This window comes from Micromonospora mirobrigensis, assembly GCF_900091555.1.
Lineage (GTDB): Bacteria > Actinomycetota > Actinomycetes > Mycobacteriales > Micromonosporaceae > Micromonospora > Micromonospora mirobrigensis.
Genome location: NZ_FMCX01000003.1, coordinates 1 through 109,303, shown reverse-complemented (window position 1 = coordinate 109,303; position 109,303 = coordinate 1). Strand labels below are relative to the sequence as shown.

112 protein-coding genes, 3 tRNA genes and 4 pseudogenes (1 of these 119 cut by a window edge) are annotated in these 109,303 nt (G+C 71.5%); 62 read left to right on the top strand and 57 right to left on the bottom strand.

The features are described from left to right. Together GA0070564_RS11670 and GA0070564_RS11665 are read right to left on the bottom strand one after the other, a co-directional pair. Positions 1-1,106, bottom strand: partial view of a hypothetical protein gene (locus GA0070564_RS11670; protein ID WP_091607511.1) — the 5' portion only. Its footprint begins 112 nt before the window's first position; 1,106 of the gene's 1,218 nt are visible here — the first part of the coding sequence; it begins with the start codon at positions 1,104-1,106; the stop codon falls past the left edge of the window. Next, positions 1,096-2,274: a sensor histidine kinase gene (locus GA0070564_RS11665; RefSeq protein ID WP_091607507.1), complete on the bottom strand. Its 1,179-nt coding sequence runs from the start codon at positions 2,272-2,274 to the stop codon at positions 1,096-1,098. The genes GA0070564_RS11670 and GA0070564_RS11665 overlap by 11 nt, the downstream gene beginning before the upstream one ends. 199 nt (positions 2,275-2,473) lie before the next feature. Between GA0070564_RS11665 and GA0070564_RS11660 the strand changes: the two genes are divergently transcribed. Beyond that, a complete protein-coding gene (locus GA0070564_RS11660; RefSeq protein WP_091607502.1) occupies positions 2,474-3,361 on the top strand; it encodes an NAD(P)-dependent oxidoreductase in 888 nt (295 codons plus the stop codon). A 102-nt stretch (positions 3,362-3,463) separates the two neighbouring features. Here GA0070564_RS11660 and GA0070564_RS11655 read toward each other — a convergent pair whose 3' ends face one another. From GA0070564_RS11655 to GA0070564_RS11645, 3 genes are all read right to left on the bottom strand, one after another. Continuing rightward, a complete protein-coding gene (locus GA0070564_RS11655) occupies positions 3,464-4,684 on the bottom strand; it encodes a hypothetical protein (protein WP_091607498.1) in 1,221 nt (406 codons plus the stop codon). Further along, positions 4,684-5,205 carry a SigE family RNA polymerase sigma factor gene (locus tag GA0070564_RS11650; protein ID WP_091607494.1) on the bottom strand — a complete coding sequence of 174 codons (522 nt, stop codon included), beginning with the start codon at positions 5,203-5,205 and terminating at the stop codon, positions 4,684-4,686. The genes GA0070564_RS11655 and GA0070564_RS11650 overlap by 1 nt, the downstream gene beginning before the upstream one ends. Positions 5,206-5,278: 73 nt before the next feature. Then, entirely contained in the window at positions 5,279-5,557 is a 279-nt protein-coding gene (locus GA0070564_RS11645) for a hypothetical protein (protein WP_218104923.1), read from the bottom strand. Positions 5,558-5,722: 165 nt separating this feature from the next. On the opposite strand from GA0070564_RS11645, the gene GA0070564_RS11640 reads away from it, so the two are divergent. Together GA0070564_RS11640 and GA0070564_RS11635 are read left to right on the top strand one after the other, a co-directional pair. Further along, positions 5,723-6,244, top strand: a complete 522-nt coding sequence (locus tag GA0070564_RS11640; RefSeq protein ID WP_091609072.1) for a SigE family RNA polymerase sigma factor — start codon at positions 5,723-5,725, stop codon at positions 6,242-6,244. Next, entirely contained in the window at positions 6,241-7,404 is a 1,164-nt protein-coding gene (locus GA0070564_RS11635) for a hypothetical protein (RefSeq protein WP_091607489.1), read from the top strand. Before GA0070564_RS11640 ends, GA0070564_RS11635 begins: the two co-directional genes overlap by 4 nt. A 61-nt stretch (positions 7,405-7,465) precedes the next feature. Here the strand turns inward: GA0070564_RS11635 and GA0070564_RS11630 are convergent, their stop codons facing one another. Further along, a complete protein-coding gene (locus tag GA0070564_RS11630) occupies positions 7,466-7,900 on the bottom strand; it encodes a hypothetical protein (RefSeq protein ID WP_091607485.1) in 435 nt (144 codons plus the stop codon). Between the two features lie 284 nt (positions 7,901-8,184). Between GA0070564_RS11630 and GA0070564_RS11625 the strand changes: the two are divergent. Then, positions 8,185-8,319: pseudogene (locus GA0070564_RS11625) on the top strand (transposase); the annotation flags it as partial. Positions 8,320-8,323: 4 nt separating this feature from the next. On the opposite strand, the gene GA0070564_RS11620 reads toward GA0070564_RS11625, so the two are convergent. Next, positions 8,324-9,133, bottom strand: a complete 810-nt coding sequence (locus GA0070564_RS11620; protein WP_091607482.1) for an SDR family NAD(P)-dependent oxidoreductase — start codon at positions 9,131-9,133, stop codon at positions 8,324-8,326. 148 nt (positions 9,134-9,281) lie between these two features. Here GA0070564_RS11620 and GA0070564_RS30465 point away from each other — a divergent pair. Both GA0070564_RS30465 and GA0070564_RS29860 read left to right on the top strand, forming a co-directional pair. After that, positions 9,282-9,476: pseudogene (locus GA0070564_RS30465) on the top strand (TetR/AcrR family transcriptional regulator); the annotation flags it as partial. A gap of 46 nt (positions 9,477-9,522) precedes the next feature. Beyond that, positions 9,523-9,708 (top strand): hypothetical protein, encoded by a 186-nt coding sequence (locus GA0070564_RS29860; protein ID WP_245669927.1) that lies wholly within the window; start codon positions 9,523-9,525, stop codon positions 9,706-9,708. Here the strand turns inward: GA0070564_RS29860 and GA0070564_RS11610 are convergent. From GA0070564_RS11610 to GA0070564_RS11595, 4 genes and pseudogenes are all read right to left on the bottom strand, one after another. Then, positions 9,698-10,288 (bottom strand): annotated as a pseudogene (locus tag GA0070564_RS11610) (IS5 family transposase). The gene GA0070564_RS29860 and the pseudogene GA0070564_RS11610 overlap by 11 nt on opposite strands. A 125-nt stretch (positions 10,289-10,413) precedes the next feature. Beyond that, entirely contained in the window at positions 10,414-11,088 is a 675-nt protein-coding gene (locus GA0070564_RS11605; protein WP_091607479.1) for a nucleoside/nucleotide kinase family protein, read from the bottom strand. A gap of 35 nt (positions 11,089-11,123) precedes the next feature. Continuing rightward, positions 11,124-11,693 carry a GNAT family N-acetyltransferase gene (locus tag GA0070564_RS11600; protein WP_091607477.1) on the bottom strand — a complete coding sequence of 190 codons (570 nt, stop codon included), beginning with the start codon at positions 11,691-11,693 and terminating at the stop codon, positions 11,124-11,126. Positions 11,694-11,722: 29 nt separating this feature from the next. Next, positions 11,723-12,085 carry a winged helix-turn-helix transcriptional regulator gene (locus tag GA0070564_RS11595; RefSeq protein WP_091607474.1) on the bottom strand — a complete coding sequence of 121 codons (363 nt, stop codon included), beginning with the start codon at positions 12,083-12,085 and terminating at the stop codon, positions 11,723-11,725. A 109-nt stretch (positions 12,086-12,194) separates the two neighbouring features. On the opposite strand from GA0070564_RS11595, the gene GA0070564_RS11590 reads away from it, so the two are divergent. Then, the gene (locus GA0070564_RS11590) at positions 12,195-13,034 is read left to right on the top strand and encodes an NAD(P)H-binding protein (protein ID WP_091607469.1); all 840 of its coding nucleotides are present in this window, start codon (positions 12,195-12,197) and stop codon (positions 13,032-13,034) included. 44 nt (positions 13,035-13,078) lie between these two features. Here the strand turns inward: GA0070564_RS11590 and GA0070564_RS11585 are convergent, their stop codons facing one another. Continuing rightward, a complete protein-coding gene (locus GA0070564_RS11585) occupies positions 13,079-13,645 on the bottom strand; it encodes a hypothetical protein (RefSeq protein ID WP_091609068.1) in 567 nt (188 codons plus the stop codon). A 272-nt stretch (positions 13,646-13,917) separates the two neighbouring features. Further along, the gene (locus GA0070564_RS11580) at positions 13,918-14,457 is read right to left on the bottom strand and encodes a GrpB family protein (RefSeq protein ID WP_091607466.1); all 540 of its coding nucleotides are present in this window, start codon (positions 14,455-14,457) and stop codon (positions 13,918-13,920) included. A gap of 442 nt (positions 14,458-14,899) precedes the next feature. Here GA0070564_RS11580 and GA0070564_RS11575 point away from each other — a divergent pair, with 442 nt between their 5' ends. Next, a complete protein-coding gene (locus GA0070564_RS11575) occupies positions 14,900-15,292 on the top strand; it encodes a hypothetical protein (RefSeq protein ID WP_141714763.1) in 393 nt (130 codons plus the stop codon). Positions 15,293-15,427: 135 nt separating this feature from the next. On the opposite strand, the gene GA0070564_RS29855 is transcribed toward GA0070564_RS11575, so the two are convergent. Genes GA0070564_RS29855 through GA0070564_RS11565 form a run of 3 tightly spaced genes read right to left on the bottom strand, consistent with a single transcriptional unit; the run spans position 15,428 to position 17,468 of the window. Continuing rightward, on the bottom strand, positions 15,428-15,871 hold the full coding sequence (locus GA0070564_RS29855) for an NUDIX hydrolase (RefSeq protein WP_245669926.1): 444 nt from the start codon (positions 15,869-15,871) through the stop codon (positions 15,428-15,430). Beyond that, entirely contained in the window at positions 15,868-16,695 is an 828-nt protein-coding gene (locus GA0070564_RS29850; protein WP_245669925.1) for a protein phosphatase 2C domain-containing protein, read from the bottom strand. The genes GA0070564_RS29855 and GA0070564_RS29850 overlap by 4 nt, the downstream gene beginning before the upstream one ends. Next, on the bottom strand, positions 16,695-17,468 hold the full coding sequence (locus tag GA0070564_RS11565; RefSeq protein WP_091607461.1) for a GntR family transcriptional regulator: 774 nt from the start codon (positions 17,466-17,468) through the stop codon (positions 16,695-16,697). Before GA0070564_RS11565 ends, GA0070564_RS29850 begins: the two co-directional genes overlap by 1 nt. Before the next feature lie 312 nt (positions 17,469-17,780). Between GA0070564_RS11565 and GA0070564_RS29845 the strand changes: the two genes are divergently transcribed. Continuing rightward, on the top strand, positions 17,781-18,263 hold the full coding sequence (locus tag GA0070564_RS29845; protein WP_245669924.1) for a hypothetical protein: 483 nt from the start codon (positions 17,781-17,783) through the stop codon (positions 18,261-18,263). A 188-nt stretch (positions 18,264-18,451) separates the two neighbouring features. Further along, positions 18,452-18,781 carry an ATP-grasp domain-containing protein gene (locus tag GA0070564_RS11555; RefSeq protein ID WP_091609064.1) on the top strand — a complete coding sequence of 110 codons (330 nt, stop codon included), beginning with the start codon at positions 18,452-18,454 and terminating at the stop codon, positions 18,779-18,781. Between the two features lie 17 nt (positions 18,782-18,798). Here GA0070564_RS11555 and GA0070564_RS28855 read toward each other — a convergent pair whose 3' ends face one another. Beyond that, positions 18,799-19,038, bottom strand: coding sequence for a hypothetical protein (locus GA0070564_RS28855; protein ID WP_141714762.1), 240 nt, complete (start codon positions 19,036-19,038; stop codon positions 18,799-18,801). 134 nt (positions 19,039-19,172) lie between these two features. On the opposite strand from GA0070564_RS28855, the gene GA0070564_RS11550 reads away from it, so the two are divergent. After that, positions 19,173-19,745, top strand: a complete 573-nt coding sequence (locus GA0070564_RS11550) for a site-specific integrase (RefSeq protein ID WP_218104922.1) — start codon at positions 19,173-19,175, stop codon at positions 19,743-19,745. Positions 19,746-19,828: 83 nt separating this feature from the next. On the opposite strand, the gene GA0070564_RS11545 is transcribed toward GA0070564_RS11550, so the two are convergent. Next, positions 19,829-19,901: transfer RNA gene (locus tag GA0070564_RS11545), tRNA-Arg, on the bottom strand. A gap of 144 nt (positions 19,902-20,045) precedes the next feature. Here GA0070564_RS11545 and GA0070564_RS11540 point away from each other — a divergent pair. Further along, on the top strand, positions 20,046-20,726 hold the full coding sequence (locus GA0070564_RS11540; RefSeq protein WP_141714761.1) for a serine/threonine-protein kinase: 681 nt from the start codon (positions 20,046-20,048) through the stop codon (positions 20,724-20,726). 69 nt (positions 20,727-20,795) lie between these two features. Next, the gene (locus GA0070564_RS11535; RefSeq protein WP_091607450.1) at positions 20,796-21,326 is read left to right on the top strand and encodes a GNAT family N-acetyltransferase; all 531 of its coding nucleotides are present in this window, start codon (positions 20,796-20,798) and stop codon (positions 21,324-21,326) included. Between the two features lie 21 nt (positions 21,327-21,347). On the opposite strand, the gene GA0070564_RS11530 is transcribed toward GA0070564_RS11535, so the two are convergent. Further along, positions 21,348-22,460 carry an alpha/beta hydrolase gene (locus GA0070564_RS11530; RefSeq protein WP_245669923.1) on the bottom strand — a complete coding sequence of 371 codons (1,113 nt, stop codon included), beginning with the start codon at positions 22,458-22,460 and terminating at the stop codon, positions 21,348-21,350. Positions 22,461-22,554: 94 nt separating this feature from the next. Continuing rightward, positions 22,555-22,977: an HPF/RaiA family ribosome-associated protein gene (locus tag GA0070564_RS11525; protein ID WP_091607446.1), complete on the bottom strand. Its 423-nt coding sequence runs from the start codon at positions 22,975-22,977 to the stop codon at positions 22,555-22,557. Between the two features lie 330 nt (positions 22,978-23,307). On the opposite strand from GA0070564_RS11525, the gene ssb reads away from it, so the two are divergent. The 3 genes and pseudogenes from ssb to GA0070564_RS11510 all read left to right on the top strand — a co-directional run bounded on the left by ssb (position 23,308) and on the right by GA0070564_RS11510 (position 26,799). Then, positions 23,308-24,057, top strand: a complete 750-nt coding sequence (gene ssb, locus GA0070564_RS11520; protein WP_091609062.1) for a single-stranded DNA-binding protein — start codon at positions 23,308-23,310, stop codon at positions 24,055-24,057. Between the two features lie 133 nt (positions 24,058-24,190). Next, positions 24,191-25,168, top strand: a pseudogene (locus tag GA0070564_RS11515) (cobalamin biosynthesis protein); the annotation flags it as partial. 92 nt (positions 25,169-25,260) lie between these two features. After that, positions 25,261-26,799: a cobyric acid synthase gene (locus GA0070564_RS11510; protein WP_091607437.1), complete on the top strand. Its 1,539-nt coding sequence runs from the start codon at positions 25,261-25,263 to the stop codon at positions 26,797-26,799. Between the two features lie 140 nt (positions 26,800-26,939). On the opposite strand, the gene GA0070564_RS11505 is transcribed toward GA0070564_RS11510, so the two are convergent. Beyond that, positions 26,940-27,341 carry a rhodanese-like domain-containing protein gene (locus tag GA0070564_RS11505; RefSeq protein ID WP_091607433.1) on the bottom strand — a complete coding sequence of 134 codons (402 nt, stop codon included), beginning with the start codon at positions 27,339-27,341 and terminating at the stop codon, positions 26,940-26,942. 176 nt (positions 27,342-27,517) lie between these two features. On the opposite strand from GA0070564_RS11505, the gene GA0070564_RS11500 reads away from it, so the two are divergent. The 5 genes from GA0070564_RS11500 to GA0070564_RS11480 all read left to right on the top strand — a co-directional run bounded on the left by GA0070564_RS11500 (position 27,518) and on the right by GA0070564_RS11480 (position 31,763). Further along, entirely contained in the window at positions 27,518-27,712 is a 195-nt protein-coding gene (locus GA0070564_RS11500) for a hypothetical protein (protein WP_141714760.1), read from the top strand. 57 nt (positions 27,713-27,769) lie between these two features. Beyond that, entirely contained in the window at positions 27,770-28,426 is a 657-nt protein-coding gene (locus GA0070564_RS11495) for a uridine kinase family protein (RefSeq protein ID WP_091607425.1), read from the top strand. Between the two features lie 36 nt (positions 28,427-28,462). Further along, positions 28,463-29,815 carry a dipeptidase gene (locus GA0070564_RS11490; RefSeq protein ID WP_176730672.1) on the top strand — a complete coding sequence of 451 codons (1,353 nt, stop codon included), beginning with the start codon at positions 28,463-28,465 and terminating at the stop codon, positions 29,813-29,815. A 78-nt stretch (positions 29,816-29,893) separates the two neighbouring features. Then, positions 29,894-30,100: a hypothetical protein gene (locus GA0070564_RS11485; RefSeq protein ID WP_091607418.1), complete on the top strand. Its 207-nt coding sequence runs from the start codon at positions 29,894-29,896 to the stop codon at positions 30,098-30,100. A 49-nt stretch (positions 30,101-30,149) separates the two neighbouring features. Next, positions 30,150-31,763 (top strand): ATP-dependent DNA ligase, encoded by a 1,614-nt coding sequence (locus GA0070564_RS11480; protein WP_091607413.1) that lies wholly within the window; start codon positions 30,150-30,152, stop codon positions 31,761-31,763. Between the two features lie 69 nt (positions 31,764-31,832). On the opposite strand, the gene GA0070564_RS11475 is transcribed toward GA0070564_RS11480, so the two are convergent. Next, a complete protein-coding gene (locus GA0070564_RS11475; RefSeq protein ID WP_245669922.1) occupies positions 31,833-32,651 on the bottom strand; it encodes an SURF1 family cytochrome oxidase biogenesis protein in 819 nt (272 codons plus the stop codon). Between the two features lie 174 nt (positions 32,652-32,825). Between GA0070564_RS11475 and GA0070564_RS11470 the strand changes: the two genes are divergently transcribed. After that, positions 32,826-34,205 carry a cobyrinic acid a,c-diamide synthase CobB gene (locus tag GA0070564_RS11470; RefSeq protein WP_091609057.1) on the top strand — a complete coding sequence of 460 codons (1,380 nt, stop codon included), beginning with the start codon at positions 32,826-32,828 and terminating at the stop codon, positions 34,203-34,205. Positions 34,206-34,341: 136 nt separating this feature from the next. Here GA0070564_RS11470 and GA0070564_RS11465 read toward each other — a convergent pair whose 3' ends face one another. Continuing rightward, positions 34,342-36,474: a transglycosylase domain-containing protein gene (locus GA0070564_RS11465; protein ID WP_091607409.1), complete on the bottom strand. Its 2,133-nt coding sequence runs from the start codon at positions 36,472-36,474 to the stop codon at positions 34,342-34,344. Between the two features lie 123 nt (positions 36,475-36,597). Between GA0070564_RS11465 and cobC the strand changes: the two genes are divergently transcribed. The 3 genes from cobC to cobA are packed head-to-tail and all read left to right on the top strand — an operon-like array spanning position 36,598 to position 40,063. Further along, complete coding sequence (cobC, locus tag GA0070564_RS11460; RefSeq protein WP_091607406.1) at positions 36,598-37,704, top strand: Rv2231c family histidinol phosphate aminotransferase CobC; 1,107 nt, start codon at positions 36,598-36,600, stop codon at positions 37,702-37,704. Beyond that, complete coding sequence (cobT, locus tag GA0070564_RS11455; RefSeq protein WP_091609055.1) at positions 37,704-38,804, top strand: nicotinate-nucleotide--dimethylbenzimidazole phosphoribosyltransferase; 1,101 nt, start codon at positions 37,704-37,706, stop codon at positions 38,802-38,804. The genes cobC and cobT overlap by 1 nt, the downstream gene beginning before the upstream one ends. After that, positions 38,801-40,063: a uroporphyrinogen-III C-methyltransferase gene (gene cobA / locus GA0070564_RS11450; RefSeq protein ID WP_091607403.1), complete on the top strand. Its 1,263-nt coding sequence runs from the start codon at positions 38,801-38,803 to the stop codon at positions 40,061-40,063. Before cobT ends, cobA begins: the two co-directional genes overlap by 4 nt. A gap of 185 nt (positions 40,064-40,248) precedes the next feature. On the opposite strand, the gene otsB is transcribed toward cobA, so the two are convergent. Together otsB and GA0070564_RS11440 are read right to left on the bottom strand one after the other, a co-directional pair. Next, positions 40,249-42,855, bottom strand: coding sequence for a trehalose-phosphatase (gene otsB / locus GA0070564_RS11445; protein WP_091607400.1), 2,607 nt, complete (start codon positions 42,853-42,855; stop codon positions 40,249-40,251). Next, complete coding sequence (locus GA0070564_RS11440; protein WP_088972808.1) at positions 42,852-44,255, bottom strand: alpha,alpha-trehalose-phosphate synthase (UDP-forming); 1,404 nt, start codon at positions 44,253-44,255, stop codon at positions 42,852-42,854. The genes otsB and GA0070564_RS11440 overlap by 4 nt, the downstream gene beginning before the upstream one ends. Positions 44,256-44,555: 300 nt before the next feature. On the opposite strand from GA0070564_RS11440, the gene ettA reads away from it, so the two are divergent. The 4 genes from ettA to GA0070564_RS11420 all read left to right on the top strand — a co-directional run bounded on the left by ettA (position 44,556) and on the right by GA0070564_RS11420 (position 48,163). Continuing rightward, a complete protein-coding gene (ettA, locus tag GA0070564_RS11435; protein WP_091607397.1) occupies positions 44,556-46,232 on the top strand; it encodes an energy-dependent translational throttle protein EttA in 1,677 nt (558 codons plus the stop codon). After that, entirely contained in the window at positions 46,225-46,671 is a 447-nt protein-coding gene (locus GA0070564_RS11430; RefSeq protein WP_091607393.1) for an acyl-CoA thioesterase, read from the top strand. Before ettA ends, GA0070564_RS11430 begins: the two co-directional genes overlap by 8 nt. Before the next feature lie 89 nt (positions 46,672-46,760). After that, the gene (locus tag GA0070564_RS11425; protein ID WP_091609052.1) at positions 46,761-47,447 is read left to right on the top strand and encodes a DUF8185 domain-containing protein; all 687 of its coding nucleotides are present in this window, start codon (positions 46,761-46,763) and stop codon (positions 47,445-47,447) included. A 131-nt stretch (positions 47,448-47,578) separates the two neighbouring features. Then, a complete protein-coding gene (locus GA0070564_RS11420) occupies positions 47,579-48,163 on the top strand; it encodes a type III secretion system chaperone family protein (protein ID WP_088972805.1) in 585 nt (194 codons plus the stop codon). Positions 48,164-48,170: 7 nt separating this feature from the next. Here GA0070564_RS11420 and GA0070564_RS11415 read toward each other — a convergent pair whose 3' ends face one another. From GA0070564_RS11415 to GA0070564_RS11405, 3 genes are all read right to left on the bottom strand, one after another. After that, on the bottom strand, positions 48,171-48,593 hold the full coding sequence (locus GA0070564_RS11415; protein ID WP_091607390.1) for a globin: 423 nt from the start codon (positions 48,591-48,593) through the stop codon (positions 48,171-48,173). Between the two features lie 60 nt (positions 48,594-48,653). Continuing rightward, positions 48,654-50,024 (bottom strand): MFS transporter, encoded by a 1,371-nt coding sequence (locus GA0070564_RS11410; protein WP_091607386.1) that lies wholly within the window; start codon positions 50,022-50,024, stop codon positions 48,654-48,656. Positions 50,025-50,256: 232 nt separating this feature from the next. Next, on the bottom strand, positions 50,257-51,303 hold the full coding sequence (locus GA0070564_RS11405; protein ID WP_091609050.1) for a mechanosensitive ion channel family protein: 1,047 nt from the start codon (positions 51,301-51,303) through the stop codon (positions 50,257-50,259). Positions 51,304-51,584: 281 nt separating this feature from the next. Between GA0070564_RS11405 and GA0070564_RS11400 the strand changes: the two genes are divergently transcribed. Then, entirely contained in the window at positions 51,585-52,118 is a 534-nt protein-coding gene (locus GA0070564_RS11400; RefSeq protein ID WP_091609048.1) for an HNH endonuclease, read from the top strand. 2 nt (positions 52,119-52,120) lie between these two features. Here GA0070564_RS11400 and GA0070564_RS11395 read toward each other — a convergent pair whose 3' ends face one another. From GA0070564_RS11395 to GA0070564_RS11385, 3 genes are all read right to left on the bottom strand, one after another. Beyond that, positions 52,121-52,921: a class F sortase gene (locus GA0070564_RS11395; protein WP_091607382.1), complete on the bottom strand. Its 801-nt coding sequence runs from the start codon at positions 52,919-52,921 to the stop codon at positions 52,121-52,123. 15 nt (positions 52,922-52,936) lie between these two features. Further along, a complete protein-coding gene (locus GA0070564_RS11390) occupies positions 52,937-53,449 on the bottom strand; it encodes a hypothetical protein (protein ID WP_091607380.1) in 513 nt (170 codons plus the stop codon). 84 nt (positions 53,450-53,533) lie between these two features. Next, positions 53,534-53,968: an Lrp/AsnC family transcriptional regulator gene (locus GA0070564_RS11385; RefSeq protein WP_091607376.1), complete on the bottom strand. Its 435-nt coding sequence runs from the start codon at positions 53,966-53,968 to the stop codon at positions 53,534-53,536. A 161-nt stretch (positions 53,969-54,129) separates the two neighbouring features. On the opposite strand from GA0070564_RS11385, the gene GA0070564_RS11380 reads away from it, so the two are divergent. The 14 genes from GA0070564_RS11380 to GA0070564_RS11315 all read left to right on the top strand — a co-directional run bounded on the left by GA0070564_RS11380 (position 54,130) and on the right by GA0070564_RS11315 (position 67,289). Beyond that, positions 54,130-55,017: a tryptophan 2,3-dioxygenase gene (locus GA0070564_RS11380; protein WP_425412468.1), complete on the top strand. Its 888-nt coding sequence runs from the start codon at positions 54,130-54,132 to the stop codon at positions 55,015-55,017. A 14-nt stretch (positions 55,018-55,031) separates the two neighbouring features. Further along, positions 55,032-56,369, top strand: a complete 1,338-nt coding sequence (kynU, locus tag GA0070564_RS11375; protein ID WP_091609045.1) for a kynureninase — start codon at positions 55,032-55,034, stop codon at positions 56,367-56,369. A gap of 58 nt (positions 56,370-56,427) precedes the next feature. Beyond that, on the top strand, positions 56,428-57,768 hold the full coding sequence (locus GA0070564_RS11370) for an FAD-dependent oxidoreductase (RefSeq protein WP_091607370.1): 1,341 nt from the start codon (positions 56,428-56,430) through the stop codon (positions 57,766-57,768). A 20-nt stretch (positions 57,769-57,788) separates the two neighbouring features. Beyond that, the gene (locus tag GA0070564_RS11365; protein ID WP_091609043.1) at positions 57,789-59,270 is read left to right on the top strand and encodes a 2-hydroxymuconic semialdehyde dehydrogenase; all 1,482 of its coding nucleotides are present in this window, start codon (positions 57,789-57,791) and stop codon (positions 59,268-59,270) included. Beyond that, positions 59,267-60,064 carry a 2-keto-4-pentenoate hydratase gene (locus GA0070564_RS11360; RefSeq protein ID WP_091607367.1) on the top strand — a complete coding sequence of 266 codons (798 nt, stop codon included), beginning with the start codon at positions 59,267-59,269 and terminating at the stop codon, positions 60,062-60,064. The genes GA0070564_RS11365 and GA0070564_RS11360 overlap by 4 nt, the downstream gene beginning before the upstream one ends. Next, a complete protein-coding gene (locus GA0070564_RS11355; protein WP_091607362.1) occupies positions 60,061-61,008 on the top strand; it encodes an acetaldehyde dehydrogenase (acetylating) in 948 nt (315 codons plus the stop codon). The genes GA0070564_RS11360 and GA0070564_RS11355 overlap by 4 nt, the downstream gene beginning before the upstream one ends. Next, complete coding sequence (gene dmpG, locus GA0070564_RS11350) at positions 61,005-62,069, top strand: 4-hydroxy-2-oxovalerate aldolase (protein WP_091607359.1); 1,065 nt, start codon at positions 61,005-61,007, stop codon at positions 62,067-62,069. Before GA0070564_RS11355 ends, dmpG begins: the two co-directional genes overlap by 4 nt. Further along, the gene (locus tag GA0070564_RS11345) at positions 62,066-62,839 is read left to right on the top strand and encodes a 2-keto-4-pentenoate hydratase (protein ID WP_091607356.1); all 774 of its coding nucleotides are present in this window, start codon (positions 62,066-62,068) and stop codon (positions 62,837-62,839) included. The genes dmpG and GA0070564_RS11345 overlap by 4 nt, the downstream gene beginning before the upstream one ends. 147 nt (positions 62,840-62,986) lie before the next feature. Then, the gene (locus GA0070564_RS11340) at positions 62,987-63,415 is read left to right on the top strand and encodes a RidA family protein (protein WP_091607353.1); all 429 of its coding nucleotides are present in this window, start codon (positions 62,987-62,989) and stop codon (positions 63,413-63,415) included. Continuing rightward, positions 63,412-63,936 (top strand): 3-hydroxyanthranilate 3,4-dioxygenase, encoded by a 525-nt coding sequence (locus tag GA0070564_RS11335; RefSeq protein ID WP_091607350.1) that lies wholly within the window; start codon positions 63,412-63,414, stop codon positions 63,934-63,936. The genes GA0070564_RS11340 and GA0070564_RS11335 overlap by 4 nt, the downstream gene beginning before the upstream one ends. After that, positions 63,936-65,021 (top strand): amidohydrolase family protein, encoded by a 1,086-nt coding sequence (locus GA0070564_RS11330; RefSeq protein ID WP_245669921.1) that lies wholly within the window; start codon positions 63,936-63,938, stop codon positions 65,019-65,021. The genes GA0070564_RS11335 and GA0070564_RS11330 overlap by 1 nt, the downstream gene beginning before the upstream one ends. Positions 65,022-65,070: 49 nt before the next feature. After that, complete coding sequence (locus tag GA0070564_RS11325) at positions 65,071-66,531, top strand: amidase (protein ID WP_091607345.1); 1,461 nt, start codon at positions 65,071-65,073, stop codon at positions 66,529-66,531. A 49-nt stretch (positions 66,532-66,580) separates the two neighbouring features. Further along, complete coding sequence (gene ctaJ, locus GA0070564_RS11320) at positions 66,581-66,889, top strand: aa3-type cytochrome oxidase subunit CtaJ (protein ID WP_483819061.1); 309 nt, start codon at positions 66,581-66,583, stop codon at positions 66,887-66,889. After that, positions 66,876-67,289: a DUF5130 family protein gene (locus tag GA0070564_RS11315; protein ID WP_091607342.1), complete on the top strand. Its 414-nt coding sequence runs from the start codon at positions 66,876-66,878 to the stop codon at positions 67,287-67,289. The genes ctaJ and GA0070564_RS11315 overlap by 14 nt, the downstream gene beginning before the upstream one ends. 67 nt (positions 67,290-67,356) lie before the next feature. On the opposite strand, the gene GA0070564_RS11310 is transcribed toward GA0070564_RS11315, so the two are convergent. Together GA0070564_RS11310 and pepN are read right to left on the bottom strand one after the other, a co-directional pair. Beyond that, positions 67,357-67,920, bottom strand: coding sequence for a Uma2 family endonuclease (locus tag GA0070564_RS11310; protein ID WP_091609041.1), 564 nt, complete (start codon positions 67,918-67,920; stop codon positions 67,357-67,359). Between the two features lie 86 nt (positions 67,921-68,006). After that, positions 68,007-70,553: an aminopeptidase N gene (pepN, locus tag GA0070564_RS11305; protein ID WP_091607337.1), complete on the bottom strand. Its 2,547-nt coding sequence runs from the start codon at positions 70,551-70,553 to the stop codon at positions 68,007-68,009. A gap of 220 nt (positions 70,554-70,773) precedes the next feature. On the opposite strand from pepN, the gene GA0070564_RS11300 reads away from it, so the two are divergent. From GA0070564_RS11300 to GA0070564_RS11285, 4 genes are all read left to right on the top strand, one after another. Beyond that, positions 70,774-71,397 (top strand): mycothiol-dependent nitroreductase Rv2466c family protein, encoded by a 624-nt coding sequence (locus GA0070564_RS11300; RefSeq protein ID WP_091609039.1) that lies wholly within the window; start codon positions 70,774-70,776, stop codon positions 71,395-71,397. A gap of 159 nt (positions 71,398-71,556) precedes the next feature. Further along, positions 71,557-71,775: a hypothetical protein gene (locus tag GA0070564_RS11295; RefSeq protein ID WP_091607333.1), complete on the top strand. Its 219-nt coding sequence runs from the start codon at positions 71,557-71,559 to the stop codon at positions 71,773-71,775. Positions 71,776-71,857: 82 nt separating this feature from the next. Continuing rightward, positions 71,858-73,066, top strand: coding sequence for a DUF1015 family protein (locus GA0070564_RS11290; protein ID WP_091607329.1), 1,209 nt, complete (start codon positions 71,858-71,860; stop codon positions 73,064-73,066). Positions 73,067-73,130: 64 nt separating this feature from the next. Continuing rightward, on the top strand, positions 73,131-73,601 hold the full coding sequence (locus GA0070564_RS11285; RefSeq protein WP_091607323.1) for a ribose-5-phosphate isomerase: 471 nt from the start codon (positions 73,131-73,133) through the stop codon (positions 73,599-73,601). Positions 73,602-73,657: 56 nt separating this feature from the next. Here GA0070564_RS11285 and GA0070564_RS11280 read toward each other — a convergent pair whose 3' ends face one another. Both GA0070564_RS11280 and GA0070564_RS11275 read right to left on the bottom strand, forming a co-directional pair. After that, positions 73,658-73,996, bottom strand: coding sequence for a hypothetical protein (locus GA0070564_RS11280; RefSeq protein ID WP_091607320.1), 339 nt, complete (start codon positions 73,994-73,996; stop codon positions 73,658-73,660). A 45-nt stretch (positions 73,997-74,041) separates the two neighbouring features. Beyond that, complete coding sequence (locus GA0070564_RS11275) at positions 74,042-75,262, bottom strand: GNAT family N-acetyltransferase (protein ID WP_091607317.1); 1,221 nt, start codon at positions 75,260-75,262, stop codon at positions 74,042-74,044. Between the two features lie 111 nt (positions 75,263-75,373). Here GA0070564_RS11275 and GA0070564_RS11270 point away from each other — a divergent pair, with 111 nt between their 5' ends. After that, entirely contained in the window at positions 75,374-75,910 is a 537-nt protein-coding gene (locus GA0070564_RS11270; RefSeq protein ID WP_091607313.1) for a hypothetical protein, read from the top strand. Between the two features lie 45 nt (positions 75,911-75,955). Here the strand turns inward: GA0070564_RS11270 and GA0070564_RS11265 are convergent, their stop codons facing one another. Next, positions 75,956-76,222, bottom strand: a complete 267-nt coding sequence (locus GA0070564_RS11265; protein ID WP_091607310.1) for a hypothetical protein — start codon at positions 76,220-76,222, stop codon at positions 75,956-75,958. A gap of 153 nt (positions 76,223-76,375) precedes the next feature. Between GA0070564_RS11265 and GA0070564_RS11260 the strand changes: the two genes are divergently transcribed. Then, positions 76,376-78,256: a propionyl-CoA synthetase gene (locus GA0070564_RS11260; protein ID WP_091607306.1), complete on the top strand. Its 1,881-nt coding sequence runs from the start codon at positions 76,376-76,378 to the stop codon at positions 78,254-78,256. A gap of 40 nt (positions 78,257-78,296) precedes the next feature. On the opposite strand, the gene GA0070564_RS11255 is transcribed toward GA0070564_RS11260, so the two are convergent. The 3 genes from GA0070564_RS11255 to GA0070564_RS11245 form a co-directional block, all read right to left on the bottom strand. Continuing rightward, positions 78,297-80,969 (bottom strand): Hsp70 family protein, encoded by a 2,673-nt coding sequence (locus GA0070564_RS11255; RefSeq protein WP_091607302.1) that lies wholly within the window; start codon positions 80,967-80,969, stop codon positions 78,297-78,299. A gap of 153 nt (positions 80,970-81,122) precedes the next feature. Next, the gene (locus GA0070564_RS11250; protein ID WP_091607297.1) at positions 81,123-81,887 is read right to left on the bottom strand and encodes a pirin family protein; all 765 of its coding nucleotides are present in this window, start codon (positions 81,885-81,887) and stop codon (positions 81,123-81,125) included. Between the two features lie 77 nt (positions 81,888-81,964). Continuing rightward, a complete protein-coding gene (locus GA0070564_RS11245) occupies positions 81,965-82,528 on the bottom strand; it encodes a YceI family protein (RefSeq protein WP_091607292.1) in 564 nt (187 codons plus the stop codon). Between the two features lie 109 nt (positions 82,529-82,637). Here GA0070564_RS11245 and GA0070564_RS11240 point away from each other — a divergent pair, with 109 nt between their 5' ends. From GA0070564_RS11240 to GA0070564_RS11225, 4 genes are all read left to right on the top strand, one after another. After that, positions 82,638-83,099, top strand: coding sequence for a MarR family winged helix-turn-helix transcriptional regulator (locus GA0070564_RS11240; RefSeq protein ID WP_218104921.1), 462 nt, complete (start codon positions 82,638-82,640; stop codon positions 83,097-83,099). A gap of 153 nt (positions 83,100-83,252) precedes the next feature. Then, positions 83,253-84,431 (top strand): glycoside hydrolase family protein, encoded by a 1,179-nt coding sequence (locus GA0070564_RS11235; RefSeq protein WP_141714759.1) that lies wholly within the window; start codon positions 83,253-83,255, stop codon positions 84,429-84,431. Between the two features lie 799 nt (positions 84,432-85,230). Next, positions 85,231-85,818, top strand: a complete 588-nt coding sequence (locus tag GA0070564_RS11230) for a hypothetical protein (protein WP_091607279.1) — start codon at positions 85,231-85,233, stop codon at positions 85,816-85,818. A 270-nt stretch (positions 85,819-86,088) separates the two neighbouring features. Beyond that, positions 86,089-86,727: an HNH endonuclease signature motif containing protein gene (locus tag GA0070564_RS11225; RefSeq protein ID WP_091607276.1), complete on the top strand. Its 639-nt coding sequence runs from the start codon at positions 86,089-86,091 to the stop codon at positions 86,725-86,727. Here the strand turns inward: GA0070564_RS11225 and GA0070564_RS11220 are convergent. Then, positions 86,706-86,942 (bottom strand): GntR family transcriptional regulator, encoded by a 237-nt coding sequence (locus GA0070564_RS11220; RefSeq protein ID WP_091609036.1) that lies wholly within the window; start codon positions 86,940-86,942, stop codon positions 86,706-86,708. The genes GA0070564_RS11225 and GA0070564_RS11220 overlap by 22 nt on opposite strands. A 333-nt stretch (positions 86,943-87,275) precedes the next feature. Between GA0070564_RS11220 and GA0070564_RS11215 the strand changes: the two genes are divergently transcribed. Continuing rightward, positions 87,276-87,467, top strand: a complete 192-nt coding sequence (locus tag GA0070564_RS11215; protein WP_091607273.1) for a hypothetical protein — start codon at positions 87,276-87,278, stop codon at positions 87,465-87,467. A gap of 65 nt (positions 87,468-87,532) precedes the next feature. Here the strand turns inward: GA0070564_RS11215 and GA0070564_RS11210 are convergent, their stop codons facing one another. From GA0070564_RS11210 to GA0070564_RS30460, 15 genes are all read right to left on the bottom strand, one after another. Next, positions 87,533-88,075, bottom strand: coding sequence for a hypothetical protein (locus tag GA0070564_RS11210; RefSeq protein ID WP_091607269.1), 543 nt, complete (start codon positions 88,073-88,075; stop codon positions 87,533-87,535). Positions 88,076-88,079: 4 nt separating this feature from the next. Further along, the gene (locus GA0070564_RS11205) at positions 88,080-88,811 is read right to left on the bottom strand and encodes a hypothetical protein (protein ID WP_091607263.1); all 732 of its coding nucleotides are present in this window, start codon (positions 88,809-88,811) and stop codon (positions 88,080-88,082) included. After that, positions 88,808-89,887, bottom strand: a complete 1,080-nt coding sequence (locus tag GA0070564_RS11200; RefSeq protein WP_091607258.1) for a DUF5047 domain-containing protein — start codon at positions 89,885-89,887, stop codon at positions 88,808-88,810. Before GA0070564_RS11200 ends, GA0070564_RS11205 begins: the two co-directional genes overlap by 4 nt. Then, positions 89,884-91,311 carry a hypothetical protein gene (locus tag GA0070564_RS11195; protein WP_141714757.1) on the bottom strand — a complete coding sequence of 476 codons (1,428 nt, stop codon included), beginning with the start codon at positions 91,309-91,311 and terminating at the stop codon, positions 89,884-89,886. Before GA0070564_RS11195 ends, GA0070564_RS11200 begins: the two co-directional genes overlap by 4 nt. Positions 91,312-91,313: 2 nt before the next feature. Then, positions 91,314-93,044, bottom strand: coding sequence for a hypothetical protein (locus tag GA0070564_RS11190; RefSeq protein WP_091607251.1), 1,731 nt, complete (start codon positions 93,042-93,044; stop codon positions 91,314-91,316). After that, complete coding sequence (locus GA0070564_RS11185) at positions 93,037-93,489, bottom strand: hypothetical protein (RefSeq protein WP_141714756.1); 453 nt, start codon at positions 93,487-93,489, stop codon at positions 93,037-93,039. Before GA0070564_RS11185 ends, GA0070564_RS11190 begins: the two co-directional genes overlap by 8 nt. A 157-nt stretch (positions 93,490-93,646) precedes the next feature. Beyond that, positions 93,647-93,952, bottom strand: coding sequence for a hypothetical protein (locus tag GA0070564_RS11180; RefSeq protein WP_141714755.1), 306 nt, complete (start codon positions 93,950-93,952; stop codon positions 93,647-93,649). A 12-nt stretch (positions 93,953-93,964) separates the two neighbouring features. Continuing rightward, positions 93,965-94,375, bottom strand: coding sequence for a phage tail protein (locus tag GA0070564_RS11175; RefSeq protein ID WP_091607239.1), 411 nt, complete (start codon positions 94,373-94,375; stop codon positions 93,965-93,967). A 2-nt stretch (positions 94,376-94,377) separates the two neighbouring features. After that, a complete protein-coding gene (locus GA0070564_RS11170) occupies positions 94,378-94,716 on the bottom strand; it encodes a hypothetical protein (RefSeq protein ID WP_091607236.1) in 339 nt (112 codons plus the stop codon). Next, entirely contained in the window at positions 94,716-95,318 is a 603-nt protein-coding gene (locus GA0070564_RS11165; RefSeq protein ID WP_141714754.1) for a hypothetical protein, read from the bottom strand. Before GA0070564_RS11165 ends, GA0070564_RS11170 begins: the two co-directional genes overlap by 1 nt. 35 nt (positions 95,319-95,353) lie before the next feature. Beyond that, positions 95,354-98,263: a phage portal protein gene (locus GA0070564_RS11160; RefSeq protein WP_281182154.1), complete on the bottom strand. Its 2,910-nt coding sequence runs from the start codon at positions 98,261-98,263 to the stop codon at positions 95,354-95,356. Positions 98,264-98,401: 138 nt separating this feature from the next. Further along, positions 98,402-99,709 carry a terminase gene (locus GA0070564_RS11155; protein ID WP_245669920.1) on the bottom strand — a complete coding sequence of 436 codons (1,308 nt, stop codon included), beginning with the start codon at positions 99,707-99,709 and terminating at the stop codon, positions 98,402-98,404. Positions 99,710-99,908: 199 nt separating this feature from the next. Further along, on the bottom strand, positions 99,909-100,331 hold the full coding sequence (locus GA0070564_RS11150) for a terminase small subunit (protein ID WP_141714753.1): 423 nt from the start codon (positions 100,329-100,331) through the stop codon (positions 99,909-99,911). Between the two features lie 279 nt (positions 100,332-100,610). Then, the gene (locus GA0070564_RS11145; RefSeq protein ID WP_091607216.1) at positions 100,611-101,021 is read right to left on the bottom strand and encodes a hypothetical protein; all 411 of its coding nucleotides are present in this window, start codon (positions 101,019-101,021) and stop codon (positions 100,611-100,613) included. Positions 101,022-101,082: 61 nt separating this feature from the next. Then, entirely contained in the window at positions 101,083-101,313 is a 231-nt protein-coding gene (locus GA0070564_RS30460) for a helix-turn-helix domain-containing protein (RefSeq protein ID WP_141714774.1), read from the bottom strand. A gap of 74 nt (positions 101,314-101,387) precedes the next feature. Here GA0070564_RS30460 and GA0070564_RS11135 point away from each other — a divergent pair, with 74 nt between their 5' ends. Next, positions 101,388-102,599 carry a tyrosine-type recombinase/integrase gene (locus GA0070564_RS11135; RefSeq protein WP_141714752.1) on the top strand — a complete coding sequence of 404 codons (1,212 nt, stop codon included), beginning with the start codon at positions 101,388-101,390 and terminating at the stop codon, positions 102,597-102,599. Between the two features lie 80 nt (positions 102,600-102,679). On the opposite strand, the gene GA0070564_RS11130 is transcribed toward GA0070564_RS11135, so the two are convergent. Beyond that, positions 102,680-102,753 (bottom strand) — tRNA-Gly (locus tag GA0070564_RS11130). 160 nt (positions 102,754-102,913) lie between these two features. Here GA0070564_RS11130 and GA0070564_RS11125 point away from each other — a divergent pair. The 6 genes from GA0070564_RS11125 (at position 102,914) to GA0070564_RS11100 (ending at position 108,475) form a co-directional block, all read left to right on the top strand. Continuing rightward, positions 102,914-102,987: transfer RNA gene (locus tag GA0070564_RS11125), tRNA-Pro, on the top strand. A 145-nt stretch (positions 102,988-103,132) separates the two neighbouring features. Further along, entirely contained in the window at positions 103,133-104,479 is a 1,347-nt protein-coding gene (gene tig, locus GA0070564_RS11120; protein ID WP_091607203.1) for a trigger factor, read from the top strand. Between the two features lie 174 nt (positions 104,480-104,653). Beyond that, entirely contained in the window at positions 104,654-105,295 is a 642-nt protein-coding gene (locus GA0070564_RS11115) for a ClpP family protease (protein WP_088972766.1), read from the top strand. 10 nt (positions 105,296-105,305) lie between these two features. Then, positions 105,306-105,968, top strand: a complete 663-nt coding sequence (locus GA0070564_RS11110) for an ATP-dependent Clp protease proteolytic subunit (protein ID WP_088972765.1) — start codon at positions 105,306-105,308, stop codon at positions 105,966-105,968. Positions 105,969-106,178: 210 nt separating this feature from the next. Then, the gene (gene clpX, locus GA0070564_RS11105) at positions 106,179-107,474 is read left to right on the top strand and encodes an ATP-dependent Clp protease ATP-binding subunit ClpX (RefSeq protein WP_091607199.1); all 1,296 of its coding nucleotides are present in this window, start codon (positions 106,179-106,181) and stop codon (positions 107,472-107,474) included. A gap of 194 nt (positions 107,475-107,668) precedes the next feature. Then, entirely contained in the window at positions 107,669-108,475 is an 807-nt protein-coding gene (locus tag GA0070564_RS11100) for a carbon-nitrogen hydrolase family protein (protein WP_091607195.1), read from the top strand. Here the strand turns inward: GA0070564_RS11100 and GA0070564_RS11095 are convergent. Further along, a complete protein-coding gene (locus GA0070564_RS11095) occupies positions 108,472-108,699 on the bottom strand; it encodes a hypothetical protein (protein WP_091607191.1) in 228 nt (75 codons plus the stop codon). The genes GA0070564_RS11100 and GA0070564_RS11095 overlap by 4 nt on opposite strands. Positions 108,700-109,303 lie beyond the last annotated feature (604 nt).

The window sequence follows — 109,303 nt, the reverse complement described above, 5'->3', positions numbered from 1 at the left end:
GGGCCCCGGTCCGGGGTGACCAGACCGACGGTGACCTCGTCCGGGCCGGCGACCACGGTCAGCCGGGCCCAGTCCCGGGCGCCGGCCAGTTCGGTGGTCAGCGGGTCGGCCAGCGCCCGCCGGACCGGCACCGGCAGCGGCGGTGGCACACCGACGTTGACCAGGTCGACCGCCAGGCCACCGCATTCGGCCAGGTCGGCCGCGGCGCGCAGCTCGTGCAGCAGCGGGTCCGGCACGTCGTCGGACTCGGCGATCAGGCGGCGCAGCCGGGCGGCGGCCGTCGCGCAGCGCCGCTGCACCGCCGGGTCGCCCGGGTCGGCGCGGCCCTGCGCGAGGTCGTCGAGGACCTCCCCGGCGGCGGCGCTGACCAGCGCCAGCCGGGCCTGCCGGTCGCGCCGGGCACGTTCCGCGGCGGCCCGTTCCGCCTCGACGGCGAGCGCGGCGGCGGCGGTGCCCGCCCGTTCCCGGGCCATCCCGGCGATGGCCGCGGCGCCGACGAAGACGGCCACCGGCAACGACGAGGTGCCGTAGACGTACATCGCGAAGCGGGCCAGGTCGGCCGGCGCGGTGACACCCCGGGCCACCAGGGTGGCCAGGGCGATCGCCGAGTGCGCGGCGAGCAGCAGGAGCAGCCGGGAGGTGCGCCGCCCCCAGACCGCGAGCAGCAGGAACCAGCCCAGCCCGCTCCACACCCAGTTGGCGGCGGCGAACAGATGCCGGTCGCCGACCGCGGCGAAGACCACCGCGTCGCAGGCCAGCAGCAGCCCGGCCAGCGGCGCGGCCGGCAGCGGGTCGGCGCGCAGCAGGCGGTGGCCGGCCAGCAGACCGATCCCGGCGACGAGCAACCAGGCCGCGCCGGCCAGCGGCGCGGCCGGCAACTGCGACCGGGCGGCCAGCTGGCCCGGCAGCCCGACCACCAGGTGCCAGGCCAGCGCGATCGCCACCGCGGCGACCCGGGCGCCCCGGTCCGAGGCACGGGCCACCGCCGCCGGGTCGCCGGCCGCGTCCGGCTCCGCACCGCCGGGGTACGCCGTCGTGACCGCGCCCGGCCGTCGCGGCCAGCGCTGAGCCGGCGGGTCGACGGTGGTGCCGAGGTCAGCCGACACGGGACCACTCCAGCCGGATCCGGGTGCCGGCGCCGGGGGCGGACTCGACGGTGGCGGCCCCGCCGACCGCGGCCATCCGGCCGTGCACCGACTCGCGCAGCCCGTACCGGTGCGCGGGCACGGCGGCCGGGTCGAAGCCGGGACCGTCGTCGGTCAGCTCCACGGCCACCCCGTGCGCCGTCGACGCGAGCCGCAGCGTGACCGTGGCGCCGGGCGCGTGCCGGACGACGTTGGACAGCGCGGCGGCGACGCTCTCCGCCACCGCCTCGGCGACCGGGCCGGGGACGGCGCACGCCGTCAGGTCGGCGTCGACCGCCAGCTCGGGGTGGCGGTCCAGTACGGCCCGGAGCAGGGCGTCCACCGAGGCCGGCGCGTCGACCGGCGCGGACCGGGCGTCCGCCAGCCGGGCGAGGGCCCGTAGGTCCGCGGCGCACCGGGCACGCAGCGTGGCCGACCCGGGCGCGACCGCGCCGAGGCCGACCATGGTCAGCGTGCCGAGCACCGTGTCGTGCAGGTCGCGGTTCTGCCGGCGTTCGTCCTCGCGGGCCGTCCGGGCCACCAGCGCCTCCCGGGCCAGCCGCTGGTATTCGGCGAAGGCCCGGTCGGCGCGCCCGATCCGGCGGCGCATCACCTGCGTCATCATCGCCGTGCAGACGGTCTGGGCCAGCAGCGTGATCGCGTGGGCCCGCCCCTCGGCCGGGTTGCCGGCGGCGTACGCCCCGGTGACGTAGGCCGAGGTGACCAGCACCCCGGCCGGCACGGACCAGCGGGCCGGCACGGTCGCCTGGGTGTTGATCACGGTGGTGCTGGCCAGCACCGCCACCCAGCTGCCCTCGCCGGGCAGCACCTCGGGCGCCACCAGCCACGGGATCAGCAGGCAGGTGGCGGTGGTCAGCGCCACGTCACCGGCGACCAGCACGGGACCGACGCCGTGCCGCAGGGCGCGGACGGCGTACCCGATCGACCACGCGGTCAGCAGGGCCACCACCGGCAGCAGCAACCACGGCCGGACCGGGGGTGTGCGTACCGCCAGGGCGACGGCCGCGCCGGCCAGGCCGCAGGTGACCCGCAGCAGCGCCGGCAGGGTGGTGAAGACCAGACCGAAGGCGCCGCCCGCCGGCCGGTCGAGCGCTGTCGGTGGGGTGGTCGAAACGGCAACGGCCGGCATCGGGAGAGGCGGTCCTTCCGGCAGCGATCCCGGACGGGCCCGCGCGGACGTAGATCGACGTCGGAGAATAGCACGAGGCATCCGCCCTGGTCACCCTCGGTACGCACCCCGTCGCCCGGGTGCGGAGGCCCCCGGCTCGACGTCGTCGTCCGCCGCGGTCCGCCCGGCGGGGCGGCCGGTGGTGCGGTTGACTGGCGGCATGACTGACGACTCCCGGCGACTGCGGGTCGCCTTCCTCGGCCTGGGACGGATGGGCGCCCCGATGGCCCGGCACGTGCTGGCCGCCGGCCACGACCTGGCTGTGTGGAACCGCAGCCCCGGCAGGGCGGAGGCCCTGGGATCGGCCGGCGCGACGGTCGCCGGCAGCCCCGCCGAGGCCGCCGCCGGCCGGGACGTGGTGGTGCTGATGCTCGCCGACCCGGACGCAGTGGAGCAGGTGCTGCTCGGTCCGGACGGGGTCACCTCGGGCGCGGCGCCGGAAACCCTGGTGGTCGACGCCAGCACCATCGGCCCGGACGCCTCCCGGCGGATGGCCGACCGGCTGCGCGAGCACCGCCTGCGCTACGTCGACGCGCCGGTCTACGGGTCGGTCGGCCCGGCCACCGAGGGCACCCTCGGCGTGCTGGCCGGCGGCGACGACGCCGACGTGGCGGCGGCCCGCCCGCTGCTGGAACTCTGGGGCGACCCGGAGCAGGTGCGGCACGTCGGCCCGACCGGGGCGGGCAGCGCCGCGAAACTGGTCCGCAACCTCACCCTCGGTCTGGCCCTGGCCGGCATCGGCGACGCGCTGCGCCTGGCCGCCACCCTCGACCTGCCCGCCGACGTGGTGGACGAGCTGATCGCCGCCGGCCCGCTCGGCGCGGCCTTCCCCGGCGTACGCCAGATCCTGGCCGCCGGACCACCGGAGACGGCCGGTTTCACGGTGGACATGCTCACCAAGGACCTGCGGCTCTGCCTGGCGACCGAGCCGAAGCTGCCGCTGGTCGAGGCGGCCCGCGGGGTCGGCGACGCGGCCCACGCCGACGGGCACGGCCAGGACGACACCCGCGCCCTGCCGCTCTGGATGCGCGACGCCGACCGCGACTGACTGACGGCCCGGTGGCGGCGGACCGGCACCGCGCGGTGCCGGCCCCGCAGCGCCGTACCCCCCACCTCGCAGCGGGCGCACCCCTGTCGGGTACGCACCCGCTCAGCACCGCCAGACGCGGGGCCCCAGGTGGCGGCTGCCGGGATCGCTGAACGCCGAGCCGACCACCAGCCCGTCGTCGGAGACGTCCGACGCCCGGCCGGTCCGCCCGTCGGGCAGGGTCAACTCGACAGGCTTCCCGGCCCGCAGCACCGTGCCGAGGGCGACCACCCAACCCGAGGCGTTCACCGCCGTACCCGGTCCGTACGGCTGCGACCCGGTGCCGTGCGTCCACCGGGGACCCACGATCACCTGACCGGTGCGGAGGTTCCACCGGGCGACGGACTCCGACGGCCAGGCCCCGCCGGTCACCCAGTCGCCCCGCGCCGCGTACGCCAGGCCGGTCTGGCCGGCCGGAACCGGCAGCTTACGGCCGACGCCCCGCTGGTTCCAGGCGTACGCCGCCGTCCCGACGCCGTCGACGTAGGTCCCGCCGACCAGCGTGCCGTCGTCGGTGATGGCGTGGACGTTGGCGCCCGCCGGCAGCGGCAGCCGGACGGCCGTGGTCGAGCCCGCCTTCCAGAGCAGGGCGATGCTGCCCTCGCCGCCGGAGTTGCCGCTCGGCTCCACATTGATCACGACGTCGCCCGCGCGGTTGATCTTCGGTGTCGGGTACGGGTGCCACTTCCCCGGCGGGGTACGCAGCCGCGTCCAGACACCGTCGGCGTAGCGGGCGACGTACTCCTGCCTGCCGTTCTGAACCAGGCCGACCACGACGCCACCGGCGTTGACGGCGGTGGCCTGGACCGACGTCCCGGGCACCGGCAGCGCCCGCGGCTTCCCGTCGGTCCACAGGACCGGCCGGAAGTCCTGCCCGACGGTGCCGTTGCCCACGACGTACCGGCCGGTCGGGTCGACCGCGGCGGGTTCGACGTTCCGCGTGCCGGGCGGCACGGGCAGCTCGGCCGGGCGGCAGCCGGCGGTCGGGCCGGCCTTGGTGGCGGGCGTGGCCGGCGGCGTCGCCCTGGCCGGCGTGGTCGCCGCCGGGGTGGTGGCGGTCGGCCCGAGGGCCGACCGGTCCGCCGGGCGACCCGTACCGCCGGTCAGCACCGGCGGCACCGCCAGCAGCGCCGCCGTGGCCAGCGCGACCCCGCCGGACGCCCGCAGCGAGCGGCGGCGAAAGGCGGCCCGGCGCCCGGCACCGAGCAGGGCCGCCACCTCGATCCGGCTCGGCGGCACGTCGACCGCCGCGAGCCGGTCCCGCAACTGATCTTCCTCGTCCATCATCGACCCTTCGTGGTGTTCGCGGCACCGACCGGATGCCGGGGGCCGAGCGCCTCCCGGAGCGCGGCGAGCCCGCGCGCGCACTGGCTCTTGACGTTGCCCGTCGAGCAGCCGAGCGCCGCCGCCGTCGCCTCGACCGACAGGTCCCCGAAGTAGCGCAGCACCACGACCGCCCGCTGCCCCTTCGGCAGCGCCCGCAACGCCGTCACCAGCTCGTCACGCGCCTCCACGTCGTCGTCGGGCGCGGCGGTCAGCTCCGGGACCCGGTCGCCGAGCAGCACCCGCGACCACCGGCGACGCCGCTCGTCGAGGTAACGTCGCACCAGGATCCGGTGCACGTACCCGTCGAGGTTGTCGGCGCCCACGGCCCGCGACCAGTTCAGATAGAGCGCGGTGAGCGTCGCCTGCACGATGTCGTCGGCCTGGAAGGCGTCGGCGCACAGCAGGTACGCGGTGCGGTGCAGGCGGGGTAGCCGGGCCGTCACGTACTCGACGTACTCCCGTTCGAGGTCGGGCCGCATCCTGCTCCTCTTCCAGCCGGCTCCTGTCATCCCCTAGTCGCGGTAAGCCCGGTGGAAGGTTGCACGGTGGCCGTCAGTCGCCCAGGTATCCGGTGGCGGGGTCGATCTGGGCGAGGAAATCGCGGATGTGTCGCTCCAGCTCCGGCCGGCTCAGCTCGTGACCGTCGGACCGGCCCAGTCCGAAGCCGTACGGGTGCGGCCCGGTGAGCCAGTCGAAGTCGTAGGTGCCCGGGGCGTCGGCGCGTCGCCGGACGCGGAAGTCCTCACCGTCGACGGTGATCAGGAGGGGTTCGCCCTGGTAGGTGGGGGAGTGTTCCGGGGGCGCCAGGCCCGGCTCCGGCTCGTCGTGCACCGCTGCTCCCCTCCGCCGCGGGCACCGACCCACCCGCTCGGCGGAACACTCCGGTCACCGCCGACCCCGACCGCACAATTGTCCGTCCCGGTCCCAACTCTTCGCCGCCGATCGTCGTCTTAGCTGGTATGTCACCTCCACATGACCGGTCGGGAAGGGGCGAAGGTGGACGCTTCCGTCGCTGACTTCGACGCGTTCGTCCGGGCCAGGACGCCCGCCCTGATCCGTTCGGCCTACCTGCTCACCGGCGATCAGCACCTGGCCGAGGACCTCGTGCAGAGCGCGCTGGGGCTGACCCATCGCGCCTGGCGGAACCTGCACGCCACCGGAAACGCCGAGGCGTACGCCCGCAAGACGATGTACCACCTCCAGGTGACCCGCTGGCGGCGGCGCCGCGTCGTCGAGGCGTTCACCGGTCACCTGCCCGACTGGTCCGGGGTGCAGTCCGACCACGCCGACCACACGGTGCTGCGGTTGTCGTTGCGCAGTGCGCTGTCCCGCCTCACCCCCAAACAGCGAGCGGTGATCATCCTGAGGTTCTTCGACGACCTGACCGAGGCGCAGGCGGCGGAGACCATGGGGGTCAGCGTCGGCACCATCAAGAGCCAGACCGCGAAGGCGCTCGAGCGGCTGCGGATCCTCGCGCCCGAGCTCGACGGCCTCCACAAGACCGGAGGGACGCGATGATCGACATCGACGACCTGCGCCGAGGACTGAGTGAGATCGCCGCCGAGGCGGATGCGGTCGACCTGCGCGAGCGGGCCCTCGCCACCTCCCACCGCATCCGGGTCCGTCGTACCGCGGCCAGCGTGGTCGCCGGACTCACCGTCGCCGCCGTGGCACTGGGCACCGTCATCGGGGTCCGCGCCGACCGCCCACCCGTGCCGTCCGCAACCACCCCGGCACCGACGGCACCGGCACCGACCACGCTGCCGACCGAGCAGCAGAGCGGGCAGCCGGACATCGGCCCACTCGCGTCGGCCACCGTCACGGTGCCCTCCTGGGGGGCCACCGCGGACGCCACCTGCACGACGGGCACGGTCACCCTGACCGGTGGCCAGTCCCCGGGCGACGGCGTGCACCGGGCGGTGAACGTCCTGTCGTACGTCGCGACGGACGTCGACCTGGACGGCGCCGAGGACTACGTGGCCCACCTGATGTGTGGCGAGGGGCCGGAGTCGGGCGGCAGTCAGATCGTGGCGTTCCGCCGCACCGGCCGGACCTTCGTGCCGATCGGCCGGGTCGTCGGCACGCGGGACGGACTCGCGATGATGGACCATCTCGAGGCGCGCGGCGATGGGCGGGTCGCCGTGCTGGTCTCGAAGGAGTACACCGACGGCGGGCAGAACTCGGTGCCGAACCAGTGGCGTACGTATGCCTGGCGGGACGGCCGGTTCCGGCAGGTGGCGGGCCCGACGACGTTCCCCGCGCGGCCACCGGCGGCCCGGCTCTCCGTCGTCGCCTCCGCGCTGCCGTTCCGGCCGGTCGGCAACGGGTTCACCGGCCGGCTGACGGTGACGGTGAGCAACGAGGGCGACGTCGACGTCGCCCGGCTGCAGATCCTGCTCGTCCTGCCGGCTCAGCTCCGGCCGGCGGGTGCGGGCTGGCAGGGTTGTGCCGTCCGGCCGTCCAGCGACCAGACGGCACTCGTCTGCACCCTCCCCGGACCACGCGCGCGGTCGCGCATCTCGGTGCCGTTCACGTTCGCCGCGGACGACCGGCCGGTGTCGCTCGACGATCCGGTCGGCCTCGGCAACCACTACGTGTCCATCTCGCAGCTGCCGCCGTTCGACGGGCAGGTCACGATCGACGAGCCGGAGGCGGTCATCCCGATCAGCGTGCCCTGAACCGCGGCCGCAGAGCCCCGGCCGGGGTCACCGACGCCGGTCGGGGCGGCCCCGTGCCGGGTCAGGCCCAGGGTGGGGTGTGGCGGCTCAGGTAGGCGCGGGCCCGGGGGAGCGGGTCGCCCCAGTACTGGTGCGGCAGGCGGGAGTGGTGCGCCGCGCAGAACTCGGCCAGGTCGTCGCCGAGCGCGACGCGTTCCAGCGGCCGGTCCTCGAAGGCCGCGTTGGCCGCGAGCAGTTCCGGCTCCGGGTTCCAGCCCGAATGGTCGTACGCCCAGCCGTCCCGGACGGCCCAGACGTGGAAGACCTGCGGGTCACCCACGTAGCGCACCCCGGCCAGGTCGATCCGCCGGTCGGGAAAGGAGTCCCGGCACGTCCAGGCGAGGATGTGACAGGCGCCGGCGGCGAAGAACGCCTGGTCCGAGCGCTCCCAGGCGACGCGCTGATCCGCGCGCTCGATCGGCGTACGCCGGAACCGGCCTGCTGCTGTGGCGACCACGGACCCGACGTTAGCGGGTGTCTCAGTTGGTGAGGTCGCGGCCTCGGGCATGATCTTCTATTCGTGGCGGATGTTGTCGGGGACATGATCCAGACCTGGGCGCCGGAGGACTTGTGGGCGGTCGCGCAGCCGTTGATTCCGGCCGCAGGGTGGTGGGAAGCGGCGGGCTGAAGACCGGGCCGTCCTGGCGGCGATCGCGTACATGGTGCAGGCCGGCTTCTCGTTGCGGAAGCTGCACGCTGCCCGATCGTGCGGTTGTGGGAGCAGGCCATGGGCGGAGTTAGTTCGTGCCGTTCCTGGCCTTCGACGCCGAGATCCGCGCCATCGTCTGCTCCACCAAGGCCATCGAGAGCGTCAGCGCCCGCATCCGCCGCGCTGTCCGCGCCCGCGGGCACTTCCCGAACGCGGCCGCCGCGCTCACTGTCAGTCGACGGCGCGGGTGATCTCCTCGTAGGCCGCGTAGTTCTCCGCCAGCTCGGCGAGCTTGCCGCGCACCATGGTGAGGCCGAAGCTGCCGAGGGCCAGGCGCAATGGCGGGTTCTCGATGCCCGTGATGTCGGCAATCGCGGACATCGACTTCTCGAGGTCGGCGCGCACCGAGGTCTTGCCGAACGCCGCCATGGCATCCCGGGCCGGATCGTAGTCGTTCAGGGGCGTCCCGGCCTGGCGCAGGTTCTGGAAGAACGGGGTGGTGAACCCGGCTGGCTCGACGATGGTCACGTCGATGCCGAGCGGGGCGACCTCCTTCGCCAAGCCTTCGCCGATGCCCTCGACGGCGAACTTTGAACTGGTGTAGCTGGACATGGTCGGCAGGCTCACCTGGCCGCCCATCGACGAGGTGATGAGGATGTGCCCCGCCCGCCGTTGACGCATCTGGGGCAGGACCGCCTGGATGACGGCCACCACGCCGAAGACGTTGGTCTCGTACTGGTCGCGCCACTGGTCGAGAGAGACCTCCTCCAGCGTCCCCAGCTGCGCATACCCGGCGTTGTTGACCACGGCGTCGATCTGGCCGAACCGCTCGGTGGCCTCGCTGACGGCGGCGCGGATCGTCTCCGGGTTCGTGACGTCGAGGGGGAGCACGAGCACGCCAGGGAGTTCCGCGAAGGACGGGTCCGCCTTCGCCGGGTCGCGCAGTGTCGCTGCGACGTTCCAGCCTCGCCGTGCAAACTGCAGCACCAGTTCGTGCCCCATGCCGGTGGAGGTACCCGTGATCAGCACGGTCTTTGTCATCGGTTACTCCCAAGATCACTACCATACGGAATGTTCACTCGTGGAACAGCTCGCATACCGCCCCTGCCAGCGGTGGAGGAGGCGCGCACTGGCCCAGCCCCCGGGAGCCTAACGGCGCAAATGGAACATCAAGCCCTATCCGATCAAAGTGTATTGTCGGTCCCATGGTGGCCTCGGACGTCGGTGCCGGCAGCGGCGGCACCAGGTGCTCGCCAGCGCGGTGACCGTCTTCTTCGCGCGGCACGGCCTCCGCAAGACGTCGATGGACCGAGTGGCCCAGGCCGGCGACATCTCCAGACCCGGCCTGTACTTCTACTTTTGCTTCTCGACCAAGGAAGACCTGTTCCGGGCGGCGGTCGCGCACGACCTCGACACCGCCCTGTCGCAGCGTGGACGAGGCGCTCGCGGACGAGGCGCTCGCGGACGAGGCGCTCGCGGACGAGACGACGCACCTCCCCGCGCGACTGGTCGAAGCGTTTCACGCCTGGCTCGGGCGGTACGTCGGTGCGGACGTCGAGGCTCTCATTTGGAGCAATGCCCGGCTGGTCGGCATAAGGGGGTGTCTCAGTCGGTGATTTTTGCGAGTCGGCGGTGGCAGATGAGGACGGCGGCGAAGTCGGCGAAGGCTTGGAAATGTTCGGCTTTGCGTTCGTAGCGGCGGGCGAGCCGCCGGGGCATCGCATCCAACAGCGGGAACAGCAACTGCGCGTCCGGGGTGTTCGCGGCGGAGATCAACACCTGCAGCGGAACGCCCCGCCGGTCGCACAACACGTGGATCTTCGAGCCTGGTTTGCCGCGGTCGACCGGGTTTGGCCCCGTCAGGTCCCCCTTTTCAGCGCCCGGACACTGATCGAGTCGATCATCACTCTCGGCCAGTCGATCCCACCGGCGGTGTTCAACCGGTGCAGCAGCTCGTGATGGATCTGCTCCCACAAGCCGTACCGGGTCCACTCGGTGAACCGGCGGTGCACCGTCGGCCGCGACACCCCGAACAACGCAGCGGGCAGCTTCCGCCACGAGCAGCCGGCCTGCACCATGTACGCGATCGCCGCCAGGACGGCCCGGTCTTCAGCCCGCCGCTTCCCACCACCCTGCGGCCGGAATCAACGGCTGCGCGACCGCCCACAAGTCCTCCGGCGCCCAGGTCTGGATCATGTCCCCGACAACATCCGCCACGAATAGAAGATCATGCCCGAGGCCGCGACCTCACCAACTGAGACACCCCCTTAGTGCCTCAGCCGGCGGCGCGGTGGCCCGGAACGGTGCGGGACTGAGCGCGGTCAGCGGGTCCGGGTCTCCCAGACCGGCCGTTGGGGATCGTCGTTGCGCACGACGACGTCGACGTGATCGGTCGGGCGGACCGTGGCGAGGTACAACCGCTGGGCGGGGAGGTAGCGCTCACGCCAGCGCCGCTCCACGTCGGCCCGGGACGACACCCGGCGCTCCCGGACCACCGCCCGATCCACCGTCGTGTCGAGCGCGGTCGACACGAAGATGCTCAGGTCCCACCGGTCGGCAAGCTCCGGGCGCATGAGGAACACGCCGTCGAGGACCAGCACGGCGTCGGCGGAGGCGGTCCTGACCGGCGGGAACGACACGGTGTCCGTGCCGTGGTCGTAGACCGCGGTCCGGAAGCGGCGATCCCCGCCCGGGCCGAGCGGGTCCAGCAGGACCCGCTTCAGCGAACCGTGGTCGTGGGTGTCGACGTAGCAGCCCTCGGCCGAGTACTCACCGCGCCGGTAGCGCCGGGCACGGGGGAAGAGAAAGTCGTCGATCGTGGCGCGTACGACCTCGCGGCCCCGCCCGCGCAGGGCGACGGCCAGCTCGTCGGCGAGGGTGGTCTTGCCGGCGGCGGGGGGCCCGTCGACAGCCACCCGCGTCGGGTGAGCCACGGCGACGGACCCGACCGCCTCGACCAGGTGGCAGATCAGCTCGTCGCGGCTACCTCGCTGCATGTCCTGCTCCCGCCCGATTCTCGCCGTCGAAGGACTCAGCGGGCAGGATCCGGCCGCCACTCCCGCCGGAGCAGGCCGTACACCCACGAGTCGGAGACGTCGCCGTTGACGACGCAGTCCTCCCGCAACGTGCCTTCCCGGACGAAGCCGAGCTTCTCCAGCACCCGGCCGGAGGCCAGGTTGCGGGTGTCGGCCTCGGCCTGGACCCGGTTCAGGTCCAGCGTGTCGAAGGCCCACCCCAGCAGGGCGCGGGCGGCCTCCGTCGCGTAGCCGTGACCCCACGACGTCTCCGTGAAGCAGTAGCCCAGCGACGCGCTGCGGAACTCCGGATTCCACCGGTGCAGGGTGCACCAGCCGATGAACGCGCCGTCGGAGACACGATCGACGGCCAGCCGCGCCCCGGTGCCCTCCTCCGCCATCCGCCGGCAGACCGCCAGGAACCGTTCGGCGCGCGCCGGTTCGGTCCAGGGTGGTGAGTCCCAGTAGCGCAGCACGTGGGCGTTGCTCTGGAGCGCGAAGAGACCGTCCGCATCCGCGTCGGTGAAGGGACGCAGGGTCAGGCGGGTGGTGTGCAGCGTGGGGGTGGACAGCGCCATGTGCGTCATGGTCTCTCACGTTGCCCGGTCGGTGGGGGTCACCGCTCGGCGTCGTAGGCGCGCCGGGCCCGCTCCACCTCGCCGAGGTGGGCGTCGGCCCAGGTGGTCAGGTGGGCGAAGAGCGGGCCGAGGCTGGCACCCAGCTCGGTGATCTCGTACTCGACCCGGGGCGGCACCTCGGCATGGTAGGTGCGCCCCACCAGCCCGTCGCGTTCGAGCTGACGCAGCCGCTGCGTGAGCACCTTCGGGGTGATGCTGGTCAGCCGGCGTTCCAGCTCCACGAAGCGCTGCCGACCGTACTCGTGGAGAGCCCACAGGATGGGCGTGGTCCACCGGCTGAACACGATGTCGACGACCGGAGTGACCGGGCACGCCAGCTCGGGATCCGCAGACCGCTCCACGTGTCCTCCGTCACAAGTCCATTACTATCCTCTAGGTACCTACTATATCGACGCTACTAACGTCTCCTCCAGCCGCGCGAACGACGCGGTCGAAATTGGAGGAACAGAGATGCTCGTCGTGACAGGCGCCACCGGAAACGTCGGCCGTACGCTCGTGTCGACCCTCGCGGCGTCGGGCGCCGCGGTGACGGCGGTGTCCCGTGGCCGGCGCCCGGTCGCCGTACCGGACGGGGTTGCCCACCACCTCGCCGACCTCGAACGCCCCGAGAGCCTGCGCCCCGCGCTCGCCGGCGCCGAAGCGCTGTTCCTGCTCGTGGAGGGCGCCGGGGCGCACCTCGACGTGCCCGAGATCCTCCGGCTCGCCGCGGCCGGCGGCGTGAAGCGCATCGTGCTCCAGTCCTCGCAGGCGGTCGGCACACGGCCGGAGGCGGCGTCGCACGCACCCCTGCACGCCATCGAGGACCAGGTGCGCCGGTCCGGCCTCGGCTGGACGATCCTGCGCCCCGGCGGCTTCGCCTCCAACGCCTTCGCGTGGGCCGAACCGGTCCGGGTCGGGCGGACGGTGGCCGCACCGTTCGGCGACGTCGGCCTGCCGCTGGTCGACCCGGACGACATCGCCGAGGTGGCCGCCGCCGTCCTCCGCGACGGCGCGCACGACGGCCGCACGTACGAGCTGACCGGCCCGGCGCTGAGCACGCCGCGCGAACGGGTCGCCGATCTCGCCGCCGCGCTCGGCGAGCCGATCGACTTCGTCGAGCAGACGCCCGACGAGGCCCGCAGGCAGATGCTGGGGTTCATGCCGCCCCCGGTGGTGGAGGGCACGCTGGCGATCCTCGGCGCGCCGACCCGATCGGAGCAGCGGATCAGCCCGGACGTGGCGGAGGTCCTGGGCCGGCAGCCACGCCCCTTCGCCGCCTGGGCGGCGCGCAACATCGACGCCTTCCGTTGACCGTACCGATGGCCGTACAGCCAGCCTGCGGTGTTCGCTGGTGCTCAGGCGAGAACCTTGGCACTGCGGGCGAGGGTGGCCCGACGCACCACGTAGGACACGGCAACCCCCGAACACATGACCAACAGCAGCGACAGCAGGCCGGCATCCTGGGACATGCGAGCCCACAGCGGCATCTCGGCATCGCCGCCCGGCCCGCCCAGATCCCTCGCCCCGCCGGTCATCACGGCGGGCCGCCACAGCAGCGCGTACTCCCGCGGGGCCTCGGTCGCAGTGAACCTGGCTGCCACGAACGCGATCACCGACGCGTGTATCGCGACGACTCCACCCACCACACCAAGCGCGATCGCGAGGCCGGGGCGTAGCCGCCCCAGCAGAAGGACGGTGGTGAGAAGCACGGCACTCCACAGCACGGCAGCAAGCACCACCGCCAACGACCGGGCACCGAGCGGACCCGTTATGACCGTCAGCGCTGTCACCGATGCGAGAAGGACTCCCATCAGGGGCAGGAGGCCCAGGCGGCGCCGGTGGGCCAGCAAACTGCCCAGCAGTACCCCACCCGCTGACAGCACGATCGCTACCCCGGAGAAGAACAGGACCTCGGACGGCATCGGCGCGATCCCCCTCGCGGTAGGCATCCCATGACGTGACAGCGGACGATACCCGGTATCACGTCGGCTTCGCGGTCCCTGAAAGCGGCAGCCCTCATGAGCGGGGGAGGTAGGTGTGCGGCCCGGCAGGATTCGAACCTGCGGCCTTGGGATTAGAAGAAGATCGCGGATGGCTGGTCGGCCGCAAGTTCGCCTGGTGGTGCCGCCTGCCGCTGTCTGGTGAGGTCTGGGTGTGCGGGTTGTCTTGGCTGTACGAATGGCTGTACGACGGGTCACTTCTCCCAGACCGGTACTGACGGAAGTCTGCGCTCGGCGCGCGCCCGATCCATCACTTCCTGGATGAACTCTGTCTTTGCCCGCGCATAGTCGCCCGGCGCGATCCCGGCAGTGGCAATCTCCTGCTTGAGCTGGGCGTATCGCGCTGCGTCCTCCGGGTGCTCACGTAGGTAGTCCCGGAGAATCCGTTGGTTGCGTGTGGGCCAGCTGGCGGCGTCGACCACGTGCAGGATGTGGGTCCTCGTCCCGTCAACCGCCCGCACGTAGAGCAGCCGATCCGTCATGCCGTTGAAGTGGCGGGCGTATCCCAGTCCGACCAATGCGCTCTCGTGCTGCTCCACCAGGCCGAGCTGGTCCACCGAGGCCATCAGGTCAATGACCGGCTTTGCGGCGAGTCCGGGGACAGCAGTCGAGCCGATGTGTTCGACCTCTTGAAGGACGTCCGGCAGCGACTGACGAAGTTGCGCAATTGCGGCGTCTGCCAGCGCTGGCCAAGCCGGGTTGTATGACTCGATTTCGATGGCCTGGTGGGGCATGCGCTGAGAGTAGGACAGCTATTGCGGTGGCGGTGTCCTGGCGGATCTCCTCGTCGGGCAGTCGTCGACCGTCCCGGGAGGCTCGTAGCCCTTGTGGTGCCCGGCGAGGTGATCCGCTCCCGGCTGATCTCTGCGGAGGGTCCCGGTTCGGGGCAGGGCCCCGAGGTCTTCGTGGTTCTTGTCGTCAGTCAACGTGGCCGGCCGGCCCGACCGATGCCGGCCGGAGGTCGCCAGCAGGCCGAGGCCGGGCCGGCGCGGTCCGCTTGCGGGCCGCCTTGATCTGATAGAGCGGACTTCGGCAGTGTTGATCCGGAGGCGGCCTGTCCTCCGTCGGTTGATGGGCGAAACACGTCCGCCAGGTGATCTGCGACGTGCGCGGGTCCCGGCACGGCGGAGTGCGCCTAACGCTGATGGACCTTCCGGCTGGCGTAGGGTCTGCGCCGTGGCAGGTCATTGGGATCCGGAAGACGGACCGGACGGCTTCCTCGCAGCAACAGTGCAGCAGGCGCGCCGCGTGCTCCAGGTCGAGGAAGGCTGGCCTACCTATGACGCGGGTCTGGAGTTCCAGGGCTTGGCCGTGAGCGCTATGTCGGAGACCCCCAAAGGCGAATACCTTCCGAGCACACCGACCGCGCTCAACCTAATCTGGGGAGCACTGACGGATGAGATGGACGCTCCTGGCAGAGGAGCGCCGGAACAGGACGCCGCGGCGGTCCGACACATGAAGCAGGCGGCGGCAGAGTGGCTGACGGTCGTGGACTCGCCGGAAGACAGGGCGGCCTACCTCGATCGCTGGGTACACGATGAGTGCGGCTACGAGCGGAGCCTTTCCTGAACCAGCTCGGTTTGCTCGAACTTCTCCACTGAAGGGCGGCCATCTGAGAGGCGCTGTCGCACATCACCTGGCGGAGATGTGTCGCACATCAGCTGTCGGATCACGGATCCGGAGGCGGGCGAGCGACCGTGCGATTCAGCGTGAGCCAGTTGGGTCGAGGAGGCGTACGCCGTCGTGGTGCCGGACAGCGGGCGGTGCGTCAGCGTCAAGGGCATCGAGGATTCGGGCGGCGAAGGTCTCGTTCATCTCGGCGCGTACGCGTTCCGGGGTCCACCAGTCGACCGCCGCCGACTCCTCGGTCGGACGTGGTGTGCCGGCGACGAGCTGGGCGCGGAAGACCAGCGCGACGACGCCGAGCTTCATGTTCTTGTAGACGCCGGTGAGCCGGACCGGCTCGACCTGCACCCCGGTCTCTTCCACGACCTCGCGGCGCATGCCGTCCTCGATCGCCTCGTCCAGCTCCAGGACACCGCCGGGGAGCTGCCATGCGCCGTTGTCCCGCCGTTGGATGACCAGGACGCGGCCCTGCTCGTCGGGGATGACGGCGGCGACGCTGACGGAGTGGCGGGGGTGGGTCACGCGTGCTCCTCGAAGATGCAAAGTGCGGCAGTAGCGTCGTCGTGGCGCTTGTAGCGGAAGTGGCCAGCCCGAGAGGGGTCGGCGTTCTCGGCTTCGCGGACGCGTCGGATCAGCTCGTGGGGTCCGTCCTCGGTGAGCATGTCGAGGAGCTGCCGCCAGTCCAGGAGCCGGTACTCGTCCACGGCGCAGGAAGTGCCGTCGGTGAGTAGAGCTGCCCGGCGTACCCGTCGCGGGCCGCGTAGGTCGAGGGTTCCGGTCACCGCTTGTCGAGCGGCTTCCGGGTTGGCGGCGGCGGTCCAGTAGCCGTGGGGCTGGTTGGTGAGTTCGTACTTGCCTGGCGTGGGTCGTCCGGCGGGCAGTTCGGTGCCGTGGAGTGCCAGGGCTTCGCGGCGGAGCTCGGCCACCGCGATGCCGAATCGCGGGTCGGTGAGGACGGTGACGGTGTCGCCCTGGTCCACGACGAGGGTGCAGTCGGACAGGATCAGGTAGTCGAGCTGGTCCTGGGCAGGGCGGAGCAGGCAGACGGTGGCGGCCGGCGTCGCCGGGTTGTCGAGATCGCATCGGCCGTCGTGGTCGACGCGCACGCGCTCGATCGCCTCGGCCAGCAGTTCGGGCAAGCCCGCGGCTGCCTCCTCGCCTGCGACCTGGGCGAGGCGACTGGTGAGTCGCTGGACGTACCAGGCCGGGCCGTGGACGCATCCGCTGTCACGGTCGCGGGGTGTGGTCACGCCGTCGAAGACACCGACCAGCGATCCGACGTGCAGGGCGGCATCCTCGTTGATCGCGCGGCCGGGCGCTGCTTCGGAGGCGAGGCGGACGCGCATCATCGGCCCGTGGACGCCGGCTGGTCGTCCCACCCGTAGCGCAGGGTCCACACGTGGCCGGGCATGACGTGGATGCAGACCTCGATCGGTCGGTCCTCGGCGGTGTAGGCGACGTGCCAGATCTCGAAGACCGGCTGCGAGGCGTCCAGGTCGAGGGTGCGCTGTTCTTTCTCGCTGGGCATGCGGATCGACACGTCCTCGGTGAAGCGCACCGGTCCGTGCCCCAGCTCCGCGAGGCGGCCGTAGGAGCCGCCCTTGCCGGCGTCGGCCTGCATCAGCGGCTTGCAGTCCTTCGTGATGGACCAGGGCAGGTACGAGTCCGCGATCTGCGTCGGCTCGTCGTTGGCGTAGAGGACCCGGCTACGCAGCAACGACGCCTCACCCTTGCGCAAGCCGAGAGTCTGCGCGACCGCTGGTGGGGTCGTCGTACGTCCGATCTGCCGGTACTCGGTGCGGGACTTGAGGCTGAGCTTCCCGACTTCGACCTCGCCGGCGCCGCTGCCCTCCTGCCGGGCGGCGTAGCGGGCCTGGGCGTCACGGTGGATGCGGGGAAGGGACCGGACGACGGTGCCGGTGCCCCGGCGGACCTTCACGTCGCCGGACGAGCGGAGCAGGCCGACGGCGCGGTTGACGGTGACCCGGGAGACGCGCAGCTCCTCGGCAAGCCGGTCCTCGCTGGGCAGGAGAGACCCGGCCGGGTAGGTGCCGTCCTGGATGCGGCCACGGATCAGCTCTGCGATCTGCCCGTACTGCGACCTCGGCGTCTCGATCATCGGCCTCGCCGTTTCTCCTGCTCGTAGGACGTATTACCAAAATGCTACCGCCGCCATCGCTCGCTCCAGGCTCTCGCAAGCCTGCTGCGACACGGACGTAATACGTCTTGCTTGTCCACAGGACTGCTCCTATCGTCGACGTAGGACGTATTACGTCGCGTTGAGGAGGAGGTGACGCGGATGCCAAGCCATCGAGGTGAAGGTTTCGGCGGCCGGTGATGGCGTCATGAACCGGGCGCGGTATGACGATTACCTGCTCGCCGCAGCACTGACGTTGGCCCGCCGGCACCGGCCGGTGTGGAGCTGGACCCGGTGGCGTCGGATCTGCCGCTGCGGCGCGGAGCTGCCCTGCGCGGCCCGCCATCGGCTGCCCCTCAACCGGGGGCACTGGCCGACATGAGGACGCCCAAGCCGGGAGATGTGCTGTTGATCGGGGCCGCGGCCAGCGTGCAGTTCGCCGGCCGACGTGAGCTACGCCTTCGCCTGGTGAGCGTTGACGCAGGACCGACCTATCACGGCTGGATCTGGTTGACCGGCCACGTGCTCGACGAGAAGGGCCTCGCCGTGGCCAAGCGAGAGGTGTACGTGCAGCGTGCCGGAGTGCGTCTCCTGGTACCCGTGCGGCCACCCCGACTGCCCGTAGATCCGGTCACCATGCTGGCCGGACAGGGCTTATCCGCCCAGGAGGTCTCGGAGGTCCGCCGCCAGCCTGGTCATCTTCTCACCGGCCTCCACCAGGGCAGCCGTGGTGATCGTCTCGACCGGCACCGACAAGCCACCGACCTGCGGTGGTGAGGGTGCGCCCGGCAGGATTCGAACCTGCGGCCTTGGGATTAGAAGAAGATCGCGGGTGGCTGGTCGCGGTAACCTGCCCCTACTCAAGGCGTCTGCCGCTGTCGGATCGCGTCGGCCTTGGTCGACAGTGTTGGCTGTACGAATGGCTGTACGGCCGCGAATGCTGCTGCGGCATGGTGGGAGGCTCGGTGGCGTTCAACAAGCGAGGCAGTAGGCCGATCGTTGTCGACGGCAAGGGCTATCGCTGGATCGTCCGCCGGAAGCCGACGTACAGTCAGGGCTTGACCTGGTCGCCGCTGAGCTTTGCTGTAGAGCGGACGGATCCGCCTGGCCGCGCCACTCTCGTCGTGCAGCTGGCGTCGCCTCATCCGGCCAACTGGATGAACGCGCCGTCGTCTCCGGTGCTGCCTTCGGCGGTCGCCAGCGCTATACGACGAGCGCTTGACCTTGGGTGGCAGCCGGATCACTCCGGATCGCCTTTCGTGCTGAACCTCGGTGATGAGGACCAACTTCCATAGCCATCGCAGGCCACCCGTCATTCCGAGTCATCGACCCAATCCATGCTGGGGTCCTCTTCGTCGCGTGACGTTGCGATCACCTGGTCCCATGCGTTGACGATGGCTGCGGCCTGCCGCTCGCTACAGGCCAAGCCACCGAGCAGGACGTTGTTCTGGTAGTCCATGATCTCGAAGCGCCATCGATCGAGTTCAGGCCGGTGTTCCAGCGTTGCCCAGAAGTGGCCGGAAAGATCGCTCGGGAACACCTCGTCTGCCACGTACCGCTCCTCTGCCTCAAGCCCATCTCTGTCGAAGATCCCCGCCGGAGGCAGCGGTTCCGGTCCTCAAGGCACCTGCAATCGGCCGGCGCGCCGGCCGATGCCGGCGCGGCCCGCTTGCGGGCCGCCTTGATGTGCTGCGGAGACACCGCCTGGAAGCCTTGTACGTCTGCGCCCTGACGGTCGGCCTTCGTCGCGGGGAGCTGCTCGGGCTCGCCTGGTCGGATATCGACTTCGAGGCTGGCACCCTGACCGTTCGGCAAACCGTCCAGCGGGCCGAGGGTCGCCTCCAGCTCGTGGCGCCCAAGACGGAGCGGTCCCGGCGGACGGTTCCGGTGCCGGCGCAGACCCTCGCCCTGTTCCGAGCGCATCGTCGGCAGCAAGCCGCGGATCGGTTGGCGGCGGGGGAGCGGTGGCAGGATCACGGCCTGGTCTTCCCGTCCACGGTCGGTACGCCGATGGACCCGGATCACATCGACCGGACGTGGCACAGGATCCGGGCGGCGGCCGACCTCGACTGGCTGCGGCTGCATGACCTGCGGCACGCCTGCGCGACGTTCCTGCTCGTCTCTGGTGCCTCGCCCCGGACGGTGATGAAGGTGCTCGGTCACAGCCAGATCGGGCTGACGATGAACACCTACGCCCACGTCCTGCCAGAGATCGAGCGGGCCGCCGTGGACGAGGCCGCGAAGCACCTCTTCGGGTGACTTGGCTGTATGAATGGCTGTACGGGAGCTGTCGTGATCACTCGGAACGGGACCGGGAAGTCGCTGACCTGCGGTGGGAAGGGTGCGCCCGGCAGGATTCGAACCTGCGGCCTTGGGATTAGAAGTCCCCTGCTCTATCCGCTGAGCTACGGGCGCGCACGACGCGACGTCGCGCCAAGAGGGTACCGCCGACCGGCCGTTGCGCGGCATAACGGGTGCTCGGCCGTTGATCAGAATCCCACGGATCGACTCCCGCCGTCACCCCAGCCGGTGGGCGGACCGGCCCGTACCCTCGGGGGCGTGCTGCTGGAACCGGAGATCGAGAACGACGTCGCCTACGAGCTGTGCCAGATCGTCGGCCGCGCCCTGCTGCCGCTGCGGACGGCCGGTCGGTTCGGCACCGCGTTCCTCTTCGCCGACGCGGCCGGGGTCGACCACCTGCTCACCGCGGACCCGCTGGCCGGCGCCGCCGAGGTCGGGCTGCGGCCCAGTGTGACCGAGCCGCCCGGCGCCGCCGACTCGATCACGCCGGCCGCCGCCGGCTGGACCCGCCGCCCCGACCTGGGGGTGGCCATCCTGCCGATGGCCGGCCCGCACGCGTACGCCCGGGAGCACGGCTGGCGCTGGCGCACCCAGCCGGTCACCGACGGACTGGCGGCCGGGCCCGCGACGCTCGCCCGGGTCGGCGCGCAGCCGGGCTCGGCCTTCGTCCTGGCCCACGGGGTACGCCCCGAACCCGGCACCCCGCGCCCGCTGGAGGTGGCCGTCGAGCGGGTCGTCCGCGACGGTGACCTGCTGCTGGTCGACGCGGCGCTGCCCGACGGGTACGTCGGCGCACCCGTCTTCGGCGTGGACACCGACGCCGACGGCGACCTGGGGGTGCACTGCCTCGGCGTGCTGCTGCCCGGCGACGGCGCACGGCATCCGGTGGCGCCCTTCGACCGCATCCGCGCCGCCGTCGCGGAGCTGCCCACGGGCTGACCGGCGCGGGTCGCGACCGGCGGGAAAAGCCGGCGCGGGCGGCGGGGGCGTCCCGCTAGGGTCCCCGCCATGTCGCTGCGCCTGGAGAAGATCACCCCCGACAACGTCGAAGCCGCCTGCGACGTGCGGGTCCGCCCCGACCAGGAGCACCTGGTCGAGCCGGTCGCCCGCTCGCTCGCCGAGGCGTACGCCTGGGGGGAGATCGCCTGGCCGCGGCTGGTCGTCGACGACGGGCGTCCGGTGGCCTTCCTGATGGGGTTCTTCCGGATCCCCTGGCGCCACGACGACCCGGCCGACCTGCGCTCCGGCCTGTGGCGGTTGAACGTCGCCGCCGACCGCCAGGCACAGGGCCTCGGCCGGTACGCGGTCGCCGCGGTCTGCGCGGAGGCCCGCCGGCGGGGCGAGACCCGGATCTTCACCACCTGGGACGAGGGGGAGGACGGCCCGGAGGAGTTCTATCTCCGGCTCGGCTTCCGGCGCACCGGCGAGCTCAGCGGCGAGCAGGTCGTCGGCGAGCTGGACCTGACCGGCGAGGCGGCGCACCGGCTGCTGGCGCTCGCCGACGCCGAATCGGCCGCCGCCGGGCCCGCCGGGCGTTGAACCCGGCGGGCGGCGTGCCCGTCAGGACCGGGCGGGGGTTTCCGCCGGCGCACCGTCGGCCTCGGCCGGTGTCTCCGCCGGCGTCACGGCAGGGTCCGCGGACGGGACGTCGGCCGGAGAAGGACCGTCGACCGGGCGGCGGGTGGCCGGTGGTGCGGCGGGGGAGTCACCGGCGGGAGCGGTCGGCCCGGCGCCGAGGAACGCCTCCGCCCAGCGGCCCACCTCGGTGAAGACCTTCTCCCGTACGGCGGGGCCGGAGAGCGTCAGGTCGTGCATGCCGCCGTCGAAGCGGGCCACGGTGACGTGCCGGCCCAGCCGGGGCGCCCAGCGCACCATGTGCTCCACGTCCAGCACCGCGTCGGCCAGCGCGGCCGACTCGTGCCAGCGGGTGCCCCGGAAGCTCCGGGTCGAGCAGGCCAGCAGCACCGGCACCGGGATCTCCAGACCGGCGCGGAGCTGCCGCTGGGCGGTCCGGATCGCGTTCAGCCAGCCGAACCGCACCGGGAACCCGGCCAGCGGCTTCCAGGCCAGGTCGTAGCTCCACTCGCCCCGGTGGTCGGCGTGCAGGCTCTCGCCGTACACGGTGCCGAGGCCGACGGGGAGCGCGCGGTGCGGCGCCCGGCGGCCCAGCCGGGAGATGGCGGCCGCGAGGGGTCGACGGACCAGCCAGGGGGCGTTGATGTCGAAGAACGGGCTGTTCAGCACCAGCCCGTCGACCAGGCCGGCGTCGCGCCGGGCGTGCGCCCAGAGCGACAGGATCAGGCCGCCGGTGGAGTGACCCATGCCGAGCAGCGTGTCGTGCCCGTCCTGTGTACGGATGATCTCGGCGGCGGCGTCCAGCTCGCGGAAGTAGTCGCTGACGTCCCGGCAGAAGTTCGGCGTCTGGTGCGGCAGCAGGCTGCGGCCGTACTTGCGCAGGTCGAGGGCGTAGAAGTCCCAGCCCCGCTCGGCGAAGAAGTCGGCGACGTGGGTCTGGAAGAAGTAGTCGACGAAGCCGTGCACGTAGAGCACGGCCCGCCCGGTGGGTCGCTCCGCCCGACGGCGGACCAGGGTGGCGACCACCGGCCCCTCGTCGTCGGTGCCCAGGTCGATCGTCTGCCGCTCGTACGGCGGCCCCAGCACGTCCGGTTCCACGACCGCGACGGTACGCCGGCAGGCTACCGAGCGGTAGCCCTGCGTCCGTCCCCGCCCGGCGCGACGGCGCGGGCGGGGACGGGCGGCGCGTCGCTCAGGCGGTCTCGGCGTCCGCGCGCAGCGCGTCGACGTCGAGCTCCGCCGGCTGGTCGGGGACGGGCTGGCCCATCTCCCGGACGTGCTTGTTGTGCCGCGGCTCCTGCCGGGTCTTCGCGTCGTTCAACTTCCGGCGCAGGTCGTCGCGGCAGTCGTTGAGCGCCGCGTGCAGGTCCTCCTCCGAGGAGGTGGTGACGATCTTCTGGCGGCCGGCGATCCAGCACTCCAGGGTGACCTTCTGCCCCCGGGCCTCCCGGTCCTTCACCGAGACCTCCAACTCGGTGGAGTCGGCGTGGAAGCCGGCCAGCCGGGCGTCGAGGGGGGCGAACTGCTCGGCGATCCAGTTCCGGTCGCCCTGGGAGAAGCCGGCGCCGACGCGCAGGCACTCCGCGACGGTGGCCGGGTTCGCGACGGCGCTCATCGCCGGACCTCGCCCTCGATGCGGACGGTGCGGGTCGTACGGGACGGGCGGAAAGTCATCAGCGCTGCCTTTCTCGTCGGGCGTCGAGCGGTGGTGGTCGCTCGGTTGATCAAAGCCATACCCAGTCACGCTCCGTTCGGAACCGACCGGTTGATCTGATCGTGGCCAGGTGGCCGCGGGAACCCCCAGGGTCGGGCGGCCCTAACAGACGGGTCCTTGATCAGGTCGTTGTCCACAGGTCGCTCCGTCGTCCACAGGGCGGGCTCCGGCGCTGGTGCCGACGTGGCGGACGGCCGAGGCTCCCACCAGGTACTCACCCTGGAGGAACGGATGTTCGACACCCACGTCACGATCGTCGGCAACGTGCTGACCGCGCCCGAGTGGCGCCGTACCACCCAGAGCAACACCCTGGTCGCCAACTTCAAGGTCGCCTCCACCGCCCGTCGGCTCGACCGGGACAGCGGTCGCTGGGTCGACGGCAACAGCCTCCGCGTCCGGGTCAACTGCTGGCGCAAGCTCGCCGAGGGGGTCGCCTCGTCGGTGATGGTCGGGGACCCGGTGGTGGTCGTCGGCCGGCTCTACACCCGGGACTGGACCGACGACGCCGGCAACCACCGGACGCTCTACGAGCTGGAGGCGGTCGCCGTCGGCCACGACCTCTCCCGGGGCCGGTCCCGCTTCGAACGCAACCGCCCCGGCCTGACCACCAGCACGATCGAGGACGCCGAGGCCGAGGCCCGGGTCAAGGGCGAGCCGACCGAGCCGGTCCCGCCGGACCAGGCGCCGGCCGGGCCGGACGACCGCCCGTTCGACGACGAGTTCGGCGGGCCGGACTTCGACGCGCCGCGGGGCCCGGCCGCCGGGCACACGCTCGGCGTCGACCGCATCGGGTCGTCGCTGGCCGACCTGACCGACCCGTTCGACGACCTGTCGCCCGGCGACGAGGAGGACGACAAGCCGGACGACGACTCCGCCGAGCTGGGCACGGAGGACGAGTTGGAGCCGGTCCCGGACCCCGCCGCCGTCCCGGCGTCCGGCCGGGGTCGACGTGGCCGGGGCCGGGTGTCGGTGCCCGCCTGAGCATCCGACCGCCCAGCTGCGGGGCGGAGCGGGTGGTCGGCGGGGACGCCGGGCGGACGAACGGGGGGCGGGGTGGCGACGGAGCGTGGCCACCCCGCCGTACGGCTAGGCTGGCCGGCCGGAGGTGGTGAGGGTGCGGCGGTCGACCGCGGTGACGAACGCGGCGGGACTGGTGGCGGGGTACGCCCTCGACGCCTGGCTGGGCGACCCCCGGCGCTGGCATCCGGTGGCCGGCTTCGGGCGGGCCGCCGGCGCCCTGGAGCGTCGCCTGTACCGGCCCGACCGGCTCGCCGGCGCGGCGTTCACCGCACTGGCCGTCGGGGTGCCGGTGCTGGCCGGCGTGGCCGCCACCCGGGCCACCCGTCGTCGGCCGGTGGCCCGGGTGGTCCTCACGGCCGCCGCCACCTGGACGGTGCTGGGCGGGCGCACGCTGAGCCGGGAGGCGACCGTGATGGGCGCCGCGCTGCGCCGCGGGGACCTGCCCGCCACCCGGGACCGGCTCGGCCACCTCTGCGGGCGGGACCCGTCCGCCCTCGACGAGCCGGAGCTGGCCCGGGCGACGGTCGAGTCGGTGGCCGAGAACACCTCCGACGCCGTGGTCGCCCCGCTGGTCTGGGGCGCCGTCGCCGGGCTGCCCGGCCTGCTCGGCTACCGGGCCGCCAACACCCTGGACGCCATGGTCGGCCACCGCTCACCCCGGTACGCGCGGTTCGGCACCCCCGCCGCCCGCCTCGACGACCTGCTCAACCTGGTCCCGGCCCGGCTGACCGGGCTGCTCACCGTCGCCGTCGCCCCCGTGGCGCACGGCGACCGGGGCCGGGCCTGGCGGGTCTGGCGGCGGGACCGCCACGACCACCCCAGCCCGAACGCCGGCCAGTGCGAGGCCGCGATGGCCGGGGCGCTCGGGGTCCGGCTCGGTGGACGCAACGTCTACTTCGGGCGCTCCGAGGTGCGCCCGTTCCTCGGCGACGGGCCCCGACCCGAGGCCCGCCACCTCAAGCGGGCGGCCCGGATCTCCCGCGCGGTCGGGCTGGCCGCCCTCGGGCTGGCAGTGGCCGCCACGCCGGTGGCCGGACGGCTCACCACCACCGGCGGGCGCCGCATCGTCGGCGCGGGACGGGCCGCCGGGCGGCTGGCGGCCGGCGTGGTGCGGCGCAGTGCCGGGCTCGCGGTGTCCGCCGACCCGGCGGGACGGGCCGGGCGGTGAGCGGCGGGCTGCTGGTCGCCGGCACCACCTCCGACGCCGGCAAGAGCGTGCTGACCGCCGGCATCTGCCGCTGGCTGCACCGGCGCGGGGTCAAGGTCGCACCGTTCAAGGCGCAGAACATGTCGAACAACTCGGCCGTGGTGGTCGGGCCGGACGGGCGGGGCGGCGAGATCGGCCGGGCGCAGGCCATGCAGGCGGCGGCCTGCGGAGTGCCACCCGACCTGCGGTTCAATCCGGTGCTGCTCAAGCCCGGCAGCGACCTGGCCAGCCAGGTGGTGCTGCTCGGCGAGGCCGTCGACACCGTCACCGCCGGCAACTTCCGCACCCTGCGGCCCCGGCTGGCGGAGACCGCGTACGCCGCGCTGGCCGAGCTGCGGGCCGCGTACGACGTGGTGATCTGCGAGGGCGCCGGCAGCCCGGCCGAGATCAACCTGCGGGCCGGGGACTACGTCAACATGGGGCTGGCCCGGCACGCCGGGCTGCCCACCGTCGTGGTCGGCGACATCGACCGGGGTGGCGTCTTCGCCTCGATGTTCGGCACCGTCGCCCTGCTCGACCCCGCCGACCAGGCCCTGATCGCCGGCTTCGTGATCAACAAGTTCCGGGGCGACGTCGGCCTGCTCCGCCCCGGGCTGGACATGCTGCGCCAGGTCACCGGCCGGCCCACCTACGGGGTGCTGCCCTGGCACCTGGACCTGTGGCTGGACGCGGAGGACTCGCTCGCCTACGGCCGGGTCCTCGGCCGGCCCGCCGCCCCGCACGGCTCCGACTGGCTGGACGTCGCCGTGGTCCGACTGCCCCGGATCTCGAACGCCACCGACGTGGAGGCGCTCGCCACCGAGCCCGGGGTGCGGGTCCGGCTCACCGTCGAGCCCGCCGAACTCGCCGCGGCCGACGTGATCGTCCTGCCCGGTTCGAAGTCCACCGTCGCCGACCTGGCCTGGCTGCGGGAGACCGGCCTGGCCGACGCGGTCCTCGCGCACGCCGCCGCCGGCCGGCCGCTGCTCGGCATCTGCGGCGGTTTCCAGATGCTGGGCCGGGTCATCCACGACGATGTGGAGAGCGGGCGCGGCAGCGTGCCCGGCCTCGGCCTGCTCCCGGTCGAGATCACCTTCGACCGGCGCAAGACGGTCCGCCGGTCGGCCGGCGTCGCCGACGGGGAACCGGTACACGGCTACGAGATCCACCACGGGCAGGTCTCCGCCGCCGACCCGACGCTTCCCCCGCTGCTCAGGTACGCCGACGGCACCGGCGAAGGAGCCCGGCTCGGCGCCGTGCACGGCACCCACTGGCACGGCACGTTCGAGTCCGACGGGTTCCGCCGCCGGTTCCTCACCGAGGCGGCCCGGACGGCGGGCCGGACCGGTTTCCGGGTCGCCCCGGACAACTCCTTCGCGGCTGCCCGGGAGCGAACCCTGGACGTCCTCGGTGACCTGGTCGAGGAGCACCTGGACACCGACGCGCTGTGGCGGCTGATCGAGTCCGGCCCACCGGCCGGCCTGCCGTTCGTCCCACCCGGCGCGCCGCCGCTCTGACCCGTGTCCGGCCGGCCTCCAGGGACCGACCGTGCCCGTGGTGGGCTGGGCCTGAATTCGGACCGCGCCGGCCTGAGGGCCCGGCCTGCATGAGGGGGCCGGTCGGCGGAGTGGCCGGCCAAGCCGGCTGCGGCGGAAGGTCAGTAGCGGACGTCGGCCGGACCGTCGGACATGGGCAAGCCGGCCTGCCGCCACGCCTCCACCCCGCCGACCATGTCCGTCGCCGCCCGCAGTCCCAGCACCTGGAGGCTCGCCGCCGCCAGGCTGGAGCTGAAGCCCTGCCGGCAGACCACCACGATCTCCCGGTCGTACCCGGTCGCCTCGGGGATCCGCCAGGCGCTGGCCGGATCCAGCCGCCACTCCAGCACCGTCCGGTCGATCACGATCGCGCCCGGCAGGTCGCCCTGCTCGCGGCGCTGCCCGTCGGTCCGGGTGTCGATCAGCAGCGCGCCCGCCCGGACCGCCTCGACGGTCTCGTGCGGTGTCAGTCGGCGCAGCCCGGCCCGGGCCTGCTCCAGCAGGGCGTCGACGCCCGGGCTCATCACGTCAGGGAACACCTCCCGATCATGCAGGCCGGGACTGCGGCACGCGAGCCGGTGCGACGGAACGACGTCGCAATTCACCCGGGGGTGCGCACCACCTCGGGCGGCGTCCACCGGAGGTCTCCGGATGCGTGCGGGCGGCCCGTCGGCAATGCTTGTCGAAAAGGGGGGTGACCATGTCCTTCGTCGGAGTCCTGCTGGTCTTGGCGGCCTGCGTCGTGGCCTGGTACGGCGTTCGTCGTGCCCGGGACGAGCAGAAGCAGTACCAACCCGTCGTCGGCCGGGCCGCCGCGAGACCCCTGGTCATGATCGTCCACCTGATGGTCGCCGCCGCACTGCTGGGCGCCGGTGTGGTGCTGATCGTCCGGTGAGGTGTCGACCGAGGTCCGGTCGGTCCGCCGCGACGTGCTGCGGCTAGCGTCTGCGGCGTGACCGTGGCGGTGTTCGAGGCGTACGCCCGCCTGGCCCGGCGGGTGCTGGCCCGGCCGGCCCGGCTGGGGCGTACCCGGCTGGTGGTCGTCGACGGGCCGAGCGGCGCGGGCAAGAGCGTCTTCACCACCCGGCTCGCGGACGCCCTGGCCGTCACCGGCGACGGCCGGCCGCCGGTGGTGCACACCGACGACCTGCTCGACGGGTGGGACGACCAGCTCACCTTCTGGTCGCGGCTGGAGGAGCGGGTGCTGGCGCCGCTGCGCGCCGGACGGCCGGGGACCTACCAGCGCTACAGCTGGGTGCGCCGGCGGTTCCTGGACCGGCCGGTGCCGGTACCGGTGGCGCCGGTGCTGGTGGTCGAGGGGGTCAGCTCGGCGCGCGCGGTGATCCGACCCGAGGCGACGCTCTCGGTCCTGGTCACCGCGCCGGCAGCGCTGCGCCGGGACCGGGCGGTGGCCCGGGACGGGCCGGCGATCCTGCCGGAGCTGCTCCGTTGGCACGCCGGGGAGCGCGCGCACTTCGCCGCCGACGGTACGGAGGCGGCCGTGGACCTGCTGGTCGACGGCGCACCCCGGCTGCCGCACGACGCCCGGCACTACTTCGTACGCCGGCCGCAGCCCGACCGGACCGGCTCGGGCGGTGGCGCGCGGTAAGGCCGGCATACGATGCCGGTCATGACCACACCGATCATGTCCGAGTCCGAGATCCGGGCCGCTGTCGAGCGGGAGCTGCCCGGGGTCCGCGCCGACCTGGAGCGTCTCGTCCGCATCCCCGGGATCGCCTTCGAGGGTTTCGACCACTCGCACGTGGAGCGTTCCGCCGAGGCGGTCGCCGAGCTGCTGCGCGGCTGCGACCTCGACGTCAAGATCGTGCGCCGGGGCGGCCAGCCCGCCGTCATCGGCCGTAGGCCGGCCCCGGCGGGCGCCCCCACCGTGCTGCTCTACGCCCACCACGACGTGCAGCCGGTCGGCGACCTGTCGCTGTGGGAGTCCGACCCGTTCGAGCCCGTCGAGCGCGACGGCCGCCTCTACGGCCGCGGCGCCGCCGACGACAAGGCCGGCATCATGGCGCACGTCGCCGCGCTGCGCGCCTTCGGCGACCGGCTCCCGGTCGGCGTGGTCCTCTTCATCGAGGGCGAGGAGGAGTACGGCTCGGACTCGCTGGAGACGCTGCTGACCGAGTTCCGCGACGAGATCGCCTCGGACGTCATCGTGATCGCCGACTCCGGTAACTGGGACGTCGGCGTACCGGCGCTGACCACGTCGCTGCGCGGCATCGTGAACTGCTTCGTCGAGGTCCGCACCCTGGAGCACGCGGTGCACAGCGGCATGTTCGGCGGGGCGGTCCCGGACGCGCTGACCGCCCTGGTCCGGCTGCTGGCCACCCTGCACGACGACGCCGGTGACGTGGCCGTCGAGGGTCTGGTCGGCCGGGAGGGCGCGGTCGTCGACTACCCGGAGGACCGGATCCGTGCCGAGGCCGGGCTGGCCGAGGGGGTCGACTTCATCGGCACCGGCCGGATCACCGACCGGCTCTGGACCAAGCCGGCCCTGGCGGTGCTCGGCGTCGACGCCCCGGCCACCGGGGAGGCGCCGAACGCCCTGGTCCCGTCGGCGAAGGCCAAGCTCAGCGTGCGGCTCGCGCCGGGCGACGACCCGAAGCGGGCGTACGCGGCCCTGCGCGACCACCTGGAGAAGCACGCCCCGTGGGGGGCGCGGGTGACGGTGACCTTCGAGCACGACGGCGATCCGTGTGTCATCGACGCCACGGGGCCGATGTTCGACGCCGCCCGCTCCGCCTTCCGGGAGGCGTGGGACGGCACCGACCCGGTGGACATCGGCGTCGGCGGCTCCATCCCGTTCATCGCCACCTTCCAGGAGATGTTCCCGAAGGCGGCGATCCTGGTGACCGGTGTGGAGGACCCGCACGCCCGGGCGCACGGGCCGAACGAGAGCCTGCACCTGGGCGAGTTCGCCCGGGTCTGCCTGGCCGAGGCGCTGCTGCTGGCGAAGGTGGCCCGGGCCGGTGGCGCCCCGGCCTGAGGTGTCGGAACCGTAACTTCCGCCGTCGATGGGCAGTTTGCGGTGTGTCGGACGCAGAGGTGTTATAGCCTTTCGAACATGCGTACGAATGACCTGATGGCGCGGCTCACGGCCGCCGCCGGCGCTCTGGGGGACCTCGACGTCTCCGCGTGGCCCGAGGACACGCTCAAGGACCAGCTCGGCGAGCTCTCCGCCGCGCTGGTCGCCCTCGACACGCAGCTCACCCGGGTCGCGGACGAGGTCCGCGCCCGGGGCCTGCGGATCGAGGAGCCGGTCTCCGCCTGACCTTCCCGGGCCGGGCGGCGGTGTCGGGGGTGGCTGGCAGGATGGGATCGTGCGGTTCCTCGATCTGGCGGCCACCTCGGCGGCCGTGGGCGCCACCAGCGGCCGGCGGGCCAAGGTGGAGCTGCTCGCCGCCGCCCTCCGCTCGCTCGACCCGGCCGAGCTGCCGGCGGGCGCCGGCTGGCTCGCGGGTGAGCTGCGCCAGCGGCAGACCGGGGTCGGCTACGCCGCCCTGCGTGACCTGCCGTCCCCGGCGGAGACCCCGACGCTGACCGTGGCCGGCGTCGACGCCGCCATCGACGGGATCGCCGCGGTCGCGGGCGCCGGCTCGCAGGCCCGACGGCGGGAGCTGCTGCACCGGCTCTTCGCCGCCGCCACCGCCGACGAGCAGCGCCTGCTGGTCGGGTTGTTCGGCGGCGAGCTGCGGCAGGGCGCCCAGGCCGGGCTGCTCGCCGACGCGGTGGCCCGGGCCGCCGAGGTGCCGGTGACCGCCGTCCGGCGGGCCCTGCTGCTCGCCGGCGACCTGCGTACGGTGGCGGTCGCCGCGCTCTCCGGCGGCGCCGACGCGCTGGCCGGGTTCGGGCTCCAGGTGGGCCGACCGCTCGCGCCGATGCTCGCCCAGAGCGCCCCCTCGGTGGACGAGGCGCTCACCGCCACCGGCGTTCCGGCGGTGGTCGACGTCAAGCTCGACGGCATCCGCATCCAGGTGCACCGCTCCGGGTCGGACATCGCCGTCTTCACCCGCAGCCTGGACGAGATCACCGGCCGGGTGCCCGAGGTGGTGGCCGCTGTGCGCGCGCTGCCCGCCCGCGAGCTGGTCCTCGACGGCGAGGCGATCGGGCTGGACGCCACCGGCCGGCCGCTGCCGTTCCAGGAGACCTCCAGCCGGGCGGCCCGGCGCACGGCGTCGACAACCGGGAACACCCGGCGGGCCACGCCCAGCACCACGGGCCCCGCCCCGGTCGCCCCGGCGGTGCTCGCCGCGGCCGAGAGCACCGGCGGGCAGGTGCTCACTCCGTACTTCTTCGACCTGCTGCACCTCGACGGCGATGACCTGATCGACCGGCCCGGCCGGGACCGGTGGGCCGCCCTCGCCGGCGCGGTGGACGCGTCCCTGCTGGTCGGCCGGGTGGAGGTCGACGACGCCGAGCGGGCCGGCGCGGCGTTCGCCGCGGCGGTCGACGCCGGCCAGGAGGGTGTCGTGGTGAAGGACCCGGCGGCGCCCTACGACGCCGGCCGGCGCGGCGCCGCGTGGGTGAAGGTGAAGCCCCGGCACACCCTCGACCTGGTGGTGCTGGCGGTGGAGTGGGGCAGCGGCCGGCGCAAGGGCTGGCTCTCCAACCTGCACCTCGGGGCGCGGGACCCGGCCACCGGCGGGTTCGTCATGCTCGGCAAGACCTTCAAGGGGCTGACCGACGAGGTGCTGCGGTGGCAGACCGAGCGGTTCCTGTCCCTGGCGGTGGAGCGCGGCGACTGGGTGGTGCGGGTCCGCCCCGAGCAGGTCGTCGAGATCGCCTTCGACGGGGTGCAGACCAGCTCCCGCTATCCGGGCGGGGTGGCGCTGCGGTTCGCCCGGGTGGTGCGTTACCGCGACGACAAGACCGCCGCCGAGGCGGACACCATCGACGCCGTCCGCGCCATCCACGCCGGCCGGGTCACCGGCTGAGCGCGACCGCCGGAAACCCCGGCCGGTTCACCGGCCGAGCGCGACCGCCCGGCACCCGGGCGGGGCGGGTCAGGCGGGGGTGCCGGTGGCCGGCTCGGCGGCCCGGTCGACGGGCTGACCGGGGCGGTCCAGGCCGGCCCGGTCCCGGGCCTCGCGGCGGGCCGCCCAGCCGTAGCCGATCAGCGTCATCACCGCGAAGATCCACCACTGCCACACGTAGCCGAAGTTCTGCCAGTTGTTGGTGTGCCCGATCGGGACCGCCCGGAAGGTCGGGTCGGCGGCCGGGGTCTGCTCGTCCAGCAGCAGGTACGCCCCGCGCACCGGATACGGCAGTTCCCGGGCCAGCCGGGGCACGTCGATCCGCCGGGTCTCCAACTGACCGTCGCGCCGGTCCACGGTGCCGCCGTCCTCGCTGGGGTGCACCCGGCCGACCACGGTGACCTCGCCGGTCGGGGTGGCGGGGACGTCGGGTCGGGCGACCGCGCCGCCCGGGGCGGGCGGGATCCAGCCCCGGTCCACCAGCACGGCGGTGCCGTCGGCGAGCACCAGCGGGGTGAGCACCTCGAAGCCGACGCCGTCGTCGACGGTCCGGCCGCGGACCAGGACCAGGTTGCCCGTGTCGTACCGGCCGGTGGCGGTGACCCGGCTCCAGGTGACCTTCTCGGCGGGGGCCGGCCCGGCGGTGCCGGGACCGCCGGTGGGCGCGGCCAGCGCGTCGGCCAGCGGCACCGGCGCCATCCGCGCGCCCGCGTCGATCCGCTCGTTGACCTCGGTGCGCGCGTGGTAGCGGTGCAGCTGCCAGTTGCCGAGCAGCACCATCACCGCGGCGGCGGCGAGCGCCAGGGCGAGGTAGCCCAGCCATCGGGGGGTCAGCAGGAACCGGTACACGCCGTCGAGGCTACCCGTATGACCGGCGCCACCCGGCCGGTGGCCCGGTGACGGTACGTCATGTCGTCCGGACCGACCGTACGACGGCCGCCACGCGTCGCACCCGACGGGTATCGTCACGCCGGCCACCGCGCCGCCACGGATCCCACCACCCGTCGCACCGAGGAGTCGATGATGACCGCCGTGCCTCGCCTCGTGCTCAGCGCGCCCGCTTCGGGGCACGGGACCACCGCGATCTCCATCGGCCTGCTCGCCGCGCTCGCCGACCGGGGGGTGGCGGTGGCCGGTTTCAAGGTCGGCGCCGACCAGGTCGACGCGGCCTACCTCGGGCTCGCCGCCGGCCGTCCGGGCCGGATCCTGGACGCCCGGCTGGCCGGGGTGGAACGCCTCACCCCGCTCTTCGCGCACGGCGCCGCCGGGGTGTCGCTGGCCGTCGTGCAGGGCACCATGGGCCTCTACGACTCGGTCTCCGGTCGCCCCGACGAGGATTCCACCGCGGCGGTCGCCGTCCGGCTGCGCAGCCCGGTCGTGCTGACCGTGGACGTGGCGGCGATGGGCCAGTCGGTGGCCGCGCTGGTGCACGGCTTCCGGGCGTACGACGAGCAGCTCTGGCTGGGTGGGGTGATCCTGAACCGGGTGGCCTCGCCCCGGCACGAGGCGATGCTGCGGGCGGCGCTCGACGACATCGGCGTGCCGGTCTACGGCGCACTGCGCCGGCACGAGCTGCCCCCGGTGCTCCCGGCCCACCGGCACGGGGTGCTGCCCGCGATCGGCGGCGACGGGGAGGCCGTCCGGGCGGTGCGCCGGCTGGGTGAGGCGGTGGCCGCCACGGTCGACCTGGACCGGCTGCTCGCGCTGGCCCGTTCGGCGCCCGCGCTGTCCGGCCCGGCCTGGTCGCCGGAGCCGGTGGAGGGCGAGGCCGTCGCCGGGCGGCCGGTGGTGGCGGTCGCCGGGGCGGCGGGCGGCAGCTACAGCCACCCCGAGACGGCAGAGCTGCTGCGGGCCGCCGGCGCCGAGGTGGTGACGGTCGACCCGCTGCGCGACGAGGAGCTGCCCGCCGGGACCCGGGCGCTGGTCGTCGGCGCCGGGCTGCCCGAGGCGTACGCGGAGGAGCTCTCCGCCAACCGCCGGCTCTGCATCGCGGTCGCCGAGCTGGCCCGCACCGGCCGGCCGGTGGTCGCCGAGGGGGCCGGCCTGCTCTGGCTGGCCCGCGAGCTGGACGGGTTGCCCATGTGCGGGGTGCTGGACGCCACCGGCCGGCGCCGGGACGGCCTGGTCGTCGGCTACCGCGAGGCGACGGCCCGGACGGCCAGCGTGGTCGCCCCGGCCGGCACGGTGCTGGTCGGCCACAAGCAGCACGCCGCCGTGCTGACCCCCCGGGCGGGGCAGGCGCCGGCCTGGAGCTGGGAGGGTGGCGCGCCGGAGGGTTTCGTCTGGCGCGGGGTGCACGCCTCGCAGCTGGGCCTGCACTGGGCCGCCGTCCCGGGCATCGCCGGGCGGCTGGCCGCCGCGGCTGCCGCCGACACCCCGACCGACGTGGCGGCCACCCGGTGAGCGGCCAGGTGGCTACGCTGACCGGCCGACGCGCCGCCGGCCGGGAGGGCGCCGAGCCGATCAGGAGGTCCGCGTCACCGACGCGAACCTCCTGATCGTTACCCGGGCGCACCCCCGGGTGGTCCGTGGCCGCAGCTCAGCCGACGATCTGGTCGGACGGTGGGGTGAACTGGCGTACCGGTTGGCCCTTCAGGGCGTCGCGCAGGGTGCGGGCGACCGCGTTGACCGGGATCTGCGACTGCCCGTCGCCGACGGCGTTGAACGGGTTGTCCGGGTCGGCGATGAAGCTCGCCGCCGCCAGTTCCGGGGTGAACCCGGCGAACCAGGCCGACCGGGTGCTGTCGGTGGTGCCGGTCTTGCCGGCGACCGGGCGGCCGACGGTGCCCCGGACGCTGTCCGCGGTCGACCAGCCCCCGCAGCTGCCCTTGGCCGGGGTGTCGCCGGTGGGGCAGCGGGCGGCGTCGGTGGCGGCCCGGGCCGCGTCGGCGCCGACCACCTGCCGGCAGCGCGGCTTGGCGATCTCCCGCTGCACCCCGCCGGGGGTGGTGTAGGTGGCCGGTGTGCCGTCCCGGTTGCTGATCGACAGGACCGGGATGGCCTCGCAGTACCGGCCGTCGGCGGCCACGGCGGCGTACGCGTTGGCCATCTCCAGCGGGGTGGCGTCGGAGACGCCGAGGGTGAAGGAGCCCCACTTCTTCGCCTTGGCCGGGGAGGCCTGTTCCTTGTCGACGTCGGTGCGCCAGCGCAGTCCGAGCTGCTCGGCCATCCGGACCGCCCGGTCCGCGCCGACCTGTTCCTCCAGCCAGACGAAGTACGTGTTGACCGACTTGCCGAAGCCGGACCACATGGTCTGGTTGCCGGTCATCGCGGCGCTGGCGTTCGACGGCGCCCAGCCGTCGTAGACCGACGACTTGTAGGTGTAGGGCGCGTTGAAGGCCGTCGACAGGGTCATGCCGGAGTTGAGCGCGGCGAGCATCGGGAACATCTTGAACGTCGATCCGGCCTGGTACCCGGGGAGGGTGCCGCCGCCGAGCAGCGGGGCGACCGTGTTCGGGTAGTTCGCCTTGACGTTGGGGTCGGCCTCCGGGTTGGAGGTCTGGCCGTTCTGGCTGAGGTCGAGGGAGTAGGTGCGGTTCACCGCCATCGCCTTGACCCGGCCGGTGCCCGGTTCGGAGACCACGATCCCGTTGGCGAACGGGCTGCCGGTGTTGTCCTGGGCGCCGACGTTCTGCTCGGCCGCCGCCTGGATCTTCGGGTCGATGCTGAGCACGATGTGGTAGCCGCCGCGGCGGAGCTTGTCCATCCGTTCCAGCCGGTTCTCCCCGAACGCGGGCTGCGCGCTCCACCAGTTCTTGACGTAGTCGCAGGCGAAGCCCCAGCTGTTGTACTTCTTCGGCAGCGAGGCGCAGTCGTTGGGCGGGTCGGTCAGCTTGAGCTGGATCGGCTCGCTCTTGTACGCCGCGGCCACGTCCGGGGACATGAAGCCGAGCCGGGTCATGTTGTCGAGCACGTAGTTGCGCCGCCCGGTGGCGTCCTTCTGGTCCGAGGTGATCGGGTCGTACTCGGAGGGGGACTTGACCAGGCCGGCGAGGGTGGCCGCCTCGACCGGGGTGAGGGTGGCCGGGGTCTTGGAGAAGAAGATCTGCGACGCGGCGTAGATGCCGTACGCGCGGTGGCCGAAGTACGCCGAGTTGAGGTAGCGCTCCAGGATCTGCTCCTTGGTGAGCTCCTTCTCGATGTCCAGCGCCATCCGCATCTCCTTGACCTTGCGCAGGCTGGTCTGCTGGGTGGCCTCCTGGACCTCCTTGGGGGTCTTCGCGCTGTCCCGCAGGGCCATCCGGACGTACTGCATGGTCAGCGTGGAGGCGCCCTGGGAGACGCCGCTGGAGCGGGCGTTGGCCACGAAGGCGCGGGCGACGCCCTTCGGGTCGACGCCGTGGTGCTGGTAGAAGCGGTTGTCCTCGGCGGCGACGATCGCCTGCTGGATGTTCGGGGACATGTCCGACAGCTTGGTGTACTGCCGGTACTCCTCGTAGAACATCGTCAGGACGGTCTTGCCGTCGGGCGCGTACAGGTAGGAGGTCTCGGCGGGCAGCGAGGTGCGCAGGATGTCGGTCTTCTGCTCGACGGCGTGCGCGGTGGCCTTGGCGCCGAGGCCGGTGACGGCGGCCAACGGATAGAGCGCGGCGGTGACGACGATTCCGGCGATGAGTCCGGCGCGGAGGAGAGGAACGGATCGACCGGCGGCAGCGAAGGGTCGGTTGCTCACGAGGCCCAAGCTATGACATTTCCGATTCGAAAATGAGAAGAACTCATAAACCGGCGGGCGGGTGACGCGCCCCACGCCGGGATCCGCTGTCCCCGGCGACGCCTTCCCGGCAGGATCGCGGACATGCGTGGTCAACTCGTCGACGCCGGGCCGCAGACCGACCCCGGGCGGCACCCCGGAACACCCGAACCGGACCTCGGGCACCACGGGGACGCCGAGGTCGGAGCAGGACTGGTCGACCTGGCGGTCAACGTCCGCCGGGACCCGATGCCGGACTGGCTGGCCGACCCGCTGGTCGCCGCCCTGGGCGAACTGGCGGCGTACCCGGACCCCCGGCCGGCCCGGGCCGCCGTCGCCGCCCGGCACGGCCGTCCCCCGGAGGAGGTACTCCTCACCGCCGGCGCGGCGGAGGGCTTCGTGCTGATCGCCCGCGCGCTCGCCGGCGTCCACCGGCCGGTCGTGGTGCACCCGCAGTTCACCGAGCCGGAGGCGGCGCTGCGGGCCGCCGGGCACCCCGTGGAGCGGGTGCTGCTCGACCCCGCCGACGGCTTCCGGCTGGACCCGGCCCGGGTGCCCGCCGACGCCGACCTGGTGATGATCGGCAATCCGACCAACCCCACCTCGGTGCTGCACCCCGCCGCCGACCTGGCCGCCCTGGCCCGCCCCGGCCGGGTCCTCGTGGTCGACGAGGCGTTCGCCGACACCACCCGTACCCCCGGGGTCGAGGGCGAGCCGGAGTCGCTGGCCGACCGGCGCGACCTGCCCGGCCTGGTCGTGGTCCGCAGCCTGACCAAGACCTGGGGGCTGGCCGGCCTGCGGATCGGCTACCTGCTCGCCCCCGCCGACCTGGTCGCCCGGCTGGCCGCCGCGCAGCCGCTCTGGGCGGTCTCCACCCCGGCGCTCGCCGCCGCCACCGCCTGCGCCTCACCGGCCGCGGTCGCGGCCGAACGCGACCTGGCCGCCCGGCTGGCCGCCGACCGCGACCACCTGGTCGACCGCCTGTCGGCCCTGCCCGGGGTACGCGTCGCGGGCCGCCCGGCCAGCGCCTTCGTGCTGATCCACCTGCCCGGCGCGGCGCGGGTGCGCGAACGCCTGCGGGAGCAGGGCTGGGCGGTACGCCGGGGCGACACCTTCCCCGGGCTCGGCCCGGACTGGCTCCGGCTCGCGGTGCGGGACCGGACGACCACCGACGCGTTCGTCGAGGTACTGGCGAGGATCCTGGAGGCATGATGCTGGAGACCACGCTCGCGGCGATCCGGCCGCCCGACGCGGAAGCGATGACGGCGGCCCGCGACCTTCAGGGGCGGCTGACCAAGCCGGCCGGTTCGCTGGGCGCCCTGGAGGAGCTCTCGGTACGCCTCGCCGGGCTGGCCGGCGCCTGCCCGCCGCCCCTGCCCGAACCGGCCGCGGTGGCCGTCTTCGCCGGTGACCACGGGGTGCACGCCCAGCGGGTCACCCCCTGGCCGCAGGAGGTCACCGCGCAGATGGTGGCCAACTTCCTGGCCGGCGGGGCGGTGGTCAACGCGTTCGCCCGGCAGGCTGGCGCCTCGGTCACCGTGGTCGACGTCGGCGTCGCCACCCCGCTGCCCGGCGACCCGACCGCCGCCGCCGACCCGGCCGCCGAGGGACCGAGCGGCCCCGGCACGCCCCGGCTGATCGTGGCGAAGGTCCGGGCCGGTACCCGGGACCTGACGGTGACCGCCGCGCTGACCCGGGACGAGGCCCGCGCCGCCGTGGAGACCGGCATCACGGTCGCCGGGCGACTGGTCGACGCCGGAGCGGGGATCCTGCTCACCGGTGACATGGGCATCGGCAACACCACCCCGGCCGCCGCCCTGATCGCCGCGTTCACCGGCGTGGACGCCGCCGAGGTGACCGGCCGGGGCACCGGCGTGGACGACGAGACGTACCAGCGCAAGATCGGGGTGGTGCGGGCCGCGCTGCGCCGGCACGCCCCCGACCCGGCCGATCCGCTGGGCGTCCTGGCCGCCGTCGGCGGCCTGGAGCACGCGGCCCTGGCCGGCTTCGTCCTCGGTGCCGCCGCCCGTCGGGTCCCGGTGCTGCTCGACGGGGTGATCGCGGTCAGCGCGGCGCTGGCCGCGGCGGCCTTCGCCCCGGACGCGGTCGCCGCGATGGTGGCCGGGCACCGCTCGGCCGAGCCGGGCGCCGGCGTGGCCCTGCGGCACCTGGGCCTGGACCCGTTGATCGACCTCGGGCTGCGCCTCGGCGAGGGGACCGGTGCCCTGCTGGCCCTGCCGGTGGTGACCGGCGCGGTACGGGTGCTGCACGAGGTGGCGACGTTCGACTCCGCCGGGGTGGCCGAGAAGTGAGCGCCACCGGCGGTGGCGGTACGGGCGACAGCCCGTACCCCCTCGGGCTGCGCCTGGCCGGCCGGCGGGTGGTCGTGGTCGGTGGGGGAGCGGTCGCCACCCGGCGGGTGCCGGCGCTGCTGGACGCCGGCGCGGACGTGCTGCTCGTCTCGCCCGAGCTGACCCCGGCCCTGCACGGGCACGCCGACGCCGGCCGGCTGCGCTGGGTCCGGCGGCGCTTCGCCCCCGAGGACCTGGACGACGCCTGGCTGGTCCAGGTGGCGGTCGACGACCCGGTCGCCGCGGCCACGGTCAGCGCCGCCGCCGCGCAACGGCGGATCTTCTGCGTCCGGGCCGACGACCGGACCGCCGCCACCGCGTGGACCCCGGCGGTCACCCGGCACGGCCCGGTCACCGTCGCCGTGCTCGGCGGCGGCGACCCGCGCCGCGCGATGACCGTCCGCGACGCCATCCGCGACCTCCTGGGTGCAAGGAAGGGCCCCCTCTTAACGCCTCCGGTAGAGCAGGGGTCCCCTGTTAACACCCCCGGCAGCCGAGGAGGTCGGGTGGCGCTGGTCGGGGCCGGCCCGGGCGACCCGGAGCTGATCACGGTCAAGGGGTGGCGGCTGCTCGCCGAGGCGGACGTGGTGGTCGCCGACCGACTGGTCCCCGGGCTGCTCCTGGACGAGCTGCGCCCCGACGTCGAGCTGGTCGACGCCTCCAAGATCCCGTACGGGCCGTCCCGCACCCAGGAGGAGATCAACAAGATCCTGGTCGATCGCGCCCTGGCCGGCCGGTTCGTGGTCCGGCTCAAGGGCGGCGACCCGTACGTCTTCGGTCGCGGCGGCGAGGAGCTGCTGGCCTGCGCCGAGGCCGGGGTGCCGGTCACCGTGGTCCCCGGGGTGACCAGCGCGGTCGCCGTGCCGGCGGTGGCCGGCGTGCCGGTGACCCACCGGGCCGTGGCACACGAGTTCACAGTGGTCTCCGGGCACGTCGCGCCCGACTCGCCGGCCTCGCTGGTCCGCTGGGAGGCCCTGGCAGGGCTGCGCGGCACCCTGGTGATCCTGATGGGCCTGAAGAACCTCGCGGCGATCGCCGCGACCCTGGTCGCCCACGGAAAAGCGGCGGCGACCCCCGCCGCGGTGATCCAGGAGGGTACGACCGGCGCCCAGCGGATGCTCCGCTCGACCCTGGGCGCGGTGGCCGCCGACGTGGTCGCCGCGGAGCTGCGCCCACCCGCGATCGTGGTAGTGGGTGACGTGGTCGGCGCGCTCGACTGAGCCTGTCTGGCGGTGGGGGTTTCCGGGGAGCCCACTCGCGCAGGGATCAAGCCTGACCGCCCGGAGCGAGTGGGCTCCCCGGAAACCCCTCGGTGGGGCTCGGCGTGTCGGTCGGTCTCGCTGGGAGCAGGTGGAACGGCGGCGGCCCGGGATCGTCTGGTCCCGGGCCGCCGTCGTGTTGCGGGTCAGTGCTTGAGCATGTTGTCCAGGAGCAGGGCGCAGCGCACCAGGCCGAGGTGGCTGTACGCCTGCGGGTGGTTGCCCAGGCCGCGCTCGGCGAGCGGGTCGTACTGCTCGGGGAGCAGGCCGGTGGGGCCGGCGGTGTCGACCATCTGGGCGAACAGCTCCTCCGCGTCGGTACGCCGGCCGGTGCGCAGGTACGCCTCGATCAGCCACGCCGTGCAGATGTGGAAGCCGCCCTCCCGGCCGGGCAGGCCGTCGTCCCAGTGGTACCGGTAGACGACCGGGCCGCTGCGCAGCTCCGCCTCGATCCTCAGCACGGTCGACAGGAAGCGCGGGTCGTCGCCGGGGAGCAGCCCGGACAGGCCGATCCAGAGCGACGAGGCGTCCATCTCGTCGTGCCCGTACGCGACGCTGTACGCCTCGGCCTCGTCGTGCCAGCCGTACTCCAGGACGTTGGCGCCGATCCGCTCCCGCAGCTCGACCCACTCCGGGCGGTCCTCGCCGCCGTGCTGCCGCACCACGTGCAGCGCCCGGTCCACCGTCATCCAGCACATCACCTTGGAGAAGATGTGGTGCCGCGGGGGGAGGCGGGCCTCCCAGATGCCGTGGTCGGGCTCGTGCCAGCGGCGGCGGACCGCCTCGACCATGTTGTCCAGCACCCGCCACTCGTCCTCGCGGACCGAGCCCCGGGCGTCGGCGACGGCGGCGATCAGGTCGGCGATCGGGCCGAAGACGTCCAGCTGGAGCTGGTGGTTGGCGAGGTTGCCGACGCGTACCGGCCGGGAGCCGGCGTAGCCGGGCAGCGTGTCGATGACCGCCTCGGCGCCCAGCTCGTAGCCGTCGACGGTGTAGAGCGGGTGCAGCCGCTCCGGGTGCCCGCCGGTGCGCTCCACCACGCCGTCGATCCAGCGCAGCAGCCCCTCGGCCTCCTCGGTCGACCCGAGGTCCACCAGGGCGCGGGCGGTCATGGCCGCGTCGCGCAGCCAGCAGTAGCGGTAGTCCCAGTTGCGGACGCCGCCCAGCTCCTCCGGCAGCGAGGTGGTCGCCGCGGCGAGGATCGAGCCGGTCGCCTCGTGGGCGAGACCGCGCAGGGTGAGCGCGCTCCGGGCGACCAGGTCACGGGCCGTGGCGGGCAGCCGCAGGGTGGCCACCCAGTCCTTCCACGGCTGCTCGGCCGCGGCCTGCCGCTCGTGGATCGGCACCCGGTGGTGCTCCAGGCTCTGCGTGCCGAAGCGCAGCTCCAGCACCACCTGACCACCGGCGGCCCGCAGGTCGACCACGGCCCGGGCGGTCTCGTAACCGCCGTCGTCGACGACCTCCCACTGCACGCCGGGGGAGTAGAGCGCGACCGGCTCGTTCGAGCCGAGCACCAGCAGCCCGTCGTCGAGCGGCTGGAGCTGCACCTGCACCTGGCCGAACTCGGGCCGGGGCGCGAACTCGATCCGGGCCCGGCCGGAGCCGGAGAGCACCCGGACCAGGGTCGAGTCACCGGTGACCACGGCCGGGCCGTCCGGGGTGGTCTCCCGGGCCGGCAGGTCCAGCCAGTCGGTGACGGTCAGCCCGGACCAGCGGGTCTCCACGGTCATGGTGCCGTTGCGGTAGCGCTGGCCGAGCGGGATTCCGCCGCGCTCCGGGCCGACGGTGAAGTGCCCGGCCGGGCTGCCGCCGACCAGGTCGGCGAAGATCGCCGCCGAGTCCGGCTTGGGGTGGCAGAGCCAGGTGACCTTGGCCTCGGGGGTGAGCAGCGCGACGGTGCGGCCGTTGGCCAGCATCGAGTGCCGCTCGATCGGGACGGCCCGCTCGCCGAAGAGCCAGTGCCGGCGGGTCTCCAGCAGCAGGCCGAGCGCCCGGGCGGCCTCGATCGGCTCGGCGACCCGGTAGTCGGCCTTCGTGTCGCCCGGGCCGATCTTGATGCCGACGTCGGGGCCGTGCAGGTTGCCAAAGGCGTTCTCGTCGGTCACGTCGTCGCCGATGAACAGCACCGCGCTCGCCGAGAGCTGGGTCCGCAGCTGGTCGACGGCGGTGCCCTTGTGGGTCGCCACCACCGACAGCTCGATGACCTCCTTGCCCTGGGTGACGGTGACGTCCTCCCAGGTGGCGGGGCCGCTGCGGACCGCGTCGATGGCGGCGGCGGCGACCTGCGGGTCCACCCCGCGGGTGTGCACGGCGACGCTGGCCGGCTTGCGTTCCAGGCGGATCCCGGGGTGGGCCGCGGCGATCTCGCGCAGCGCGTCGCGCAGCCGGGTCCGCACGGCGATCAGCTCGGGCGAGAGCCGCTCGACGAAGCCGATGTCGAACTCGGAGCCGTGGCTGCCGACCAGGTGGACCTCGCTGGGCAACCGGGAGAGCGCGGCCAGGTCGCGCAGCGCCCGGCCGGAGACCACCGCCACGGTGGTCTGCGGCAGTGCGGCCAGCGCGCGGATCGCGGCCACCGACTCCGGCAGGGGTACGGCCTTGGTCGGGTCCTCGACGATCGGCGCGAGGGTGCCGTCGTAGTCGCAGGCGATCAGGAGCTGGGGGACCCGGGCGATCCGCCCGATGGCGGTGCGCAGGTCGGAGTCCAGCACCCCGGCGGAGGGCGTGGCCGGGGCGTTGACGGCAGGGGTCACGCGGTTGCCTCCGTATCGGGCACCCCGAGCTCGGACAGGAAGGACTTGGCCCAGTGGCCGACATCGTGGGTGCGCAGATGGCGCTGCATTGTCCGCATCCGGCGGCGGGCCTCTGGTTTCTCGACGTGCACGGCCTTCAGCAGGGCGTCCTTGACCGCGTCCGGGTCGTGCGGGTTACACAAAAATGCCTGGCGCAGCTCGGTGGCGGCGCCGGCGAACTCACTGAGCACGAGCGCGCCACCCTGGTCGGCGCGCGATGCGACGTACTCCTTGGCCACCAGATTCATTCCGTCTCGCAGCGGGGTCACCATCATCACGTCGGCTGCGACGTACATCGCGGCCAGTTCAGAGCGACTGTACGACTGATGCAGGTAATGCACCGCCGGCACGCCGACCCGGCCGAATTCACCATTGATCCGGCCAACCTCGCGTTCGACCTTCACGCGAAGTGCCTGGTAGTGCTCGACCCGCTCGCGGCTCGGCGTCGCCACCTGCACCATAACCGCCTCGGGAACTGTCAACTTTCCGTCAGCCAGAAGTTCCCGGAACGCCTTGAGCCGGAGCTCGATGCCCTTGGTGTAGTCCAGCCGGTCCACGCCCAGGATGATGGTCTTCGGGTTGCCCAGCTCCTCGCGGATCTGCTTGGCCCGGGCCTGGATCGCCGGGTCCTCGGCCAGCCGCTCCATCTCCCTGGTGTCGATGGAGATGGGGAAGGCGCCGGCCTTCACCTGCCGCCCATCGACCTGGATCATCTGGCCCTCGTAGCGCAGGCCGAGCAGGTGCCGGGCCAGCCGGACGAAGTTCTGCGCCGCCAGCCGCTGCTGGAAGCCGATCAGGTCCGCGCCGAGCAGTCCGCGCAGGATCTCGGTGCGGAACGGCATCTGCATGAACAGCTCGATCGGCGGGAACGGGATGTGCAGGAAGAAGCCGATCTTCAGGTCGGGGCGCAGCTCACGCAGCATCGCCGGCACCAGCTGGAGCTGGTAGTCCTGCACCCAGACCGTCGCACCCTCGGCCGCGACCTCCGCCGCGGCCTCCGCGAACCGGGCGTTGACCAGCCGGTAGGCCTCCCGCCAACGCCGCTTGTAGGCCGGGGTCTCGACGGCGTCGTGGTACAGCGGCCAGATGGTGGCGTTGGACTGGCCCTCGTAGTAGCGCTCCAGTTCCTCGGCGCTCAACGGCACCGGGTGCAGCCGAATGCCCTCCAGGTCGAACGGCTCGGGGGCGGCGCCGGTGCCGCCCGCCCAACCGACCCAGGTGCCCTGGTGCTCGGCGAGGACGGGGTGCAGCGCGGTGACCAGCCCGCCGGGGCTGCGTCGCCACTGCCGTCCCTCGGGTGTGCTCACCTCGTCGACCGGCAGTCGGTTCGCCACTACGACAAAGGAGCTACGGACGGTCACGATCGGCCACCTCCGGGTGCTGACGGGTCCACCGCGTTGAGCGTACTGAGCGTAGCTGCGGCGTCTGATGCCCCGTGCCGGAGTCACCTACCCGTCCCACGACGGCCGAACCCTCATCGTGATCTTGTCGACACCGGTGGCGGCGCACTCCACGGGCGGGGTGATGTGGGCGGAGCGGGGCGTACCTGTCAGGATTGACGGCGGCGTGCGCGCGCCCGGCCCCGGGCCGGCGGCGGCCGGCGGAAATCGCGGCCCGCGCCCTGAAGCTCGCGACAGCAACCGACGGAGGTAGCCCGCACCGTGGCCCAGTTCATCTACGTCCTGGAAAAGGCGCGCAAGGCGCACGGCGACAAGGTCGTGCTCGACAACGTGACGCTGAACTTCCTGCCGGGGGCCAAGATCGGTGTGGTCGGCCCGAACGGCGCCGGTAAGTCCAGCCTCCTCAAGATCATGGCAGGCTGGGACAAGCCGAGCAACGGTGAGGCCCGGCTGATGCCCGGCTACACCGTCGGCATGCTCGCCCAGGAGCCGCCGCTCAACGACAGCAAGACCGTCCTCGGCAACGTCGAGGAGGCGGTCGCCGAGACCAAGGCGAAGCTGGAGCGGTTCAACGCCATCGCCGAGCAGATGGCCACCGACTACTCCGACGAGCTGATGGAGGAGATGGGCAAGCTCCAGGAGGAGCTGGACCACGCCGACGCGTGGGACATCGACTCCAAGCTCGAACTGGCCATGGACGCGCTGCGCTGCCCGCCGCCGGACGCCGACGTGACCCAGCTCTCCGGTGGTGAGCGTCGCCGGGTCGCGCTCTGCAAGCTGCTGCTCGAGGCGCCCGACCTGCTGCTGCTCGACGAGCCCACCAACCACCTGGACGCCGAGAGCGTCTCCTGGCTGGAGCAGCACCTGGCCAAGTACGCCGGCACCGTCATGGCGATCACCCACGACCGGTACTTCCTCGACAACGTGGCCAACTGGATCCTCGAGCTGGACCGCGGCCGCACCTACCCGTACGAGGGCAACTACTCCACCTACCTGGAGAAGAAGGCCGCCCGGCTGGCCGTCGAGGGTCGCCGCGACGCCAAGATGAAGAAGCGCCTCACCGAGGAGCTGGAGTGGGTCCGCTCCAACGCCAAGGCCCGGCAGACCAAGTCCAAGGCCCGACTGGACCGCTACGACGAGATGGCCGCCGAGGCGGAGAAGACCCGGAAGCTGGACTTCGAGGAGATCCAGATCCCGCCGGGCCCGCGCCTGGGCAGCACCGTCATCGAGGCGCACAACCTGAGCAAGGGCTTCGGTGACCGGCTGCTGATCGACGACCTCTCCTTCTCGCTGCCGCGCAACGGCATCGTCGGCATCATCGGCCCGAACGGCGTCGGCAAGACCACCCTGTTCAAGACCATCGTCGGGCTGGAGCAGCCCACCAGCGGGGAGGTCCGGGTCGGCCCGACCGTCTCGCTGTCGTACGTCGACCAGAACCGGCAGGGCCTCGACGGCGACAAGACCGTCTGGGAGGTCGTCTCCGACGGGCTGGACCACCTCATGGTGGGCAAGGTCGAGATGCCGTCCCGGGCGTACATCGCCGCGTTCGGCTTCAAGGGTCCGGACCAGCAGAAGCCGACCAAGGTGCTCTCCGGCGGCGAGCGGAACCGGTTGAACCTGGCGCTGACGCTGAAGATCGGCGGCAACGTGATCCTGCTCGACGAGCCGACCAACGACCTGGACGTGGAGACGCTCTCCAGCCTGGAGAACGCGCTGCTGGAGTTCCCCGGCTGCGCCGTGGTCATCTCCCACGACCGGATGTTCCTGGACCGGGTCGCCACGCACATCCTGGCCTGGGAGGGCGACGAGGAGAACCCGTCGAAGTGGTTCTGGTTCGAGGGCAACTTCGAGGCGTACGAGAAGAACAAGGTCGACCGGCTCGGCGCCGACGCGGCCCGGCCGCACCGGGTGACGTACCGCAAGCTCACCCGTGACTGACCGCTTCGTCTACCACTGCGCGCTGCGCTGGTCCGACCTGGACGCGTACGGCCACGTCAACAACGCCCGCTTCCTCACCCTGTACGAGGAGGCCCGGGTGGCGTTGATGTTCGCCGGCGGCCGGGCGTGGGGGGTGGGCTCGTTCGCCGACGGGGTGGTCATCCGCCGGCACGAGGTCGACTACCTGCGCCCGGTCGACTACGCGCTCGGTCGGGCCACCGCCGAGGCGGCCCCGGCCGTCCGGATCGAGCTGTGGATCTCCGAGATCCGGGCCGCCTCGTTCACCGTCGACTACGAGCTGTACGACGGCGAGACCCTGGCCAGTCGGGCCCGCTCGGTGCTGGTGCCGTTCGACCTGTCCCGGCAGCTGCCCCGCCGGATCAGCGACGAGGAGCGGGAGTTCCTGTCCCGCTACGCCCGGCCGGCCGGGCCGGCGTGAGCGCGCCGGCGGACGGGCCCACGACGCGGGCCGGCGTCGGCGGGCCCACCGACGGATCCACGACGCGGGCCGGCGTCGGCGGGCCCACCATGCGCGACGGTGGGCACGGGTTGGCCGGGGTGTCCGACGCGGGCGCCTTCCTGGCCCGGCTGGTCCGGCTGGACCCGGCCGCCCTGGTCCGGCTCCGGCCGGCCGCCACGGCCGGCCGGACGGCGCTGTGGGCCCGGCTGCCCTGGGGGGTGCTGGTGGTGCGCACGGTGGCCGGTGCGGCGCCCGGTGACGTGACGGTCGCCGCCCGCGAGCTGCTCGCCGACCTGGAGGCCGGTGGGGACACGCTCCCCACCGCCCGGGATGCCCAGTGGCGGTGGCCGTTGCCGCCGCCGGTGAGCCGGCCGGTGGAGCTGCTGCCGGTGGCCGAGGTGGCGCGGATCGCCGCCGCGGCGGCGGGCACCCTGCGCGACGCCGCCGCGCACGGCGTGGGTGGTCGCGCGGTCGGCCAGCGGGCGCTGCGCGACGCGCTGCTGGACCACGTGGCGGTGCGGGTCTCCCCGGAGGGGGAGGTGCCCGGGGCGCCGGTGGAGGTGTCGCAGCGGCTGATCCAGGGCCTGGTCCGGATGGGCTTCCTCGGCCCGGGCGCGCCCGGGCCGCAGGCCGCGGGAGTTCAGGTCCGGGTGGCCGGCCGCTGGGTCGGCCTGGTCGGACCGTACGGGGCGGTGTGGTCGCAACGGCCGGGCGAGTTGGTGGTGCGACCGGCCGGTGGTCGTCCGAACGGATGAGCCGCGATCATTCTTCTGGGTTGGGGCTGTCGTTGGGGGGATGCCTCATCCCGGCTGTCCGGGTACCGTCCATCCTCGGATCCAACGCACGGTATGCGACTGGATCCGCTGGGGAGTGAGGTGCGCGAGCGATGCCGTGGTGGTCATGGCGCCCCGGTCCCGCCGGTGGCGGCGATCCGGACAGTCGGAGCGGGGTCACAGTGGAGGGCGGCGTCCGGGTCGGTCCACCGGCCCCACGCCAGCCGGGGGACGACGCGCCGGTGGGCGAGCGGTCCCCCCTCGCCGACATGCCGGCCACCGTCGAGCCGGTGACCCTGCGCCGGGTCTGTGACGCCCTCGACCTGCTCGACGTGCGTTACCTGGCCGACGGCGACGGCAACCTGCTGGCCATGTGGGAGCGGCACGCCGTGCTGGTCACCCTGGAGGGTCCGGAGGACGAGATCCTGGTGATGCGGGCCCGCCCGCACGCCACCGTCCCGCCGGACTGGGCCGACCGCGCCTACCGGGTGGTCAACGAGTGGAACCACACCCGTCGCTTCTGCAAGGCGTACATCGGCGACCCGACCGAGCGGGGTCAGCTGCCGATCTACGCCGAGCTCCAGGTGCCGCTGGGCGCCGGGACCCACGACGCGCTGCTGATCGAGATGCTCGACTGCGGGGCGGCGGTCGCCACGACCTTCGTGGACTGGCTGCACGACGAGGGCGCCCTGCTCTGACCGGCGCTCAGCCGGCCGGGTCCTCCATCACGTTGACCATGAAGTACGCGGCCCGCTCCAGGTAGTCCCAGAGCGCGGCGGCCACCTCGGGCTCCAGGTCGAGCCGGTCGACGGCCCGGCGCATGTGCAGCAGCCAGGCGTCCCGTTCGGCGGCGCCGATCCGGAAGGGCGCGTGCCGCATCCGCAGCCGCGGGTGCCCGCGCTGGGCCGAGTAGGTGTTGGGGCCGCCCCAGTACTGCATCAGGAACAACGTCAGGCGGTCGGCGGCCGGCCCGAGGTCCTCCTCCGGGTACATCGGGCGCAGCAGCGGATCGGTCGCGACTCCGGCGTAGAACTCGTCCACCAGCTTGCGGAACGTGGGCTCGCCGCCGACGGCCTCGAAGAGGGTGATCGACGGGCGGGGACGGTCGGCTCCGGTTGCGGGATTCACCCTTCCATCCTGCCAGGTGTCCCGGCGGGCGGCCGGACCCGAGTGGCCCCGCGCACGTGGTCAGCGGGTGGCGGCGGTGACCCCGCTCGCCGGGCCCTCCTGGGCCGGCGCGGAGCGCTGCGTGACCACCGACGGCCGGGTGGCCGGTTCGTCCGTCCGGGCCTGCCCACCGGCGCGGACGGCCGCGTCGACCGAGGCCGCGTCCGGCCAGCGCAGGGTGATCAGCAGCATCAGCAGCACCCCGGCGGCGCTCCACACCCCGACCACCAGCGGGACCGAGAAGCGGTCGGCGAGCACGCCGGTGATCAGCACCGCGGCGCCCTGGATCACCTGCACGCCGGTGGCCATCACGCCGAACGCGCGGGCCCGGTAGCCGTCGGGCAGGACCCGGACGAAGAGGCCGTTGGCGGTGGGCAGCAGGCCGGCCACCGCGAAGCCGCAGCCGGCGGCGAGCAGGGCCACCACCTGCGGTGGCGGGTCGAGCAGCGTCGGCACCAGCACCAGCGGGGCGAGAACCGCCAGCGGGCGCATCACCCGCAGCCGTCGGGCCGGCCCGAAGACCCGCCCGATCAGCAGTCCGCCGAGGATGAACCCGACCGGATTGGCGGCCATGATCACGGCCTGGGCGAGGCCGGCGTCCAGACCGCCGTGGCGCTCACCGGCCCAGGCCGCCGCGAGCCCCTCGGGGACGACGGAGAAGAGCATCGCGCTGAACACCAGCAGTGCGATGGCCCGCAGCACCGGCGTACCGAAGACGATCCGGAAGCCCTGCGCGGTCTCCCGCAGCAGGTGGTTGCGGTGCGCGGCGGTCATCGCGGCCGGACGGTCCCGCACCCCGAGCCGGACCACCATTGCCGAGGCGCCGAAGGTGGCGGCGTTGATCAGCAGCGCGGCCGTCGGGTTCACCGCGGCGATGGCGGCGCCGACCAGATAGCCGCCGACCTGGGCGGCCTGGCCGGCGCTGGCGTTGAGCGAGAGCCCCAGCACCACCCGGTCGCCGGTCAGGATCACCGGCATCAGCGCGGAGCGGGCCGCCTGGCTGGGCGGGTTGGCCAGCGTGGTGAGGAAGAGCAGCCCGAGCAGGGCCGGCACGGGCAGGTGCGGAACGGCCACCAGCACCATCAGCGCCATCCGGACGAGGTCGCAGACCACCATCACCTGGCGGTAGCGGTACCTGTCGGCGAGCGTGGTGAGCAGTGGGCCACCGACCAGCCAGGGCAGGTAGCTGATGGCGAACGCCGCTGCGGAGAGGGCGACCGAGTCGGTCTCCCGGTAGACCAGGACGGTGACCGCCGCCTTGGCGATGTAGTCGCCGATCCACGACAGGACGCTGGCGCTGAAGACCGCCCGGTACTCACTCTGGGCGAACACCTCGCGGAAGGTGGCTGGCCCTTCCGGATCGGGTCGCTCGTCGGACACCGTGGCCTCCATCGTCCCCGGGGGCCACTCGTGATGGCGGGCCGGGAACCGTCGTCAGATCTACCGATCACCGAGGACGTGATCGCGATTCGGCAGGAGCGCGTTTCTCCGGATTCTGCCCGATCGTCTGAAGACTGGCTAGGGCGAACGGATTGATCGTCATATCCCCGACGGAACGAACGGACGATACCCGAGGGGTCACAAGGACCGCGACCCCCGGCCGCAAGGTCCGCCGGGTGACCGGTCAGGTGCTGCCGCCGCGACCGGTCTCGCCGGCGCCCGCCACGGGTACGCCCGGATAGAGCCGGGCGGCGGCGATCCGCGCGGTGATGCCGGAGTTCTCCAGCGCCTCGGCCAGCCGTCGGCGCAGTTCCCGGCCCACCGCGAACTGCCCCTCGGCGGTCGTCTTCACCACGGTGCGGATCACCGCGCCGTCGACCGTGATCTGCTCGACGCCGAGCACGTCGGGTGTCTCGACGATCTCCGGCGCCAGCTCCGGGTCCAGCGCCACCGAGGCCGCCGCCGTACGCAGCACCGCCGTCGCCTCCTCGGTGCTGGCGAAGCCGATCGGCAGGTCCACCACGACCAGCGCCCAGCCCTGGCTCTTGTTGCCCACCCGGATGATCTCGCCGTTGCGGATGTACCAGAGCACCCCGCGTCCGTCCCGGACGGTGGTGACCCGCAGCCCGACCGACTCGACCACCCCGGTCGCCTCGCCCAGGTCCACCGTGTCCCCGACGCCGTACTGGTCCTCGATCAGCATGAACAGGCCGGCGAGCAGGTCCTTGACCAGGCTCTGCGCGCCGAAGCCGAGGGCGACGCCGGCGATGCCCGCGCTGGCCAGCAGCGGCGCCAGGTCGAAGTTGAACTCCCGCAGGGTCATCAGCAGCGCGATGCCGAAGACGAACGCGGTGACCACGCTGCGCAGCACCGAGCCGATCGCCTCGGCCCGCTGCCGGCGCCGCTCCGGCACGAACTCCTCCGGGTCCAGCGAGGCGCTGGGGATCCGCTCGCGCAGCGGCCGCAGCAGGGTCGGCACCGTGCTGCGGCCGGTGGTGCGGACCAGCCGGTTGATGGCCCGGTGCAGCGCCCAGCGGGCGACCAGGGCGAGCAGCAGGATCAGGATCACCCGCAGCGGCTTCACCACGATCCAGTAGCTGCCCTCGGCGAACCAGACCGAGTCGGTGATCTCCCAGGCCCACCTGCAGAACGGCTCGGCCAGGCAGCCCGGGCTCGGCTTGTCGCCGAGGTCGTCGGGGAGGAGGTCGGTGAGCGGGTGAAGGCTGGGCAGAGTCACGTTGCCTTCGTACCGCACGCCGGGCGGCCGGCCGCCGCCGACCCTCCGCGTCCCGCCACCGGCGGTCAACCGGTCCGAAACCGGTCATCCCGCCGCCAGCCGAAGAAGCTTCACCGGGTACCCGGGATTAGTGCGTGCAATCCGGGTTCCGATCAGGGACTATTGGCGCAACGGACGTGGGTGCTCCCGCCGGCGTCGGACGTGGTTGCCCGCTGCCCGCGGGCCCCAGCCGACGCGGCAGCGGCGGGAACGGCTGGACCGGGAGGGTGAGCACGATGCCTGACATACGACCCACTGCGGGCTCCGGCGCGTTGGTCCTCAACGCCACGTACGAGCCGCTGTGTGTCGTGTCGGTGCGTCGGGCCGCGATCCTCGTGCTCTCCGCCAAGGCGGTCTGCGTGGCCGACGGCGAGGGCGTCCTGCACAGCGCCCGCAACGCCCTCCCGGTGCCCTCGGTGGTGCGGCTGACCCGCTTCGTCCGGGTGCCGTACCGCACCCACGTGGGGCTCTCCCGGCGGGCGATCTTCGCCCGGGACGGCTGGCGTTGCGCGTACTGCCGGGGGCCGGCCGAGACCATCGACCACGTCTTCCCGCGCAGCCGCGGCGGGCGGCACGCCTGGGAGAACGTGGTCGCCGCCTGCGCCCGGTGCAACCACACCAAGGGCGACAAGACCCCGGCCGAGCTGGGGTGGCGGCTGCACAACCTGCCGGCCGCCCCGAAGGGCAACGCCTGGCGGGTGCTCGGCCACCGGGCGCCCGACCCGCGCTGGGCGGACTGGCTCGACCTGCGCGAGCCCGAGGCGGCCTGACCTCAGCCGTTGCGCGCGGTCACGAGCTGGGCGTAGACGACCAGGTTGTCGGCGTACCCGGTCCGGCCGCCCACCCAGCGTCCACCGCAGGTGATCAGCCGCAGGTTCGGCCGGCTGAAGTCGCCGAAGACCTCGTCGGCGGGGAGCTTCTCCTTGCCGTACCGGCGGGTCGAGGTGACCTCGAAGACCGCCACCGAGCCGTCCTCGCGGGTCACCTCCACCCGGTCGCCGTCGTCGAGGCTCTTCAGGTCGTGAAAGACCGCCGGGCCGGTGGTGGTGTCGACGTGTCCGACGATCACCGCCGGTCCGTACTGCCCGGGGGTGGGGCCCTGGTCGTACCAGCCGGCCTCCTGCGCCCGGTGCACGTCGGGCACGGCGATGGTGCCGTCGCCCGCGATCCCCACCTGGTGCACCGGCGCCCGCAGGCCCAGCCGGTCGATCGCGATCCGGGTCGGCGGGCTCGCCGGCAGCACCGGGAACTTCTTCGGCGGCGGGCGCAGCCCGGCGCTGAGCTGCTCGGGCAGCACGTCCACCCCGGCGAAGCGCTGCACCCCGAGCAGCGCCACGATCAGCGCCATCACCGCGGCCACCAGCAGCACCGGCGTGCCGGGGCCACCGCGGCCGACCGGATACCGGTGGCGTGCGCGGGCGGCGGCCGGTGCCACCGGGCGGGCCTGCGGGTCCGCCGTCGCCACGCTGGCCGAGAAGGCGTGCCGGGCGGTCCGGGTGAACCGTCGGGCCACCCGGCCGGCGCGGCGCAGGGCGGCCCGGGTCCGGCCGCCACGGGTACGTGAGCGGGCCATCGCCGTACCCCCGGGTCAGAAGCGGGACGCGGTCCTGCGTCGGGCCCCGACGCCGGCCGCCACCGCCACCAGGGCGAGGCCGCCGACGAGCAGCAGCGAACCGGCGCCGTGGCCGTCGGCCGTGCCGCCGCCCCCGGTGGCCGGGCCCTTGCTCGGCTGCGCCATGTTCAGCACGGTCAGCATGGTCGAGGCGGTGTTCTGGTTGTCGCAGCGCAGGTCGACCGGGTAGTCGCCGGGCTGCTTGTTGCCGGGAACGGTGACCGCCCCGGTCAGGAAGCCGTTGTTCGGCCGGAGCATCACCCGGCCGAAGGCGTCCGACTGGACCTGGGCCTGCTTGCCGTTGTTGGTGTCGCAGCTGGCCCGGATGGAGACCCGGGTGCCGGCCTGGGCGGTGTTCGGCGTGACCTCGACGAAGACGTTCTCGCCGGCCCGCGCCGGTGAACCGCCGGCCAGGACGAACGCCCCGACCAGACCGAGGACGAGCAGCGCGGCGGAAAGCGCACGTTGTGACAGGTTGAGCCCCCGCATGATTCCCCCCTCCCGGTGACGAAGCACCGGAATCCTGCTGACGGGCAGCGGGGGCTGCTTTCCCGTTGGCCGGGCGGCAAACCGTCAGAGCGGGGCCACCGGATGCCAGGCGAGGGGGGTGGAGAGGACCATCGTGCTGGACGGCTGGCCGTACGGGGCGAGGCGGTCGATCACCCGCTCGAACTCGGCGATCGAGCCGGCGGCGACCCTGAGCATGCTGCACGCGTCGCCGGTGATCCGGTGGATCTCCATGATCTCCGCCCAGCCGGCGACCTCCGGGTCGTTGAGGATGCACCGGGAGCCGTAACAGGACATCCGGATCAGCGCGACCACCGCGCGGCCGGCCCGGGCCAGGTCGACGTGGGCGTGGTAGCCGGTGATCACCCCGGACTCCTCCAGCCGGCGGACCCGCTCGGCCACCGCCGGCGGCGAGAGGTGCACCCGGCGGGACAACTCGCTGAACGACAGCCGCGCGTCGGCCTGCAACTCGCGCAGCAGCGCCCAGTCCATGTCGTCCACCGCTCCACCTTCCGTCGTGAAACCCGAGGCCCGTACGGCTTTCGGTTCGGCAGGTCGGCACGGCTCAGCGCCGTCGATCCGGCATTCCCCCGACCGATCCACCTGCGGAATCATGACGCTACCCCGATCCCGGAGGGAGAACGACGGTGGAACAGTCGGACCTGCTGGCGCCCGCGGCGACCCCCGCTGTGCGCCCGCTCACCGCGCGGCAGCGCGCCGCGCGGGCGGCTCGCAACGGCGGCGAGCCGACCCTGGAATTCGCCGAACGCGTGCCCTACGACGCGTACGTGCGGGCGAGCACGCTGCACCGGTTGCAGCAGCCGATCACCGACGACCCGGGCGAGATGTCCTTCCTGATGGTCAGCCAGATCATGGAGTTGTACTTCTCGCTGACCTGCCACGAGCTGCGTCACGCCCAGCGGGAACTGCGCGCCAACCGGGTCTGGGACGCGCTGCCCCCGCTGCGCCGGGCGGCGCTGCACCTGGAGGGGTTGAACGCCGCCTGGCAGGGGCTGCGCTGGATGACCCCGGCGGACTTCAACCGGTTCCGCAACCAGCTCGGCGAGGGTTCCGGCTTCCAGTCCGCGATGTACCGGCAGCTGGAGTTCCTGCTCGGCCTCCGGGACCCGGCGCTGATCCGCCCGTTCCGCCGGCAGACCGAGGTGTACGCGGAGCTGACCACCGCCCTGGCCGCGCCGAGCCTCTGGGACGACGTGGTGACCCTGCTGGCCCGCCGCGGTTTCGACGTCCCCGACGAACTGCTCGCCCGGGACCTGACCGTCGAGCACGAGGCGCACCCGTCGGTCGAGGCGGCCTGGGTGCGGATCTACGCCGACGGCGGCCCGGAGAACCACCTCCGGCTGCTCGGGGAGGCGTTGACCGAGGTCGCCGAGTGGTTCGGCGACTGGCGCTGGCACCACCTCAAGGCGGTCCAGCGGGCGATGGGCGCGAAGGTGGGCAGCGGCGGTTCGGCCGGGCTGGCCTGGTTGCAGCGGAGCATGGCCCGGGTGGTCTTCCCGGAGCTGTGGTCGGCCCGGACGGCGATGTGACCGGGGAGCGGAACATGCCCGACACGGAGAAGGAAGCCCACCGCCGCGACGCCGAGGACCCCGGGCACCGGCACCTGTTCCACGTGCCGCCGGCCGAGGGCGGGCGCTACCCGGAGGTGGCGTACCTGGCCGGCAACTCGCTCGGCCTGCCGCCCCGGGCCACCCGGGACGAACTCCTCGCCGACCTGGACGCCTGGCGACGGCTCGGCGTCGAGGGGCACCTGGAGGCGGAGCGGCCCTGGCTGCCGTACCACGAGCTGTTGACCGGGCCGGCCGCCCGACTGGTCGGCGCGCTGCCGACGGAGACCGTGGTGATGAACTCCCTCACGGTCAACCTGCACCTGCTGATGGTGAGCTTCTACCGGCCGGCGGGGCGGCGGACCCGGATCGTCATCGAGGACAGCGCCTTCCCCTCGGACAGCTACGCGGTGCGCAGCCAGGCCCGGTTCCACGGCCTGGACCCGGACGACACGGTGCTCCGGTTGAGGCCGCGCGCCGGCGAGGACATCCTGCGCACGTCCGACGTCGTCGACCTGCTCGCCGCGGAGGGCGACACCGTCGCGTTGGTGCTGCTGGGCGGGGTCAACTACCTCACCGGTGAGCTGCTGGACATCCCGGCGATCACCGCCGCCGGGCGGGCCGCCGGCGCGGTGGTCGGCTGGGACCTGGCGCACGCGGTGGGCAACGTGCCGCTCGCCCTGCACGACTGGGACGTCGACTTCGCCGCCTGGTGCTCCTACAAGTACCTGAACTCCGGGCCGGGGGCCCTCGCCGGGGTCTTCGTCCACGAGCGGCACCTGGGCCGGGCCGACCTGCCCCGGTTCGAGGGCTGGTGGAGCACGGAGGCGGCCACCCGGTTCGAGATGACCCCGACCTCCCGGCCACCGGCCACCGTGGAGGCGTGGCAGATCTCCAACCCGCCGATCTTCGCGATGGGCCCGGTCCGCACCTCGCTGGAGCTCTTCGACTCCGTCGGCATGCCGGCGCTGCGCGAGCGCAGCCTGCGGCTCACCGGCTGGTTGGAGTCGCTGCTCGACGAGGTCGTCGCCGACCGGCCGCTGGCCGTGGTCACCCCGCGCGATCCCGCGCGACGGGGCTGCCAGCTCTCGCTGCGGATCGGTGTGAGCGCGAGGAGTGAGCCGGGTTCGCGAGCCCCGCAGTCGCGAACGGAGGGCGGCTGGGCCGGTGACGCCGGTGAGCTGACCAAACGGCTGCGGCACGAGCACGGGGTGATCGCCGACGCCCGGGAGCCGGACATCGTCCGGTTCGCGCCGGTGCCGCTCTACTCGACGTACCACGACTGCTGGCGGGTCGCCGACGCGCTGGCCGCGACGGTGGAGAAGACCCGGTGAGCGCGAGGAGTGAGCCGGGTTTGCGAGCCCCGCAGTCGCGAACGAAAGGCGGGCACCGATGAGCGCCACGGCACGCGACGAGGTGGCCGTCGTCGGGGCCGGGCTGGCCGGCTGCCTGCTGGCCTGCTTCCTGGCCCGGCGCGGCTACCCGGTGGCCCTCTACGAGCGGCGGCCGGACCCGCGTACCGGCCGGGTCGAGCGGGGCCGCTCGATCAACCTGGCACTGTCGGAACGCGGCCTGGACGCGCTGCGCCGGATCGGACTCGCCGACCGGGTGCTGGCCGACGCCCTGCCGATGCGCGGCCGGATGATCCATCCGGTGTCGGGCGGGCAGGAGTTCCAGTCGTACAGCGTCTCAGGCGACCGGGCGATCAACTCGATCAGCCGGGGCGCGCTGAACAACGCGCTGCTCGACGCCGCCGCCGCGCTGCCCGGCGTACGGATCTCCTTCGACCACCGGCTGGTCGGCCTGGACCCGACCAGCGGTGAGGCGACCTTCGAGACCCCGCGGGGCAAGGTCACCGCGGCCGCGTCGGTGGTGCTGGGCGCCGACGGCGCCGGCTCCGCCGTGCGTGGGCAACTCCTCGGGTACGGGGTGCTCACCGAGAGCCTCGACTTCCTCGACTACGGCTACAAGGAACTCACCATCCCGCCGATCGGCGGCGAGTTCGCCCTGGACCCGGGCGCCCTGCACATCTGGCCGCGCGGCACCTCCATGATGATCGCGCTGCCCAACCCCGACCGGTCGTTCACCTGCACCCTGTTCTGGCCGACCCACGGCACCGCGAGCTTCGCCTCGCTGGGCAGCCCGGCGGCGATCGAGCGGCACTTCGCCGAGCACTACCCGGACCTGGTGCCGCTCGCCCCGAACCTGGTCGACGACTACCAGCACAACCCGGTCGGCGTGCTCGGCACGGTCCGCTGCACGCCGTGGCAGGTCGACGGCCGGGTGGCGCTGGTCGGCGACGCCGCGCACGCCATCGTGCCCTTCTACGGCCAGGGCGCGAACTGCGCCTTCGAGGACGTGGTGGAGCTGGACCGCTGCCTCGACGAGTGCGGCGACGAGTGGTCCGCGGCGCTGCCGCTGTATCAGCGGCGGCGGCAGGAGAACGCGGAGGCGATCGCCCGGATGGCGCTGGCGAACTTCGTGGAGATGCGGGACAAGGTCGCCTCGCCGGTGTTCCGCACCGGCAAACGGATCGAACACACCCTGGAACGGGCGCTGCCCGGCCGGTACGTTTCCCGCTACGAGCTGGTGTCCTTCTCGACCACCCCGTACGCGCAGGTACGCCGCCGGGTGCGGCGGCAGCACCGGGCGGTCGGGGTGGCCGCCGCCGGCGTCGTGGCGCTGCTGGCCGGCGCGGCCGGCGCCCTGATCCGTCGAGGGAGGCGAGGATGACCCGCTGGGATCCGCGGCTGATGGCCGGCACCGCGCCGGACGGGCCGGGCCTGCTGCGCAACTTCGTCGGCGGCGAGTTCGTCGACGCCGGCCGGCCGTTCACCAAGCGCAGCCCGGTCACCGGCGAGCCGGTCTTCGAGGTGGCCGAGGCGGACGCCGGCACGGTGGACGACGCGGTCGCCGCGGCCCGGGCGGCGCTGCGCGGCCCGTGGGGCCGGACGGGGGAGCGGGAGCGGGCCGAGGTGCTGCGCCGGGTCGCCGACGAGCTGGAACGGCGCTTCGACGACCTGGTCGCCGCCGAGGTCGCCGACACCGGCAAGTCGATCTCCCAGGCCCGTACGCTCGACGTCCCGCGCGGCGCGGCCAACTTCCGGGCGTTCGCCGAGATCGTGGCCACCGCGCCCACCGAGTCGTTCACCACGGTCACCCCGACCGGCGGCCGGGCACTGAACTACGCGGTCCGCAAGCCGGTCGGGGTGGTGGCGATCGTCGTGCCCTGGAACCTGCCGCTGCTGCTCCTCACCTGGAAGGTCGCCCCGGCGCTGGCCTGCGGCAACGCGGTGGTGGTGAAGCCCAGCGAGGAAACTCCGGCGTCGGCAACGCTGCTCGCCGAGGTGATGGCCGCCGCGGGCGTGCCGGACGGGGTGTTCAACCTGGTGCACGGCTTCGGGCCGGACTCGGCCGGCGAGCACCTGACCCGGCATCCGGGGGTCGACGCGATCACCTTCACCGGGGAGTCCGCCACGGGCGCCGCCATCATGCGGGCCGCCGCCGACGGGGTGAAGGCGGTGAGCTTCGAGCTGGGCGGCAAGAACGCGGGGCTGGTCTTCGCCGACGCCGACCTGGACGCGGCGGTCGCCGGCTCGGTCCGCTCCAGCTTCACCAACGGCGGCCAGGTCTGCCTCTGCACCGAACGGATCTACGTCCAGCGGCCGGTCTTCGAGGAGTTCACCGCGCGGCTGGCGAAGCGGGCCGGTGAGCTGGCGTACGGCTGGCCGGCCGACGAGGCCACGGCCAACATGCCGCTGATCTCGCAAGGACACCGGGACAAGGTGCTCGGCCACTACGCGCTGGCCCGCGCCGAGGGCGCCGAGGTGGTCGCCGGGGGCGGGGTGCCGCGCTTCGGCGACGTCCGCGACGGCGGCGCGTACGTGCAACCGACCGTGCTGACCGGGCTGGGCCCGGACGCCCGGACCAACCGCGAGGAGATCTTCGGCCCGGTCGTGCACGTCGCGCCCTTCGACGACGAGGACGAGGCGTACGCGCTGGCCAACGGCACCGAGTACGGCCTCGCGGCGACCGTCTGGACCCGGGACGTGGGCCGGGCGCACCGGGCCGGGGCCCGGCTGGACGCCGGCATCGTCTGGGTGAACACCTGGTTCCTGCGCGACCTGCGCACCCCGTTCGGCGGGGTGAAGGCCTCCGGCATCGGCCGGGAGGGCGGGGTGCACTCGCTCGACTTCTACTCCGAACTCACAAACGTCTGCGTGGACCTGACATGACGACTGTCGACATCGAAGCCGCCGCCCGGGAGCTCGCCGAGGCCCGGGAGGGCGGCAAGCCCTGCCCGCCGCTGCGCGGGCGGCTGCTGCCCGAGGGGGACGTCGAGTCCGCGTACCGGGTGCAGCAGCTCCAGGCCCGGGCCTGGTCGAACCGGGGCGAACGCCGGGTCGGCGCGAAGATCGGGTTGACCTCCCGGGCGGTGCAGGAGGCCTTCGGGGTCTTCCAGCCCGACTTCGGGGTGCTGACCGACACGATGGCGGTCGGCGACGGGGTGGAGGTGCCGCTCCACCGGCTGCTCCAGCCGAGGGTGGAGGCGGAGATCGCCTTCGTGCTCGGCGCCGACCTGCCCGACGACCGGGTCACCACCGTCGACCTGATCCGGGCGGTGGACCACGTGCTGCCGGCCATCGAGATCGTCGACTCGCGGATCGCCGGCTGGGACATCTCCATCGTGGACACCGTGGCGGACAACGCCTCCAGCGGCCTCTTCGTGCTGGGCACCACACCGCGCCGGCTGGCCGACGTGGACCTGCGGCTGGCCGGGATGGTGCTGGAGCACGCCGGGGAGCCGGTCTCGGTCGGCGCCGGGGCGGCCTGCCTGGGCAGTCCGCTGCACGCGCTGGAGTGGCTGGCCGGCACGATGGCCCGCGCCGGTGACCCGCTGCGCGCCGGGGACGTGGTGCTCTCCGGGGCGCTCGGCCCGATGGTGCCGGTCACCCCGGGCGCCGCGTACGAGGCGCGGATCTCCGGGCTCGGCTCGGTGCGGACCTGTTTCTCCCGGGAGGGTTCATGACGACCGTGGGTGTGGCGGTGCTCGGGTCGGGCAACATCGGCACCGACCTGATGATCAAGGTGCTGCGGCTGAGCACCGAGCTGCGGATGGTGGCGATGGCCGGCATCGACCCGGCCTCCGACGGTCTCGCCCGGGCCCGCCGGCTCGGCGTGGCCACCACCGCCGACGGCATCGACGGACTGGTCGCGATGCCCGAGTTCGCCGACGTCGAGCTGGTCTTCGACGCCACCTCGGCCGGCGCGCACCGCCGCCACGACGAGGTGCTGCGCGCGCACGGCCGGACCGTGGTCGACCTGACCCCGGCGGCGATCGGCCCGTACGTGGTCCCCCCGGTCAACCTGGACGAGCACCTGGGCGAGCCGAACGTCAACATGGTGACCTGCGGCGGGCAGGCCACCGTGCCGATCGTGCACGCCGTCGGCCGGGTCACCCCGGTCGCGTACGGGGAGATCGTCGCCTCGATCGCCTCGAAGTCGGCCGGCCCGGGCACCCGGGCCAACATCGACGAGTTCACCGAGACCACCGCCCGGGCCATCGAGGTGGTCGGCGGCGCCGAACGCGGCAAGGCGATCATCGTGCTCAACCCGGCCGACCCGCCGCTGCTGATGCGCGACACCGTCTACTGCCTCTGCCCGGACGTCGACGCCGACCGCGCCGCGATCACCGCCTCCGTCGCCGACATGGTCGAGGCTGTGCAGGAGTACGTCCCCGGCTACCGGCTCAAGCAGGACGTGCAGTTCGACCGGGTCGACACGTACGCGCCGGTGCTGGGTCGGCACTTCACCGGCCTCCAGGTGTCGGTCTTCCTGGAGGTCTCCGGGGCCGGGCACTACCTGTCCGCGTACGCCGGGAACCTGGACATCATGACCTCGGCCGCGCTGCGCACCGCGGAGCGGCTGGTCGCCCTGCGGCGCTCGACCCCGACGGAGGTGGCGGCGCGATGACCGACCTCTACATCCAGGACGTGACGCTGCGCGACGGCATGCACGCCATCGGCCACCGGTACACCGTGGACCAGGTACGCACCATCGCCGCCGCGCTGGACGCCGCCGGGGTGGCCGCGATCGAGGTGGCGCACGGCGACGGGCTCGCCGGCTCCAGCGTCAACTACGGCCACGGCGCCGCCGCCGACGCCGACTGGATCGCCGCCGCCGCCGAGGTGCTGACCGGCGCGAAGCTCACCACCCTGCTGCTGCCCGGCATCGGCACCATCGCCGACCTCAGGGCGGCGAAGGCGCTCGGGGTGACCAGCGTCCGGATCGCCACCCACTGCACCGAGGCGGACATCTCCGCCCAGCACATCTCCTGGGCCCGGGAGAACGGCATGGACGTCTCCGGGTTCCTGATGATGTCGCACATGTCCGACGCGGCCGGACTGGCCGGCCAGGCCAAGCTGATGGAGTCGTACGGCGCGCACTGCGTCTACGTCACCGACTCCGGTGGGCGGCTGCTGATGTCGGACGTGGCGGCGCGGGTCGACGCGTACCGGCAGGTGCTGGAGCCGGAGACGCAGATCGGCATCCACGCCCACCACAACCTCTCCCTCGGAGTGGCCAACAGCGTGCTCGCGGTCGAGCACGGCCGGATCCTCGGCTCCGGGCCGGCCGGCGCGGACGCACCGCACGGCCGGACCGTCCGGGTGGACGCCTCGCTGGCCGGGATGGGCGCGGGCGCCGGGAACGCGCCGCTGGAGGTCTTCGTCGCGGTCGCCGAACTGCACGGCTGGAAGCACGGCTGCGACGTGTTCGCGCTGATGGACGCGGCCGACGACGTGGTCCGGCCGCTGCAGGACCGGCCGGTCCAGGTCGACCGGGAGACGCTCTCCCTCGGGTACGCGGGTGTCTACTCCAGCTTCCTGCGCCACGCCGAACGGGCGTCGGAGCGCTACGGCGTGGACGTCCGGTCGATCCTGGTCGAGCTGGGCCGGCGCCGGATGGTCGGTGGCCAGGAGGACATGATCGTGGACGTGGCACTGGATCTTGCCGGTAAGGAGAACGACCGATGATCGGGCCGGACGTCGCGGGGATCGCCGAGAAGCTGGGCGCGGCGGCCGACGGGGCCACCGCCATTGCGCAGCTCGCCGCCGAGACCGGCCTCGACGTCGACGCCGCGTACGCGGTGCAGACCGCCCTGGTGCAGCGTCGCCTCAACCGGGGCGAGCGGCTGGTCGGGCTGAAGATGGGGCTGACCAGCAAGGCCAAGATGGCCCAGGTCGGCGTGGACGAGGTGATCTGGGGCCGACTCACCGACTCGATGCGGGTCCCCGACGGGGGCACCGTCGAGCACGCCGACTTCATCCACCCCCGGGTGGAGCCCGAGGTGGCGTTCCTGCTGGACCGGCTCCCCGAGCCCGGCGAACCGCTCGGCGCGTTCACCGACGCCGTCCGCGCGGTCGCCCCGGCGATCGAGCTGATCGACTCCCGGTACGCCGACTTCACCTTCTCCCTGCCGGACGTCGTCGCCGACAACACCTCGGCGGCGGCGTTCGTGGTCGGGCCCTGGTCACCGGTGCCGGACGGGTTGGACAACCTCGGCGTGCTGCTGGAGATCGACGGGCGGGTGGCGCAGGTCGGCTCCACGGCGGCGATCCTCGGCGACCCGCGCCGGGCGCTTGACGAGGGCATCCGGCTGGCCGGGCGGCACGGGGTGCGGCTGCGCTCGGGGTGGCTCTTCCTGGCCGGCGCGGCGACGGCCGCGGTGCCGTTGCGTCCCGGTTCCCATGTTCGGGCCGTCGTCGAGAGGCTCGGCAGCTGTTCTCTGAAGGCATCGTCGTGAGTGGGTGGGTGAGGGTTCCGGGTAGCACGGTGGGGGGTTCCGGGCAGCCCACCCGGCTCCGGGCGGTCAGGCTTGATCCCTGCGCCGGGCGGGCTGCCCGGAACCCCGCCCCGGTCGTCGTCCGCGCGTCGCTGGGCGGTGGTCGGAATGGCTGACGGTGCCAAGGTGGTTGCCGGGAAGGCGGTGCCGCGAGGGGCTTTCCCGCACGTCAAGATCGCGGGCGGCTTCGTCTTCGTCTCCGGTACCTCCTCTCGCCGGCCCGACAACAGCTTCGCCGGGGTGGTGGTCGACGAGTTGGGTACCACCGACCTCGACATCCGGGCTCAGACCCGGGCCGTCATCGAGAACATCCGCGACCTGCTTCGCTCGGTCGGCGCCGACCTGGGTGACCTGGTGCAGGTGACGTCCTATCTGGTCAACATGAACGACTTCGGGGGTTACAACCAGGTGTGGGGTGAGTTCTTCGACGTGGCCGGGCCGACCCGGACCACGGTGGCGGTGCACCAGCTGCCGCACCCGCACCTGCTGATCGAGATGCAGGCCGTCGCCCTGCTGCCGTCGGGAGGTCCGTCATGAGTGAGATCGCCGAGCCGTTCAGCTTTCCGGGCTGGATCGCCGAGAACCAGCACCTGTTGAAGCCGCCGGTGGGCAACAAGGAGATGCTGCCCGGCGGCGACGACTTCATCGTCATGGTGGTGGGCGGCCCGAACCAGCGCACCGATTTCCACGTCGACCCGTACGAGGAGTTCTTCTACCAGGTCAAGGGCAACATGCACATCAACCTGATGCTGCCCGAGGGCCCGCGTACGGTGCACGTGCGCGAGGGTCAGATGTGGATGCTGCCGCGCAACACCCCGCACTCCCCGCAGCGGCCGGAGGCCGGCTCGATCGGCATGGTGATCGAACGGGTCCGCGAGGAGGGCACGCTGGAGAAGTTCCAGTGGTACTGCCCGCAGTGCAGCAACAAGGTGCACGAGGTAGAGCTCCAGGTGCGTGACATCGCCGCCGACCTGCCCCCGGTCTTCGCCGACTTCTACGCCGACGACAAGGCCCGCACCTGCGACAACTGCGGCGCGCTGCACCCGGGCAAGGGCTGATGCCCGCTCCGGTGGTGGACGTGCACACGCACGTCGTACCCAGGGGATGGCCGGACCTCGCCGCGGCCTGCGGCGGGTCCGGCTGGCCGTGGCTGCGGGTGGACTCCGAACGCGCCGCCATGATCATGGTGGGGGAGACGGAGTTCCGGCCGGTCGGCGCCGAGTGCTGGGACGCCGGCACCCGGCTCGCCGACATGGCCGCCGACGGCGTCGACGTGCAGGTGGTGTCGCCGACGCCGGTCTTCTTCTCCTACGACCGCCCGGCCGACCAGGCGGTCAAGGTGGCCCGGATCTTCAACGACCTCACCCTGGAGGTCACCGCCGAAGGTGGCGACCGGCTGGTGCCGTTCTGCCAGGTGCCGTTGCAGGACGCCGACCTCGCCTGCGCCGAGCTGGACCGCTGCCTGGCCGCCGGGCACGCCGGGGTGGAGATCGGCAACCACGTCGGCGACCGCGACCTGGACGACGGCGGCATCGTGGAGTTCCTGACCCACTGCGCCCGGGTGGGAGCGCCGGTCTTCGTGCACCCGTGGGACATGCCGGGTGGCCCCCGGCTGGACCGGTGGATGGCCCGCTGGCTGACCGGGATGCCCGCCGAGACCCACCTGTCGGTGCTGGCCCTGATCCTCGGCGGGGTCTTCGACCGGGTGCCGGACACGCTGCGGATCTGCTTCGCGCACGGCGGTGGCAGCTTCCCGTTCTGGCTGGGCCGCGCCGACAACGCCTGGCACCGCCGCGGCGACCCGGTACGCGGCGCGTCCAGCGCCCCACCCAGCTCGTACGTCGACCGGTTCAGCGTCGACTCGGTGGTCTTCGCCCCGGCGGCGCTGCGGCTGCTGGTCGACACCATGGGGGCCGAGCGGGTGCTGGTGGGCAGCGACTACCCGTACCCGCTGGGGGAGCGGCCGGTCGGCGACGTGGTGCACCGCTCCGACTTCCTCACCGCCGACCAGCGGGCCGCGCTGCTCGGCGGCAACGCCCTGCGCTTCCTCGGGCTGGACCGGAAGACCGCGATCGACGAGCTGATGGGTATCGACCGGGACTGGTCGGGTGTCCTGGGCGACGACAAGACTCCGCCGTACTGACGCTGTGTCGTCGGCGGCACCGGCCCGCCGGAGCCGGCAGGATGGGGAGATGGCCGAGCCGCACGACCTGACCGCGCTGGAGCAGGCCGCCGCGATCGCCCGCGGTGAGCTGTCCAGCGCGGAGCTGGTCGAGCACCACCTGCGCCGGGTCGACGCGCTCGGCGACACCGTCGGCGCCTTCGTCACCGTCACCCCGGAACGCGCCCGCGCCGCCGCCCGGGCCGCCGACGCCACACCCGCCGAGCGGCGCGGGCCGCTGCACGGCGTACCGACCGCGATCAAGGACCTCACCCTCACCGCCGGGGTACGCACCACCTTCGGCTCGGCGGCCTTCGCCGACTTCGTGCCGCCGGTCGACGCCGACGTGGTCCGCCTCATGACCGCGGCCGGACTGGTCAGCCTCGGCAAGACCAGCACGTCGGAGCTGGGCTGCTCGCTCTACTCCGAGGGGCGGGTGGCGCCACCGGCCCGTAACCCGTGGCACCTGGCGTACACCGCCGGTGGGTCCAGCGGAGGCGCGGCCGCCGCGGTCGCCGCGGGCCTGGTGCCGGTGGCCCAGGGCTCCGACGGCGGCGGCTCGCTGCGCATCCCCGCGTCGCTGTGCGGCCTGGTCGGCCACAAGCCCAGCCGCGGCCTGGTCTCCGGCGGCCCGCTCGGCTTCGGCGCGTTCGGCCTGCCCACCAACGGGCCGATCGGCCGGACCGTCGCCGACGTGGCCGCGCTGCTCGACGTCCTGGCCCAACCGGTGCCCGGCGAGCCCTACCTGCCGCCGGCCGTGCCGGCCGGTGGTCACCTGGGCGCGGCCCGCGCGGCCGCGCCGGGCCCGCTGCGGATCGGCCGGTTCACCGCCCCGATGCTCGCCGACACGCCCGTCCACCCGGATTGCGTCGCCGCCGTCGACCGGGCCGCCGCGCTGCTCAGCGCCGCCGGCCACGAGGTGGTCGAGGTGGACCCGCCGGTCGGGCCGGCGGTCTGGCCGCTCTTCGAAACCGTCTGGTACGTCCTCGCCCTCGCCCCGGTGCCGCCCGAGCGCGAGCGGGACCTGCTGCCGCTGACCCGGTTCCTCCGTTCCCGGGGCGCGGCGATCGGCGCGGGCGCCCTGATGTCCGCCCTCGGTGAACTGCAGAGCCAGGTACGCCTCGGCGCCCGGCGTACCGCCGGCTGCGACCTGCTGCTCTGTCCGACCCTCGCCACGCCGCAGGCGCCGGTGGGCTGGTTCACCGAGGTCGACCCGGCGGAGGATTTCGACCGGCAGCGGCGGTTCTCGCCGTACTGCGCCGTGTTCAACCTGACGGGGCAACCGTCCGTCTCCCTGCCCGTCGGCCGCACCGCCGAGGGCCTGCCGGTGGGGGTGCTGCTCACCGGCCGGTACGGCGGGGACGCCGAACTGCTCGGTGTCGCTGCGCAGATCGAGCACTCCAGTGACGGATGGGATCACCACCCCGCAATCTGGCGGGCGGTCGACTCCGCTAACGTGAATACAAGCGGAGTCGGGCGGCCGGTGTCATGATCGTCCATCCGACCCGGAAAATTCCTGGTCTCTCTTCCGCCTGGGGGCGTTGGGATTGTCTGTTACCGAGACGTTGCTGATCTTCGTCGGCATCCCGGCGGCCGTCGTGCTGGTGATCGCCGGACTGGTGTTCGCCGGCAACCGCGGCAGCAACGGTGGCGCCAAGCGCTACCGGCCGGGCCGCCGCTTCGACTTCACTCCGGTCTGGTTCCTGGGCCGCCCGGAGCAGCTGGCCGACTCGGCCGGCACCGCCCTGGCCGCGGGGGCGCAGGCGCCCGCGCTGACCAGCCGCAAGCAGGAGCAGGCCGGCATCGAGGCGCCGGCCGGGGGAACCGGAGGCGCAAGTGACCGTTGGTGAGAAGCAGGCCGAGGCCGGGACGGGCACCCCGCCCGCGGTGCTCGACGGTCCGTTCTCGACCCGTCAGCTGCTGCGGATCGACGAGGCCCTGCGCCTGGCCGACCAGGGCACCGGGCTGGTCTTCTCGGTCTACGTCGGCGGCCTCGACGAGCCGATCCGGGAGCACGCCGGTCGGCTGCACCGCCAGCTCGCCGAGCCGGACAAGTCCGTGCTCATCGCGGTCTCCCCGAACCAGCGCCAGCTGGAGATCGTCACCGGTAGGTACGCCCGCAAGCGCATCCCGGACACCTACGCCAAGCTGGCCGCGCTGAGCATGGTGGCCGCCTTCGGCGGCGGCGACCTGGCCGGCGGCATCATCAACGGCCTCGACCAGCTCGCCAGCCACGCCGGCAGGGGCTGAGCCCACTCCACACGAAGAAAGGCCCGGTCCGCGGTTTGCGCGGTCCGGGCCTTCTCGTGTGTCGGGGTCAGCGCGGCCAGGCGCCCGGGTCCAGGCGCATCGGCCACGGCTCGTCGACCGGCACCGGGTCGTCCGGGCCGACCGTGCCGAGCAGGTCGTAGTGGACGTCCTTGACCAGTTGGTAGCGGTAGACCACCGGGCCGAAGTCGCCCCGCTCCACCCGCCAGTAGTGCGGGATGCCGGCCTCGGCGTAGAGGGCCGGCTTGATGAACCGGTCGTGCCGACGACTGTTCGGCGACTCGACCTCCACGACGAGCGCCACGTCCGCCGGATCTGCCCACATGCCGTCCGCTGGAGCGCTCGGCTTCAGCACGGTCACATCCGGGATGAGGTTGCCCCCCGGCGTGCGGAGCCCTGCTTCCCGAATCGGCCGCCAGCCGGTGGGTGCCGTCACGCCGAGCGCGATTCGGATCAGGTCGGCCAACTCGTGATGACCGTAACCCGCCGGTGGCGTCACGTGCAGGCTCCCTTCGATGATCTCGTAGCGGTTCCCGTCCTCGGGCAGGTCGAACAGGTCCTGCTCCCGCCAGCCCCGCTCCGGTGGGCGCCACTCGTAGGTCGGCTGTGCCATCACGTCCACCTCCTCCGCTCACGATAACGGCCCGGGGCCGGCGCGGGTCTGCACCCACGCCGGCCCCGGGCCGCGTACCGGTGTCGTCAGGCGCTCTGCGCGTCCTTCGCCCGGGCCTTCAGCGCCCGGAGCACCCCGTCGCGGCCCTCGGCGACCAGTCGGCGCAGCGGCGCCGGGTGCCCCTCGCCCGCCAGGAACGCGTCCGTCGCGGCGACCGTCTCGTCGGTGACCAGGTGGCCCGGGTACGCCAGCAGGGCGAACTCCTGCGCCGGCTCGCTGTCCCGGCTGGCCCAGATCCGCGCGACGGTGGCGAAGTACCGCTCGCCGTACGGGGCGACCAGTTCGACCTGCGTCGGGTGGCCGAAGCCCTGCAACAGCGCCCGCTGCCGCCAGTTCGGCAGCTGCCGCGGGCCGGTCAGCTCCGCCCAGACGGCCGCCTTGTTCTCGGCCGTGGGGATCAGCGCCCGGGCGTACGCGGCCTCCCGCTCACCGCTGGCCGTCCGGTCGGCGGCCAACTCGGCGTCGATCTCCGCCGTGCCGGCGGCGCCGTTGGCCACCAGCGCCTGGAGGAGGGTCCAGCGCAGCTCGGTGTCGACGGTCAGGCCGGCCGGCACCCCCTCGCCGGCGAGCCAACCGCGCAGCACCGCCAGGTCCTCGTCGGAGCGGGCCGCGGCGGCGTACGCGCGGGCCCAGGCGAGCTGGAAACCGCTGCCCGGCGCCGCGGCGTCGAGCGCGTCCTTGGCGGTACGGGCCAGCTGCGCCCAGCCGGTCGCCTCCCACGCCGGGTCGGCGTACGCGGAGAGCGCGGCGGCGGCCTGGCGCAGGGTCGCGGTGACCAGGTTGATGTCGGTCTCGGCGGGCAGGCCGGCGAGCACCAGTGCCAGGTAGTCCCGGGTGGCCAGTTCGGCGTCGCGGACCATGTCCCAGGCGGCCGTCCAGCACAGCGCCCGGGCCAGCGACGAGTCGAGGCCGGCGATGTGCTGGACCACCGTCGCCATCGACCGCTCGTCCAGCCGCAGCTTGGCGTAGGTCAGGTCCTCGTCGTTGAGCAGCAGCACGTCGGCGGCGCGCACCCCGTGCAGCACGGTCAGCTCGGTGGCCTCCCCGGTGACGTCGACCTCGTGCCGCTCCCGGCGCACCAGCCGCCCGTCGGTCAGGTCGTACAGGCCGACGCCGATCCGGTGGGTACGCAGCGTCGGGTAGCCGGCCGGCGCCTCCTGGCGGACCAGCACCCGCTCGTACGTGCCGTCGGCCCCGATGGTGACCTCCGGACGCAGCGTGTTGACCTGCGCGGTCTCCAGCCACTGCGCGGCGAACTTGCGCAGCTCCCGGCCCGACGCCGCCTCCAGCTCGGTGAGCAGGTCGTCGAAGGTGGCGTTGCCCCAGGCGTGCTTGCCGAAGTACGCCCGCAGCCCGGCCACGAACGGCTCCTCGCCGACGTACGCCACCAGCTGCTTGAGGACGCTGGCGCCCTTGGCGTACGTGATGCCGTCGAAGTTGACCTCGACGGCCGCCAGGTCCGGCATCTCGGTGTAGACCGGGTGGGTGGAGGAGAGCTGGTCCTGCCGGTAGCCCCAGTTCTTCCGGATCGACAGGAAGGTCGTCCACGCCCCGGAGAAGCGGGTGGCGTGGGTGTTGCACCAGTGGCTGGCCCACTCGGCGAACGACTCGTTGAGCCACAGGTCGTTCCACCAGCGCATGGTGACCAGGTCACCGAACCACATGTGGGCCAGCTCGTGCAGGATCGTGTTGGCCCGCTGCTCGTACTCGTAGTCGGTGACCTGCGAGCGGAACAGGTAGTGCGACTCGGCGTGCGTGACGCAGCCGAAGTTCTCCATCGCGCCGGCGTTGAAGTCCGGCACCCAGAGCTGGTCGTACTTGGGCAACGGGTAGCGCACCCCGAACTTCTCGTGGAAGAAGTCGAAGCCCTGCCTGGTGATCAGGAACAGGTCGTCGGAGTCGAGGTGGGGGGCCATCGAGGCCCGGCAGAACACGCCCAGGTCGATGCCGTCGTGGCTCTCCCGCACCTCGTGGTACGGCCCGGTGCACAGGGCCGTGATGTAGGTGCTCATCCGGGCCGACTCGGTGAAGTGGACGGTCTTCGACCCCTCGCCGGCCGGCTCCTCGCGCTGCACCGGCATGTTGGACACCACCCGCCAGTGCTCCGGGACGGTGGCGTGCCAGGTGTAGACGCTCTTCAGGTCGGGCTGGTCGAAGCAGGCGAAGACCTTCTGGGCGTCCGCCGTCTCGAACTGGCTGTAGAGGTAGGTCTCGCCGTCCACCGGGTCGACCGTGCGGTGCAGGCCCTGCCCGCTGCTGGAGTACGCGAAGTCCGCGTCGACGACCAGGGTGTTCTCCGCCGCCAGGCCGGGCAGGGTGAGGCCGGACTCGGCCGACCACTCGGAGAGGTCGAGCGGGTCGCCGTTGAGGGTGGCCGACCGCACCGACTCGGCCGCCGTCTCGATGAAGGTGGTCGCGCCGGGCTCGGCACAGCGGAACCGGACCTCGGTGACCGAGCGGAAGGTCTCGCCGTCGGCCCGTACGGCGGTCGACAGGTCCAGCCGGATGTCGTACCCGGTCACGTCGAGCAGGCGGGCCCGTTCAGTGGCCTCCACCTGGGTCAGGTTGCGCACTCCCGGCACTTTTCGTCTCCATCCCACTTCCGCCGCCGCGCGGCGCCGCGTATCCCGGTGGCCGCTCGTGGCGGGCCTTCCCGGGACCGAGTCTTCCATGCGCCACGTCTGTCGGTGGCCGAGGTCACGGTCTCATTCCGGTGCCGGTCGATGCCGCGCGGGGTGAGGATCGGTGCAGTGGCGCCGGATCCCGGCGCTCCCGTCGCGAAGGGACCTCACCGTGGCCGAGCGTGTCGCCGTTGACATGTGGTTCGACCCGATCTGTCCGTGGGCGTGGATCACCTCCCGTTGGCTGCTCGAGGTCGAGCAGGTCCGGGACGTGGACATCCGCTTCCACGTCATGAGCCTCTCCGTCCTGAACGAGGGGCGGGACCTGCCCGAGCAGTACCAGGAGCTGATGAAGTCCGGCTGGGGCCCGGTGCGGCTCTGCATCGCCGTCGAGCAGCAGCACGGCCCGGAGGCCGTCCGCAAGCTCTACACCGCGCTCGGCACCCGGATCCACCTGGGCAAGGAGCAGCTGGGCCGGGAGCTCTTCGCCGCGGCGCTGACCGACGTCGGGCTGGACCCGGCGCTCGCCGACGCCGCCGACTCCACCGCGTACGACGAGGCGTTGCGGGCCAGCCACGAGGCCGGCATGCGGCCGGTCGGCACCGACGTGGGCACCCCGGTGGTGCACGCCCCCGGACCGGACGGGCGGATGGTCGCCTTCTTCGGCCCAGTGATCACCCCGGCCCCGAAGGGCGAGGCGGCCGGGCGGCTCTACGACGGCGTCCTGCTGGTCGCCGGCACCCCCGGCTTCTACGAGCTCAAGCGCACCCGCGAGCAGGGCCCCATCTTCGACTGAGGCGCAAGCACGGGCCCCCTTTTAACGCCTCCGGTATAGCCGGGGCCCCCTGTTAACACGCGAGGCCCGCGTCACCCCGGTGGCGCGGGCCTCGTTTCACCTCATGTCGTCCGGCGGCCAACCGAGGCCGCATCCCCGCAGCCAGTGGAGGCTTTCCCGATGGCCAAGCACCGTATGCCCGACGACGATCGGTCCGAGGCGGTGACCGGGGGCCCCGGTGCGACGTACTGGTCAGTGGCCGAGGCCGAGTGGCCCGCCGTCCGCCCCTCGCTGCCCGCCGAGATGGTCGACCTGCTGGCTCCACCGATCGTGGTCGGCGTGGCCCGGGTCCCGGCCGGAGGTGTTAACAAGGGGCCCCTGCCATACCGGAAGCGTTAACAGGGGGCCCCTGCTTTCATCTGGTGGACGCCGCGCGGGTCCGTGGCCGGGCGGCCGGGCGGCGCGGGTAGCGTCAGCGGGCATGACGGTCGTGCATCCGATCGCCCGGGCCTGGATCACCACTGGCGGCACCGGCGCGCAGAACTACGACGAGTTCGCCGACGACGCGGAGATCACCGCGATCATCGCGGAGAACCCGCACAGCGCTTTGGGCATCGAGATGCCCCACCGCGCGCCGGAGAGCCTCGGGAAGTCCTTCCTCGCCGCGCTGCCCGACGCCGAGGCGCGGCTGGCCGAGGCGAAGGCGGACGGCAGCTACACCCCCGCCGAGCAGGTGGTGGTGCTCTACCGGATCACCGCCCCGGGCGACGAGCCGGCGTACGGGCTCTGGGCCATGGTCGACACCGACCAGATCTCCACCAGCGCCGACGAGCCGGGCCTGGTGATCCGCAACGAGGACGTCTTCATCGCCAAGGTGCGGGAGCGGGTGGCGCTGGCCGAGGCGCTGGGGCACCTGCTCTCACCCGTACTCCTGCTCCAGACCGGCCGGGGCGACGAGCTGCACGCCGCGCTCGCGGCGGCGACCGAGTCGGCCGGGGCGCCCGCCGCCACCGACACCGACCAGTCGGGGCGCACGCACGCCATCTGGCTGCTGGGTCCCGGGCCGGCGCAGGACGAGCTGGCCGCGCTGGCCGGCGGCGGCGAGCTGGTGGTGGCCGACGGCAACCACCGCAGCCTGGCCGCGCAGACCGGTGGCCTGCCGCGTTTCCTCGCGGTGGTCACCACGCCCGCCTCGGTGGCGATCCAGCCCTACAACCGGCTGGTCAGCGAGCTGACCAGCACCCCCGACGAGCTGCTCGACCGGCTCCGGGCCGCGGGGGCCGAGGTCACCGCGATCACCGGCCCGGTCGAGGTCCCGACGACCGGCGGCGTCGTGCACCTGCACCTCACCGGCCACGGGTACGCGGTCACCCTCCCGCACGTCGGCGGCGACCGGCTGGAGAACCTGGACCACGCCCTGGTGGAGCGGATCGTCCTGCGCGACGCCCTCGGGCTGGACCCGGGCGACAAGCGGATCACCTACGTCGGTGGCGACTACCCGGCCTCCTGGCTGACCGGCGAGGTCGACGCGGGCCGGGCGGAGCTGGCGATCCTGATCGCCCCGGTGACCGTGGACGACTTCGTCGCGGTGAACCTGGCCCGGGAGAAGATGCCGCGCAAGAGCACCTGGTTCACCCCGAAGGCCCGCGGTGGCCTGGTGGTGGCGGAGCTTCCGCGCCCGGCGCTGTGACCAATCCGCCTCCGGGTCGCCGCCCGCGCGACGGCCCGGAGGCGGGCCTGACAGACTGCGCGGTATGCGCGTCTACCTGGGATCCGACCACGCCGGTTTCGAGTTGAAGGTGCACCTGGCCAACCATCTGGCCAAGCAGGGGTACGAGCTGGTCGACGTCGGCCCGCACGCCTACGACCCCGACGACGACTACCCGACGTTCTGCCTGAACACCGGGGACCGGGTGGTGGGCGACCCGGGCAGCCTCGGGGTGGTCATCGGCGGCTCCGGCAACGGCGAGCAGATCGCCGCCAACAAGATCGCCGGGGTGCGGGCCGCGCTGGCCTGGAACATCGACACCGCGCAGCTGGCCCGCGAGCACAACGACGCCAACGTCGTGGCGGTGGGCGCCCGGCAGCACACCCTGGACGAGGCTACCGCCATCGTCGAGGCGTTCCTGGGCACGCCGTTCTCCGGCAACCCGCGACACGCCCGCCGGATCGGCCAGCTGGCCAACTACGAGCGGACCCGCGAGCTGCCCGACCTTCCGGCCTGACCGCTCCGGCGCCGGCCCTTCCCGGGCCGGCGCCGTCCCGCGCCGGTCAGCGCCGGTCAGCGCCCCGAGCGGGGCAGGTCCTCGCGGGGCACCCAGTTGCGGCGGACCACCACCACCCGGGCCTCCGCCTCGGCCAGGTCCTCCTCGGTGGGTCGGGCGGCGTCCCGGGCCCGCATGGCCGCGGTCGTCCCGACCTGCGACGAGCCGGAGCCGACCAGGCCGCGCAGCCCGCGTTCGCCGTCGTCGCCGGGGCCGCCGCGGCGGGCCCTCGGCGGCGGCTCGGGGCCGTCGTGCGCCCCGGCGATCGCCGCGCTCACCCCGTCGGCCTCCCGGCCGACCGCGTCGGGCTCCGTGTGGTGCCGCAACCGGCGTCGCCGTCGCTCCGCATCACCCATCCGCCGACCGTACCGTCCGCGGGGCGGTCCGGCGCCGACGGCCGGTCAGAAGATCTCCATCGGTACGGGGGCGCGGTGCCAGCCGAACGCCGGCCCGGCGGCGGCGAGCGCACCCGGTCGCAGCTCGCGGACCCGGCCGGCGGCGGCCAGGGCGGTCAGGCCGGTCCCGCCCAGGTAGAGCTCACCGAGGGCGCGGACGTCACAGGCGAGCTCCGCGGGCCGGTCGGTCGCCGCGCAGCGGGCCCCGGACCCGTCGCCGACGAGGTGCCAGCGCCCGGAGTTCTCCGGCAGCAGCTCGTCGGTGACCTCGACCACCGTGTCGACGGCGGTGGCGTAGCGGCGGGCGGCCAGCGCGGCCGGCACGTCCACCACCCGCACCCAGAGCCCGTCGACCAGCTGGCCGCTCAGGGCCCGGGGCTCGTCGACCAGCCGGAGCAGCGGCTCGTCCACCGCCGCCCGGTGGTACGACAGCCGCCGGGTCAGGTCCAGCGAGAACAGCAGCCGCCAGATCGCCCGGTACGCCTGCGGCGTGGCCGCCACCACCTCCTCGACCAGCACCTGGCCGCGCGGGCCGCTGCGCTCCCAGTGCTCCTTGGTCCGGTACAGCGCGTACCCGTCCACCCCGTCGGGGGCGTCGTGCAGCAGCACCCGCCGCTCGGTGGCCCCCTCCCGGCGGGCGGCCACGTCGCTGAGCACGTAGTGCCACCACCGGTCGTCCCGCGCGGACCAGCCGGGCCGCTCGGCGCGCAGCCGCTCGTACAGCCGGGCCAGGTCGGTCCGGCACCGGTCGGGGCGGGCCAGCCGCAGCCGGCCCTCGTCAGGGGTGGGCGCGGGCAGCCGCAGCTCGGTGAGGTCGGCCTCCAGGGTGAGCCGCTGGGCGGCCGACCCGTACCCGAACCGGGGATAGATCCGGCCCTCGCTGGCCCAGAGCACGGCGACCGGCTCCCGGCCGGCGTCCCGGATCTCCCGCAGCTGCCGGCGCATCAGGGCGGTGAGCAGGCCACGCCGCCGGTGGGTGGGCGCGACCGAGACCATCGTCACGTGCGCGGCCGGCACGCTCGCCCCGGGCACGGCCAGCTCCCGGGTGAAGGCGGCGGCGTGCGCGACGATCCGGCCCTCGTCGCGGACCAGCAGGGACCGGTCGGGTTCGAAGACGCCCCGCTCGATCTCGTGCACCTCGGGGTCCGGCGTCTCGTGGAAGGCCGTGCCGAGCAGCTGGCCGATCTCGTCGAAGTCCTCGGGGCGGCCGACCTGGATGTCCGTCATCGGTCGTGTCTAGCCGATCGCACACGGGGTCGGCGACCGATTTGCCGGCTGGCTACCCTCGAAGCGACACCGCCGACCGACGGTCGGCACGGTCCGGGGGAGGACGACGAGATGGCAGACCAGCCGCAGCCGTGGGCGGAACGGACCGTCGAGGTGCCGCCGCAGTCCGGCGCCGGGGTGCCGCCGCAGCGCGACGGCTTCTCCCGGGGGCGGGCGTCGGTCGGCCGGCCGCGTCCGCCGCGCACCGAGCAGTTCCCGGTGGTGGACGAGAACGCCGACTGGGCCCGCGAGGAGACGCCCCGCCGGCCGTTGAGCTGGCACCTGGCGCAGCTGCGGGTGGGCCGGGAGTGGAGCTACGCGGCGGCGCTGTTCGCGTTCGTCTGCTGGGGGATCTGGGCGATCTCCGGCCGGGGCGACCTGGGCGGACCGCTGCTGGCGTTCGTGTTCAGCCTGCTGGTGGCGGTCGGTCTCTTCGCGCTCTGCCGGCTGGTGGGCCGGGTGATCTGGGAGCGGCAGCTCGGTCGGGTCCGCCGGGGCGCGAGGGGCGCCCACGCGGTCACCGCGGTCTTCCTGGTCGGGGTGGGCGTCGCCTACCTCCAGCAGACCGAGTGGGTCGTCTCGGCCTGGAACTGGGTCACCGGCAACTGACCGACCGCCGGTACGGGCGGGGTGTCCGCCCGTACCGGCCGGGGTTCAGTGGGTGCCGCCGTGCCCCTCGGAGTCGGCCTTCGGGGAGGCCACCCGCGCCGCAGGGTCCTCCACGCCCGGCTCGCCCCCGTCCGGGGCCACCATCCCGTCGTAGTTGTAGACCGTGGCGTCCGTACCGTGCTGCTTGGTGGTGCGGATGTAGCGGTGCATCATGCCGTCGATCTCCACCTCGAGCAGGGCCTTGTCCCCGGCGTCCCGGCTGCTGCCGTCGCAGGGTCCCCCGACGAGGTACGCGTTCGTCTTCGTGTCCATGTCCTCATCCGTACCCCGGGTCGGGTGGCGGAAACGACGCGGACCGCCGCCCACCGGCCGGGACGGGCCACTGGGCGAGCCGGCGGGTACGTCCGGCGCAGCGACCCCGGTCGGCCGTCGTGCCGGCGGCGGTCGACGCCCGAGCATGGCGGCATGGGCGCGTATCGATCAGCGTACGAGCGGAGCATCGCCGACCCGACCGGCTTCTGGCGGGAGGCAGCGGCGGACCTCGACTGGTTCCGGGCACCGGAGCGCATCCTCGACGACGGCGCGGCGCCGCTGTACCGGTGGTTTCCCGACGCCGAGCTGAACACCTGCCACAACGCGCTGGACCGGCACGTGGCGGCCGGCCACGGCGACCGGCCGGCGCTGATCCACGACAGTCCGGTCACCGGCGCGGTCCGCACCTTCACCTACGCGGAGCTGCTGGCCGAGACGGCCCGGTTCGCCGGCGCGCTGCGCCGCCTCGGCGTGGGCCGGGGCGACCGGGTGCTGCTCTACCTCGCGATGGTCCCCGAGGCGGTGGTCGCCATGCTGGCGTGCGCCCGAATCGGCGCGGTCCACTCGGTGGTCTTCGGCGGCTTCGCCGCGCACGAGCTCGCGGTACGCATCGACGACGCCCGGCCGAAGGTGGTGGTGGCCACCTCCTGCGGCATCGAGGTGGACCGGGTGGTCGCCTACCACCCGATCCTGACCGCGGCGCTCGCCGAGGCGGAGCACGCCCCCGAGCGGTGCGTGATCGTGCAGCGCCCGCAGGGCCCGGCCGAGCTGGTCCCCGGGCGAGACCTGGACTGGGCCGAGGTGATGACGGACGCCGAGCCGGTCGACTGCGTCCCGGTGGCCGCGACGGACCCGCTCTACGTCCTCTACACCTCCGGCACCACCGGCCGGCCGAAGGGCGTGGTCCGGGACAACGGCGGGCACGCGGTCGCGTTGCGCTGGTCGATGCGCAACGTCTACGACATCGGGCCGGGCGACGTCTTCTGGGCCGCCTCCGACGTCGGCTGGGTGGTCGGCCACTCCTACATCGTGTACGCGCCGCTGCTCACCGGCGCCACCACCGTGCTCTACGAGGGCAAGCCGGTGGGCACCCCGGACGCCGGGGCGTTCTGGCGGGTGATCGCCGAGCACCGGGTGGCGGCCCTGTTCACCGCGCCGACCGCGATCCGGGCGATCCGCCGGCAGGACCCGGAGGGCGAGCTGATCCGCCGGTACGACCTGGGCTGCCTGCGTACCCTCTTCCTGGCCGGCGAACGGCTCGACCCGGACACCTGGGAGTGGGCGGGGCGGCAGCTGGGCGTGCCGGTGGTGGACAACTGGTGGCAGACCGAGACGGGCTGGCCGGTGGCGGCGAACCCGCGCGGCCTGGAGCCGCTGCCGCTCAAGCCCGGCTCGCCCTCGGTGCCGGTCCCGGGGTACGACATCCGGGTCGTCGACCCGGCCGGCCGGGAGGCGCCGCCCGGCACCGACGGCTCGATCGTGATCCGGCTGCCGTTGCCGCCCGGCTGCCTGCCCACCCTCTGGGGCGACGACGAGCGGTACGTCCGCTCCTACCTGACGACGTTCCCCGGCCACTACCTGACCGGCGACGGCGGCCGGTTCGACGACGACGGCTACCTGTACGTCATGGGCCGCACCGACGACGTGATCAACGTGGCCGGGCACCGGCTCTCCACCGGGGCGATGGAGGAGGTGCTGGCCGGGCATCCGGCGGTGGCCGAGTGCGCGGTGATCGGGGTGGCCGACCCGCTCAAGGGTCAGGTGCCCAGCGGGTACGTGGTGCTGCGGGCCGACGCCGAGGTCGACGAGGCGGTGCTCGCCGGTGAGCTGGTCGCCCTGGTCCGGCAGCGGATCGGCCCGGTGGCCGCGTTCCGCCGGGTGAGGGTGGTGCCGGCGTTGCCGAAGACCCGCTCCGGCAAGATCCTGCGCCGGACGATGCGCGCCCTGGTGGAGGGGCGTGACGAGCCGGTGCCGGCGACCATCGACGACCCGTCGACGCTGACCGTCTTCCGGGGGCCCGGCGCCAGCCCCTGAGCGGGCTCAGGGGCTGGGCTGGCTCGGGGGCGGGGCGGGCTCAGTCGGCGAAGCGGTACAGCACGAAGTTCTTCTCCGCGCCGCAGGCGATCACCTCGGAGTTCCAGGAGCAGGACTCGCTGCGCACGTCGGTGAGCTGACCCATCTCGAACGGCGCGTCCCCGTCCACGGACATCCCGGCGACGCTGCGGTCGTCCTCGACCGTGCTGGGCGGCTCGGCGAAGGCCAGCAGGTTGCCGCCGTCGACCCGGACGCCCACTCCGGTCCGGTCGGCGAGCACCGCCCTGCCCCGCGGGTCGTAGAGGGTGAACGACTGGTCCGAGGAGGTGCTCCGGGCCAGCAGGTGTTCGCCCAGCGGCACCAGGTCCTCGGCCCGCGGCGCCGCCCACCGGCGTACCGCCTCGCCCTCGGCCGCCGCGACCACCTCGGTGTGCCCGGCGTCGCCGGTCCGTTCCTCCAGGACGCACGCCCGGTGCTCGCCGCAGGCCACCAGGTCCAGCGGGCGGCGCTGGTCGTCGGGGCTGGTGTACAGCGTGGTCGGCTCGCCCAGCGTCTCCAGGTCGTAGGAGAGCAGCCGGTAGCCGCTCCGGTTCTCCGTCACGTACAGCCGGTCCTGGTAGGCCACCACCCGGTCGTCCACGTCGGCGACGTTGGGGCGCTCGCGCAGCAGTTGGCCGCTGGACAGGTCGATCAGCCGGACGGACCGGTCGGCGCCGACCTGGACCAGCCGGTCGACGTCGCCCACCCACGGGGTGCGGGGCCGGCCGTTGTAGAACGACGCCCCGCCGAGGGACTTCCCGGTGCTCAGCACCACCACCTGGGTGTCGGTGTCGCCGTACCGGTCGCGTGGGTTGGCCTTGACCCACTTCTGCTCGCCGTCGTGCACCCCCAGTCCGACCAGGCGACCACCGGCCCGGTCCACCCAGACCGCCGTCCGCGGGCCGACGAAGACCTTGTCGTCGTCGCCGATCGGGTGCCGCCACCGCTGCTGCCCCGAGTCGCCGTCGAGGAAGAGCAGCTCGCGGGTGGAGCCGGAGCTGACGGTCCCGCCGACCAGCAGCAGCCCGCCGGGCACCGCCTGGATCGACGCCCACTGCCGGGCGCCCACCGAGCTGCGTACCCGCCACAGCTCGTCGCCGGTGCCGGCCCGGACCGCCCGGACGTCCAGCCGGTCGTCGTCGAGCTGCTGGGCCAGGTAGGCGCGGTCGTCGAACATCGCGGTGAACATGCCGGTGGGTCGAGTCGCTGCCGCCTCGGTGCGGGCGATCTCGTTGAGGTTGCGGAACCGCAGCGGCGGATAGGGGTCCCGGTTGAGCCAGTACAGCACCCCCGCGCCGACCACCCCGGCGAGGGCGAGCACCGCGCCGAGGGCGATCCAGGGCGCCCGCCGTCGCCGGCGGCCGGCGGGCGCCGCCGCGGGTACGCCCGGCCAGCCGGCGCCCGGGGGCAGGACGGGGGGACCGATCACCGGCACGGTCAGTTCGGGGTCGTCGTCGACCGGGGTGGGGGTGGGTGTCCGGGCGGGGCGGACGGCCGGCGATCCGGTGGCCGCCTGGCCGGCCGGGCGGGCGCCGCGGGGCAGCGGGACGTCGGTCAGGGCACCCTCGGCGACCGGCAGTTCGGGCTGCTCCAGCACGGTCGGCGCGACACCCAGCTCGGCGTGCAGCATCCGGGCGACCAGCGGCACCCGCGACGAGCCGCCGACCAGGAACAGGCCGGCCAGGTCGGTGGGTTCGAGGCCGGCCTCGGCGATCACCTCGCGGGTCCGGTCCACCGCCCGGGCCAGCAGCGGCGTGGCGAGCCGCTCCAGGTCGTTGCGGGTGAGCTGGGTGGGCTCCTCCACCCCGGGCACCGCCACCGGTGAGACCAGCCCGCGGGAGAGCATCTCCTTGGCCCCACGGACGGCCTCCCAGAGCTGCTGGCGGTCACGCCGGCCGGTCGAGTTCTCCGGACTGCTCAGCCGCTCCCACTCCTGCGGGTGGTCCGCGCCGACCAGCTCACCGAGCAGCTCGACCAGCGCCGAGTCGAGGTCGAGCCCGCCGAGGTCGGGCACCCCGCCGGTGGAGACGACCTGGAAGCCGGAGTCGCCCCACGGGTCGGCGCCCTCGTTGCGGACCACCGCCACGTCGAGGGTGCCGCCGCCGAAGTCGAAGACGGCGATGGCGGCCCCCACCGGCACCGGCCGGCGCAGCGTCTCGGTGTAGTAGCGGGCCGCGGCCACCGGCTCCTTGAGCAGCCGGGTGCCGGGCGGGACCGGCCCGGAGAGGGTGTGCTCGGCCGCGTCCGGCCAGCCGGCCAGCCGCAGCGCGTCGTGGAGCACCTGCCGCCGGTCCTCGTCCCAGGCGGCCGGATAGGTCAGCACCGCCGGCGGGAGGAAACCCACCGCGCCGACCGCCGAGGCCGCCACCGCGCGCAGCGTCGCGGCGAGCAGTTCGGCGGGGGAGTACTCCCGGTCGCCGAGGGCCACGGTCGCCTCGTCGACCCGGCGCTTCGGGTTGGGCTCGTACCGCTGGGGCTCGGCCTGGCCCAGCCGCTGCGCGTCCCGGCCGACGTGCAGCACGCCCCCGGCGTCGGCGTACACCCCGGAGGGGAGGATGGGCTGGCCGTCGAAGAGCAGCGGTCGGGTGCGCCCGTCCGGCCAGCGCAGCACGGCCACCGTGTTGGACGTTCCGAGGTCGACGCCGAGGGCGGAACCGTCGTGCTGGCCTACCATCGGCCGTTACCTCCGCGGGGGACGAGGGGGATGCCCGGCCCCGCATCGTACGCACCCGGTGCCGTACCTGCTCCGGCTCCGGTGCGCCGGCTCAGCCGGCGACGCCGACGGTCTGCGGCCCGCCGGCCCGGGTGGGCCGGCGGGCCGGGCGGGTCAGCCGGTGATGGTGGCGTGCATCTCCCAGATCAGGATCTCGGCGGGCTCGGTGGCGGTGACCCGCTGGCCGCCGGTGGCGGTGAAGCGCGCCGCGTCGCCGGTGCCGAGCGCGCCGGAGCCCTCCAGCGTCACCGCGCCCCGCGGCACGAACAGGTGCAGGAAGGGCGCGTCGGGGAGCTGGACGCTCTGGCCCGGCTGCATCCGGGCGGCGTACAGCGCCGCGTACCGGTTGCTGATCCGGATGGCGGACTCCCCGTCGTGCTTGTCCATCCCGGAGGCCACCGGCACCAGGGCACCCGAGAGCAGCGCGTCGTCGATCTCCAGCTGCTCGTAACCCGGGGTGATCCCGGCCGCGTCCGGTACGACCCACATCTGCACGAAGTGGACCGGGTCGCTGTGCCGCTCGCCCTGCAACCGCCACGAGTCGTTCTTCTCCGAGTGCAGGATCCCGGTGCCGGCGCTCATCCGCTGGGCCAGGCCGGGGTAGATCACCCCGGAGTGGCCGGTGGAGTCCTGGTGCACCAGCGAACCCTGGAGCACCCAGGTGACGATCTCCATGTCCCGGTGCGGGTGGGTCTCGAAGCCGCTGCCTGGGCGGACGACGTCGTCGTTGTTGACCAGCAGCAGGCCGTGGTGTGTGTTGTCGGGGGCGTAGTGGCCGCCGAAGGAGAACGAGTGCTTCGAGTCGAGCCAGGCGATGTTCGTGGCGAACCGGTCGTCCGCGCGGCGGACGTCCACCTGGGGCTTGAGCAGGTTGGTCATCGGAAGGGTCCTTTCGCGGGCGAGGCGGTGCGGGGCGGGTGCGCGCCGCCGGTCGGGCCGGCGGCGCCGCGTGCGGGTCAGGCGGTGCGGATCGCGGAGACCTCGAACTCCAGGGTGATCTTGTCGCTGACCAGGACGCCGCCGGTCTCCAGCGCGGCGTTCCAGGTGACGCCGTAGTCCTTGCGGTTGATCGTCACCGCGCCCTCGAAGCCCACCCGCGGGTTGCCGAACGGGTCGGTCGAGGCGCCCTCGTAGTCGAAGGGGATGGTCACCGGGTTGGTGACGCCCTTGATGGTCAGGTCGCCGGTGAGGTCGAAGGTGGTCTCGCCGGTCTGCCGGAAGGCGGTGGAGACGAAGGTGATCTCCGGGAAGGTCTCCATGGCGAGGAAGTCGTTGCTGCGCAGGTGCTCGTCGCGCTGGGCGTTGCGGGTGTCGATGCTGGTGGCCGTGATGACGACGCGTACGGCGGTGGCGGCCGGGTCGGCGCCGTCGAAGACGGCGGTGCCCTCGAACTCGTTGAACGCGCCGCGGACCTTGGTCACCATCGCGTGGCGGGCCACGAAGCCGATCCGGGTGTGGCTCGGGTCGATGGTGTAGGTGCCGGTCAGCTGGGCCAGCGGGGTGGTGGTCGGGGTGCTCATCTCGGTCTCCGTTCGGTGAATGACGTGTCATGTACGTGCCTCACAACCTACATGACACGTCATGCATTCCCTGCATGACGTGTCATGCATCACCGGTACGCTGGACGGCGTGACCGACACCCGATGGCTCGACGAGGACGAACAGCGCGCCTGGCGGGCGTACCTGCGGATGCAGGCGCAGCTGACCGCCCGGCTCGGCCGGCAGCTCCAGGCCGACGCCGGGCTGTCGCTGGCCGACTACGAGGTGCTGGTGCAGCTCACCGACGCAGCCGACGGGCGGCTGCGGCCGTTCGAGCTCCAGCGCTGCCTCCAGTGGGAGCAGAGCCGGCTCTCCCACCACCTCGCCCGGATGCAGCGCCGCGGGCTGGTCGAGCGGCAGGAGTGCCCGGAGGACGCCCGGGGCGCCTTCGTGGCGATCACCGAGGCCGGCCGCGCGGCCATCGAGACGGCGGCGCCCGGGCACGTCGCCACGGTCCGCCGGCTCTTCCTCGACCACCTCGGCCGGGACCAGCTCCGGACGCTGGAGCAACTGGCCGACCAGGTGACCGCCGGAATCGACGCCGACGGCTGACCCGCCGGGCGCACCGTTGGGCGAGGAGCCGGCCCCGGGTCACGGGGCCCTCCCGCGGCCCTCCCGCGGATATCCTCCTCGCGGTGTGGCACCGTCCACTCAGTCCGGACGGGAGCGGAATCCGCCCCAGGGGTCGAAGGAAAGGTCGGGCATTTGAGAAAGCTGATGGCAGCCGGGGTGGGCGTACTGCTCACCCTGACACTGGCCGTGTGGGTCAACTCCGGCACCGCCAGTGCCACGCAGAGCTCCGGGACGACCCTGCCGGCGGCGTCCGCCGCCGTTCCCGTCGCGCTGAGCGGTATCGACCTGCACGACGGCATGGTGCTCAAGGACGGGGACACGTACTACCTCTACGGCACGCGCTACGCCTGCGGCTTCCGCTGGAACACCGCCACGCCGACCAACTTCTGTGGCTTCGGTGTCGCCACCGCGCCCAGTCTGGCCGGGCCGTGGAGCCAGATCACCAACCTGTTCGACCCGAACTCGATCGACCCGTACAACGGGCGGACCTGGCGGGACGAGTGCACCCGGAACAACAACGCGGGCTGCTTCAACCCGCGCATGGTGCAGCGAAGCAGTGACGGCGTGTGGATCCTGTGGTTCAACTCGGTGGCCGACTACGCGGACGGCCCCGGCAGGAACTCGTACAACGCCATGGGTTGCGCGGGACCGGCCGGACCCTGCGGTCCCGGGGCCGGCGCGCACGGTTCGTACAACAAGCCGAAGATCTACACCTGCGTCACCAATGGTGACTTCGGCATCTTCACCGACGGGACCTCTGCGTACCTCATCTGCACGATGACGAACCAGACGCTCGCGATGGAGAAGCTGGACGTCTGGTGGACCAACGGCACCGGCAACGTGGCCGGCAACGGGGTGACCAACATCGCGGGCTACACCGCGTCGGAGGGACCGGGAGCGTACTTCGACTCCACATCCGGCAAGTGGGTCATGACGCTCAACTACGACAACTGCGGGTACGGCTCCGGATGTGGGCTGGCGTACGCCACCGCCCCCAGCCCGCTGGGCCCGTGGACGGCACCCAGGAACTGGGGCATCGCGGTGGACAGCAAGGCCCGCGCCACGATCTCGTGGAACTCCTGCGGCGGTCAGCCGCGGACGGTGAGCGTCGTGGACGGCGTGCCGTACCAGATCATCGACCTGTGGGTTCCGGATGCGAACGACGACAGCCGGAATCAGACGAACGCCGGGCTGCTCATCACCCCGCTGGTGTTCCGCGATCCGCCCAACACGCCGGGCGTGCCGTGGCAGCCGTTCGAAGAGCTGCGGTGCTACCAGCCGGGCTCCTCGGCGACCGCCACAACGAGGTAGCCCACGAGCTCGCGGGGGGTCGCCGTCGGCGGCCCCCCGCTTCGTGCTCGCGAGAACCGGCCACCGCCGGCCCGAGTGCACCGGAGGAGAGGGGTGCCGGCCCGGGTGCCGCGATCATGCGGTCCACCTGGGCCTTCGTGGGTGGAGCGGGCGACGGGAATCGAACCCGCGTAGTCAGTTTGGAAGTAAGCGGACCGGGGTCACGGCCCATCCCCGCCCATCACGTATCGCCTGGTCAGGGGCACTTCTGCGTCTGCGGACGTACCTGCCGTTCACCCCTTTTCACGGACCTGCCGTGAGACGTGTGTGAGACGACTGTGCCCAGGGTGTGCACAGTGTGTGCGCCCCAGGTGCACCCCAAGTGCGTCTCCTGTTGGACCCCCAACCTAATAACCATCTACCTAAGAACCTTGGAACCTCAGACTTAAGAACCTGAAAACGTAAACAACTAAGAACCCAGACTTGAGAACTTGAAACAGATAAGTGCTTGGTGAGCTATTTGACAACGCACTTATTCTGAGTTCATGGCAGAACAAGTGGAGCAGTTCATTACGCGTGTCGGGGGAGTGCAGAAGTACCCCTGGCACATCTGGGCAGATGGCTCCCCGTGGCGTCTTGTGCGGGGAGAGGACTACACGGTTAGCGACCGCGCGATACGTGCTGCGGCCTACGCACATGCGAGTAAGTCGGGGATGACTGTTCGCACCTCCACCGACGACAGGGGCGTTCTGGTTCAGTTCACCAGGCCCAAGCCGAAGAAGAAGGTTCTCCCCCGAAAGCGGATGCCATGAGAAACCGCATGGTTCAGAAGAGCTTGTTCATCGAGTACCGGGCAGTGGCTCTCTCCCCGGAAGCCAAGTGGTTTCTGGTCGGGTTGATGGTTGCCGCTGATGACGTGGGCAACGTGAACATCGACGGCAAGTGGCTGAAGAACAACGTCCCCGTCAAAGTAGGGCAGACGATTGAAGAGTTGAACCACTGGATTGGGGAGCTGGTCGATTCTGACTTCATCGCCCCGTACGAGGTTGATGGTGTGAAGTACGCATCCATCATCGATTGGAGCAACCGCAACGGTCTGACGTTCCAGTACATCGACAAGCGGAAGGTGCAGGCTTGGCGCAACCCCACCCCCGCGAGAGAGCCGAACACCAAGGGGCGGGTTGTCCAGAAGAAGCCCACGGCCAAGAGGGTCATCAAGAAGAACCTCCCCGAGGAACCCGCCGAGAAGTCCGTCAAGCCTCGAAAGGTGGTCCGCCCTAGACCGACTAAGGACCCGGAGCTCACGGCGCTTCAGGAGGCGGTACAGCGGGTCAAGGGTGTGTCCCCGAAAGTCAGCACCGGAAACTCCATGGCACGACGTCTTGGACTTGAGAACTACCTCAATTGACAGGAGCAAGCAGTGAGCAATTGGCGATGGAACTTCGGCGTGGGTCCGCTGCGGTACAGCCGACCGATCAAGGGACCGAAGAAGCCTGGACAGAAGGCAACGCCCATTGGAGTCATCGTCACCCTGGTCGTCACACTCGGTCTCATGTACCTGTGTTGCTGGGGCGGAGTCGCCTGGATGAACGCAACCAACAGCTAGATATGGCGAGAGGCCACCAACGACTGCGAATCCTGGTGGCCCCTCTGAACACTCAACCCTTGAGGAGATGAAATGTCCGTGCTCAACCGTACCACCGAAGACCTCTGGCCCTATGGCGTCGTCGTCGGCAAGCACACCGGCTACACCATCGACAAGAACGGTTGCTGGATCTACGACGGGTTCTTGGACGCATGCGGCTATGGGAACAAGGCCGTGGTGGTGGATGGTCGCAAGACCTCAACGACCGCGCACCGGTTCTACTGGACCAAGTGGGTTGGCCCGGTTACCCCCGGCCTTGAACTTGACCACTTCAAGCGATGCAACCGCGCCTGCATCAACCCGGAGCACTTGAGGGAAGTAACCCACAGCGTCAACCTGGCGAACCGGGGGCGACGGAAGCGGTGCATGCGAGGGCATCGCTTCACGCTGCGGAACACGTACTGGTCCCGAACGGGTCGGATGTGCAAGACGTGCACCAACGCCCGCAACTACCAAGTTCGGAGCGGCGTCGACTTCACCACCGCTCTGCGGTTCATGGAGAAGCGCTACCAGACCCGTCCACTCCCGCTGACCCCGGAAGCCGCTCAGGAGGTCTCAGAGGCGCTGAAGGTCACCAGGGCGGACAGGGAGAGGGCGAGCCAGCTTCAAGCCGTCTCCGTGGATCTGAGCGCCCGTTGGAGCCGAGTCCTTCAGTCGGTCCAAGCGACGTAGGTCCCGCGCTGCGGAACGGTCACCACCAAACCGCGTTCCCGTAGCAACTTCACAGCCTGTCTCACGGTGCCCCGTGCGACTCCGAACTCCTGGCGTAGTTGCTCTTCGCTGGGGATGGGTCGGCGGGGCACCAGCTTGCCCGCCTGAATCTGCTTGGTGATCGCGTCTGCCAGTTGCACGTACAGCGGCTCAGGCGACAGCGGATCGAGACTCATGCTCGCCACGCTCCTGTACGTCCGTGAACGACCACCGCTCAGGTACGTCCCTAGACGTACAGGGACGTACAGGGTTACCTTCAGTTCCTCAAGCCAAACCTGCCCACGGGAGTGCAGCCATGAGGATCTGGCCGTTCAGGAAGCGTCCTGCCCCGCCCTTGGACCAGACGGGACCAGCTACGGCCTACCCGTCCCGATCCGGTGCTCTCTCGCCACAGGCCGCGCGTGAAGCCCTGGTGCGCCGTAACTCCGGCAACCGATGGCCAGGCAGCTACCCCGGCCGCGCAGGAGCATGGGTGACTCTCCCGCACGCCCGCAGGACGGAGCCGCGCGATGGGTGAGGTGATCCGTCAGGTGCCCTTCGCGGTGACGCTGGCGTCGTACTGCATCGAGTTCCACGAACGCAACCTGTGCTCGAAGTGCACACCCGAGGGTTGTCCCCGTCTCGACAACGCGGCACTTGTGATTGACAAGTTCCGTACGCAAAGGATGGAGAAGCTGAGACTCAACCGACGCAGCATTTAGTTCCTGAAACGCAGAAGCGCGGAGCCCCATCCCTAAGGCTCCGCGCTTCCTATTTAGTTGTGCGATCAGTTTACGTCAACGCCGAGGCCGGCATATTCGGCGGCGGTGCCGATTGGCTCGATGATGAGATAGCGGGGCGAGGAAGTGCCCGCCCAACAGTTGACTGTTCCTGTGGACGCACTGACCGTGAGAACCACGTCGGTCGTGAGATCCGTACCGGCAGACCGGACCAGGACGATGGAGCCGTTGACCATCGCGGACGAGCCAACCACGGTGCCATCACAGGTCACACGGCCGAACTCGCCGAGGTCGGTGCCGGTGGCGTTGGTCTTGCGCAGACGGAACGCGACCTGTGCGCCAACCGTGCCGTACACAGCGGTTCGGATGTACGCCCGGTACGCCCACCCCGCCTTGAAGACCATGCTGCTGACCGTCAGCGACACGGCTTCCGTGGTGATGCTGCTCTGCGAGACGGTGTTGGACGCCTTGCCGATGGCAGGCTTGGTGATGACCCGGTCGACGTCCTGAGCAAGCGTCTGGATGTGCTCCCAGATCCGCGCGTGTCCCGTGGAAGTCGGGTAGGTGAGTCCCTTGCTGGTGGTGGGCATGTCGTTATCCTCTCTGCCACGCGATTGTCATCGTGAAAGCGGGAGACCAGGAACCGCGTCCCGCGAAACGCACATAGGGCGAACCGGTTGCGTCGTAGAACGCCAGTCCTCCCGCCGTGCCGTTGACCATTGCTTGAGCCCATGAAGTCGGGATGGTGAACGTCGCAGAGGAACCAACCGCTAGCGACGGTCCCGCCGTGGACGAACCGAGGGTGGGTGCTCCCGTCGGCCGGGTCTTCTCCGTCACCAGCCGCATGGTCGTCGGCTGCGCCGCATACACGCCCGCGCTGACCCGCTTGACGTTGATAACCGCGCTGGTGACGGTGGCGCCTACCAGGCTTGCCGGCTTGGTGCCGTAGAAGACGCAACCCGTGTGGTTGCCCCATCCTCCGTACTGGCCCTGGTACACGTCGTCGTTGTCCGTACGCCAGGTGCCGTTGCGGTAGGAGCGCGTCTCTACGGGACTCACCACCAGGCTGCCAGTGGTGATGACCGGCTTGGGCGGTGGTGGCGTCTGGTTCTCGTCCTCAACCGGTACCGGTGCCGGACCGGCGGGGACAGTGAACACTGCCGCGTAGGCGAACCACTGCGCCCCGACCCGCTCCACCAACAGGATGTCTCCCGCCGCCACGGACAGATCCCGTGCGACCTGAACCGTGGTGGTGATGCCGTTGACGATCGCGGTGACGGTGGTCCCGCTCTTGGCGGTCTTGGCTGTCGCCAGAAGGGAACTCATGCCAGGCTCCTCAACTTGAGGGTCTGAACGCCGCCATCTGCCTTGTACGGCAACGTCAGCGCCTCAACCACGCACAGCAGGTTGGGGTAGTCGTCGGTCGTGATCTGCACCGTGTCGCCCGCCTGAAGGGCCGGATGCGGCACCATCTCGACTCGGAACTCCTTGGCGGTGGAGCGATTGAGGCGGGACAGCACCGTGCGCGCCGCCAAGTTGCACTGCGCGACGGTGGTCAGTAGGGGCGACTCGTAGAAGTACGGGACAGGCAACGGGTTGAAGTAGCCCCCGTAGCCCTTCGGCCCCGTGTAGTTGTAGGCGACGCCCTGGACCTGACCACCGTCCGCCGTGGTTCCTCGCGCTACGACGACGTTGTAGGCGTTCTCCCGCGTGCTGGCACCGCTGGCCTGAATCACCGTGCCGCCGGCCCCATCGGTCAGGCTCAGAACCGGCGTCATGCTCGGCCCCATGGGTGTGGCGAGAAGGTACCCGTCCTCGGTCACGTAGGCGTCGGCTCCCCACGCGTCCAGAAGCTCCATGACGGCCCCAAGGCGGTCGTCGTCGTAGTTGATGCCGGACGGCACCGCACGGTCCGTCAGGCCGTTGTCTACGACCACGGTCACGGTGGGCTCCACCAACCCACGGAGGGTGGACACGAGGGTGCCGGACGGCTGGAACGGAGAGACCAACCGAGCCTCTTCAACAAGTGAAAGCAGGCCGACAGCAGAGACGTTCACTGTGTCGCCTTCAGCGACCGACTCTTGGATGACGAACCATCCCCGCTGAATCCACTCCATCTGCCCGCCACCGACTCCGATGCCGAGCTGCACCCGCAACCGCTGACCGTTGGCGGCAAGCGGGTGGTTGTCGGTGACCGGGGACCAGGACGTACCGCCGGAAAGCCGGGGGATGGTCAGGGTGACTCGCTCCGGCACCCGCAACGAACGGTCAGCCTCTTCACTGGCTGAACTGACCGGTACGTCATCGGCAAGAAGGTCGGGGCCAAGCCACGACTCGACCCGCAGCTTGTACTTGAAGGAGCGGGTGAGCACGGACTGAGCGACGGTCGACAGCGGGATCATGAGAAGTCCCCCTGCGCGATGTCCAGCAGCGTGGCGTAGTCGGCCGCGATGTCTGCCAGGACCAGCCCCGTGTAGGCGTTGGCGATGTCTTGGAGCGTGAAGCCTCGTGCCTCCATCGCGGGTGCCCAGCTCTCGACCTCAGCGACACTGAGGGTGAAGTACCGGCGCTGGTCGCTGCCGTCCTGGCTGAAGCGCCGCTCCGCCACCCGCGTGACTACGGCGTAGGAGTCAACGCCCGCGTATCCGCCTGGCTGCCGGATCTGCACCGCGCCTTCCGTGGCGTTGGTCAGAAGCTCGGTCAGGTTCTCACGCGCTGAATCGGTCTCGGTCAGCAGCTCGATATCGCCCTCGAACATGCCGATATCGCCGGACACCACGACGTTGCGCCCGCCCACCTTGAACACCGATGACTGCCGCTCGTACGACTTCTCATCCCATGCGGTGATGACGACTTCCGCCGCGTTGCCGGTGATGGCATCGGTGACGGCAACCTTGCCGCCATCAAGTGCGTAGGTGACGGGAGCGGTGGTGTACTCCGTGGTTCCGTTCACCACCGCGACGTACGACACCGGCTCCCCGAAGGGCAACTCCGCATCCACACGAAGGAAGGACTTGTCCGTCACGGTGCTGCCGATTCCTGCGCGCACCAGAGTGCGTTCACCGCCGACTACCCGGTACAGCGCCACCGAGCTGCCCACCGTGATGCCCGTCAGCGACACCAGCACGCGCGTCGGCCACACATCCTGCGCGACGGCGGACAAGACAACCGGCGTGATGTTCTCGTCCGCGTTGTAGTTGTCGTAGGTGATCGGAAACGGCATGGAGTTCGTGTTGCCACCGACCACCCACGACTGAATACCTACGCCGCCCGCCGCGCTGAACGTGCTGTCGTACGCGGTGAGGTTCCAGCTAGCCGGTTCACTTCCTGAAGCCGGCCACGCCTTGATCTGAAGCATGTCGTCGATGATTCGAGCCCGCATGCGTACCGCGCTGAGGCCGTAGCTAAGACCAGGGAGCGGATTGACGTTGGCAATCTGAGTATCGGTTCCGCCGACGACCTTGCTGATCTTGAGCTGGATGTTGGAGCTTCCGGCGTTGAACTCCGTGCGCAGCCAGTAGTAGTTGTTGGCGTCCTGGTACCGGCCCACGACTCCCATCACCACTGCGGCACCGGTGACGAACGGGGAATAGATAGCCAGGTCCATCACCTGATCGGGGTCCTGGATGTTGGCGCTGGCTACGACTGAGCGCATGTATCGGTTAGTTCCGCCATGCGAGTGGGTGCCCTTGCCGGAGACGAAGCCTCCGACGTTGAAGTCAGCGGACGAGCCACCACCCACGGTTGAGACTGCCCAGACTGATCCCGAGTCCGAGGTACCCCAACCACCCGTGACGCTGCGCCCGAAGGTGTCTACGACGCCCATGGTTACCGCCTCCCCACCTTCTGCCGCCACGCGGTACGGCGCTCTGATTCGTTGATGGCGCGGGCGGTGTAGGCGTAGAACGGCGCACCGTCCAGAGCGACGTTGACGGTGTTGTCGAGCTTCACCGTCTCCCGAGGCCCGCCGACCCGCGAAGTGGTGTTGCCGCCGCTGGCATCCATCCACGAAGCGGTGCCGGCGTTCTTGAGCTGCGTGCCGACGCCGGGGATGTAGTGGTTGCCGTTGCTCTGCACGCGCACCGTGACGGTGACCGTCTTGCCCCTGAGGTTGTTAACCCGCTTCTGGAAGCTGGTCACTGCGGCAGAGGCCGCGCGAGTGTCGGCGTTGATGTCCGTGTGGACGTTGTTCGGAATCTTGAGAAGCTGTGCCGCCAGACGCGCCGCCTGAGTCTTGGAGTAGCCGGCCTTCTCCGCCATGGCGATCAGTGCGGCGCGGTTGTTGTGGTACTTGTTGCTCGCCCGCTCCGCGCTGATGCCGCTCTTCTCACCGGCCGTCGCCTCGCTGTTGAAGGCGGTCGCCAGCGCGAGTAGGGCGGACTCGTTCTCCCGGCCCTTCCTCGTCACATCGCCATGCGCCTTGCCGTTGCGCTTCAGGGTCTCAGTCGCTTCGGAGATGGCGTTACGGGAGGCGATCTGCGCCTCACGCAGGCTGATGTTGCTGTCTACGAGGTTGTCGGCCTTCTCCTTGAGCCGGGTGATACCTGCCGCCGCCGCGTTGGAGTCGCTGGCAAGAGCCTGGAACCCACCGGCCAGGTTGTAGGCGCTGGTCTTCGTGCCGTCCTGACTGGCCTTCATCCCATCAAGCAGCTTCTTGCCACCGGGGATCTTGTTGACGAAGAACTCGAACGCCTCGACGAGGAAGTTCAATGCCCTGCCGGCGTTGTCGATCGAACTGGCGATGAGGATGAACACGCCCTTCAGCGCCAGGCCCATGGACGCGCCGTTGTCGGACAGGCTGGCGAACATGTTGCCCACCGACTTGCCGATCATCTCGATGCCCTGACCGATGGCCGCGATGATGGGACCAGCCTTGGTGACGGCCTGCGTGATGCCGGACAGCATCGACTGCGCCGCACGACCGATGGAGCGAGTCAGGGGAGCGACCCAGGTAGCCGAGACGTCGAACAGACGCTTCAGGTCGGGGAGCATCCCCCGGAACGCTGATCTGGCTACGTTGACGGCATCAAGTGCTGCGGGGATGAACCGCTTCGCCGCGTCCTGTAGCCCTGACCCGATCTCTTCCTTCAGGTTGTCAAAGGCCCCCGCGACCCTTGCATCCCTGCTGGCGATGATGAGGCCGCCCACGACGCCGCCAAGGGCCGCGCCACCCACGATGGCACCCGCGATAGCCGGCGCTGCCGCTACGGCCGCACCGACCAACACAGCGCCCATGGCGACCTGGACGTGAGGACCAGCGGCAGAGATGGCCTTGGACAGGCCACCACCGATGGAGCTACCCAGGCTGGCAAGCGCGTCCATCCCGCTGACGAGCCCACGAACGAACTTCTTGCTTGAGCTGTTACCCGAGTTGGCCCACCGCGCCGCTGCGGTGCCCAACTTGCTGAAGCCCTTGTGATAGTCGGCCACCACCTTGCCGATGGCCGAACTGCTCTTCTTCGACTCCTCGTTGGCTCGCTTGAGGTTCCGCTCTACGGACGTGACCCCCGGCCCCGTCTTGTCGCGGAGCATCACGTCAATCTCGACATCCCTAGCCACGGCGGATCACCTCCACTGCCTTGTCCACGGCCTTCTCACATGCCTTCCGCCACTGGTCGACCTCGGTAGCCGGCTCCGTGAAGAAGCCGCTGGGGACTTGCTGGCTGTGCCATGCGTCCCTGCCCCGCCGGCCCCACGACGGCGCACGCACCTTGCCGGCATCAATCCGGCGAACGTCAGATCGGTTGCCACTGCTGTTGCGCCCACCCTTGAGGCGCACACCGGCAGCACGCCCGGTGAGCAGAACCTTGGCGGTCACCTTGGTCCTGCTCACCCAGACGTTGAGTCCACCGCTCTTCGGGAGGGTGGCCAGTGCCCGGCGCTTGATGGCCGCGCGGACGGAGGGGATGGGCTTGCGAATCTCGGCGCGTAGTTGCTTCGTGACTTCTTTCCGGCCCTCGAACTTCCGAAGGTCGCGGATCAGTTCATCGAATGAAGTGCCCATCTGCCTCACCCCCTCCGTGCTGCGTCCTTTGCTGCGTCGGCCTTGTCGTCTAGCCACTCTTCGAGCGTTGCGATGTCTCGCGGCTCCCACGTCAGGAGTCCGCCCGGCCCCGTAAGCGGTTGTCCGGTCACCTCAGCGAGGATGACCAGTTCCCTCCTTACGGAGCCGTGTGGCCAGGGAGAGTGCCATCACCGGACGCGCCGTCCTCCTCGTCGTGGTCCTGGTCGCGGACCTCGATGCACTGCGCGTCGAACTCATCCCACTTGAGGGAGGTAAGTCCGCGGCGACTCATGGCGGACCATGCGAGCCACCGGTACGCCAGGAGCGGCCGGGTGTGGATGTTGTCGAACGGGCACCCGAAGTCCTGGATCTCCCACTTGGCTACGTCGCGCTGGTCGGCAACCACGTCGTGCTCGGTGCCGTCCTCCATCTCCGCGTGCAGCTCCACCAGAAGGCTTGCCATCGTGAATTCCCCTTACGCGCTCGTGCCGAAGACAGGAGCACCCACCACGGGGAAGGTCATCTCCTGCGTGAGGTAGCTGCCCTGCTCCCCGCCGAACTCCGGGGCGAGAGCGATGATGGTGAAGGTCGCGGTCGGCTGACCGGTGCCGGCCTTGAGCTGAAGGGTCACGTCGACCTCGGTCCCCGCAGCGTCACGAAGAGCCTTGGCCAGACCACCCGTGCCGTTGATCTGAAGCCCGGACATCTCGAAGGTCCAGACGGTCGAGTCCACGTCCTGAACCACGCCGTCCGGCACCAGGGTCCGAACGGTCTGGATCGGGGTGTCGGGAACGAGCCGGGCCTTGGTGACCTGGTTGGCGTACTGCACCGCCTCGACGGTGACGATGGCGTTGCGGAAGACGTGCGCCCCGGTTGCAGCGGGCATGGTTATTCCCCTCTCATGAGGATCTGAAGTGCGAGTTGGTCAGAGCCGCTGGCGTTGAGTGCCACCGGTTCGATGCGGTCCACGAAGCCGACCGGTTCCAACGCATCAACCACGGCCTCGTAGTTGGCGTCGATCCAGTCGGACGCGGCTCGCTCGTCCTGCGGCAGGAAGATGAGCACCCGCCACGTGACGTAGAAGCTCACGCCCTCGGAACGTTCGAGGGAACCGAGCAAGGGCCATGCGTCGCCCGGTCGGGGAGTGGCGGGCCGGTACGCGTACCCGTTCACTCCCTCAACCGTGCTCAGTGCGCCGGCGATGGTGGTTCTGAACTCAGCCAACATCAGCCCATCACCAGCTTTCGATGCGGCGCCTCAAGCCTGCGCACCTCCGGGTCACGGCCGGGAAGGATGGACGCCCCCGTGTCGGCATCCCCCGTCAGGACCGCGAGTGGAAGTTGGCGCATGGAGAGGTTCCGCTGTACGCGCCGTAGAAGCGCCTGGCGGAGGTCGTCGGGGTAGACGGCACCCACGCGGCACACGGAACGCTGAGCTGCGCTCTCAGCGTCCAGAGCGTCTTGCAGGTCGTCCGTTGACCACGACGCGGCTGATTCACGGAGATAAGCGGCCACGTCATCGGTGGTCGGCATCCCCGTTCCCGCCGTGGTGGCAGCGACGTAGGCCGCGAAGTCCACGGCCCCGTGCGTTGCCGACACCACCCGCGCCACGTAGCGACCGGTGGTTGAGGCGATGTACTCGACTCGATACCGGCCCGTGGTCACCTGCCCCACGGTTGGCGCGGACGTGGTGCCACCGGGAAGGGTGACCGTCACGGACGGAGCGCTGTCGACCGCGTACCCGTCGCTGTCGGTCGTCTTCACTTCGATAACCCACAGGCCACCCACCGGCAGAAGAACGCTGGTGCTGGCAGTCGCCATGATGCCCATGACGGTCACCTCCCTTCAGGTTGTGAAGTGCCGGATCAGGTGGTGGTGTCGTAGGTGACCTGACGCACGCCGCCGATGTCGCTGTTGGCGAACGCCTTGTAGCCCCAGATGGCGATGTCGATCCACGCGACCGGCGCGTAGCTGCCGTCGGTCGGCTTGGTGCCCGGGAACTCCAACCGCTGCGGCGCGGAAGCCCACGCGTGGACGGTCGAGGAGTCGAACAGCCACGAGTTGTTCACGCTGCCCGGAGTCGCGGTGAGCGCCCACGACGGAACGCCGACGACACCCGCGAGGTCCAGCGTGCGGAACCGCGACGCGGCGGAACCGTTGGCGTTGGCCGGCGCGATGATCGGGTACAGCGGCCGACCGGAGCTGTCCTTCGCGGCCACGAACGCCTTGTAGAGGTTGGCCTCCAAGGCGAACGCGTCGAAGTCGTAGCCCCGGATGAACTGAAGGTCGGCAAGCGCCGCCTCCCAGTTACCCGCGAGCTGCGCCGAGGTCGGGGCGGAACCGGCGGTGGCACCCGTGTTCAGGTTGATGTCGGCAGCGGCGGTCAGGGTGTTGAGGAACGTGGCGACGGCCTGTTCCAGACCCTCGCGGTAGCCCCGGAGCATCTGGTTGAAGATGAGGGTCGAGACGGCCGGGTTGCCGCCCATGTCCCAGACCTCGCGGGTGATGGACGCCTTGCCGCTCAGGGCGGTCGGGGTCACCGTCTGCCCGGTCGCGTCGAACGAACCGCTGGCCGGCTCCACGCCCTCGGTGTGGTCACCCACCAGACCGCTGGCCGCGCTGAACTTCGGGAAGCGGAACGGGTTGACGCCGTTCGGCGGAGCACCCTTCTTCACCATGTTCCACAGCGGCGTGCGGTAGTCCCGCTGATCCACGTACATGTCCGGCCGCTGGATGGTCGGGTTCAGGTCGGTGACGTCGGTGGTGCGGGTGTCGGCGAACGCGGCCTGAAGCAGAGACATGACCCGCTTGCCGGCATCCGTCTCGGTGCCGTACTGGTCGTTCGACAGCGACATGGCGTGCAGGTCCGCCGAGAAGACGTGCTCGGTCGGCAGGAAGTTCCCGCCACGGTCGAACCGGTACGGCAGGGCCTCACTGGTGACGCTGGCGGTCAGGCGGGTCGGGTTGACCACCTGGCGCTGCTCGGTCTCCGCCGGCTTCTGGTTGACGCCCTGAAGCGCGGCCATGAACGCCTTGGTCATGGCGTCAGCGTCGAAGGTGCCGCCGTTGGTGGTCGGCTGCTCGGTGACGGCGGTGGTGGTTGCGGTGCACGCCACGCCCTCCGCGTGGATCTGCCCGCACGTGGCGCACTTCATCTCGGTTCCTCCATCTCGACTCGCGGCCACGCTGGTCACGCGAGAGTCATCGAATGCGGGCATCGCGGTCAGCGACACCTCACGAAGGTCGGCGCGACGCACGAGGGTCACGCCCTTGTTGCTCGGGTCGGGAACGGTGTCCGTCGCCATGTCGAAGTCGACGCCGACGCTGAGCCCGTCCAGAACGCCGTCTGCGGCAAGGGCAAGCGCACGGTCACCCTCGGGACCGCGAGCAACCCGGAACTTCATGACCACGCCATCCGGCGTCTCGGTCATCTCGACCGCACGGCCGATGGCCTGACTGCGGTCGTGGTCGCGCAGGAGCTTCACGCGACCCAGGTCCGCGAACTTCAGCGACCCGGCGTCGAACCGCCACTTGCGGAACATGTTCACCGCGACCCTGCCGTACGGAACGGCAAGGCCGATGATTTCCCGCTTGCCCTCATCAACCGAGAAGGTGGACGAAGGAACGTCGGTGAACACCATTCCCGACTTCTCATCGGTGGACAGATTCAGTGCCGTGTCGTTGGACGCCTTCACGTCCACGCTGCCGGCCTTTTCCGTCTCGCTGGTGGTCTCGGTAGGGGTCGGGGTGGAAGTGAGTGCAGGCATGTTCTCCTCGGCTCGAATCTCGGGCACCGTGATGGCCCCCATGGTGTGCGCCTTCTCGTACACGTCCCATCGCGTGCGAGGGTCGGCGCGCATGTAGTCGTCCAAGTCGAATCGCACGACGTGCCCCCGCTTGGTCACGTCGCCCATCGACAGCCGGTCAGTGATTGAGCGCATGTATGGGCTCAACACGTCGTTGATTCGGTCCTGCCGCCGGTCCGTCGCGTTCTGGTAGGTCCGCGAAGTGGTGCTAAGTCCGAGGTCTTCGGGGTCGAGCCCCAGAGCATTGGCGATGTCGAGAGTCGCCCGCTTCTGAAGCTCAACCAACTGAAGGTCGGCCGGCGTTGGCTGATCCACCGCGTTGTACTTGAGGGCGGCAGGAACGTACGCGGTGCCCCGCGACTTCCGTGCCTGCTTCCATGCCTCAAGCATTTCCTTGATGTCCGCGTCGTCCGCCGGGTCCGCACCTTCAGCCGGGGTGAAGAAATCCAGCGGCCTTGGCTCGTCGGCGTACATCGCGGCGGCCTGGTCGAGAAGGATGGCGCGACGAATCGCCCGGCCCGCCACCTTCAGCAGGGCAGGGTTGGGACTGTCGAACCGGATCATCTCGGAGGCAGGCACCGGCTGGCCGTCCACGTACACGACGGCCTCACGCGGGTCATGCCCACCAGGCAGGGGAGCAGGGGAACGACCGGCGGGCGGCTGAAGCGACACGCTCCCGACATCGAGATGCCGTGCGTTGGTCGGGTAGCCGTCCCAACCGAATCCGGTGATGCGCCACCACGACAGGCCATCGAAGAGCAGGTCTTCGATCGTCTGAGCGAGGGTGACCACGTTGGCCACGTCCGGGTCGATCTGCTGAAGCAGCAGATTGGTTACCACGCTCCGGTCGGGACCGTACTGCACGAGAGGCAGAGTTGCGATTGAGCAAATCAAGTTCCGACCACGCTGAACGGCGGGAACGGAAAGCGCCTCCGTGCGACCAACACGAGGAGCCGAACCCCGACCCATCATCTCGACAATCAGTTGGTCGACAGGTCGGGGTTGGCTCTCTGAAAAGGTCGCGTTCGGTGACTCACTGAGCCACTGCCACGACCGCCGCCAAAATCCCATAACGCCTATCTTACCGATAGGAGTTGGGGGTTAACTTCACGCAGTATTGATGACTAGCCTTGGCTTACCAACAGGGGCGGGAAGTGTGCGGGCGAGATGTATAGCGCCCGCCGCTGCATATGCGCCGTCGCAATGTCCCTCACCCTTGCGGCTGAAGCGCCACGTATCCCCAGACCAGAGCTTAGATGCTGAAGTGACGTGGGTGTCTAACAATTCCTGCCCGCTGTGTACTACCTGGCGCGCATCAACCAACTCACTGAGACCCATGCACACGGCCGACACTTCTGCGCGGATCTCTTCAACAGCTATATTGCTCGGCCAGAACGACTGCGATCCCTTACGTTTCTGAAGTTCCGCGGTGAGTGCTGCGGCCGGTCCGTTGGGCATCCAACAGAACGCTTGCGGCTTAATCTTCTGAACGTGCGTGAGCAGTTCGGCGCGTAGCTTCTGGGTGGCGTCGATGCCGGACCAGGACGCGACGACCTCCACCCGCGCACGTCCATCCGTCTGCACTGCTGCGGCGGCAAGGGTGGCGTGTCTGCGGTCGGGGGAGATGTCGACGCACAGGGCTACGCGCGAACGCAGCTCCTTCAGGCTGCCCACCTCAAGACAGTCGGTCCACGCCTGTGCGTCCACCGCGCCGTCCAACTGCTTCACCCGCTGGCACAGGATCTCCGTACGCGCGCTGGCTTCTTCCTCCCCGCCCTTCTCCTTGGCGCGCTCAAGTTCCTCGCGCAGGCTGTCCGGGTCGATCCGCCGGCCAAGGTTCGGGTTGGCTGCCGCCCACGCGTCCGGGTCCATCAGGTCCGCACCATCCGGCGCGCTCCACTCGAACAGACCAAGCCGCGTCTCTGTGTTGCCTGACTTGATGGCCTTAAGTGCCCGCGCATGCAGGGAGTCGAGCACTACGCCTGTGTCGTCACCCTGGTTGGTGATGCAGTAGACCTGCCCCAACGGCCGGGCGTTCATGGCGTTCGTCGCGGCGTTCCACGTGTCCCAGTTGGTGTGCTCGCGTAGCTCGTCAATCACCAGGCGGTCGATGGACAGCGAACGGCCGGCACGCCGGTTGGTGGCCGCGAAGGTGTACTGACAACCCTCCGCTGTTGTCAGTGCCTCCTCACCGATCTGCGTGCAGACTCCGAGGTTCTTGCGCTGCGGCAGGGCAGCCCGCAGGTACGGGTTGTCCTTCGCCATGTCGCAGAGCTTCTGCCAGTCCTTCTTGGCGTAGGTGCGGTCGGTCGACGTACCGAGCACCACCGGCCACTGCTCCACGAACAGCCAGTACAACTTGAGGACACGAAGCAGGTGCGTCTTGCCGTTCTGGCGCGCGACGAGGATGAGCACCTGACGGAAGCGGGGACGACCGTCAGGAAGCACCTCGCCCGCGTGGATGACGGCCCACCGCTCCCAAGGGTCGAGCGGTTCACCGAGTACATCGCTGGCGAACGCGTCGACCCCGAACCCGTAGCTGGTGTCGGGGGTGAGTGCACAGCCGCAACCGCACGGCCCCGGATCTCCGGTGACCAGTGGCGGGGTGAAGACCCTAGGCAGGGTGCTTCCGAGAAGCGGCCCCGTGGATGGCGATGAGCTTTCCGAGGGGGTTGGTACCAGCCGAAGCATTCTTGTCACCTCGATCCTTCGCACGTGCCTCGGGAGTGAGGCCCAGGGCGCTCAGAGCCGCGAGGAGCTTGGGTCCGAGGTCGTTGGTGGTCTGGTAGACCGTCACCGCCTTCTCAAGCCGAGCGAGCTTCCTCCGCCCGGACTTGTCGTCGTCGTCAAGCTCCGCCCGTACGTCCTCGATCAGCCCGCCCAACTGCACGGCGTCATCCATGAGCCGGGCGTACTCCTTCACCAGGGCCACAACCCCGTCGTCCTTGGGGTCGAGGTCCGCTGCCTTCAGGGCACGCCGGACGGCAACGGTCATGGTCGTGGGCCTTCTAGGCAGTCTCTTGAGTGGCTTGGTCATAACTTGCTGTCCTCAACTCGTCAAAAAAAGGAACAGAACGACGGGGGTGTTGGTCCTAGCCCTGGATGGGGAAAACCGATGATGAGTTGAAGTGATTAAGCAGGGCAGGGTAGGCGCCTACGTAGTTCACTGTCTCAATCCCAGTCGGTTACTGTGACCAATGGTGGATCTGATCCCTTGGTTGTTGGGTCTCCCACCTTCAGGTTGCACGGGGAGCAGGCAGCTTGAAGATTGTCGTGTGCATCTCCCGCCTTCTTCCCGCGAATGTGATGCACACAGTCAGCTACCCCCGCGCACTTCCTCACCTGACCTGTGCGCGTAGTCCATGTTCCAGGTATCCGAATCTGGCAGCGGTAGCTGTCCCTCAAGAGGATTGCTTCCCGAATCCTGCGCCACCGTGTTGTGCTCCCGCTTTTCCACCCGCTGCTCATGGCTCCGCCTCTTCACCTTCTTAACCCGCTTCTTCGGCAGGGGCTTGTTGAAGCGGAGCACCACGCCTTCTTCGGTCACACCTGTGCGTACGACCATCCCGTTGCGGCACGCGTACGAGTACGCCTGTGCCCGCATGGCCTCGTCGGTGATGGTGTAGTCCTTGCCCCGCTCAAGCTGCCACGTCTCGCCGTCGGTCCATTCCTTCCACGGGTACGCACCACGTACGGCGAGTGTTTCCGGCTGCACTTTCCGCGCCATCTCTGGTTCCTCTCAATTCAAGTAGTTAATTGCAGGTGCTAGACTTGACGTTCTCAAACGTTCAGGAACGTACAGTCCTGACTCTCTTGCGAGGTGGTGACTGCTTGCTCCAATCAATCCCGAGCATGTCCAGCAGCTTGGCTGTTGGCACCAACCAGCGCGCACCGATACGGACTGCCGGGATCTCCCCGTTCCTGGCGGCCTCGTACGTGTTGTTCAACCCCATGTTCAGCAGGGCCGCCGTTTCACGAATTGAAAGCGTCGGCTTCCGCCTGGGGTCCGGCACTCGCATTGTTAGTGACATGGAGGTAATAGTAATGGATTGTGGTAGCGTCCGATTCTCGCTGATGGCGGAGGGTGGGAAGCGTGAACACGTGCATTAAGAAGGTCGTGCTCAAGAGCGGTGAGATTCGATGGCGGTTCGTCATGCGCCTTGGGCGTGATGCCGCCGACAAGCCGATTCAGAAGACCTATACGTTCCCGACCAAGAAGGCCGCTGAAGCAGAGTGGGCACGACTGAAGTCCCAGAAGGCTACGGGGGTGTTGGTTCTTCCCTCCGCCCTCACTCTCGCTACATACCTTGAATCGTGGTTGGGTGGTAAGCGCAACCTGCGGGTTGGTACCCGCAACACGTACGCGAACTATCTGAAGCCCTTCACCGAACGCCTGGGCAACGTGCCCGTTCAGAAGCTCACCAAGACGCAGGTGGACGAAACCGTTGACTGGATGCTCTCAAGCGGTCGACGGATTAGGCACACCAACAATCCGGGCCTCACGGCTACCTCCGTCAACCGCGCTCTCACCGTGCTTTCTCAAGCGCTGGATTCGGCAGTGAAGCAGGGTCTTACTCCCCGCAATGTGGTGACCCTGGTTGAGCGACCCACCTGCACCCCGAAGCAGACGGATACGTGGACCGCTCAGGAGGCCGCTGCGTTCCTGAACCATGTGTCCGGGCACCGTCTCTACCCCGTGTGGCTTCTGACGCTCTGTGGGCTGCGTAGGGGCGAAGTCCTCGGGATGCGGTGGGCGGGTGTCGACCTGAAGGGCACCAGGGCTCGGGAGCACGGTTTCCCCGCTGGTACCCCGACCATCACGGTTGAGGAGACGCGGGTATCCGTGAACGGGGTGATCCACGCCGAGCAACCGAAGAGTGAGCGGGGGAGACGTACGCTCCCGCTGGATCAGGAGATGGTGTCTGCTCTCTCCGCGCTTCAGAAGCTACAGCGGCAGGAGAGGAAGGCCGCCGGCCCCGCATACGAGGATCACGGCCTGGTGTGTGTGGACGAGCTGGGACGGCCCTACCCGCCCGATGGACACAGCAAGAGGTTCAAGCGTCTGGCCAAGGCGGCAGGGCTGCCGGTCATCCGTCTGCACGACGCTCGTCACACCTGCGGAACGCTGATGCATCTGCGGGGAGTGCCTACCGCCGTCATCTCCGCGTGGCTGGGTCACTCGTCCGCCGCGTTCACCATGAAGACCTACATCCACTCGCAGGCCGATTCACTGGCTCAAGCAGGTCTCACGCTGCGGTCTGCCGTGCGTGTGAAGAAGCGGCTCCCCGTAGCTGCCGTGAGATAAGCGTGAGAGTTGATCTCTCACAGGGGTCCTCGGTTGAGGCTCTGAAGTAGGAAGCGGTGCCCCTGACCAGGGGTTTTAGGTGGAGCGGGCGACGGGAATCGAACCCGCGTAGTCAGTTTGGAAGACTGAAGCTCTACCATTGAGCTACGCCCGCGCACGTCCCGACGATGCGGGACGCGCCGACAGCCTACCCGGTCCGCCCGTCGCGCGCGCACGCGCCTGTGGGCCGCGCCGATTCTGAGCGGCGTTCCGGCGCGTTGCCGGCCGCCCCGGCACCTCCGACGGGCGCGGACGGCATACACTGCTCCTCGCCACGGGGTGTGGCGCAGTTTGGTAGCGCACTCGCTTTGGGAGCGAGGGGCCGTGGGTTCAAATCCCGCCACCCCGACAGTCGTTCGCGGCCGGGTCGCCCGGAGTGCCGCCGTTTTCCCGCGGGGTGCCCCGGGCGCTGCGAGAGCAGCCTGCCGGCTCGCCTACACTCGATGCGCGCAATCACGACCAGACTCAACTGAGATCCGTCAAGGAGTACGCCTGTGAAGAGCACCGTCGAGACTCTGAGCCCGACGCGCGTGCGGCTCGCCATCGAGGTGCCGTTCGTCGAGCTCGAGCCGAGCCTCAAGAAGGCGTACCGGGAGATCGGCCAGCAGATCCAGGTCCCCGGCTTCCGCCGGGGCAAGATCCCGGCCGCGATCATCGACCAGCGGGTCGGCCGGGGCACCGTGCTCAACGAGGCGGTGCAGGAGGCCATCCCGCAGAACATCCTCGCCGCGGTCCGCGAGCACGACCTGAAGACGCTGGGCCGTCCCGAGGTCGAGATCACCGAGTTCAACGACGGTGACTCGCTGAACTTCACCGCCGAGGTCGACGTACGCCCGGAGATCACCCTGCCGGACCCGGCCACCGTCGAGGTGACCGTGGACGAGCTCCAGATCGACGACAGCGAGATCGACGAGCAGGTCAAGACCCTGCGGGAGCGGTTCGCCACGCTGAAGACCGTCGAGCGGGCCGCCCAGGAGGGTGACTACATCCAGCTCGACCTCAACGCCACCGTCGACGGCGAGGAGGTGCCGGGCGGCTCGGCCAGCAACATCTCGCACGAGGTCGGCAGCAAGCAGCTCCTGCCGGGGCTGGACGAGGCCGTCGTCGGTCTCTCCGCCGGGGAGAGCACCACCTTCACCACCCAGCTGGTCGGCGGCGACTTCGCCGGTCGGGACGCCGACGTGGCGGTGACCGTGCGGACGGTCAAGGAGAAGGAGCTGCCGGAGCTGGACGACGAGTTCGCCCAGATGGCCAGCGAGTTCGACACCATCGAGGAGCTGCGCGCGGACGTCCGCGAGCGGGTCGAGCGGGGCAAGCGGGTCGAGCAGATCTACGCCGCCCGGGACAAGGCCCTCGAGCAGCTCGTGGCGACGGCCGAGGTGCCGGCGCCCGAGGGTGTCGTCAAGGAGGAGGTCGAGAGCCGCAAGGCGGCCATGGTCGACCAGCTCGAGCGGATCGGCGCCTCCCTGGAGGACTACCTCGCCGCCGAGGAGAAGACCGAGGAGCAGATCGACGCCGAGCTGACCGAGGCGGCGACCGACGGCGTCAAGATCCAGCTGCTGCTGGACACGCTGGCCGACGCCGAGGACGTCCAGGTCTCCGACGACGAGTTCGGCCACGAGATCGTGCACCGGGCGCAGCGGGCCGGCATGGCGCCCCAGCAGTACTACGACCAGCTGGTGCGTTCCGGCGCCGCCGCGGCCGTCTTCGGCGACGTCCGCCGCGGCAAGGCGCTCGCGTCGGTGATGGAGAAGATCAAGATCAAGGACTCGGCCGGCAACGAGGTCACCCTCGACGCGCTGCGGGCCGCCAACGAGGCCGAGCACGCCCACGAGCACTGATCGTCGGGTACGGCCGCCGTCCGCCGGGTTTCCGGTCGGGCGGCGGCCGAAACCCTTTCTCGGGTACGTCCCCCGGGCAGCTGCGCTGAGAGCGAACAGTGCCCCGACCGGGACTCTGCCGTAGGGCTGAGCGGTTAGTGTCGGGTAGTACGGTACGGAGAGCGAAGGGCTGCCATGACCGACATGCACATCCCAGCGAAGCCGCTCCGGGCGATCGAGGCCCGCGGTGGCGACTCAATTGGCAACCTCGACGACTCGGTCTACAACCGGTTGCTCAAGGAGCGGATCATCTTCCTGGGCAGCGAGGTGACCGACCAGGTCGCCAACCGCATCTGCGCGCAGCTGCTGCTGCTCGCCGCGGAGGACCCGGACCGCGACATCAACCTCTGGATCAACTCGCCGGGTGGCTCGGTCTACTCCGGCATGGCGATCTACGACACCATGCAGTTCATCGACAACGACGTGTCGACGGTGGCGATGGGCATGGCGGCCTCGATGGGCCAGCTGCTGCTCTGCGCGGGCACCAAGGGCAAGCGGTACGCCCTCCCGCACGCGCGGATCATGATGCACCAGCCGTCCGGCGGCATGGGCGGCACCGCCGCCGACATCGCGATCCAGGCGGAGCAGATGCTCTACACGAAGCGGATGTTCCAGGACCGGGTCGCCCACCACACCGGCCAGAGCCCCGCGCAGATCGAGGCCGACTCGGACCGCGACCGTTGGTTCACCGCCCAGGAGGCCGTGGACTACGGCTTCATCGACAAGGTGATCACCGGAGCCACCCAGGTTCCGGAAGGCGCCGGGACCCTGAGCTGAGGAGCTGACGATGACCGACCTGAGTTTGCCGCCCCAGTTCGCGGCGGTGCACAACCGCTACGTGCTCCCGTCGTTCGTGGAGCGCACCTCGTACGGGGTCAAGGAGTCCAACCCGTACAACAAGCTCTTCGAGGACCGGATCATCTTCCTCGGCGTCCAGGTGGACGACGCCTCGGCCAACGACGTGATGGCGCAGCTGCTGACGCTCGAGGGCACCGACCCGGACCGCGACATCATCATGTACATCAACTCGCCGGGTGGGTCGTTCACCGCCATGACGGCGATCTACGACACCATGCAGTACGTCCGGCCGGACATCTCCACGGTCTGCCTGGGCCAGGCGGCCAGCGCGGCGGCGGTGCTGCTGGCGGCGGGCACGCCGGGCAAGCGGATGGCGCTGCCGAACTCCCGGATCATCATCCACCAGCCGGCCACCGAGGGCGGCTACGGGCAGGGCTCGGACATCGAGATCCAGGCCCGGGAGATCCTGCGGATGCGGACCCAGCTGGAGGACATGCTCTCCCGGCACTGCAACCGCCCGATCGACCAGGTTCGCAAGGATATCGACCGTGACAAGATCATGACGGCCGAGGAGTCCAAGGAGTACGGGCTGGTGGACACCATCCTCACCAGCCGCAAGAAGGGTCTGCTGGCGGCCAACGCGGCCAGCTGAGCAGTTCGGGTCGGAGGTCGGTCCGGGACGCGTTCCCGGCCGACCTCTGACACACCCGTTTTGGGGGTCGGAGAAACCTCCGCCAGCGGGTAACGTCGGGTCCGGATGCTTCGCCGGTTCGGCCGGCGGGTAACGGATCGGGACGGACGGGCGCTCGGCGTCCGCGGGTCAGGGCCGGCATACCGGCCGATGAGTGCAGGGAGAACGTAGGTGGCACGGATCGGTGACGGCGGCGACCTACTGAAGTGCTCGTTCTGCGGCAAGTCGCAGAAGCAGGTCAAGAAACTCATCGCGGGCCCCGGGGTCTACATCTGCGACGAGTGCATCGATCTCTGCAACGAGATCATCGAGGAGGAGCTGGCCGAGTCCGGCGAGGTGAAGTGGGAAGAGCTTCCCAAGCCGATGGAGATCTGCCAGTTCCTCGACAACTACGTGGTCGGCCAGGACCAAGCCAAGAAGGCGCTCGCGGTCGCGGTCTACAACCACTACAAGCGGATCCAGGCCGAGGCGGCCGGCGCGCCGGGCTCTGGCAGCGACGCCGTCGAGCTGGCCAAGTCCAACATCCTGTTGCTCGGTCCCACCGGGTGCGGCAAGACCCACCTGGCGCAGACCCTGGCCCGGATGTTGAACGTCCCGTTCGCGATCGCCGACGCCACCGCGCTGACCGAGGCGGGCTACGTCGGCGAGGACGTGGAGAACATCCTCCTCAAGCTGATCCAGGCCGCGGACTACGACATCAAGCGCGCCGAGACCGGCATCATCTACATCGACGAGGTCGACAAGATCGCCCGTAAGTCGGAGAACCCGTCGATCACCCGGGACGTCTCCGGCGAGGGTGTGCAGCAGGCGCTGCTGAAGATGCTCGAGGGCACGGTGGCCAACGTGCCGCCGCAGGGCGGGCGCAAGCACCCGCACCAGGAGTTCATCCAGATCGACACCACCAACGTGCTGTTCATCTGCGGTGGCGCCTTCGCCGGCCTCGACCAGATCATCGAGGCCCGTACCGGCTCCGGCGGCACCGGCTTCGGCGCCCGGCTCCGGTCCATCTCGGACCGTTCCACCGACGACATCTTCAGCCAGGTGATGCCGGAGGACATGCTCAAGTTCGGGCTGATCCCGGAGTTCATCGGCCGGCTGCCGGTGATCACCAACGTGCGCAGCCTGGACCGGTCGGCCCTGGTGCGGATCCTCACCGAGCCGCGTAACGCCCTGGTCCGGCAATATCAGCGTCTCTTCGAGCTGGACGGGGTGGAGCTGGAGTTCGAGCCGCCGGCGCTGGAGGCGATCGCCGACCAGGCCATGCTCCGCGGCACCGGCGCCCGTGGCCTGCGCGCCATCATGGAGGAGGTCCTCCTCTCCGTGATGTACGAGGTGCCGAGCAACCCCGACGCCGCCCGCGTGCTGATCACCCGTGAGGTGGTCCTGGAGAACGTCAACCCGACGATCGTGCCGCGCGAGTTCACCGGCCGGCGGGCCCGCCGGGACCGCGAGGAGAAGTCCGCCTGACCTGCTTCACCGAACGCGCCCGGGTCACTCCGGGCGCGTTCCGCATGTGTGGGCCACTGAGGCGTCCCCCCGATGCCCGATGCCACTGCCGCGTCCACGGGGCAGGCTGCCGTCGCAGCCTGCCCCACAGGCGCGCTGATCCCGTCGCGGGCTTGAGGCTGTCGCTCGCCGCTGTCCATCCGTACCCTGGCGTCATGCGTGTCGCCGTCTGCCAGCTCAACGCCCGCGACGACCGGGCGGCGAACCTCGCCGCCGCGGAGACGCTGCTGGAACGCGCGGCGGCCGCCGGCGCCGACCTGGCGGTCCTTCCCGAGTACGTCGACTACCTCGGCCGCGAGGCGGGCATGCCCACGCCGGAGGGCGTCGACGGCGTGGTGGGCACCTTCTTCGCCGAGACCGCCCGACGACTCGGCATCTGGGTGATCGCCGGCTCCTTCCACGAGGCGGGACCGGATCCGGACCGCACCTGGAACACCTCACTGGTGTTCGACCGCACGGGAGCGCTGGCCGCCGGCTACCGGAAGATCCACCTGTACGACGTGGAGATCCCCGGGCGGGTGTCCTACCGGGAGTCCGCCACCGTCGCCCCCGGTGACCAGCCGGTGGTGGTCGACGTCGAAGGGCTCAGGGTTGGCCTGTCGATCTGCTACGACCTGCGCTTCCCCGAGCTCTACCGGGAACTGGCCACCAGTGGGGGAGCGGAACTGCTGGTCGTGCCGGCCGCGTTCATGATGCACACCGGCCGGGACCACTGGGAGATCCTGCTGCGGGCCCGCGCGATCGAGAACCAGTGCTTCGTGGCGGCAGCCGGTCAGACCGGCGATCACGATCCGGGCCGTACCTGCTTCGGGCGCAGCATGGTCATCGACCCGTGGGGAACGGTGCTGGCCCAGGTGCCCGACGGCACCGGGCTGACGGTGGTGGAGCTCGACCTCGACCGCCTGCGCACCATCCGGGCCGAGCTGCCCAGCCTGGCGAATCGGCGCCTGACCCCCGCCTAGACCTGGAGCAGCACACCCATCAGGGTGAAGCCGGCGATGGCCGCCGCGGTCACCAGCAACGCGGTGGTCATCCGGGAGCGCCCGCGCCGGGCCAGGCGTCCCACCGACAGCACCAGTACGACGAGCACGAAGCCGCCGATCACCAGCTGCCAGAACGGCAGCAGCAGGCCGAGCAGGGCATCTTCGGCGAGCGTCGTCGCCGGCGGCACGGGCGCGGAATCCATGCCTGACACTCTGGCACGCCGTCACACCCGACGGGTTCGGTGCGCGCCCCGCAGTTCGGGGCGGGCCGCCATTGGCGGCCCGTTCTCGACTCCCTGAACACCTGACGGACCGAAAGATGAATGTTGATTTGCCTTCTGCCGGCCGGCCGCGTAACTTTCTCTCTGCAAGCGCGAGGCCGGACAAACCGGCCGAGAGCGGGCACCAGGCCGGTGGCGGGAACGCCGAACCGGGCTGAAGAGCTGGGCGGTGCGAGACACTCCGGACGACGGAGTTGCGATCGCGAAGCCGACCGGGTAGAGTTCTGAAGCCGGCAGGGAGCCGGGCGGGTGGCCGCGAAAGCGGCGATCGGCCGATCTGCCGCTTCCCACGACAGAAACGACCGCCGGGTACGGCGTGCGTCAGCGTGGATCGGACCGCACCAAGTTGATCGCCTCGGACACGAGGTTGACAACAAGGAACGGACCGGGTAAGTTAGAGAGGTTGCCCCGGACGGGGGTTCTACGAAATAGTAGAGCTTCTGGATGGTGTGTGGTTGTTCTTTGAGAACTCAACAGGGTGCTTGATAAGCCAGTGCCAATTATGATTTATACCCCGGACTGGCGA

Coding starts and splice junctions, on each gene's coding strand:
- GA0070564_RS11600 (WP_091607477.1), bottom strand. CDS start 11,693: ATGACGCACATGGCGCTGTCCACCCCCACGCTGCACACCACCCGCCTG.
- GA0070564_RS11210 (WP_091607269.1), bottom strand. CDS start 88,075: ATGCCCACCACCAGCAAGGGACTCACCTACCCGACTTCCACGGGACAC.
- GA0070564_RS11115 (WP_088972766.1), top strand. CDS start 104,654: ATGACCGACATGCACATCCCAGCGAAGCCGCTCCGGGCGATCGAGGCC.
- GA0070564_RS11485 (WP_091607418.1), top strand. CDS start 29,894: ATGCGTACGAATGACCTGATGGCGCGGCTCACGGCCGCCGCCGGCGCT.
- ssb (WP_091609062.1), top strand. CDS start 23,308: ATGTTCGACACCCACGTCACGATCGTCGGCAACGTGCTGACCGCGCCC.
- GA0070564_RS11420 (WP_088972805.1), top strand. CDS start 47,579: ATGCCGTGGTGGTCATGGCGCCCCGGTCCCGCCGGTGGCGGCGATCCG.
- GA0070564_RS29850 (WP_245669925.1), bottom strand. CDS start 16,695: ATGCGCGTCCGCCTCGCCTCCGAAGCAGCGCCCGGCCGCGCGATCAAC.
- GA0070564_RS11620 (WP_091607482.1), bottom strand. CDS start 9,133: ATGACAAAGACCGTGCTGATCACGGGTACCTCCACCGGCATGGGGCAC.
- GA0070564_RS11605 (WP_091607479.1), bottom strand. CDS start 11,088: ATGCAGCGAGGTAGCCGCGACGAGCTGATCTGCCACCTGGTCGAGGCG.
- GA0070564_RS11265 (WP_091607310.1), bottom strand. CDS start 76,222: ATGGACACGAAGACGAACGCGTACCTCGTCGGGGGACCCTGCGACGGC.
- GA0070564_RS11410 (WP_091607386.1), bottom strand. CDS start 50,024: ATGGAGGCCACGGTGTCCGACGAGCGACCCGATCCGGAAGGGCCAGCC.
- GA0070564_RS11220 (WP_091609036.1), bottom strand. CDS start 86,942: ATGAGTCTCGATCCGCTGTCGCCTGAGCCGCTGTACGTGCAACTGGCA.
- GA0070564_RS11185 (WP_141714756.1), bottom strand. CDS start 93,489: ATGGGCACTTCATTCGATGAACTGATCCGCGACCTTCGGAAGTTCGAG.
- GA0070564_RS11490 (WP_176730672.1), top strand. CDS start 28,463: ATGTCCGAGTCCGAGATCCGGGCCGCTGTCGAGCGGGAGCTGCCCGGG.
- GA0070564_RS11365 (WP_091609043.1), top strand. CDS start 57,789: ATGGCCGGCACCGCGCCGGACGGGCCGGGCCTGCTGCGCAACTTCGTC.
- GA0070564_RS11425 (WP_091609052.1), top strand. CDS start 46,761: ATGCGCGACGGTGGGCACGGGTTGGCCGGGGTGTCCGACGCGGGCGCC.
- GA0070564_RS11205 (WP_091607263.1), bottom strand. CDS start 88,811: ATGAGTTCCCTTCTGGCGACAGCCAAGACCGCCAAGAGCGGGACCACC.
- GA0070564_RS11255 (WP_091607302.1), bottom strand. CDS start 80,969: ATGGTAGGCCAGCACGACGGTTCCGCCCTCGGCGTCGACCTCGGAACG.
- GA0070564_RS11290 (WP_091607329.1), top strand. CDS start 71,858: ATGACGGTCGTGCATCCGATCGCCCGGGCCTGGATCACCACTGGCGGC.
- GA0070564_RS30460 (WP_141714774.1), bottom strand. CDS start 101,313: ATGCGAGTGCCGGACCCCAGGCGGAAGCCGACGCTTTCAATTCGTGAA.
- GA0070564_RS11280 (WP_091607320.1), bottom strand. CDS start 73,996: ATGGGTGATGCGGAGCGACGGCGACGCCGGTTGCGGCACCACACGGAG.
- GA0070564_RS11590 (WP_091607469.1), top strand. CDS start 12,195: ATGCTCGTCGTGACAGGCGCCACCGGAAACGTCGGCCGTACGCTCGTG.
- GA0070564_RS11535 (WP_091607450.1), top strand. CDS start 20,796: ATGTCGCTGCGCCTGGAGAAGATCACCCCCGACAACGTCGAAGCCGCC.
- GA0070564_RS11665 (WP_091607507.1), bottom strand. CDS start 2,274: ATGCCGGCCGTTGCCGTTTCGACCACCCCACCGACAGCGCTCGACCGG.
- GA0070564_RS11500 (WP_141714760.1), top strand. CDS start 27,518: ATGTCCTTCGTCGGAGTCCTGCTGGTCTTGGCGGCCTGCGTCGTGGCC.
- GA0070564_RS11580 (WP_091607466.1), bottom strand. CDS start 14,457: ATGCCCCACCAGGCCATCGAAATCGAGTCATACAACCCGGCTTGGCCA.
- GA0070564_RS11215 (WP_091607273.1), top strand. CDS start 87,276: ATGGGTGAGGTGATCCGTCAGGTGCCCTTCGCGGTGACGCTGGCGTCG.
- GA0070564_RS11110 (WP_088972765.1), top strand. CDS start 105,306: ATGACCGACCTGAGTTTGCCGCCCCAGTTCGCGGCGGTGCACAACCGC.
- GA0070564_RS11095 (WP_091607191.1), bottom strand. CDS start 108,699: ATGGATTCCGCGCCCGTGCCGCCGGCGACGACGCTCGCCGAAGATGCC.
- GA0070564_RS11525 (WP_091607446.1), bottom strand. CDS start 22,977: ATGAGCGCCGTCGCGAACCCGGCCACCGTCGCGGAGTGCCTGCGCGTC.
- GA0070564_RS11650 (WP_091607494.1), bottom strand. CDS start 5,205: ATGCGGCCCGACCTCGAACGGGAGTACGTCGAGTACGTGACGGCCCGG.
- GA0070564_RS11275 (WP_091607317.1), bottom strand. CDS start 75,262: ATGACGGACATCCAGGTCGGCCGCCCCGAGGACTTCGACGAGATCGGC.
- GA0070564_RS11345 (WP_091607356.1), top strand. CDS start 62,066: ATGATCGGGCCGGACGTCGCGGGGATCGCCGAGAAGCTGGGCGCGGCG.
- GA0070564_RS11175 (WP_091607239.1), bottom strand. CDS start 94,375: ATGCCCGCTGCAACCGGGGCGCACGTCTTCCGCAACGCCATCGTCACC.
- GA0070564_RS11200 (WP_091607258.1), bottom strand. CDS start 89,887: ATGATCCCGCTGTCGACCGTCGCTCAGTCCGTGCTCACCCGCTCCTTC.
- kynU (WP_091609045.1), top strand. CDS start 55,032: ATGCCCGACACGGAGAAGGAAGCCCACCGCCGCGACGCCGAGGACCCC.
- GA0070564_RS11395 (WP_091607382.1), bottom strand. CDS start 52,921: ATGGCCCGCTCACGTACCCGTGGCGGCCGGACCCGGGCCGCCCTGCGC.
- GA0070564_RS11660 (WP_091607502.1), top strand. CDS start 2,474: ATGACTGACGACTCCCGGCGACTGCGGGTCGCCTTCCTCGGCCTGGGA.
- GA0070564_RS11260 (WP_091607306.1), top strand. CDS start 76,376: ATGGGCGCGTATCGATCAGCGTACGAGCGGAGCATCGCCGACCCGACC.
- GA0070564_RS11285 (WP_091607323.1), top strand. CDS start 73,131: ATGCGCGTCTACCTGGGATCCGACCACGCCGGTTTCGAGTTGAAGGTG.
- GA0070564_RS11165 (WP_141714754.1), bottom strand. CDS start 95,318: ATGGGCATCATGGCGACTGCCAGCACCAGCGTTCTTCTGCCGGTGGGT.
- cobC (WP_091607406.1), top strand. CDS start 36,598: ATGCGTGGTCAACTCGTCGACGCCGGGCCGCAGACCGACCCCGGGCGG.
- GA0070564_RS11245 (WP_091607292.1), bottom strand. CDS start 82,528: ATGAGCACCCCGACCACCACCCCGCTGGCCCAGCTGACCGGCACCTAC.
- GA0070564_RS11270 (WP_091607313.1), top strand. CDS start 75,374: ATGGCAGACCAGCCGCAGCCGTGGGCGGAACGGACCGTCGAGGTGCCG.
- GA0070564_RS11330 (WP_245669921.1), top strand. CDS start 63,936: ATGCCCGCTCCGGTGGTGGACGTGCACACGCACGTCGTACCCAGGGGA.
- GA0070564_RS11230 (WP_091607279.1), top strand. CDS start 85,231: ATGGTTCAGAAGAGCTTGTTCATCGAGTACCGGGCAGTGGCTCTCTCC.
- GA0070564_RS11340 (WP_091607353.1), top strand. CDS start 62,987: ATGGCTGACGGTGCCAAGGTGGTTGCCGGGAAGGCGGTGCCGCGAGGG.
- cobT (WP_091609055.1), top strand. CDS start 37,704: ATGCTGGAGACCACGCTCGCGGCGATCCGGCCGCCCGACGCGGAAGCG.
- GA0070564_RS11150 (WP_141714753.1), bottom strand. CDS start 100,331: ATGACCAAGCCACTCAAGAGACTGCCTAGAAGGCCCACGACCATGACC.
- GA0070564_RS11310 (WP_091609041.1), bottom strand. CDS start 67,920: ATGGCACAGCCGACCTACGAGTGGCGCCCACCGGAGCGGGGCTGGCGG.
- GA0070564_RS11585 (WP_091609068.1), bottom strand. CDS start 13,645: ATGCCGTCCGAGGTCCTGTTCTTCTCCGGGGTAGCGATCGTGCTGTCA.
- GA0070564_RS11370 (WP_091607370.1), top strand. CDS start 56,428: ATGAGCGCCACGGCACGCGACGAGGTGGCCGTCGTCGGGGCCGGGCTG.
- GA0070564_RS11655 (WP_091607498.1), bottom strand. CDS start 4,684: ATGGACGAGGAAGATCAGTTGCGGGACCGGCTCGCGGCGGTCGACGTG.
- GA0070564_RS11160 (WP_281182154.1), bottom strand. CDS start 98,263: ATGGGTCGGGGTTCGGCTCCTCGTGTTGGTCGCACGGAGGCGCTTTCC.
- GA0070564_RS11100 (WP_091607195.1), top strand. CDS start 107,669: ATGCGTGTCGCCGTCTGCCAGCTCAACGCCCGCGACGACCGGGCGGCG.
- GA0070564_RS11225 (WP_091607276.1), top strand. CDS start 86,089: ATGTCCGTGCTCAACCGTACCACCGAAGACCTCTGGCCCTATGGCGTC.
- GA0070564_RS11295 (WP_091607333.1), top strand. CDS start 71,557: ATGGCCAAGCACCGTATGCCCGACGACGATCGGTCCGAGGCGGTGACC.
- GA0070564_RS11505 (WP_091607433.1), bottom strand. CDS start 27,341: ATGAGCCCGGGCGTCGACGCCCTGCTGGAGCAGGCCCGGGCCGGGCTG.
- GA0070564_RS11470 (WP_091609057.1), top strand. CDS start 32,826: ATGACCGCCGTGCCTCGCCTCGTGCTCAGCGCGCCCGCTTCGGGGCAC.
- GA0070564_RS11170 (WP_091607236.1), bottom strand. CDS start 94,716: ATGTTGGCTGAGTTCAGAACCACCATCGCCGGCGCACTGAGCACGGTT.
- GA0070564_RS11390 (WP_091607380.1), bottom strand. CDS start 53,449: ATGCGGGGGCTCAACCTGTCACAACGTGCGCTTTCCGCCGCGCTGCTC.
- GA0070564_RS11325 (WP_091607345.1), top strand. CDS start 65,071: ATGGCCGAGCCGCACGACCTGACCGCGCTGGAGCAGGCCGCCGCGATC.
- GA0070564_RS11180 (WP_141714755.1), bottom strand. CDS start 93,952: ATGGCAAGCCTTCTGGTGGAGCTGCACGCGGAGATGGAGGACGGCACC.
- dmpG (WP_091607359.1), top strand. CDS start 61,005: ATGACCGACCTCTACATCCAGGACGTGACGCTGCGCGACGGCATGCAC.
- GA0070564_RS11145 (WP_091607216.1), bottom strand. CDS start 101,021: ATGGCGCGGAAAGTGCAGCCGGAAACACTCGCCGTACGTGGTGCGTAC.
- GA0070564_RS11400 (WP_091609048.1), top strand. CDS start 51,585: ATGCCTGACATACGACCCACTGCGGGCTCCGGCGCGTTGGTCCTCAAC.
- GA0070564_RS11565 (WP_091607461.1), bottom strand. CDS start 17,468: ATGATCGAGACGCCGAGGTCGCAGTACGGGCAGATCGCAGAGCTGATC.
- GA0070564_RS11360 (WP_091607367.1), top strand. CDS start 59,267: ATGACGACTGTCGACATCGAAGCCGCCGCCCGGGAGCTCGCCGAGGCC.
- GA0070564_RS11635 (WP_091607489.1), top strand. CDS start 6,241: ATGATCGACATCGACGACCTGCGCCGAGGACTGAGTGAGATCGCCGCC.
- GA0070564_RS11195 (WP_141714757.1), bottom strand. CDS start 91,311: ATGGGCGTCGTAGACACCTTCGGGCGCAGCGTCACGGGTGGTTGGGGT.
- GA0070564_RS11355 (WP_091607362.1), top strand. CDS start 60,061: ATGACGACCGTGGGTGTGGCGGTGCTCGGGTCGGGCAACATCGGCACC.
- GA0070564_RS11335 (WP_091607350.1), top strand. CDS start 63,412: ATGAGTGAGATCGCCGAGCCGTTCAGCTTTCCGGGCTGGATCGCCGAG.
- GA0070564_RS11250 (WP_091607297.1), bottom strand. CDS start 81,887: ATGACCAACCTGCTCAAGCCCCAGGTGGACGTCCGCCGCGCGGACGAC.